At 61.0% G+C, this 113,544-nt stretch carries 102 protein-coding genes and 1 other RNA gene (2 of these 103 only partly in view); 47 read left to right on the forward strand and 56 right to left on the reverse strand.

Annotated features, from left to right (window positions below):
- A protein-coding gene (locus ACP7CJ_RS16300) for a hypothetical protein (RefSeq protein ID WP_426100091.1) crosses the window boundary here: on the forward strand, positions 1–392 show its end. It extends 679 nt beyond the left edge of the window; 392 of the gene's 1,071 nt are visible here — the last part of the coding sequence; the start codon falls outside the window, past its left edge; its stop codon occupies positions 390–392.
- A 66-nt stretch (positions 393–458) separates the two neighbouring features.
- Here ACP7CJ_RS16300 and ACP7CJ_RS16305 read toward each other — a convergent pair whose 3' ends face one another.
- Genes ACP7CJ_RS16305 through ACP7CJ_RS16325 form a run of 5 tightly spaced genes read right to left on the reverse strand, consistent with a single transcriptional unit; the run spans position 459 to position 5,949 of the window.
- Positions 459–1,187, reverse strand: coding sequence for an alanyl-tRNA editing protein (locus ACP7CJ_RS16305; protein ID WP_276194344.1), 729 nt, complete (start codon positions 1,185–1,187; stop codon positions 459–461).
- A gap of 2 nt (positions 1,188–1,189) precedes the next feature.
- Entirely contained in the window at positions 1,190–2,182 is a 993-nt protein-coding gene (locus ACP7CJ_RS16310) for a serine O-acetyltransferase (protein WP_426100090.1), read from the reverse strand.
- Positions 2,183–2,219: 37 nt separating this feature from the next.
- Positions 2,220–3,134, reverse strand: coding sequence for a PLP-dependent cysteine synthase family protein (locus ACP7CJ_RS16315; RefSeq protein WP_276194342.1), 915 nt, complete (start codon positions 3,132–3,134; stop codon positions 2,220–2,222).
- 23 nt (positions 3,135–3,157) lie between these two features.
- On the reverse strand, positions 3,158–5,020 hold the full coding sequence (gene moeB, locus ACP7CJ_RS16320; protein ID WP_426100089.1) for a molybdopterin-synthase adenylyltransferase MoeB: 1,863 nt from the start codon (positions 5,018–5,020) through the stop codon (positions 3,158–3,160).
- A gap of 35 nt (positions 5,021–5,055) precedes the next feature.
- Complete coding sequence (locus ACP7CJ_RS16325) at positions 5,056–5,949, reverse strand: DMT family transporter (protein ID WP_276197980.1); 894 nt, start codon at positions 5,947–5,949, stop codon at positions 5,056–5,058.
- A 160-nt stretch (positions 5,950–6,109) separates the two neighbouring features.
- On the opposite strand from ACP7CJ_RS16325, the gene ACP7CJ_RS16330 reads away from it, so the two are divergent.
- Positions 6,110–7,534: a PLP-dependent aminotransferase family protein gene (locus tag ACP7CJ_RS16330; RefSeq protein WP_276194340.1), complete on the forward strand. Its 1,425-nt coding sequence runs from the start codon at positions 6,110–6,112 to the stop codon at positions 7,532–7,534.
- A 63-nt stretch (positions 7,535–7,597) separates the two neighbouring features.
- Here ACP7CJ_RS16330 and ppsR read toward each other — a convergent pair whose 3' ends face one another.
- Positions 7,598–8,416, reverse strand: a complete 819-nt coding sequence (gene ppsR / locus ACP7CJ_RS16335) for a posphoenolpyruvate synthetase regulatory kinase/phosphorylase PpsR (RefSeq protein WP_276194339.1) — start codon at positions 8,414–8,416, stop codon at positions 7,598–7,600.
- Positions 8,417–8,594: 178 nt separating this feature from the next.
- Here ppsR and ppsA point away from each other — a divergent pair, with 178 nt between their 5' ends.
- The 8 genes from ppsA to ACP7CJ_RS16375 all read left to right on the forward strand — a co-directional run bounded on the left by ppsA (position 8,595) and on the right by ACP7CJ_RS16375 (position 16,696).
- Positions 8,595–10,970, forward strand: a complete 2,376-nt coding sequence (gene ppsA, locus ACP7CJ_RS16340) for a phosphoenolpyruvate synthase (RefSeq protein WP_426100088.1) — start codon at positions 8,595–8,597, stop codon at positions 10,968–10,970.
- 106 nt (positions 10,971–11,076) lie between these two features.
- Positions 11,077–12,066 carry an alpha/beta fold hydrolase gene (locus ACP7CJ_RS16345; protein WP_276194336.1) on the forward strand — a complete coding sequence of 330 codons (990 nt, stop codon included), beginning with the start codon at positions 11,077–11,079 and terminating at the stop codon, positions 12,064–12,066.
- A 189-nt stretch (positions 12,067–12,255) separates the two neighbouring features.
- Positions 12,256–12,747, forward strand: coding sequence for a ribonuclease E activity regulator RraA (gene rraA, locus ACP7CJ_RS16350; protein WP_017845207.1), 492 nt, complete (start codon positions 12,256–12,258; stop codon positions 12,745–12,747).
- A 25-nt stretch (positions 12,748–12,772) separates the two neighbouring features.
- Entirely contained in the window at positions 12,773–13,768 is a 996-nt protein-coding gene (locus ACP7CJ_RS16355; protein WP_276194335.1) for a zinc transporter ZntB, read from the forward strand.
- An 86-nt stretch (positions 13,769–13,854) separates the two neighbouring features.
- Positions 13,855–14,100 (forward strand): hypothetical protein, encoded by a 246-nt coding sequence (locus ACP7CJ_RS16360; RefSeq protein ID WP_005790375.1) that lies wholly within the window; start codon positions 13,855–13,857, stop codon positions 14,098–14,100.
- A gap of 2 nt (positions 14,101–14,102) precedes the next feature.
- Positions 14,103–14,927 (forward strand): mechanosensitive ion channel family protein, encoded by an 825-nt coding sequence (locus ACP7CJ_RS16365; protein WP_017845209.1) that lies wholly within the window; start codon positions 14,103–14,105, stop codon positions 14,925–14,927.
- Positions 14,928–15,014: 87 nt separating this feature from the next.
- Complete coding sequence (gene sigX, locus ACP7CJ_RS16370; RefSeq protein ID WP_276194334.1) at positions 15,015–15,605, forward strand: RNA polymerase sigma factor SigX; 591 nt, start codon at positions 15,015–15,017, stop codon at positions 15,603–15,605.
- Between the two features lie 107 nt (positions 15,606–15,712).
- A complete protein-coding gene (locus tag ACP7CJ_RS16375; protein WP_276194333.1) occupies positions 15,713–16,696 on the forward strand; it encodes an OmpA family protein in 984 nt (327 codons plus the stop codon).
- A gap of 60 nt (positions 16,697–16,756) precedes the next feature.
- Here ACP7CJ_RS16375 and cobA read toward each other — a convergent pair whose 3' ends face one another.
- From cobA to ACP7CJ_RS16400, 5 genes are all read right to left on the reverse strand, one after another.
- Positions 16,757–17,500 carry a uroporphyrinogen-III C-methyltransferase gene (gene cobA, locus ACP7CJ_RS16380; RefSeq protein WP_276194332.1) on the reverse strand — a complete coding sequence of 248 codons (744 nt, stop codon included), beginning with the start codon at positions 17,498–17,500 and terminating at the stop codon, positions 16,757–16,759.
- Positions 17,501–17,526: 26 nt separating this feature from the next.
- A complete protein-coding gene (locus ACP7CJ_RS16385; RefSeq protein WP_426100087.1) occupies positions 17,527–19,197 on the reverse strand; it encodes a protein kinase domain-containing protein in 1,671 nt (556 codons plus the stop codon).
- Positions 19,197–20,408 (reverse strand): nitrate/nitrite transporter, encoded by a 1,212-nt coding sequence (locus ACP7CJ_RS16390; RefSeq protein WP_276194330.1) that lies wholly within the window; start codon positions 20,406–20,408, stop codon positions 19,197–19,199. Before ACP7CJ_RS16390 ends, ACP7CJ_RS16385 begins: the two co-directional genes overlap by 1 nt.
- A 227-nt stretch (positions 20,409–20,635) precedes the next feature.
- The gene (locus tag ACP7CJ_RS16395; protein WP_276194329.1) at positions 20,636–21,211 is read right to left on the reverse strand and encodes an ANTAR domain-containing response regulator; all 576 of its coding nucleotides are present in this window, start codon (positions 21,209–21,211) and stop codon (positions 20,636–20,638) included.
- Between the two features lie 13 nt (positions 21,212–21,224).
- Positions 21,225–22,451: a CmpA/NrtA family ABC transporter substrate-binding protein gene (locus ACP7CJ_RS16400; RefSeq protein ID WP_276194328.1), complete on the reverse strand. Its 1,227-nt coding sequence runs from the start codon at positions 22,449–22,451 to the stop codon at positions 21,225–21,227.
- 270 nt (positions 22,452–22,721) lie between these two features.
- Between ACP7CJ_RS16400 and sctC the strand changes: the two genes are divergently transcribed.
- The 5 genes from sctC to ACP7CJ_RS16425 all read left to right on the forward strand — a co-directional run bounded on the left by sctC (position 22,722) and on the right by ACP7CJ_RS16425 (position 26,540).
- Positions 22,722–24,188 carry a type III secretion system outer membrane ring subunit SctC gene (sctC, locus tag ACP7CJ_RS16405; RefSeq protein WP_276197979.1) on the forward strand — a complete coding sequence of 489 codons (1,467 nt, stop codon included), beginning with the start codon at positions 22,722–22,724 and terminating at the stop codon, positions 24,186–24,188.
- Between the two features lie 14 nt (positions 24,189–24,202).
- The gene (locus ACP7CJ_RS16410; RefSeq protein ID WP_017845218.1) at positions 24,203–24,418 is read left to right on the forward strand and encodes a FliM/FliN family flagellar motor switch protein; all 216 of its coding nucleotides are present in this window, start codon (positions 24,203–24,205) and stop codon (positions 24,416–24,418) included.
- Between the two features lie 168 nt (positions 24,419–24,586).
- Positions 24,587–24,964 carry a winged helix-turn-helix domain-containing protein gene (locus tag ACP7CJ_RS16415; protein ID WP_276194327.1) on the forward strand — a complete coding sequence of 126 codons (378 nt, stop codon included), beginning with the start codon at positions 24,587–24,589 and terminating at the stop codon, positions 24,962–24,964.
- Positions 24,965–25,005: 41 nt separating this feature from the next.
- On the forward strand, positions 25,006–25,425 hold the full coding sequence (locus ACP7CJ_RS16420) for a transglycosylase SLT domain-containing protein (RefSeq protein ID WP_247400075.1): 420 nt from the start codon (positions 25,006–25,008) through the stop codon (positions 25,423–25,425).
- 86 nt (positions 25,426–25,511) lie between these two features.
- A complete protein-coding gene (locus tag ACP7CJ_RS16425; protein ID WP_276194326.1) occupies positions 25,512–26,540 on the forward strand; it encodes a quinone-dependent dihydroorotate dehydrogenase in 1,029 nt (342 codons plus the stop codon).
- A 125-nt stretch (positions 26,541–26,665) separates the two neighbouring features.
- Here ACP7CJ_RS16425 and rmf read toward each other — a convergent pair whose 3' ends face one another.
- Positions 26,666–26,881 carry a ribosome modulation factor gene (gene rmf, locus ACP7CJ_RS16430; protein WP_002553055.1) on the reverse strand — a complete coding sequence of 72 codons (216 nt, stop codon included), beginning with the start codon at positions 26,879–26,881 and terminating at the stop codon, positions 26,666–26,668.
- 531 nt (positions 26,882–27,412) lie between these two features.
- On the opposite strand from rmf, the gene rlmKL reads away from it, so the two are divergent.
- Together rlmKL and ACP7CJ_RS16440 are read left to right on the forward strand one after the other, a co-directional pair.
- Positions 27,413–29,683 (forward strand): bifunctional 23S rRNA (guanine(2069)-N(7))-methyltransferase RlmK/23S rRNA (guanine(2445)-N(2))-methyltransferase RlmL, encoded by a 2,271-nt coding sequence (gene rlmKL, locus ACP7CJ_RS16435; RefSeq protein WP_426100086.1) that lies wholly within the window; start codon positions 27,413–27,415, stop codon positions 29,681–29,683.
- A gap of 139 nt (positions 29,684–29,822) precedes the next feature.
- Positions 29,823–32,237, forward strand: coding sequence for a sensor domain-containing diguanylate cyclase (locus ACP7CJ_RS16440; protein WP_426100085.1), 2,415 nt, complete (start codon positions 29,823–29,825; stop codon positions 32,235–32,237).
- 87 nt (positions 32,238–32,324) lie between these two features.
- On the opposite strand, the gene dacB is transcribed toward ACP7CJ_RS16440, so the two are convergent.
- Complete coding sequence (dacB, locus tag ACP7CJ_RS16445; protein WP_276194321.1) at positions 32,325–33,785, reverse strand: D-alanyl-D-alanine carboxypeptidase/D-alanyl-D-alanine endopeptidase; 1,461 nt, start codon at positions 33,783–33,785, stop codon at positions 32,325–32,327.
- A 238-nt stretch (positions 33,786–34,023) separates the two neighbouring features.
- Between dacB and ACP7CJ_RS16450 the strand changes: the two genes are divergently transcribed.
- On the forward strand, positions 34,024–34,368 hold the full coding sequence (locus ACP7CJ_RS16450) for a YggL family protein (RefSeq protein WP_247400046.1): 345 nt from the start codon (positions 34,024–34,026) through the stop codon (positions 34,366–34,368).
- Positions 34,369–34,423: 55 nt separating this feature from the next.
- On the opposite strand, the gene ACP7CJ_RS16455 is transcribed toward ACP7CJ_RS16450, so the two are convergent.
- Positions 34,424–35,614, reverse strand: coding sequence for a benzoate/H(+) symporter BenE family transporter (locus ACP7CJ_RS16455; protein ID WP_276194320.1), 1,191 nt, complete (start codon positions 35,612–35,614; stop codon positions 34,424–34,426).
- Positions 35,615–35,841: 227 nt separating this feature from the next.
- Here ACP7CJ_RS16455 and ACP7CJ_RS16460 point away from each other — a divergent pair, with 227 nt between their 5' ends.
- A complete protein-coding gene (locus ACP7CJ_RS16460) occupies positions 35,842–36,606 on the forward strand; it encodes a GntR family transcriptional regulator (RefSeq protein ID WP_276194319.1) in 765 nt (254 codons plus the stop codon).
- 35 nt (positions 36,607–36,641) lie between these two features.
- Here the strand turns inward: ACP7CJ_RS16460 and guaD are convergent, their stop codons facing one another.
- From guaD to xdhA, 4 genes are all read right to left on the reverse strand, one after another.
- Positions 36,642–37,946 carry a guanine deaminase gene (guaD, locus tag ACP7CJ_RS16465; RefSeq protein WP_276194318.1) on the reverse strand — a complete coding sequence of 435 codons (1,305 nt, stop codon included), beginning with the start codon at positions 37,944–37,946 and terminating at the stop codon, positions 36,642–36,644.
- A 7-nt stretch (positions 37,947–37,953) separates the two neighbouring features.
- Complete coding sequence (gene xdhC, locus ACP7CJ_RS16470) at positions 37,954–38,808, reverse strand: xanthine dehydrogenase accessory protein XdhC (protein ID WP_426100084.1); 855 nt, start codon at positions 38,806–38,808, stop codon at positions 37,954–37,956.
- Between the two features lie 138 nt (positions 38,809–38,946).
- Positions 38,947–41,346 carry a xanthine dehydrogenase molybdopterin binding subunit gene (gene xdhB / locus ACP7CJ_RS16475; RefSeq protein ID WP_426100083.1) on the reverse strand — a complete coding sequence of 800 codons (2,400 nt, stop codon included), beginning with the start codon at positions 41,344–41,346 and terminating at the stop codon, positions 38,947–38,949.
- Complete coding sequence (gene xdhA, locus ACP7CJ_RS16480) at positions 41,339–42,787, reverse strand: xanthine dehydrogenase small subunit (RefSeq protein WP_426100082.1); 1,449 nt, start codon at positions 42,785–42,787, stop codon at positions 41,339–41,341. Before xdhA ends, xdhB begins: the two co-directional genes overlap by 8 nt.
- A 280-nt stretch (positions 42,788–43,067) precedes the next feature.
- Between xdhA and ACP7CJ_RS16485 the strand changes: the two genes are divergently transcribed.
- From ACP7CJ_RS16485 to ffs, 6 genes are all read left to right on the forward strand, one after another.
- Positions 43,068–43,727 (forward strand): GntR family transcriptional regulator, encoded by a 660-nt coding sequence (locus tag ACP7CJ_RS16485; protein WP_247405719.1) that lies wholly within the window; start codon positions 43,068–43,070, stop codon positions 43,725–43,727.
- 2 nt (positions 43,728–43,729) lie between these two features.
- On the forward strand, positions 43,730–47,218 hold the full coding sequence (gene smc / locus ACP7CJ_RS16490) for a chromosome segregation protein SMC (RefSeq protein ID WP_426100081.1): 3,489 nt from the start codon (positions 43,730–43,732) through the stop codon (positions 47,216–47,218).
- A 259-nt stretch (positions 47,219–47,477) separates the two neighbouring features.
- Positions 47,478–48,338: a cell division protein ZipA gene (gene zipA / locus ACP7CJ_RS16495; RefSeq protein ID WP_276194313.1), complete on the forward strand. Its 861-nt coding sequence runs from the start codon at positions 47,478–47,480 to the stop codon at positions 48,336–48,338.
- 87 nt (positions 48,339–48,425) lie between these two features.
- Positions 48,426–50,792 carry an NAD-dependent DNA ligase LigA gene (gene ligA, locus ACP7CJ_RS16500; protein WP_276194312.1) on the forward strand — a complete coding sequence of 789 codons (2,367 nt, stop codon included), beginning with the start codon at positions 48,426–48,428 and terminating at the stop codon, positions 50,790–50,792.
- 102 nt (positions 50,793–50,894) lie between these two features.
- Positions 50,895–52,064, forward strand: a complete 1,170-nt coding sequence (locus ACP7CJ_RS16505; RefSeq protein ID WP_426100080.1) for a zinc-binding metallopeptidase family protein — start codon at positions 50,895–50,897, stop codon at positions 52,062–52,064.
- A 144-nt stretch (positions 52,065–52,208) separates the two neighbouring features.
- Positions 52,209–52,305: signal recognition particle sRNA small type (gene ffs / locus ACP7CJ_RS16510), an RNA gene on the forward strand.
- Positions 52,306–52,537: 232 nt separating this feature from the next.
- Here the strand turns inward: ffs and ACP7CJ_RS16515 are convergent.
- Complete coding sequence (locus tag ACP7CJ_RS16515; protein ID WP_426100079.1) at positions 52,538–53,407, reverse strand: LysR family transcriptional regulator; 870 nt, start codon at positions 53,405–53,407, stop codon at positions 52,538–52,540.
- Positions 53,408–53,509: 102 nt separating this feature from the next.
- Between ACP7CJ_RS16515 and ACP7CJ_RS16520 the strand changes: the two genes are divergently transcribed.
- A complete protein-coding gene (locus ACP7CJ_RS16520; RefSeq protein WP_426100078.1) occupies positions 53,510–54,475 on the forward strand; it encodes a DMT family transporter in 966 nt (321 codons plus the stop codon).
- Here ACP7CJ_RS16520 and ACP7CJ_RS16525 read toward each other — a convergent pair.
- Together ACP7CJ_RS16525 and ACP7CJ_RS16530 are read right to left on the reverse strand one after the other, a co-directional pair.
- Positions 54,389–54,760 (reverse strand): VOC family protein, encoded by a 372-nt coding sequence (locus tag ACP7CJ_RS16525; protein ID WP_276194309.1) that lies wholly within the window; start codon positions 54,758–54,760, stop codon positions 54,389–54,391. The two genes, ACP7CJ_RS16520 and ACP7CJ_RS16525, sit on opposite strands and share 87 nt — an antisense overlap.
- 52 nt (positions 54,761–54,812) lie before the next feature.
- The gene (locus tag ACP7CJ_RS16530; protein ID WP_426100077.1) at positions 54,813–55,574 is read right to left on the reverse strand and encodes a substrate-binding periplasmic protein; all 762 of its coding nucleotides are present in this window, start codon (positions 55,572–55,574) and stop codon (positions 54,813–54,815) included.
- Between the two features lie 132 nt (positions 55,575–55,706).
- On the opposite strand from ACP7CJ_RS16530, the gene dnaX reads away from it, so the two are divergent.
- From dnaX to recR, 4 genes are all read left to right on the forward strand, one after another.
- Positions 55,707–57,764 carry a DNA polymerase III subunit gamma/tau gene (gene dnaX, locus ACP7CJ_RS16535; protein WP_426100076.1) on the forward strand — a complete coding sequence of 686 codons (2,058 nt, stop codon included), beginning with the start codon at positions 55,707–55,709 and terminating at the stop codon, positions 57,762–57,764.
- A 42-nt stretch (positions 57,765–57,806) separates the two neighbouring features.
- Positions 57,807–58,145 carry a YbaB/EbfC family nucleoid-associated protein gene (locus tag ACP7CJ_RS16540; protein WP_017527493.1) on the forward strand — a complete coding sequence of 113 codons (339 nt, stop codon included), beginning with the start codon at positions 57,807–57,809 and terminating at the stop codon, positions 58,143–58,145.
- A 169-nt stretch (positions 58,146–58,314) separates the two neighbouring features.
- Complete coding sequence (locus ACP7CJ_RS16545; RefSeq protein ID WP_276194305.1) at positions 58,315–59,349, forward strand: NADP-dependent oxidoreductase; 1,035 nt, start codon at positions 58,315–58,317, stop codon at positions 59,347–59,349.
- Between the two features lie 66 nt (positions 59,350–59,415).
- Complete coding sequence (gene recR / locus ACP7CJ_RS16550; RefSeq protein ID WP_017845247.1) at positions 59,416–60,018, forward strand: recombination mediator RecR; 603 nt, start codon at positions 59,416–59,418, stop codon at positions 60,016–60,018.
- Between the two features lie 191 nt (positions 60,019–60,209).
- On the opposite strand, the gene ACP7CJ_RS16555 is transcribed toward recR, so the two are convergent.
- Both ACP7CJ_RS16555 and fnr read right to left on the reverse strand, forming a co-directional pair.
- Positions 60,210–60,758, reverse strand: coding sequence for an adenine phosphoribosyltransferase (locus ACP7CJ_RS16555; protein ID WP_247406047.1), 549 nt, complete (start codon positions 60,756–60,758; stop codon positions 60,210–60,212).
- A gap of 81 nt (positions 60,759–60,839) precedes the next feature.
- On the reverse strand, positions 60,840–61,574 hold the full coding sequence (fnr, locus tag ACP7CJ_RS16560; protein ID WP_276194304.1) for a fumarate/nitrate reduction transcriptional regulator Fnr: 735 nt from the start codon (positions 61,572–61,574) through the stop codon (positions 60,840–60,842).
- Positions 61,575–61,726: 152 nt separating this feature from the next.
- Here fnr and ACP7CJ_RS16565 point away from each other — a divergent pair, with 152 nt between their 5' ends.
- A complete protein-coding gene (locus tag ACP7CJ_RS16565) occupies positions 61,727–62,191 on the forward strand; it encodes a hypothetical protein (protein WP_426100075.1) in 465 nt (154 codons plus the stop codon).
- A 6-nt stretch (positions 62,192–62,197) separates the two neighbouring features.
- On the opposite strand, the gene hemN is transcribed toward ACP7CJ_RS16565, so the two are convergent.
- The 14 genes from hemN to ccoN (ACP7CJ_RS16635) form a co-directional block, all read right to left on the reverse strand.
- Positions 62,198–63,580, reverse strand: coding sequence for an oxygen-independent coproporphyrinogen III oxidase (hemN, locus tag ACP7CJ_RS16570; RefSeq protein ID WP_276194302.1), 1,383 nt, complete (start codon positions 63,578–63,580; stop codon positions 62,198–62,200).
- Positions 63,581–63,683: 103 nt separating this feature from the next.
- Positions 63,684–64,367 carry a sulfite exporter TauE/SafE family protein gene (locus tag ACP7CJ_RS16575; RefSeq protein ID WP_276194301.1) on the reverse strand — a complete coding sequence of 228 codons (684 nt, stop codon included), beginning with the start codon at positions 64,365–64,367 and terminating at the stop codon, positions 63,684–63,686.
- Complete coding sequence (gene ccoS / locus ACP7CJ_RS16580; protein ID WP_276194300.1) at positions 64,360–64,578, reverse strand: cbb3-type cytochrome oxidase assembly protein CcoS; 219 nt, start codon at positions 64,576–64,578, stop codon at positions 64,360–64,362. The genes ACP7CJ_RS16575 and ccoS overlap by 8 nt, the downstream gene beginning before the upstream one ends.
- A 22-nt stretch (positions 64,579–64,600) precedes the next feature.
- A complete protein-coding gene (locus ACP7CJ_RS16585) occupies positions 64,601–67,051 on the reverse strand; it encodes a heavy metal translocating P-type ATPase (RefSeq protein ID WP_276194299.1) in 2,451 nt (816 codons plus the stop codon).
- A gap of 115 nt (positions 67,052–67,166) precedes the next feature.
- Positions 67,167–67,706, reverse strand: coding sequence for a FixH family protein (locus tag ACP7CJ_RS16590; RefSeq protein WP_276194298.1), 540 nt, complete (start codon positions 67,704–67,706; stop codon positions 67,167–67,169).
- A gap of 15 nt (positions 67,707–67,721) precedes the next feature.
- Complete coding sequence (gene ccoG / locus ACP7CJ_RS16595) at positions 67,722–69,137, reverse strand: cytochrome c oxidase accessory protein CcoG (RefSeq protein WP_276194296.1); 1,416 nt, start codon at positions 69,135–69,137, stop codon at positions 67,722–67,724.
- Between the two features lie 335 nt (positions 69,138–69,472).
- Positions 69,473–70,450, reverse strand: coding sequence for a cytochrome-c oxidase, cbb3-type subunit III (gene ccoP / locus ACP7CJ_RS16600; RefSeq protein ID WP_276194295.1), 978 nt, complete (start codon positions 70,448–70,450; stop codon positions 69,473–69,475).
- The gene (locus ACP7CJ_RS16605) at positions 70,447–70,632 is read right to left on the reverse strand and encodes a CcoQ/FixQ family Cbb3-type cytochrome c oxidase assembly chaperone (RefSeq protein ID WP_016775513.1); all 186 of its coding nucleotides are present in this window, start codon (positions 70,630–70,632) and stop codon (positions 70,447–70,449) included. Before ACP7CJ_RS16605 ends, ccoP (ACP7CJ_RS16600) begins: the two co-directional genes overlap by 4 nt.
- A 6-nt stretch (positions 70,633–70,638) precedes the next feature.
- Positions 70,639–71,247 carry a cytochrome-c oxidase, cbb3-type subunit II gene (gene ccoO / locus ACP7CJ_RS16610; RefSeq protein ID WP_426100074.1) on the reverse strand — a complete coding sequence of 203 codons (609 nt, stop codon included), beginning with the start codon at positions 71,245–71,247 and terminating at the stop codon, positions 70,639–70,641.
- Positions 71,247–72,689, reverse strand: a complete 1,443-nt coding sequence (gene ccoN / locus ACP7CJ_RS16615; protein WP_276194294.1) for a cytochrome-c oxidase, cbb3-type subunit I — start codon at positions 72,687–72,689, stop codon at positions 71,247–71,249. Before ccoN (ACP7CJ_RS16615) ends, ccoO (ACP7CJ_RS16610) begins: the two co-directional genes overlap by 1 nt.
- A gap of 483 nt (positions 72,690–73,172) precedes the next feature.
- Complete coding sequence (gene ccoP, locus ACP7CJ_RS16620; RefSeq protein ID WP_426100073.1) at positions 73,173–74,120, reverse strand: cytochrome-c oxidase, cbb3-type subunit III; 948 nt, start codon at positions 74,118–74,120, stop codon at positions 73,173–73,175.
- Positions 74,117–74,323 carry a cbb3-type cytochrome oxidase subunit 3 gene (locus ACP7CJ_RS16625; protein ID WP_017845261.1) on the reverse strand — a complete coding sequence of 69 codons (207 nt, stop codon included), beginning with the start codon at positions 74,321–74,323 and terminating at the stop codon, positions 74,117–74,119. The genes ccoP (ACP7CJ_RS16620) and ACP7CJ_RS16625 overlap by 4 nt, the downstream gene beginning before the upstream one ends.
- A gap of 3 nt (positions 74,324–74,326) precedes the next feature.
- Positions 74,327–74,935, reverse strand: coding sequence for a cytochrome-c oxidase, cbb3-type subunit II (gene ccoO / locus ACP7CJ_RS16630; protein WP_276194292.1), 609 nt, complete (start codon positions 74,933–74,935; stop codon positions 74,327–74,329).
- Between the two features lie 10 nt (positions 74,936–74,945).
- Positions 74,946–76,370 (reverse strand): cytochrome-c oxidase, cbb3-type subunit I, encoded by a 1,425-nt coding sequence (gene ccoN, locus ACP7CJ_RS16635; RefSeq protein WP_276194291.1) that lies wholly within the window; start codon positions 76,368–76,370, stop codon positions 74,946–74,948.
- A 79-nt stretch (positions 76,371–76,449) separates the two neighbouring features.
- Here ccoN (ACP7CJ_RS16635) and ACP7CJ_RS16640 point away from each other — a divergent pair, with 79 nt between their 5' ends.
- On the forward strand, positions 76,450–77,142 hold the full coding sequence (locus tag ACP7CJ_RS16640) for an alpha/beta family hydrolase (protein ID WP_276194290.1): 693 nt from the start codon (positions 76,450–76,452) through the stop codon (positions 77,140–77,142).
- 124 nt (positions 77,143–77,266) lie between these two features.
- Here ACP7CJ_RS16640 and ACP7CJ_RS16645 read toward each other — a convergent pair whose 3' ends face one another.
- Positions 77,267–78,832, reverse strand: a complete 1,566-nt coding sequence (locus ACP7CJ_RS16645; protein ID WP_426100072.1) for a methyl-accepting chemotaxis protein — start codon at positions 78,830–78,832, stop codon at positions 77,267–77,269.
- 73 nt (positions 78,833–78,905) lie between these two features.
- Positions 78,906–79,697, reverse strand: coding sequence for a CPBP family intramembrane glutamic endopeptidase (locus tag ACP7CJ_RS16650; RefSeq protein ID WP_426100071.1), 792 nt, complete (start codon positions 79,695–79,697; stop codon positions 78,906–78,908).
- 436 nt (positions 79,698–80,133) lie between these two features.
- Between ACP7CJ_RS16650 and ACP7CJ_RS16655 the strand changes: the two genes are divergently transcribed.
- Complete coding sequence (locus ACP7CJ_RS16655; RefSeq protein WP_276194288.1) at positions 80,134–80,994, forward strand: DMT family transporter; 861 nt, start codon at positions 80,134–80,136, stop codon at positions 80,992–80,994.
- A 31-nt stretch (positions 80,995–81,025) separates the two neighbouring features.
- On the opposite strand, the gene ACP7CJ_RS16660 is transcribed toward ACP7CJ_RS16655, so the two are convergent.
- Complete coding sequence (locus ACP7CJ_RS16660) at positions 81,026–81,922, reverse strand: DMT family transporter (RefSeq protein WP_247401669.1); 897 nt, start codon at positions 81,920–81,922, stop codon at positions 81,026–81,028.
- A gap of 256 nt (positions 81,923–82,178) precedes the next feature.
- On the opposite strand from ACP7CJ_RS16660, the gene aceK reads away from it, so the two are divergent.
- The 5 genes from aceK to ACP7CJ_RS16685 all read left to right on the forward strand — a co-directional run bounded on the left by aceK (position 82,179) and on the right by ACP7CJ_RS16685 (position 90,160).
- Positions 82,179–83,900: a bifunctional isocitrate dehydrogenase kinase/phosphatase gene (aceK, locus tag ACP7CJ_RS16665; RefSeq protein ID WP_426100070.1), complete on the forward strand. Its 1,722-nt coding sequence runs from the start codon at positions 82,179–82,181 to the stop codon at positions 83,898–83,900.
- Positions 83,901–83,970: 70 nt separating this feature from the next.
- Positions 83,971–87,882, forward strand: a complete 3,912-nt coding sequence (hrpA, locus tag ACP7CJ_RS16670; RefSeq protein WP_426100069.1) for an ATP-dependent RNA helicase HrpA — start codon at positions 83,971–83,973, stop codon at positions 87,880–87,882.
- Between the two features lie 228 nt (positions 87,883–88,110).
- Positions 88,111–89,232, forward strand: coding sequence for a beta-ketoacyl-ACP synthase III (locus ACP7CJ_RS16675; RefSeq protein WP_276194285.1), 1,122 nt, complete (start codon positions 88,111–88,113; stop codon positions 89,230–89,232).
- Between the two features lie 86 nt (positions 89,233–89,318).
- Positions 89,319–89,933: an RNA polymerase sigma factor gene (locus ACP7CJ_RS16680; RefSeq protein ID WP_247403507.1), complete on the forward strand. Its 615-nt coding sequence runs from the start codon at positions 89,319–89,321 to the stop codon at positions 89,931–89,933.
- Positions 89,927–90,160 (forward strand): anti-sigma factor family protein, encoded by a 234-nt coding sequence (locus tag ACP7CJ_RS16685; RefSeq protein WP_276194284.1) that lies wholly within the window; start codon positions 89,927–89,929, stop codon positions 90,158–90,160. The genes ACP7CJ_RS16680 and ACP7CJ_RS16685 overlap by 7 nt, the downstream gene beginning before the upstream one ends.
- Positions 90,161–90,280: 120 nt before the next feature.
- Here the strand turns inward: ACP7CJ_RS16685 and ACP7CJ_RS16690 are convergent, their stop codons facing one another.
- Positions 90,281–91,603, reverse strand: coding sequence for a putative porin (locus ACP7CJ_RS16690; RefSeq protein ID WP_276194282.1), 1,323 nt, complete (start codon positions 91,601–91,603; stop codon positions 90,281–90,283).
- Between the two features lie 283 nt (positions 91,604–91,886).
- On the opposite strand from ACP7CJ_RS16690, the gene ACP7CJ_RS16695 reads away from it, so the two are divergent.
- Positions 91,887–93,011 carry a GNAT family N-acetyltransferase gene (locus tag ACP7CJ_RS16695; protein WP_276194281.1) on the forward strand — a complete coding sequence of 375 codons (1,125 nt, stop codon included), beginning with the start codon at positions 91,887–91,889 and terminating at the stop codon, positions 93,009–93,011.
- A 12-nt stretch (positions 93,012–93,023) separates the two neighbouring features.
- Here the strand turns inward: ACP7CJ_RS16695 and aqpZ are convergent, their stop codons facing one another.
- The 5 genes from aqpZ to ACP7CJ_RS16720 all read right to left on the reverse strand — a co-directional run bounded on the left by aqpZ (position 93,024) and on the right by ACP7CJ_RS16720 (position 98,130).
- A complete protein-coding gene (aqpZ, locus tag ACP7CJ_RS16700) occupies positions 93,024–93,725 on the reverse strand; it encodes an aquaporin Z (protein WP_276194280.1) in 702 nt (233 codons plus the stop codon).
- Between the two features lie 180 nt (positions 93,726–93,905).
- A complete protein-coding gene (locus ACP7CJ_RS16705) occupies positions 93,906–95,738 on the reverse strand; it encodes an ABC transporter ATP-binding protein (protein ID WP_276194278.1) in 1,833 nt (610 codons plus the stop codon).
- An 83-nt stretch (positions 95,739–95,821) separates the two neighbouring features.
- Positions 95,822–96,385, reverse strand: coding sequence for a peptidylprolyl isomerase (locus tag ACP7CJ_RS16710; RefSeq protein WP_253397827.1), 564 nt, complete (start codon positions 96,383–96,385; stop codon positions 95,822–95,824).
- Positions 96,386–96,388: 3 nt separating this feature from the next.
- Positions 96,389–97,192 carry an alpha/beta fold hydrolase gene (locus ACP7CJ_RS16715; RefSeq protein ID WP_426100068.1) on the reverse strand — a complete coding sequence of 268 codons (804 nt, stop codon included), beginning with the start codon at positions 97,190–97,192 and terminating at the stop codon, positions 96,389–96,391.
- 14 nt (positions 97,193–97,206) lie between these two features.
- Positions 97,207–98,130 carry a LysR family transcriptional regulator gene (locus tag ACP7CJ_RS16720; RefSeq protein WP_253397824.1) on the reverse strand — a complete coding sequence of 308 codons (924 nt, stop codon included), beginning with the start codon at positions 98,128–98,130 and terminating at the stop codon, positions 97,207–97,209.
- Between the two features lie 49 nt (positions 98,131–98,179).
- Between ACP7CJ_RS16720 and ACP7CJ_RS16725 the strand changes: the two genes are divergently transcribed.
- The 4 genes from ACP7CJ_RS16725 (at position 98,180) to ACP7CJ_RS16740 (ending at position 100,808) form a co-directional block, all read left to right on the forward strand.
- Positions 98,180–98,494 (forward strand): 3-phosphoglycerate kinase, encoded by a 315-nt coding sequence (locus ACP7CJ_RS16725; protein ID WP_426100067.1) that lies wholly within the window; start codon positions 98,180–98,182, stop codon positions 98,492–98,494.
- 151 nt (positions 98,495–98,645) lie between these two features.
- Complete coding sequence (locus ACP7CJ_RS16730; protein ID WP_276194276.1) at positions 98,646–99,245, forward strand: FMN-dependent NADH-azoreductase; 600 nt, start codon at positions 98,646–98,648, stop codon at positions 99,243–99,245.
- A gap of 202 nt (positions 99,246–99,447) precedes the next feature.
- A complete protein-coding gene (locus ACP7CJ_RS16735) occupies positions 99,448–100,323 on the forward strand; it encodes a carboxylate/amino acid/amine transporter (protein WP_426100066.1) in 876 nt (291 codons plus the stop codon).
- Positions 100,324–100,391: 68 nt separating this feature from the next.
- Positions 100,392–100,808, forward strand: coding sequence for an Lrp/AsnC family transcriptional regulator (locus ACP7CJ_RS16740; protein WP_247397381.1), 417 nt, complete (start codon positions 100,392–100,394; stop codon positions 100,806–100,808).
- Positions 100,809–100,845: 37 nt separating this feature from the next.
- On the opposite strand, the gene ACP7CJ_RS16745 is transcribed toward ACP7CJ_RS16740, so the two are convergent.
- From ACP7CJ_RS16745 to ACP7CJ_RS16770, 6 genes are all read right to left on the reverse strand, one after another.
- Positions 100,846–101,523 (reverse strand): phenylalanine--tRNA ligase beta subunit-related protein, encoded by a 678-nt coding sequence (locus ACP7CJ_RS16745; protein ID WP_426100065.1) that lies wholly within the window; start codon positions 101,521–101,523, stop codon positions 100,846–100,848.
- Between the two features lie 4 nt (positions 101,524–101,527).
- Complete coding sequence (locus ACP7CJ_RS16750; protein WP_276194275.1) at positions 101,528–102,745, reverse strand: ATP-grasp domain-containing protein; 1,218 nt, start codon at positions 102,743–102,745, stop codon at positions 101,528–101,530.
- 11 nt (positions 102,746–102,756) lie between these two features.
- Positions 102,757–103,938 carry an MFS transporter gene (locus tag ACP7CJ_RS16755; RefSeq protein ID WP_276194274.1) on the reverse strand — a complete coding sequence of 394 codons (1,182 nt, stop codon included), beginning with the start codon at positions 103,936–103,938 and terminating at the stop codon, positions 102,757–102,759.
- Between the two features lie 8 nt (positions 103,939–103,946).
- Positions 103,947–104,261, reverse strand: coding sequence for a Rieske 2Fe-2S domain-containing protein (locus ACP7CJ_RS16760; protein WP_247397386.1), 315 nt, complete (start codon positions 104,259–104,261; stop codon positions 103,947–103,949).
- 12 nt (positions 104,262–104,273) lie between these two features.
- Positions 104,274–105,371 carry an iron-containing redox enzyme family protein gene (locus ACP7CJ_RS16765; protein WP_276194272.1) on the reverse strand — a complete coding sequence of 366 codons (1,098 nt, stop codon included), beginning with the start codon at positions 105,369–105,371 and terminating at the stop codon, positions 104,274–104,276.
- A gap of 557 nt (positions 105,372–105,928) precedes the next feature.
- Positions 105,929–107,218 carry a mechanosensitive ion channel family protein gene (locus ACP7CJ_RS16770; RefSeq protein WP_276194271.1) on the reverse strand — a complete coding sequence of 430 codons (1,290 nt, stop codon included), beginning with the start codon at positions 107,216–107,218 and terminating at the stop codon, positions 105,929–105,931.
- A 193-nt stretch (positions 107,219–107,411) separates the two neighbouring features.
- On the opposite strand from ACP7CJ_RS16770, the gene ACP7CJ_RS16775 reads away from it, so the two are divergent.
- Positions 107,412–108,758: a DEAD/DEAH box helicase gene (locus tag ACP7CJ_RS16775; RefSeq protein ID WP_276194270.1), complete on the forward strand. Its 1,347-nt coding sequence runs from the start codon at positions 107,412–107,414 to the stop codon at positions 108,756–108,758.
- Positions 108,759–108,969: 211 nt separating this feature from the next.
- Positions 108,970–109,359, forward strand: a complete 390-nt coding sequence (locus ACP7CJ_RS16780; RefSeq protein WP_247397393.1) for a transcriptional regulator — start codon at positions 108,970–108,972, stop codon at positions 109,357–109,359.
- A gap of 32 nt (positions 109,360–109,391) precedes the next feature.
- Here ACP7CJ_RS16780 and ACP7CJ_RS16785 read toward each other — a convergent pair whose 3' ends face one another.
- The 3 genes from ACP7CJ_RS16785 to ACP7CJ_RS16795 form a co-directional block, all read right to left on the reverse strand.
- Positions 109,392–110,258, reverse strand: a complete 867-nt coding sequence (locus ACP7CJ_RS16785) for a DUF6279 family lipoprotein (protein WP_426100064.1) — start codon at positions 110,256–110,258, stop codon at positions 109,392–109,394.
- A 66-nt stretch (positions 110,259–110,324) separates the two neighbouring features.
- Entirely contained in the window at positions 110,325–111,047 is a 723-nt protein-coding gene (locus ACP7CJ_RS16790) for a TorF family putative porin (protein ID WP_276194268.1), read from the reverse strand.
- Positions 111,048–111,257: 210 nt separating this feature from the next.
- Positions 111,258–111,437 (reverse strand): hypothetical protein, encoded by a 180-nt coding sequence (locus ACP7CJ_RS16795; protein ID WP_003193095.1) that lies wholly within the window; start codon positions 111,435–111,437, stop codon positions 111,258–111,260.
- A gap of 322 nt (positions 111,438–111,759) precedes the next feature.
- Between ACP7CJ_RS16795 and ACP7CJ_RS16800 the strand changes: the two genes are divergently transcribed.
- Both ACP7CJ_RS16800 and ACP7CJ_RS16805 read left to right on the forward strand, forming a co-directional pair.
- Positions 111,760–112,596, forward strand: coding sequence for a CvfB family protein (locus tag ACP7CJ_RS16800; protein ID WP_028617391.1), 837 nt, complete (start codon positions 111,760–111,762; stop codon positions 112,594–112,596).
- Between the two features lie 51 nt (positions 112,597–112,647).
- On the forward strand, positions 112,648–113,046 hold the full coding sequence (locus ACP7CJ_RS16805; protein ID WP_276194267.1) for a DUF2177 family protein: 399 nt from the start codon (positions 112,648–112,650) through the stop codon (positions 113,044–113,046).
- Positions 113,047–113,150: 104 nt separating this feature from the next.
- Here ACP7CJ_RS16805 and ACP7CJ_RS16810 read toward each other — a convergent pair whose 3' ends face one another.
- On the reverse strand, positions 113,151–113,544 hold the end of the coding sequence (locus tag ACP7CJ_RS16810; protein WP_426100063.1) for a YbfB/YjiJ family MFS transporter. 824 nt of this gene lie beyond the right edge of the window; only the last 394 of its 1,218 coding nucleotides appear in the window; its start codon lies off the right edge, out of view; its stop codon occupies positions 113,151–113,153.

A 113,544-nucleotide genomic window follows, 5' to 3' on the forward strand; every position in this document is an offset into this window, starting at 1 on the left:
CGGCGAATAACATGCCGGCCAAAGATGCACCTAATGCCAACCAAGGCGCCGCATCGGGTAAGGCGAGCCTAGGTGCAGCATCGGGTCAAGCCAACCAAGGCGCGGCGTCGGGTAAGGCGAGCCCAGGTGCAGCATCGGGTCAAGCCAACCAAGGTGCGGCGTCAGGCCAGTCCAACCAAGCCAAACCGGCGGCGCAGTCCAGCGAAAGTAAGCCGTCGGCCCGGTCTGATGAATCAAGCCAGACGCCTCGTACCCTCGACGATCTTGCACGCGACAATGAGCAACTTCGTGCGCGCCTCGATCACATGATGGCTGAGTTCACCAAGATGATTTCCCAACTGCAACAGCAAATTGAGCGACTGAGTAACCAGATCAATTCGCTGAAGGGTTAAGGTCAGCGATGAAAAACGGGTCAATGTGGGCGCCTGCACCCGCATCGACCCTGTTCCGCTGGACATTCATTCAAAGCGCAAAATAACCCGACGGTTATGCTTGCTCTTCTTCTCGATCTTCTCGCAAAACACCCGACCGATTTCTTCAGTGTTGATCACATGGGTGCCGCCGCAAGGCTGGATATCGACCCCGGCAATTTCAATCACTCGCACTGAGCTTTGGATCACTGGCGGAGCCACCGCCTGGGTGCGGGTGATCTGCAGTAGGGTTGCGTACTCTGACGCGGGCATCGCCAGGGTTTGCACCTGATGGGCCTGTTCGATCAGCGCGTTGAGGTCGCGGGTGATGCTGTCCTTGTCCAGGGTCATTTCCGGCAGATCGAAATCCAGTCGTCCCTTGTCGGCGCTGATACTGCAGCCGGTGACCGGGGCGTCGATGATCGAGCACAGCAAGTGCAGGCAAGTGTGCATTTTCATGTGCTGGTAACGCCGGTCCCAATCGAGGCTGGCGTCCACTTGCACCCCAGCGCTCAACTGCTCGGGACAGTGTTCCACCTGGTGCCATATGATCGAGCGCTGCACCGGGTCGCGCACCGTGCCGACGATGTCGACGCGCGTGCCGTCGGCCAGGGTGAAGTGGCCGGTGTCACCGGGTTGCCCGCCGCCGGTGGGGTAGAACAGCGTGTGCTCCAGGGCGATGCCGTATTCGCTGACGGCAATCACCCGGGCGCTGAAGGCATTCTGGTAGGGCGCGCTGTCAAACAGCGCCAGGGTTTCCATGGTGTGCACAGACATGTTCAACCTCCGACAATCAATGGGCTGGCTTGCAGCAGGTGACGCACCATTGCGCTCAAGCCAGGGGGGGAAAGCAGGGTGATTTCAAATTCCGGCCCGCAGACTTTCAGGTTCAGCGGCAGGCGTGGCAGGCGGTCGGCCATTTCGATGCGGCGCAGGCGAAATTGCAGGTGATGGCGTTCTTTCACCGTGGGTTCCAGCATCAGCCCCTGCAACGGGTGAAAGTCCGCGTCCAGCACCGTGACCTTGTGGCTGGTGCTGATCTCGCCGACCACGTGCAGGCGCTCATCAAGGGCGAAGGCGCCGAGGTAGCTGCTGTGCTCCGATTCGTCGTTCTTTTGCAATTGGATCTGGTTGACCACCTTGACCTTGGTTCCCGCCGGCACGTCCTGGGTGATCACGCACGCTGGGCTGATAAACACGTTGTCGCCGATCTGCACGTAGCCCAACACGCGGGCGCCGGAGCCGATTTCGACGTTGTTGCCCAGGCGCGGGTGGCGCTTGCCGTCGGGGTTGTTGGCGATGCCACGGGCACCGAGGGTTACGCCGCAGAGGATGTAGCAGTCGTTGCCGATCTCGCAGGTTTCGCCGATCACTGTGCCGTAGCCGTGGTCGAGCACAAAGCGTCGACCGATGCGCGCTGCCGGGTGAATTTCGGCGCCGGAGAGGATCTTGCCCTGGTTGCTGAGCTTGAGGGCGATGCGCGAAAACATCCCGTTGGACTGGTCGGGGAAATGCCACACCTGGTGCGCGAGGCGATAGAACAGCACCGCCTTGAACGAGGCATAGGACTCCAGGATCAACTCGCCACGCCCGCGCGACGCCGGGTCGCGGTAGGCGTAGGCAATCAGGTCCTCGGCTACTGCCTGGGCGGCGTTCTGGACCAGCGGCGCCAAGTGCGGCTCCAGTTGCTTCATTTGCGTGGGCGTGAGGGTTTTGATGAGGTGGGTAAGCAATTCATCGTGCAGATGTTGCATGTCGATAAAGCCGCCCATGGAGGCACCCCCGCATTCTGGATGGTTGGATAACCGGTTATTCGAAACTGGGCAGGTAGCTGTCGGCATTGTCGTAGACCATGGTCAACACCACCGTTTCGGGCGGTAACTCGGGGGCGAGCTTGGCGATGGCCACCATATTGGCGGCCGAGGACAGGCCCAGGCTGATGGCGTCGGTGCGCATGATCCGTTTCATCATGTCGAGGCATTCCTCACGCGACACCTTGAGCATGCCGTCCAGCACGTCCAGGTTGAGGATGCTCGGGATCAAGCCGATCGACAGGCCCTGGATATGGTGCGGTGCGTGCTGGTTTTTCAGCAGGTCGCATTCCTCCGGCTCCACACCCATCACGCGCAGGGTCGGCCAGGCGGCTTTGAGGGTCTCGCCGATGCCGGTGATATGGCCGCCGGTGCCGATGCCGCTGACGAAGTAATCCACACGCTGCTCACCGAAGGCGCGCAGGATTTCCGGCGCGGTGGTGTCGCGGTGGGTCTGTGGGTTGGCACCGTTGCGTTGCTGGTTGAGCATCACGTAGCTAGGGTTTTCCAGCTGCAACTCCATGCACTTTTCGCCATGGGAATTGTTGCCGAGGCGGCTGTCCGACAGCACCACCTTGGCGCCGTACAGGCGCAGCAGTTTCTGCTTTTCGGGGCTGTAGTTATCGGGGATCACCAGCACCACTTTGTAGCCGAGCACGTTGCCGGCCATCACCAGGCCAATGCCGGTGTTGCCGCCGCTGGGTTCGATAATGGTTTGCCCGGCGTCGCGCATCAGCACGCCGCGGCGCTCGGCGTCGAGGATCATGCCCAAGGCGATGCGTGCCTTATGGCTGCCACCGGGGTTGAGGGATTCCAGTTTGGCGTAGACCTCGATGCCAAGGTCTTCGGAAAACTGCGCCAGGCGCACGATCGGTGTGTGACCGATGGCGTCGAGAATTGAGTTATGCAACATCAGGTCGTTACCCAGGGCCGTGATCAGTACAAAGGCATGTCGGGTTCGACGTCGCGAACCCAGTGTTTCATGCCGCCTTGCAGAACTTTGGTGTTGGCGAAGCCGGCTGCCAGCAGGGTGCTGGCCGCTTGCTCGGCGCGGGTTCCGGCGTAACAGATCAGGTAGTGGGTGTTGTCTCGACTGAGGTTGTCGAGCTGGCCGTCCAGTTCGGCGAGGGGGATATGCACCACGCCCGGCAATTTGCAGACCTCCAGCTCGCTCGCGTCGCGCACATCCAGCAGCACGTCGGCGCTGCTGTGGCGTTCGAGCAGTTGCTTGAGTACCTGAGGCTTGATGTAGCGCTCTTCGGCCAGGCTGGGTTTGCTCGGTATGGCGTCGGCGCAGACTGCGGGCGCCAGGGTTTCGCTATGGCGCAGTTCCGAGCAGCAAGGGCAGTCGGCGCGTCGCTTGAAACGGATCTCGCTGAATTTCATCGCCAGCGCATCGAAGCGCATCAGGCGACCGGACAAGGGTTCGCCGATGCCGATCAGCAATTTGATCGCCTCGGTGGCCTGGATCATCCCGACCACCCCCGGCAGCACGCCGATCACCCCGCCCGCGCTGCAATTAGGCGCCAGCTCCGCTGGGGGCGCCTGGGGAAACAGGCAGCGGTAGCAAGGCCCGCCCTTGTAGTTGAGCACGCTGATCTGTCCGTCGAAACGGTAGATGGCGCCATACACCAGGGGTTTACCCAACTGCACGCAGGCGTCGTTGACCAAGTAGCGCGTATCGAAATTATCGGTGCCGTCGATTATCAGGTCGTAGGCGCCGACCAGTTCCAGAGCGTTGTCGGCGGTCAGCGCGGTGTCGTGGGCGTTGATCTGGATGTGGCTGTTGAGGTCTTGCAAGCGTTGCTTGGCGGACGCGACCTTGGACATGCCCAAGGTGCTGTTGCCGTGGACGATCTGGCGTTGCAGGTTGCTGCTCTCGACTACATCGAAATCCACCAGCCCCAGGGTGCCGATGCCGGCCGCCGCCAGGTACAGGCTGATGGGCGAGCCCAGGCCACCGGTGCCGATGATCAGCACCTTGGCTTTTTTCAGCTTCAACTGACCTTCGCGACCGACGCCGGGCAGGGTGATATGGCGCACGTAACGCTGGACTTCTTCATTGCTCAGGCTGTCGACGTCGATGCCGCCGGAGGTGGCGAGCAGCACTTCGATCCTGGCCTTTTCCGGTAGCTGGTCGTCTGCGTTGATCAACGCTTCTTCGGCGGTAAACAGGAAGTGTTCCTTGAGCTGGTTGTTCTTTTCGTGAAACAGGTGCGCACGCAATTGCGGGTGGCTACTGCAGAGGTTTTCAATGACTTCGCGCAATGTCGATCCGGTGCCCTCAAGGGTCGATTCCGGCAGCTTGGCCACGCGAACCAGAATGTCGGGGAAAGAGACAGCGTTCATGGACAACTCCGTGTGCAGGTCGTTGAGCGGTTGAAGGGCGAAATGCTTGCTATCCCAGGCAAACAGCTTTGAGCCCAGGGCCCGGCCCTGGCGAACGTCCACCACCAGGTAGCTGACGGGGTAGATCGGCTCGCCCATGAACAGCGCCTTGTCCTGGTCTTCGTCGCTGAAATAGGCGCCGACGTCGGGGTGGGAGTGGTAGATCACCACCACCGGGTTGTCGCTGCGAAATGCTTTGTTCAGCAGCAGCGTGTCGGCCACTGAAAAGGTGTAGCCGTTGGCCGCGCTGCGCGGGTACATCTCGGGGTTCTTGCGGTGCAGCTCGTTCTGGATATTGCTGCCCAGGTACACGCTGCCGTCGGCGAAGACGAAGCCACAGCATTCTTCGGGGTAGCTGCGGCTGGCGTGGGCGTAGATCTGTTCCAGGGCTTCTGGGCGGAGGACGTCCATGTTTCTCTCGCGTTGCTGTGTGAGGGCCGGGAGGGTCAATTTTTCTTGGCCATGAGTTTTTCGATGGGCAACTTGGTGATCGCAAAACCGGCCAGCAGGATGGCCGAGTACAGCATGAGGTCGCGGGAAATCGCCACGCCTTCATACCAGGCGCCGATGATCACGGCGAACACCGGAAAGATGATGAACACGAACGAGAGGATGATCGGGCTGAGGCGCTTAAGCAGCATGAAATACACGATGAAACCACCCACCGACGCCACCAGGCCCAGGTAGAACAAGGCGCCCCACGAGCGCAGGGTGATGGCTTCGAAGGTCGGCGTTTCAAACCACAGGCCGGCGACGAACAGCATCAGCCCGGCGATTCCGATGGGCAGTGTGTTGTAAGTGATCACGCTGATGGCGCTGCCTTTTTGCTTGGTAATGACGTAGCACAAGGCATGCATGATTGCAGCGCTCAGAATCGCCAGTACCCCGAAGAACTCGGCGTGGTCCAGGTGCAGGCCCTGGCTCTTGATGATCATGTAAAGGCTGCCGAAGCCGATACCGATGCCGACCACCTGGGAAAAGTAGATGCGCTCGCGCAGGAACAGCGCTGAGAAAATCAGGATGAACACCGGCATGCAACTGAACAGCAGGGCAGTGAGGCCGGACGAGACATGCATCTCGCCGTAGTTGAGCAGGTAATAGGGCACGCTGAAGTAGGACAGGGTTACGAACACGAAGAACCAACGGCTTTCCCGGGGGAACAGGATCGGCTCGCGGCGCACCATGGCGAAACACAGGAACAGCGGGAACGCGATCAGAAAGCGCAGGCCGGCGGAGGTCAGCGGTGGCACGCTCTCCACGGCAATTTTGATACCCAGCCAGGTGGTGCCCCAACTCAGGCACACGATGAGAAACATCACGCTGGTCACCAGGCCGGCCAACCACTGTTTTTGAGTTTTTGTTTTTGCGGCGTTTTCGAGAACGGCGGACATTGGCATCGTTTATTACTTCCCTGAGCCGGAATTGAACTCTATATTGAACTTGTAATAAGTTATTTTTTTCGGCGATTGAACCCGTAAAAGCACACTATTAGGGCGAAAGATGGCTGTCAAAACAAATATTGACATGGTGTCAATTATGCGTGAGGGGTTGTCCAACGGGCAGGGCGTTAAGTACAAGCGCCTATCCGATGTTATGGAACGGGGCATCCTCGAAGGCTTGATTGAACCGGGACGAAAACTACCGCCCCATAGGGTGCTTTCCGACAATTTGGGGGTGACCATCGGCACCATCAGCCGGGCCTACGGCGAGCTGGAACGTCTGGGGTTGGTGGTGGCGCGGGTCGGTGACGGCACGTTCGTGCGCAAGCGTGGGATGGAGCGTCAACGGGATGAAGGTTTTCGCAACTTCAGCGAGGAGCCGCGCCAGTACTTCGACATGAGCCGCAACATGCATATTCCGGGGCAGGAGACGGTGTTCCTGGCGCAGAGCTTCCAAACCCTGTCGACCAACGCCAAGTTTCTCCAGGACATCAGTGCCTATACGCCGGACGCTGGCCTGCCGCGTTACCGCGAAGCGGGCGCGCAGTGGCTGGTGCAGCGCGATTTTCATCCCATCCCAGAGCAGGTCATTTGCGTCAACGGCGGCCAGCATGGGTTGCTCTGCGCGATGATGGCGCTGCTGCGCGCAGGCGATACGGTGGTCACCGAGCAACTGACTTATCCCGGGCTGATCACTGCCGCGCGCATGCTCGGTGTGCGGCTGATCGGCCTGGAAATGGATGAAGAGGGTGTGTTGCCCGGGGCTCTGGATGAAGTCTGTCGCAATCACCGGGTTTCGGCCTTGTACTGCACGCCCACTATCCAGAACCCGACCACAGCGGTGTTATCGGTCGCACGCCGCGAGGCGCTGGTCAAAGTGTGTCGCGAACACAACCTGCTGATTCTTGAAGATGAAGCCCACGGTGTGCTGGTGGAAGACCGACCGCCGCCCCTCAGCTATTTCGCGCCCGAGCGTACGATTTTGATCAGCAGCTTGAGCAAAGCCGTGTCGGCGGGGCTGCGTGTTGGCTATGTGCATGCGCCGCCGGCATTGGTCAGTCGTATTTCGGCGGCGCTACGTTCGACCTGTTGGATGGCCACGCCGGTGACTCTGGAACTCGCCACCCAGTGGATCGAGAACGGCACGGCGGAATACCTGCTGCGCCAGCAAATCAACGAGATCAGTCGGCGCAAAGCCTTGGTGCAGGGCCTGTTGGTCGGCCTGGAATACCGCACGCACCTCAATAGCCCGCACTTCTGGATTGAAGTCCCGGAGCCTTGGCGTGCGTCGGAAATCGAGGCGGAACTCAAGCAGAATAATTACCTGATCGCCACCGCCGAGGCCTTTGCCGTGGGGCAGACAGCGGTGCCGCAGTTTATTCGGGCGAGTATTTGCAATACGTCGGGCGATGATCAGTTGTTGCGGGCGGGCTTTGATGCGCTGGCCACTGCACTGGGGCAGGGTGGCGGGCGGTTTCAGCTTTGAGCCACATGTCACAAGCCACAAGCAAAGAGCTGACGGGCTTTTACTTGCAGCTTGTGGCTGTTTTTACTTGAATCTGCGTTCTACGCCCTTTTCCACCAGAATTTTCGCCGAGATCTCTTCCACTGAGAAATGCGTGGAATTGATGTGCGCAATGTTCTCGCGACGGAACAGATTTTCCACTTCGCGCACTTCGAATTCGCACTGGGCATAGCTGGAGTAGCGGCTATTGGGCTTGCGCTCGTTGCGGATGGCTGTCAGGCGATCCGGGTCGATGGTCAGGCCGAACAGCTTATGTGCATGCGCGCGCAGGGCCGTCGGCAGTGTCAGGTGCTCCATGTCGTCTTCGGTCAGCGGATAGTTGGCCGCGCGGATGCCGAATTGCATAGCCATGTATAGACAGGTAGGGGTCTTGCCGCAGCGCGACACGCCGACCAGGATTATATCGGCTTTGTCGTAGTAGTGGGTGCGGGCCCCATCATCGTTGTCGAGGGCGAAGTTCACCGCCTCGATACGTTCCATATAGTTGGAGTTATGCCCAATGGAATGGGACTTTCCGACGGAATAGGAGGAGTGCTCACTCAACTCTTGTTCCAGCGGCGCCAGGAAGCTCGAGAAAATGTCGATCATGAAACCATTGGAGGTTGCGAGGATCTCACGAATGTCTTGATTGACGATGGTGTCGAAAATGATCGGACGAAAGCCGTCTTTTTCTGCTGCCAGATTGATTTGTTGTACCATAGCCCGCGCTTTATCCGCGTTGTCGATATAAGGCCGCGTGAATTTGGCGAAGGTAACGTTTTCAAACTGCGCGAGCAGGCTTTGACCCAGAGTTTCGGCTGTGATGCCGGTGCCGTCGGAAATAAAGAAAGCAGATCGTTTCATTTGAGCCCTGGGCCTTAAGCTGATGGCGAATCTTGGATATGATAGGCGCGACTTTGCCGTCCCACATTGGGCCGCATTCTCACTTATTTTCCAGGTCCAGGCCACAAGCGCTGGCGAATGCTCCTACTGAGCCGCCGGCGTCCTGAGCTTTTCCAATACAGAAAGTGGAGAGATCACCTTGGTAGAGTACGTAGTTTCCCTCGATAAGCTCGGCGTCCATGATGTGGAGCACGTAGGGGGCAAGAACGCATCCCTCGGCGAGATGATCAGTAATCTTGCAGGCGCTGGTGTCTCGGTGCCAGGTGGTTTTGCCACCACTGCCCAGGCTTACCGTGATTTTCTCGAACAGAGCGGCCTCAACGCTCAGATCCACGCCGCGCTGGACGCTCTGGACGTCGATGACGTCAACGCCCTGGCCAAGACCGGCGCCCAGATCCGTGAGTGGATCATGGACGCCGAGTTTCCCGAGAAACTCAACGAAGAAATCCGTACCGCATTTGCCACGCTGTCGGCCGGCAATCCGGACATGGCAGTCGCTGTGCGCTCCTCGGCTACCGCCGAAGACTTGCCCGACGCCTCCTTTGCGGGCCAGCAGGAGACCTTCCTCAACATCCGCGGCGTGGAAAACGTGATCCGCGCAGCCAAGGAAGTGTTCGCTTCTCTGTTCAACGACCGCGCGATTTCCTACCGCGTACACCAAGGGTTCGACCACAAGCTGGTGGCCCTGTCTGCTGGCGTGCAGCGCATGGTGCGTTCGGAAACCGGCACCGCCGGTGTGATGTTCACCCTGGATACCGAATCGGGCTTTCGTGACGTCGTGTTCATCACTGGCGCCTACGGCCTGGGTGAAACCGTCGTACAAGGTGCGGTGAACCCGGACGAATTCTACGTGCATAAGCACACCCTTGAGGCTGGCCGTCCGGCCATCCTGCGCCGTAACCTGGGTAGCAAGGCCATCAAGATGATCTACGGCGACGAGGCCAAGGCCGGTCGCTCGGTGAAAACCGTTGATGTGGACAAGGCCGAACGCGCGCGTTTCTGCCTGAGCGACGCCGAAGTCAGCGAGTTGGCCAAGCAAGCGATGATCATCGAGAAGCACTACAAGTGCCCGATGGACATCGAGTGGGCCAAGGACGGTGACGACGGCAAGCTGTACATCGTGCAGGCCCGCCCGGAAACCGTGAAGAGCCGCACTTCGGCCAACGTCATGGAACGCTACCTGCTCAAGGAAACCGGCACTGTGCTGGTGGAAGGCCGCGCCATCGGTCAGCGCATCGGCGCCGGCAAGGTGCGGATCATCAAGGACGTGTCCGAGATGGATAAGGTGCAGCCAGGGGACGTACTGGTCTCCGACATGACCGACCCGGACTGGGAACCCGTGATGAAGCGCGCCAGCGCCATCGTCACCAACCGTGGCGGGCGTACCTGCCACGCGGCGATCATTGCCCGTGAACTGGGGATTCCTGCGGTAGTCGGTTGTGGCAATGCCACCCAACTGCTCAAGGATGGCCAGGGCGTGACCGTATCCTGCGCCGAAGGCGACACCGGCTTCATCTTCGAAGGCGAGCTGGGCTTCGACATCAAGCAAAACTCCATCGATGCGATGCCTGACCTGCCGTTCAAGATCATGATGAACGTCGGCAACCCGGACCGTGCCTTCGACTTCGCGCAATTGCCGAATGCCGGTGTGGGTCTGGCTCGCCTGGAATTCATCATCAACCGCATGATCGGCGTCCACCCCAAGGCCCTGTTGAACTACGACGGCCTGCCGCCGGAAATCAAGGACAGCGTCGACAAGCGCATCGCCGGCTACAACGACCCGGTGGGCTTCTATGTCGAGAAGCTGGTGGAAGGCATCAGCACCCTGGCTGCAGCGTTCTACCCGAAAAAGGTCATCGTGCGGCTGTCGGACTTCAAGTCCAACGAATACGCCAACCTGATCGGCGGCAAGCTCTACGAGCCGGAAGAAGAAAACCCGATGCTGGGCTTCCGTGGCGCCTCGCGTTACATCAGCGAAGCGTTCCGTGACTGCTTCGAACTCGAGTGCCGCGCCCTCAAGCGCGTGCGCAAAGAGATGGGCCTGACCAACGTCGAGATCATGGTGCCGTTCGTGCGTACCCTGGGCGAAGCGAGCCAAGTGGTGGACCTGCTGGCCGAAAACGGCTTGTCCCGTGGTGAAAACGGCCTGCGCGTGATCATGATGTGCGAGCTGCCATCCAACGCCATTCTGGCCGAAGAGTTCCTGGAGTTCTTCGACGGTTTCTCCATCGGCTCCAACGACCTGACCCAGCTGACCCTGGGCCTGGACCGCGACTCGGGGATCATCGCGCACTTGTTCGACGAGCGTAACCCGGCGGTTAAGAAGCTGCTGGCCAACGCCATCCAGGCCTGTAACAAGGCTGGGAAGTACATCGGCATTTGCGGCCAAGGCCCTTCCGATCACCCTGACCTAGCCAAATGGCTGATGGAGCAGGGCATCGAAAGCGTCTCGCTGAACCCCGATTCGGTGCTGGAAACCTGGTTCTTCCTGGCGGAAGGCCAAGCGTCCGCCTAAGGTCGACGCGTCAAAAGTGCCGGTCAATCGTCAGGTTGGCCGGCATTTCTTATCTGTACAGGGCGGAACTCCTTCCGGACGCCGCCCTTTTTTGTGCAAGAGCATTATGCAAAGCAGCAGCAACCTGTTTCCCGTCGCCCTGATCAGCGCTGAACGTCGTGGCGACCTGAGTGAAGATGTATACCGGCTCAAACCCGGCAACAGTCCCGACGGCACCGTCGAGCTGGCCGTGACGCGTTTGGGCCTGGCCGATGCCCCGGAAAGCCGGGGCATCCCCGTGATTTTATTACATGGCAGCTTTTCCAATCGGCGCTTCTGGTACTCACCCAAGGGTATCGGCCTGGGCGCCTACCTGGCACGCCAGGGGTTTGATGTGTGGGTACCGGAAATGCGCGGCCATGGCCTGTCCAAGCGCAACCAGGACTACGCCCGGAATCGGGTCGTCGACTACGCGCGCTACGATTTGCCGGCTATCGGCGCGTTTGTGCGCGAGCAAAGCGCGCAGATTCCCCACTGGATCGGGCACTCCCTGGGCGGCACCACCCTGGCTGCTGCCTTGGGTGGCCAGTACCTTGGTGCGCCGGCAGTGGCTTCAGTGGCGCTGTTCGGCAGCCAGGTCAGTCGCTCCTTCTGGCCGTTGAAAATTCCACCGGTGGAGTGGGGCGCTCGCTTGCTCCTGAAGCGGTTTGGCCAGTTGTCCGGCCCGCGGCTCAAGCGGGGCCCCGAGGACGAGCCGGTGGGCGTGATGATCGAGACCATGCGCTGGCACGGCCTGTTCGGACGGTTTGGCGAGGCTGGCCGTGATTGGTGGAAAGGCCTCGCGGAAGTCAACGTGCCGCTGCTGGCCGTCAGTGCCGCCGGCGACCAGCAGGACCCGGACTGGGCTTGCCGCAAGCTGTTCGAACAAGTCGGCTCAGAGCATCGCCAATACCTGTGCCTGGGACGCCAACAAGGTTTTACTGGGGATTTTGGGCACGTGGAGATGTTGGTCAGCAAAGCGGCCCAGGCCGAAGTCTGGCCGCTGGTGGAGCAATGGCTGAATGATCCGCTCACACCGTTGTTTGGTGCTCCGGCTGAGGCATTGGTCGTAGTTTGACGCAGCGCTCTGCCAAGGGCGTTTCGCTCGTCTGTGGTTGCGGCTAAGATATGACGCGTTAAACGCTTCTGGTCATATTCAGTCGCGCAGTGGCTATTGCGTAGCGGCGAAACGGATGGGATGTTTTGCCGCTGCCTCGGCTGGCGCCTCTTTCGAAAGACACGTCTTTGACAGAAAGGAAATTTTTCAATGAACCACTACGTCACTCCCGATCTTTGCGACGCCTACCCGGAACTGGTTCAGGTGGCCGAGCCGATGTTCAGCAACTTCGGCGGCCGCGATTCCTTTGGTGGCGAGATCGTCACCATCAAATGTTTCGAGGATAACTCCCTGGTCAAGGAGCAGGCCGACCAGCCGGGCGCCGGCAAGGTGCTGGTGGTCGACGGTGGTGGCTCCCTGCGTCGTGCGCTGCTGGGCGACATGATCGCCGAGAAAGCCGCGAAAAACGGTTGGGAAGGGCTGGTGATCTACGGTTGCATCCGGGATGTCGACGTCGTCGCCCAGACCGATCTCGGCGTGCAGGCCTTGGCCAGCCACCCGATGAAGACCGACAAGCGCGGCATTGGCGACTTGAACGTGGCAGTGACCTTTGCCGGCGTGACATTCCGCCCGGGCGAATATATCTACGCCGACAATAATGGCGTGATCGTGTCGCCCAGCCCGCTGAAAATGCCTGAATAAACCGCAATAACCGACAGGGGTGAGGATGTTCGAGGAAGACAACGCGCAGTGGGGCCTGGTGCATGCCCTGGTGCTGGATGGTAAAGGCGGTGCGCGTTCGATTGCCCGGACTGAGCTTGACCAATTGCAACTGCAGCCCCAGGAAAGCCTGTGGCTGCATTGGGATCGCAGCCACCCGCAAACCCAGACCTGGCTGCGCAAGGCCAGCGGCTTGAGTGAATTCGCCTGTGACCTGCTGCTGGAGGAGAACACCCGCCCGCGCCTGTTGCCGTTACCGGACGCTGAACTCCTGCTGTTCCTGCGCGGGGTCAACCTCAATCCGGGCGCAGAGCCGGAAGACATGGTTTCGGTGCGTATCTTCGCCGCGGCCAGCCGGGTGATTTCCCTGCGCTTGCGCCCGCTGCGCGCCACCGATGAACTGCTGGTGCAGTTGGCGGATGGCAAGGGGCCAAAAACTGCGTCTGAACTCATCCTTTATATGGCGCAGTACCTGACTCACAAAGTCCAGGATCTGGTGTCCGACCTGTCTGAAATCGTCGACGTAGAGGAAGAAAAACTCGATACCGACGAACGGTATACCCCGGAGCATGGCAGCATTTTGCAGATCCGTCGGCGAGCAGCCGGACTCAAGCGATTCCTGTCGCCGCAGCGGGATATTTTTGCCCAACTGACGCGGATCAAATTGCCGTGGTTCTGTGATGACGATGCTGACTATTGGAACGAATTGAACAACAGCCTGACCCGCTACCTGGAAGAACTCGAATTGACCCGGGAGCGCGTGGGGCTTGTGCTGGAGGCCGAAGATCGGCGCTTGAGCGTGCGCATGAACCGTACAATGTACCGCTTTGGGATCATCACCGGGATCTTCCTGCCGATGAGTTTTTTGACCGGCTTGCTGGGCATCAATGTGGGGGGCATACCGTTCTCTGGCAACCCTTACGGATTTGTGATTGCCTGCTTGCTGATGATCTCGGTGGCGCTCGGACAATGGTGGCTATTTCGACGATTGCGCTGGGTTTGAGCTGAATATGACCTGAACGTAGGAAGGGTCCGATGTGACCTCGGGAATTTAACCCTCGTCTTTTAAATCACTTGCGAGAGGTCTTTATGCACGATCCGTTCGAACAGTCTTTGCGTGACATGCTCAATGCGTCGCCATCCAACCGTGATGACGATGCCTGCCTGGGCCGCGTGTTGAAAACCGCCAACCGTCAGGTTGGGGCGGGGGATCTGTTCGGTCTGCTCGGTCGTTGGTTGCCAGCATTGATGATGGCGCTGAACAATGGTTCGGCCCACGTCTCGCCGGTTTCCCGTCGTAAACCTCTTGCTCGCACTGCTGATAAGGCTGATTGAATATGGAACTTGATCTCTGGACCCAGAGCCTGGTCACCGCGATGACCGCATTATGGACCAAGGTGGCGAATTTCATTCCCAACCTGTTTGGGGCGCTGGTCCTGGTATTGCTGGGTTTTGTCGTGGCCAAGCTGCTCGACACCCTGCTGTCCAAGCTGCTCGCCAAACTCGGCCTGGACCGTTTGATGGCAGGCACCGGCCTGACCAAGCTGCTGGGCCGTGCAGGGCTGCAAGTGCCGATCTCGACCCTGATCGGCAAGATCGTTTATTGGTTCGTTTTGCTGATTTTTCTGGTTTCTGCGGCTCAATCCCTTGGCCTTGAGCGAGTTTCAGCTACGCTCGACATGCTGGCACTGTATTTGCCGAAGGTATTCGGCGGCGCGCTGGTACTTCTCGTCGGCGTTTTACTCGCACAACTGGCCAACGGGCTGGTACGCGGGGCTGCTGAAGGCGTCGGGCTGGACTACGCGGCAGGCCTGGGGCGAATTGCCCAGGGGCTGGTGATCATCATTAGCATTTCCGTCGCGATCAGCCAGTTGGAGGTCAAGACTGACCTGCTCAACCATGTGATTGTGATTGTTTTGATTACCGTTGGTCTGGCAGTTGCGCTGGCCATGGGCCTGGGAAGTCGTGAAATTGCCGGTCAGATTCTTGCGGGAATCTATGTGCGTGAGTTGTATCAGGTAGGGCAGCACGTGCGTGTGGGCGAGGTCGAAGGGCAAATCGAGGAGATCGGTACGGTCAAGACAACCGTGCTGACCGATGACGGCGACCTGGTGTCGCTGTCCAATCGGATTCTCCTGGAGCAGCAGGTCAGTAGCCGCTAACCCGGTAAACCCTGCTAATGTACGCCGCCGCGAACCTGGGTGACCGGGCTGTGGCGGACATTGACCTGACTGTCGGCACGACTTGTTTTGAATAAAGCCCAAACGCTGTCCACGCGCTATGACCCCCGTGAGCTCTCTGATGAGGAGTTGGTCGCGCGCTCGCACACGGAGCTGTTTCACGTGACACGCGCGTATGAAGAGTTAATGCGCAGGTATCAACGCACTCTGTTCAACGTTTGTTCAAGGTATTTAGGGAACGATAGAGATGCGGATGATGTCTGTCAGGAAGTGATGCTCAAGGTGTTGTATGGCCTGAAGAACTTCGAGGGCAAATCGAAGTTCAAGACCTGGCTGTACAGCATCACGTACAACGAGTGCATCACGCAGTATCGGAAGGAACGGCGAAAGCGTCGCTTGATGGATGCTTTGAGTCTGGACCCCCTTGAGGAGGCGTCTGAAGAAAAGGCGCCGGCACCCGAGGATAAGGGCGGGCTTGATCGCTGGTTGGTGCATGTGAATCCGATTGACCGAGAAATTCTGGTGCTACGTTTTGTCGCAGAGCTGGAATTTCAGGAAATTGCTGACATCATGCATATGGGTTTGAGTGCTACAAAAATGCGTTACAAACGTGCTCTTGATAAATTACGTGAGAAATTTGCGGGCGAGACTGAAACTTAGTGCGTGGCAAATATCTCTTACGTGTAGGCAAGTTCTGTTAGACTTGTCGCCGAGTTGTCCCCCGGTTTGAGGGACTGCTTTACAATCACCAGATGGGGATTTAACGGATGAAACTGAAAAACACCTTGGGCTTGGCCATTGGTTCTCTTATTGCCGCTACTTCTTTCGGCGCACTGGCACAAGGCCAAGGCGCAGTTGAAGGCGAGCTGTTCTATGCGAAGAAGTTCAACGACAGTGTTGATCACGTCGAAGACGGTCGCACTCCAGGCGCTTCGATCGGTTACTTCCTGACCGACGACGTTTCGGTGAACCTTACCTACGGCAAGCTGGATTACACCCGCTCGAACGACGGTACTGGCAATCAGAAGATCCGTGGCGATCAGTTCGGTCTGAAGAGCCAATACCACTTCGGTACCGTTGGCGACGCGATCCGTCCATACGTTGAAGGCGGCGTTGCTCACGGCAGCCAGACCAACGTAGCTGCTGACGGCCATACCGGTCGTGACCAGTCGACTTTCCTGACTACTGGTGCAGGCGTTAAGTGGTACATCACTGACAACCTGTACGCTCGTGGCGGCGTTGAAGCTGACTACAAGCTGGACAACGGTAAGTGGGACTACCAGGCCCTGGTTGGTCTGGGTGTGAACTTCGGCGGTAGCGGCGGCAAGGCTGCTCCAGCTCCTGCTCCAGCACCAGCTCCAGAGCCAGTTGCAGCAGAGCCAGAAGCTCCAGTTGCTAGCGTTGTTCGTGTTGAGCTGGACGTTAAGTTCGACTTCGACAAGGCCGTTGTTAAGCCTAACAGCTACGGCGACGTGAAAAACCTGGCCGACTTCATGAAGCAGTACCCAGCTACCCACGTAGAAGTGGCTGGTCACACTGACTCCGTAGGTCCAGACGCTTACAACCAGAAGCTGTCCCAGCGTCGTGCTGACGCTGTTAAGCAAGTCCTGGTTAAAGACGGCGTAGCAGCCAACCGCGTTACTTCGGTAGGTTACGGCGAATCCCGCCCAGTTGCTGACAACGCAACTGAAGCTGGTCGTGCTGTTAACCGTCGCGTAGAAGCTGCGGTTGAAGCTCAAGCTGCTCAGTAATTACTGAGTAGTAGAAAAAAACCCGGCTCCGGCCGGGTTTTTTTTCGCCCTGGATTTGCCTCAGGCACTGGCTGCCACTGCGACGTGGGTGGCCTGCGAGATGGCGGCGACGCTGCCGATCACTAGGATCGCCGGGCTCTTCAAGGCGAACGCCAGTGCATCGTCCTGCATCCGCGACAAATTGCTACGGCACTCCCGCTGCTGCGGCAACGAGGCATTTTCGATCATTGCCACCGGCATATCTGCGGCCATCCCGCCTTCCAGTAATTGCTGTCGAAGTTCTTCGAGCTTCGCTACGCCCATATAGATCACCAGCGTCGTCCCGCCTTCCGCCAGCGCGCGCCAATTGAGGCTGCTGTCGTCCTGGGTGTGGGCTGTGACGAGGGTCACGCCGCGACTGACACCGCGCAAGGTCAGCGGAATTGCGCAGTTCGTCGCGCCCGCCAGCCCGGCTGTAATCCCGTTGACCAACTCGACTTCGACGCCGCGTTCGCGCAGCCACGCAGCCTCTTCGCCACCACGCCCGAAAATGCATGGGTCACCGCCCTTGAGCCTTACCACGCACTTTCCCTGGCGGGCATAACGCAGCATCAGGCGGTGGATAAAGTCTTGCGGGGTAGAGCGGCAGCCCCCGCGTTTACCGACTGTGATCACCCGCGCTGCGGCGCAATGTTCCAGGACTGCCGGGTTGACCAGGTCATCGATCAGCACCACATCGGCTGTGTTCATTGCCCGTACAGCCTTGAGGGTCAGCAGCTCCGGGTCGCCGGGGCCCGCGCCTACCAGCCAGACTTTTGCGTTCATGTGGTTTCCCTCGTCTAGAGATGACGTCAGCGGTGAAAGAGTAAATAGAGGAGCGCCAGATTGATCAGCATCGAGAGCAACCCCAAGGTGCGCCAGACCTTCAAGGGTTCCCGCTCCAGCAAAGGACGAGGGCGGACACTCAGTTCGCGTCGGTCTGCCTGCTCGAGGACCAGCAGCCATTCTTCGGCGGTTTCATAGCGTTGTGACGGTTGAGCAGCCACCGCACGGTCGAGGCTGAGCGGTAGCCAGTCCGGCAGGTCGGGACGGTAGCGGCTGGCGCTGACCGGCTGGGTGAACCTGGGCCGTTGGAAAGCTTCAATTTCACCGTAGGGGTAATGCCCGGTCAGCAGGTAATACAGGCAGACGCCTACGCTGTATAAATCTTGTTGGGCCGTAGGACGCTCACCATGGAACGCCTCGGGCGCGATAAAGCTCGGCGTGCCGGGCAGCACATGAGCCCGGTCCTCCGAGAGACCCGGGCAGTAGGCCAGGCCGAAATCCAGCACGCGTAATTCACCATCCTCACCCAGCAGCAGGTTCTCCGGTTTGATGTCACGGTGCAGTATTTGCCGGCGATGCAACAGGCCCACCGCCCGCAGCAAGCGTTCGGCCACGGATTGCCATTGCGCCAGGGGTAATGGGCCTTGTTGCTCGAACAGTTGCGCCAGGGTTTGCCCCGGATATTCACGCATCACGTAGTACAAATGCTGACGCGCGCTGGCCGCGTGGACTTCAGGAAACGCGCGCCCGGCCACCCGCCGCAGAAACCATTCCTCCGACAGCAAGGCCTGACCGGCGTCGTTGTCATCGTCACGGCTGAGGGGCAGGGTTTTCAGCAGCCAGGGTTGCTGTTGGGCATCGCGTACCCGATACAGCAATGACTGTCGGCTCTGCGCCAGTACGCTTTCCACCTGCCAGCCTTCGAACTGTTGCCCGGCTTTCAGCGCTGGGGGCAGCGGCCATTGCTGCAACTGCACCAGTGCGTCGCCCAGGGTCGCGGCGCCGAGTTTATCGATGCGTACAAGCAGGGCGCTGGCGTTGTCCTGGCTACCGGCCAGGTGTGCGGCTGTGATCAGCGTGTGTACCGCCAGATCGAGGTCGGTCTGCTCGCGCAGGATCGCACTGATGCTGTGATCACCCAAGGTTGCCCACACACCATCGCTGAGCAGCAGGAAGCATTCGCCCTCGCGCAATTGGCCGTCGAGAAAATCCAGCACCAGGTGTTGATCCAGGCCGAGGGCGCGCTTGAGCACATGCTGCATGCCCGGCTGTTCCCACACATGATCTTCGCTGATGCGCTGTAACTCGCCGTCCAGCCAGCGATACGCCCGGCAATCGCCGACGTGGGCCAGGGTGAAACGTTGCCCGCGAAACACCAGTGCACTGAGGGTGGTCAGCAACGGCTGGCCGCCGCCATTGGCCTGCAGCCAGCGATTCTGCGCCAGCAATAGGCGTTCGAGCGCTTGGGCCACGCTCCAGGTTTGCGGCGTGGCGTAATAGTCCAGGGCCAGCGCCTGCAAGGTCGAGCGTGCGGCCAGGCCACCGTCGGCGCATTGGCTGACACCATCGGCGATGGCACACAGGTAACCCTTGCTCGCGGCCAGTTCCGCCAGGGGCGTGACCACGCGCAGGGCGTCCTGGTTCTCGGCGCGCGGGCCGATGGCGCTGGCCTGGGCGACGCTCAGTTGCAGGCTCATCAGACGCGCGCGGCGGTCACGGCGGCCGAACCCCAGGTGGTTCTCCAGCGGCGCTTGACGCCGTGCAGGCCGAACCAGGCCAGTACGCCGAGGCTGGCGAACAACCACAGGGCCAACTGATAGCTGCCGGTGCTTTGTTTGATCGCGCCCATGCCCGCCGCCAGGGCGAAGCCACCGATACCGCCGGCCATGCCGATCAGCCCGGTCATTACGCCGATCTCACGGCGGAAGCGCTGGGGCACTAACTGGAACACTGCGCCATTACCGGCGCCGAGACCGAGCATGGTGCAGACGAACAGGGCCAGGGCCGCGTAGGAACTGGGCAGGTTGAAACCCACCGCTGCTATGCAAATCGCCGCCACGCTGTACATGCCCAGCAACGTGCGAATCCCGCCGAAGCGATCAGCCAGGGCGCCGCCGAGTGGACGCATCAGGCTACCGCCGAACACACAGGCGGCGGTGTAGTAGCCGGCGGTCACGGGGCTCAGGCCGTATTGGTCGTTGAAGTAGCCGGGCAGGGCGCTGGCCAGGCCGATAAAACCACCAAAGGTCACGCTATAGAAAAACATGAACCACCAGCTGTCGCGATCGCCCAGGGCCTTGAAGTAGTCGGCCATGGATTTGGCCTTCGGGCGCTCGGGGGCATTGCGCGCGAGCCAGGCGAAGACGATCAGCGTCAGGATCAACGGAATCAGGGCGAAACCGAACACGTTGCTCCAGCCGAACGCCGCCGCGAGTACCGGTGCCAGCAGGGCGGCGAACACCGTGCCGGAGTTGCCGGCGCCGGCGATGCCCATGGCTTTGCCCTGGTGCTCAGCGGGATACCACTGGGACGCCAATGGCAGGGCGACTGCGAAGGAGGCACCGGCCATCCCCAGGAACAGCCCCAGCAGCAGTGCTTGCTCGTAGCTGTGGATTCCGAGTTTCCAGGCGCCGAAGAGTGCGGCGATCACAATCACCTGGCCAATCAGCCCGGCGGTTTTGGGTGAGAGTTTGTCTGCCAGCATGCCCATCAGAAAGCGCAGCACCGCGCCTGCCAGGATGGGTGTCGCCACCACCAGGCCGCGTTGTTGCGTGGTCAGGTGCAGGTCGGCGGCAATTTGCACCGCGAGCGGGCCCAGCAGGTACCAGACCATGAAACTCAGGTCAAAATACAGGAACGCGGCAAACAGGGTCGGGGTGTGCCCGGATTTCCAGAAGCTTGATTTCATCACGCACCTCAACGGTTGGGAGTCTTGTAAGAAGGCCTGGTGATGGAACAGCCCGCTAAGGCCGCCCCACCGGCCCCGTGTTACGGGGGCCAAAACGAAAAAACGCCGCCACCGGGTTCGCGAGGGCAAACCGGGTGTGCGACGTCTTTGTCGTGGAGGGGCAACCGCCGTTGGTTACCTGTGTTGAATACTTAGCAAGTCCTGGGCCAACCGGCCACGATGGTTTTTTAGCCAAGCAACTCGCTCATGGCGATGATCTGCTCCGCCACCTGGATCAGTTTCTGCTGGCGGCTCATGGCCTGGCGGCGCATCAAGGTGTAGGCCTCTTCCTCGTTGCAGTTCTTCATTTTCATTAGCATGCCTTTGGCCAGTTCGATGCGCTTGCGCTCGGCCAGTTGTTGGTCGCGGGCGTGCAACTGGGCGCGCAGGGCCTGGTCGCTTTCGAAACGGGCCATGGCCACGTCGAGGATCGGCTGCAGACGTTGGGCCTGGATGCCTTCGACAATGTAGGCGCTGACGCCGGATTTGATGGCTTGGCGCATGACGTCCGGGTCGTGCTCGTCGGTGAACATCACGATTGGATGCGGTTGGTCGCGGCTGACCAGCACCACTTGCTCCATCACATCGCGGCCGGGTGACTCGGTATCGATCAGGATCACGTCCGGCCGCACCGTTTCGACGCGCGCAGGCAAATCGATGGTCAGGCCCGACTCATCGATCACCTCAAACCCGGCCTCGGTCAGTGCTGCCTTGAGGCGCCCGACCTTGCGCGGTGTGTCGTTGATCAACAGGATTCGCAACATATCGGTCCTCCTGTCAGCGCAGGGCGTGGCGGCTGGCGTGGTCGGCCAGGGCATGCAGGCGGAAGCTGCGGGCGTAGGTGGCAGGGTCGGAGCCATCCCAGATCTTGCCGTCGATCAACTGGCTGCTGCGCATGTCCTGGGCGTTTGTGGGGACGCCGACGGCATCGGCCGCCTGGCGATACAGATCCAGTTGCTGCACTTTACGGGCAATGCCCAGGTAGTCCGGGTCTTCGCGCAACAGGCCCCAGCGGCGAAACTGGGTCATGAACCACATGCCGTCGGAGAGGTAGGGCAGGTTCACCTCGCCATCGGCGAAAAAGCGCAGCGCATGGGGATCTTGCCACTGGTTGCCGAGGCCATCGTCGTAGGCCCCGAGCAGACGCGGTTCGATGCAGTCGAGCGGTGCGTCGAGGTACTCGCGGGCGCTGAGCAACTGCGCGGTGGAACGGCGGTTTTCGTGGCTCGCCTCGATAAAGCGGCTGGCCTCCAGGATCGCCATCACCAGCACGCGGGCGGTGTTGGGGTATTGGTCGACGAACGCCTGGGTGCAGCCGAGCACTTTTTCCGGATGATCCGGCCAGATCGCCTGGGTGGTCGCGAGGGTGAAACCCTGGTTCTGCTTCACCGCGCTGGCGCTCCAGGGTTCGCCGACACAAAAACCGTCAATGCGCCCGGCTAATAGATGCGCCACCATTTGTGGCGGAGGGACCACCACACTGTTCACGTCCTGCAATGGATGAATGCCTTGGCTTGCCAGCCAGTAATACAGCCACATGGCGTGGGTGCCTGTGGGAAACGTCTGAGCGAAGGTCAGTTTTGTTCGGCTTTGGTGCACATGGCGATCCAGCGCCTCAGGAGTGACCACCCCTTGCTGTTGCAGATCGTGGGACAGGTTGATGCTCTGCCCGTTCTGGTTCAGCCCCATCAGCACTGCCATGTCGGTGGCGGCCACGCCGCCGATGCCCAGGTGTACGGCGTAGATCAGCCCATACAGGCTGTGGGCGGCATCCAGTTCACCGCTGACCAGTTTGTCGCGCAGGTTGGCCCACGACGACTGGCGCTTGAGGTTCAGCGTCAAGCCGTAGGGTTGCGCGAAGCCCTGGGTGGCCGCGACCACCAGCGAGGCGCAATCGCTCAAGGCCATGAAGCCCAGGTCGAGGCTGCTCTTTTCCGGGGCGTCACTGCCGTTGACCCAGGCCAGCGGGTCGTTTATCGGGCTGTTGCCGTCCGAATCGTTCATCAACACCTACCTTTTCGTTCAAAAAAAAGCGTCGTTCCCTCAGATGGCAGTGCGGGCCATTGCGGGTAACGACGCCTTTGTCCGTAAGCCCGCTCCGACGTTGGCGCGCGCTCTGATGCAGAGTGCGTAGCAAGGCACATGCCACGGGCAGAACGGCGGGGTACGCCGTCAACTTTCCATCAAGATTGAAACGCCGCAGGCTTTCAGTATGGCCGCTTCCCTATGCCAGACTGCCCAGGAAACCCCACGGTGTACGACTCTCCCACAACGATGGCCGCCCACCGGCTCCGCCGCTGGCTGTTTTGCGCGGTGTTGATGCTGGGCTGCGCGTCTGCCTGGGGCGAGACCTACCAGGCGCGGGACGAAAGCCTGCATACGTTTTTTAGCGCGTTGTCGCTGCCTCTTGGCCTGCCGGTCGTTGTCAGCCGGGCGGCGGCCCGCCAACGCGTTTCCGGAACCTACGATTTCAGCCGGGCACAGCAGGTGCTGGAGGCGGTGGCCGAGCTGCATCACCTGATCTGGTACAGCGACGGGCAGGTGCTTTACCTCTACGCCGCAGATGAAGCGAAGAGCTCGGCTGTGACGTTGCGGCATATCTGCGTCTCAAGGCTGCGTGAGCTCATGCGTCGCTCGGGGCTCGATGAGTCCCGCTACCCCCTGCGGGAGAGCGGGGGGCGGATGTTCTATGTGTCCGGGCCGGCGAACTATGTCGACCAGGTGCTGCACCTTGCCCAATTGATGGACCGCCAGCGGGCCGGGCTCCGTGTGGGCAAGCAGGGGTTTGGCGTGGTGCAGGTGCTCAATACCCATGTGGCGGACCGTGAGTACGTCATGGGCGATGAAAAGGTCAATGTGCCGGGCATGGCGTCGCTGATCGAGACCGTGATTTCCCGCGAACAACAGGCCCCTGCGCAACGGCCGCCCGGTTTGCTGGCCGACAAGAGCCTGGCAGTGATCCCCTACCCGGATACCAACAGCCTGCTCATCAAGGGCAAGCCTGCCCAGGTGAGTTTTATCGAGCAACTGGTGGCGGAGCTGGATGTGCCCAAGCGCCCGATCGAGGTTTCGCTGTGGCTGGTGGATGTGGACCGTGACGAACTCAAGAAAATCGACCAGGCCTGGGCCGAGGAAACCCACACATCAGTCTCGGCGACCCGGGTGCTGGAGCCGTTGGAGGACAATCGCTTGATGGCGCAAATCGCCGTGCTGGAGCGGCGGCGGCGGGCGCGGGTGGTGACACTGCCCGTGATTCTCACCCAGGAGAACGTTCCTGCGGTCTTCCAGGATAACCACACACTCTACTTGCCGGGGCCCCCCGGCGGGAGCACCGCCTGGAAGCCCGTGCGCTATGGCACCCAGGTCAGCGTGTTGCCGCGGTTTGCCGAGGCGAACGAGATCGAGATGCTGTTGAGCCTTGAGGATGATCGCCAGATGGGCGAGGCGCGGCAGCGTCAGAAAATGACCGCAGTCGGGCGGGTGAGCGTTAGCAGCGTCGTTCGGATGCCTCAGGGTAAACGTCTGTGGTTAGGCGGTTTTCGTCGGGATGTTGATGCCGAAGGGCGTGCCACTGCGCCAGGCCAGCGTGCCGAGGTACGGCTGTTTGTGATTCAGGCCCGGGCCTTGGGCAACGAGCTCAAGACTTTGGGTGGCGCTGTCGGGCCTCCGCCGCTGACTCAGCCGCAATACGAACGGGTGCAACGTGCGTTTGTGCGGTCGATTCGCGATGTCGATCAATGAGGTAGGCGTTCGCCATGCATCTGGAAATTCTTTTGCAGGAACAACTGATCACGCGCAAGCGGCTGGCGCTGTTTGCACCGGGGAAAGTGCTGCCTTTGGCGCCGGAAGTCATCCATTGCGTGGAAGTGCGGGTCAATGGCCAATTGTTGGCTCTGGGCGAGCTGGTTCAGTTGGAAGACCGCCTGGGGGTTGAGCTGCTTGAGGTTTACCAGGAGTGGGTATCGCCTTAGTTGTTAGCTCCAGTGAGATTTCTTACAAGGCTATTCCTGAAAGCCTTGCTGATATGGGTTTTTTCCTAGGGTGGGTAGGGGGCGCCTTTTTTATAGTCGTGCCGTCGGCGTATGAGCCGGTTCTGGAAATTAGGATTTTAATGTCAGTGGTTGGATGCAGAGGTGTGTATGGCCGTCGTGAATGATGGAGGGATGACGACTTCCCTGGTCTTTGGCCACTGGACCCTGCATGGCGATGGACGTTTGACCGGTGAGGGCGCGGATATCCAGTTGCCGCCCAAGGAGTGGCAGGTGCTGCGCTTGCTGTTGGTGTCTGGTGGTGCGCTGATGACCAAAGACTGTTTGCTTGAAATGGCTTGGCGCCAGGGGGAGGTGTCGGAGGAGTCGCTGACTCGCTGCATTTATTCATTGCGTAAGCATTTGCGTGCCGACAAAGGGTTTATCAAGACGGTCTATGGCAGAGGCTATCGCTTTACGTGCCCGGTGCGACCTGCTGAGCGCACCCCGTCGCAGCCCATCCATGTTTGCTCGGCCTGTGGCAGGTAAAGCGCAACGTGTGGCGCAGGGGCCTGTTGCTGGTGGTGCTGATGGGAAGCAATCAGGCACTGGCGTATTGCTGGGACGAGGTGGCCAGTCGTTACGATCTTGAACCGGAGTTGCTGCAGGCCATTGCCGCCGTAGAGTCGGGGTATCGTGCGGGCGCGATGAATTACAACAATCGCAATGGCACCCGCGATATCGGTCTGATGCAGATCAACAGCATCCATTTGCCCCGCCTGCTCAAACAGGGCATCACCGAAGAACGGCTGTTGAGTGAGCCCTGCCTGTCGGTAGAGGTCGGGGCGTCGATTCTTGCCGAGTTCATTCAGCGTTTCGGCTATAACTGGACGGCCATAGGCGCCTACAACGCAGGCCCGGGCCCCGGTCCGCAGCGTGAAGCGTTACGCCTGCAGTACGCACAGAAGATCTGGGCCCGCTACGAAGCGTTGGTCGCGCATCGCTACTGACGATTGGGCGGCACGCCTCGCACGCAGCCAGCCAGCCCGGCTATAATCGCCGCCACTTATCGCCGCCATCCGAGTCTAGCCCGCCCATGTATACCCTGGCCCGCCAGTTGTTGTTCAAACTCTCCCCGGAGACCTCCCATGATCTGTCCCTGGACCTGATCGGTGCCGGTGGCCGCCTGGGGCTAAATGGCCTGGTATGCAAGGCACCGGCGAAAATGCCGGTGTCGGTGATGGGGCTCGACTTCCCCAACCCGGTCGGGCTGGCTGCCGGCCTGGACAAGAACGGTACGGCCATCGACGGCTTTGCGCAGTTGGGTTTCGGTTTCGTCGAAATCGGCACCGTGACCCCGCGTCCTCAGCCGGGCAACCCCAAGCCGCGCATTTTTCGCCTGCCGGAAGCCGAGGCGATCATCAACCGCATGGGCTTCAACAACCTCGGTGTCGATCACCTGCTGTCGCGGGTTCAAGCGGCGAAGTACAAGGGCATTCTCGGGATCAATATCGGCAAGAATTTCGACACGCCGGTGGAGCGCGCGGTGGATGACTACCTGATCTGCCTGGACAAGGTCTACGCCCACGCCAGCTACGTCACGGTGAACGTCAGCTCGCCCAACACCCCTGGCCTGCGTAGCCTGCAGTTTGGTGATTCCCTCAAGCAATTGCTCGAAGCCTTGCGCCAGCGCCAGGAAGACCTCGCCGTGCGCCATGGCAAGCGCGTGCCGTTGGCGATCAAGATCGCCCCGGACATGAGTGATGAAGAAACCGTACTGGTCGCCCAGGCCCTGGTGGATTCAGGGATGGATGCGGTGATTGCCACCAACACCACCCTCAGCCGTGTCGGTGTTGAAGGCCTGGCCCATGGCGACGAAGCGGGCGGCTTGTCGGGCGCCCCGGTGCGTGACAAGAGCACGCATATCGTCAAGGTGCTGGCTACCGAGTTGGCAGGGCGTTTGCCGATCATCGCGGTTGGCGGTATCACCGAAGGCAAACATGCGGCCGAGAAAATCGCCGCCGGTGCTAGCCTGGTGCAGCTGTATTCCGGCTTTATCTACAAGGGCCCGGCGTTGATTCGCGAGGCGGTGGACGCGATTGCGGCGTTGCCAAAAAAGGCCTGACACACGCCCAATAAAAAGGGCTCCTCAAGAGGAGCCCCTGGGCCGAAGCCCGCCGCCTGGATAGGGCGTGCGTGGTTAAGTTGTTACCTACTATTCGTGCTGGTGTCGGAATTAAATGCCCTTGATTAGCCGACCGCGTGAAGTTCGTTGAGTCTGTGGATGCCCGCAGTGCCTGTCATACCGTCCCAGTTGTCGCCGCGTCCTTCTCGCCAGCCGTTGATCCAGGCTTGGCGTACCGACGGTAGAGTAAATGGGCAAAGCTCACGGGATTTGCCATGAACGCCATATTGATATCCGCGTAAAAATGCTCTTTCCAACGGATCACGCTTAAGTCTTCTCATAGGGTGTTTCCCTCACTTGTTGACTGTCTTGATATCCTTCGGCCTCGTCTGGGGCCGGGCAGAGTTTTTCTGCCGTTGGTGTGGCTCGCTGCCGGCGTGGCGAGCCAATGTGTCAGCGTCGTTGTGGCGCTGACCTGTGTTGAGTTCTAACCAATAGGTCACATGGATTCAATGATCGTTTTGTCATAAGCACGTCACAATAGTGATGCTATAGCCATAAGCTGGGATGGCTTTTCGCCCCTTTTATTGGGCAAAGCCAGCTATGATGTGCCTTGCGAAGAGAATGGGCTTTTTCCTGCGGTGAGAAAGCCCGCCCGTCACGGTCGGTCACTATTCGACGAAGGGTCTGAATATTTCTTTTTGTTGCAAAAATTATCTCTCTGCCCCGTCAATCTAGGCCCAAAGGCCCGGTAGACGGGGTGGGACGGCACATTCGTGCCACGCGAGCACTCTTCAAGAAAAGTGCTTGATTGAAAACCGAGCCGGCGATGCGTCGCCCGTTCATTTATTGCTGAAAAGCCTGGATTACCCATGTCGGACCGTTTTGAACTCTTCCTCACCTGCCCCAAGGGCCTCGAAGGCCTGCTGATCGAGGAAGCCGTCGGGCTTGGCCTTGAGGAAGCCCGCGAGCACACCTCGGCCGTGCGCGGCATGGCCGACATGGAAACTGCTTACCGCCTGTGCCTCTGGTCGCGCCTGGCCAACCGCGTGTTGCTGGTACTCAAGCGCTTCCCGATGAAGGACGCCGAAGACCTCTATCACGGCGTGCTGGATATCGAGTGGGCTGAGCACATGGTCCCGGACGGCAGTCTGGCGGTGGAATTCAGCGGTCACGGCTCGGGCATCGACAACACCCACTTCGGCGCGCTGAAGGTCAAGGATGCAATCGTCGATAAGCTGCGCACGCCAACCGGCGAGCGTCCGTCCATCGACAAGATCAATCCGGACCTGCGCATCCACCTGCGCCTGGACCGTGGCGAAGCGATCCTGTCCCTCGACCTGTCCGGCCACAGCCTGCACCAGCGCGGTTACCGCCTGCAGCAGGGTGCCGCACCGTTGAAGGAAAACCTCGCGGCAGCGATCCTGATTCGTGCCGGCTGGCCGCGCATCGCTGCTGAAGGCGGCGCGCTGACCGACCCGATGTGTGGCGTGGGCACCTTCTTGGTGGAAGGCGCGATGATCGCCGCCGATATGGCGCCCAACCTCAATCGCGAACTGTGGGGTTTCACCACCTGGCTCGGTCACGTCCCGGCGCTGTGGAAGAAACTTCACACCGAGGCCAGCGAGCGTGCCGCCATCGGCATGAACAAGCCGCCGTTGTGGATTCGTGGCTACGAAGCCGATCCGCGCTTGATCCAGCCTGCTCGCAACAACATCGAGCGTGCCGGCCTCAGCCATTGGATCAAGGTGTACCAGGGCGAAGTCGCTACGTTCGAGCCGCGTCCGGACCAGAACCAGAAAGGCCTGGTGATCTGCAACCCGCCCTACGGCGAGCGCCTGGGTGACGAAGCGAGCTTGTTGTACCTTTACCAGAACCTCGGCGAGCGTCTGCGCCAAGCGTGCATGGGCTGGGAAGCGGCGGTATTCACCGGCGCGCCGGACCTGGGCAAGCGCATGGGCATCCGCAGCCACAAGCAGTATGCGTTCTGGAACGGCGCCTTGCCGTGCAAATTGCTGCTGATCAAGGTCAACCCGGACCAGTTCGTCACCGGCGAGCGCCGCACTCCGGAGCAGCGCCAGGCCGAACGCGAACAAGCCGCCTACGACCAGGCCCCGACCGAGCCGCAAGAGCGCCAGTACAACAAGAACGGCAACCCGATCAAACCTGCAGCGGCGCCCGCTCCCGTGGTCGAACAGGCGCGCCTGAGCGAAGGCGGGCAGATGTTCGCCAACCGCCTGCAAAAGAACCTCAAGCAACTGGGCAAGTGGGCCAAGCGTGAAGGTGTGGATTGCTACCGCGTCTACGATGCCGACATGCCGGAATATTCCATGGCCATCGACCTGTATCACGATTGGGTCCACGTGCAGGAATACGCCGCGCCGAAATCCATCGACCCGGAAAAAGCCTCCGCACGCATGTTCGATGCCCTGGCGGCCATTCCCCAGGCGCTGAACATCGACAAGAACCGCGTGGTGGTCAAGCGCCGCGAGCGTCAAAGCGGCACCAAGCAGTACGAGCGCCAGAGCGCCCAGGGCAAGTTCACCGAGGTCAGCGAAGGCGGCGTGAAGCTGCTGGTCAACCTCACCGACTACCTCGACACCGGCCTGTTCCTCGACCACCGTCCGATGCGCGTGCGCATCCAGAAAGAGGCGGCCGGCAAGCGTTTCCTCAACCTGTATTGCTACACCGCCACCGCCAGCGTGCACGCAGCCAAGGGTGGCGCGCGCAGCACCACCAGCGTCGACCTGTCCAAGACCTACCTGGACTGGGCACGTCGTAACTTCTCCCTCAACGGTTTCTCCGACAAGAACCGCCTGGAGCAGGGTGATGTGATGGCGTGGCTGGAAGCCAGTCGCGATGAGTTCGACCTGATCTTCATCGACCCGCCGACCTTCTCCAACTCCAAGCGCATGGAAGGTATCTTCGACGTGCAGCGCGACCACGTGCAGTTGCTCGATCTCGCCATGGCGCGCCTGGCACCGGGTGGCGTGCTGTACTTCTCGAACAACTTCCGCAAGTTTGTGCTTGAGGACAACCTCAGCGAACGCTACGCGGTCGAGGAAATCAGCGACAAGACCCTCGACCCGGATTTTGCGCGCAATGCGAAGATCCATCGGGCCTGGAAAATCACCGCTCGCTGATTGCTCCCCCCCATAAGCCGCAAGCCTCGAATAATCGGGTCTTGCGGCTTTTTACGCTGGTCAAATACAGGGCCGCTAGCTATAACTAAACGTCCAGCCAAAGTGACACCCCAGCACGCTGGCGTTGTGAGTGTTGCCTATGCCGTTGCAAGCCGTTCGCCCGAAGATCCTAGGTTTTATCAGTGAGCAGGTATCGGCTTGGCTGATGGCATTGGTGGTGTTTTTGGCAGGCAGCACCTTGACGATCATCATTGCCTGGGCGACATCCGACCTCTATCAACAGCAGGAGCGCCAGCGTTTCCAACTGTTGGTCAATGAGCGATTCACCCGTCTGCAGGAGCGTTTCGAGGACCAGGAGCAACGTCTGGCCAGCCTGCAACGCTTTTTCGTCAATTCCAGTGACGTGTCCCGAGACGAGTTCGATGGTTTCGCCCAGCCCTTGCTGCTGCGTTCCCGTGCGTATGTCTGGGCGCCGCGGGTGCTGCGTGATCAGCGCGTTCAGTTTGAGCAGGAAGTATCGCGCCAGCGCGCTCTGCCCTTCAGGATACGTGAACTGAATTCACTCGGTGAGTTGGCCCCGGCGGTGGAGCGCGATGAATACGTGCCGATCCTGTACAGCCAGACCCACAGCCTGCTCGGTTCGCCCCTGGGCTTTGACCTGCTGGCCCAACCTCTGCGGCGCTCGACCCTTCAGCGCGCACAAGCGAGCGGTAAGCTGGCAGTGTCCCAGCCCATGCAGTTGGTGGGTGTGGAGCCGGCCTACGCCACCGGCGTGTTATTGGTCGCACCAGTCGTCTCCCTAGGCGGGACAGAACCCTACGGCTTTGTGATGGCCGTGATCAGCATGCGCCAGTTGATGGCCGACGGCTTGCCCAAGCCGGATCGCGATAATCTGGTGACGCAGATCGTCGACACTTCTGACCAGCAAAAGCGCCTGCTGTACGAGTCCAGCAATGCTTTGGCCAACAGCGATCTGGTGGCCACGCGCCGCCTGACCCTCGGCGATCATGTCTACGCCCTAACGCTGCGCCCCAGCCTGGTGTTCGAAAAGGGCAGCGGTTTCTCCCTGGTCTCGATCCTGGCCATGGGCGGGCTCTTCAGCCTGTTGCTTAGCGTCTTGCTCTATATGTTGGTCAGCCAGCGTCAGCGCGCCTTGAAACTGGTGGAGCAGCGTACCGCGCAGTTGCGCCTGCGCGAGCAGGAACTGCGCGGCGCCCACGGCCAGTTGCGTAGCGTGCTGAACGCCGCGACGCAGGTTGCAATCATTGCCACCGGCTTGCACGGCGTGATCAACACCTTCAACGCCGGTGCCGAGCAGATGCTGGGGTTCAAGGCCGAGCACGTAATCGGCCGCTTGACCCTGGAAAGCCTGCATGTCGCGGCGGAGCTGGACGTGCGCGCGACGAGTTTGAGCGTGGCGTTGGGCCGGCGAATCCCGCCGAGCCAGGCGATGCTGGTGGAAAGCCCGGACAACCCGCAGGAGGCCCGCGAGTGGACCCTGGTGCGCGAGGACGGCAGCCAGTTGACGGTGAATATGCTCGGCACCGTGTTGCTGGATGAGCATGGCTTATGGGTCGGGCACCTGGCGATTTACCTGGATGTCACCGAGCAAAAACGCGCCTATGAGGCCCTGGCCGTGCGGGACCGCTTGCTGAAAAAACTCAGCGCCCATGTGCCTGGCGGGATCTTCCAGTTCACCGTGGAGCCCCAGGACAACTGGCGGTTTATCTACGCCAGCGATGGCATGCGCGATATCTACGAGATCGACACCGGGGTGCTGCAACGGGATGCGAAGCAGGTCTTGGAGCGCATCCACCCCCTGGACGTCGAGCGGGTGCGTGCGTCGATCCGCTTATCCGCGCTGCAATTGAGCCACTGGCGCGAAGAGTACCGCGTGCAGTTGCCGCAACGGGGCCTGCGCTGGATTCGCGGTGAGGCCACGCCGGAGGAACTGCCGGGCGGCGGTACGCTGTGGCATGGTTATGTGTCTGATATTTCCGATCTCAAGCGGGTGGAAGAAGAACTGCGCGCGCTGTCCATCACCGATGCCCTCACCGGGATTCACAACCGCCGGTATTTCCAGGATCGTCTCAAGGCCGAGATGGTCCGCCTGAATCGCACGTCGGGGGCGTTGTCGGTGATCATGCTGGATATCGATCACTTCAAGCGTATCAACGACCAATATGGCCATGCGGTCGGCGACGGGGTCTTGCAGGAACTGTGCAAGCGCATCAGCCAACGTCTGCGCCGCAGCGATGTGTTCTGTCGCCTGGGCGGCGAGGAGTTCATGGTGTTGTGCCCCAATACCGATAGCACCCAGGCCTACAGTTTGGCGATGGCGTTATGGCAGTCGCTGCGCAGCGCGCCGATGGAGTCGGTGGGGACCGTCACAGCCAGCTTCGGGGTGGCCAGTTGGCGGATCGACGAAGGGGTCGACGGGTTGCTGCTGCGCGCGGATTCGGCGGTGTACGTGGCCAAGCAGGCGGGCAGGGATCGGGTCGAAACTGTGGCGAAGGAGCTTGCTCCCGCTGGACCGCGAAGCGGTCCCGATTAACACCCCGCATGCTTGCAGATAACATTCGGGGCCGGGCTTGAGGGCTGCGTCGCAGCCCAGCGGGAGCAAGCCCCCTCGCCACAAACGCTAGAGGACTGGCGCCGCCGCCGCCAGCTTCGGCTGGCGATACAGGTCCAGCAGCACCTGGTCGAGCACCGACGACGCACCCCACGGTTTCGGATCGTTGAGAATCGCCACCACTACCCAGGTATTGCCGTTGTTATCGCGGCTGAACCCGGCGATGGCACGCACGGTGTTCAAGGTGCCGGTCTTGACGTGGGCTTCGCCGCGCATGGCAGTGGTCTTCAGGCGTTTGCGCATGGTGCCGTCGGTGCCGGCAATCGGCATCGAGCTGATGTACTCAGCCGCGTAGGGGCTTTTCCACGCGGCTTGCAGCATGGCCGCCATTTCACGGGCACTGACGCGTTCGGCACGTGACAGGCCGGAACCGTTCTCCATCACCAGATGCGGTGCAGTGATGCCTTTCTTCGCCAGCCACTGGCGCACCACACGTTGGGCGGCCTTGGCATCGTCGCCGTCGGCATCGTTGCGAAACTGCGCGCCCAGGCTCAGGAACAATTGCTGGGCCATGGTGTTGTTACTGTATTTGTTGATGTCGCGGATGATTTCCGCCAGGTCCGGCGAGAAGGCCCGTGCCAGTACCTTGGCGTCCTTGGGCACCGGAGCTTGGATGTCGCGGCCCTGGATGGTGCCGCCCAATTCCTGCCAGATCGCCCGCACGGCGCCGGCGGTATACGTGGCGTGGTCGAGCAGCGACAAGTAGGTCTGCGAACTGCAGCCTTCGCCCAACTGGCCGCTGACGGTTACTGTGATGCTGCCATCGGCCGCCGTCACCGGGTTGTAGCGCACGTCACCGGTACACTGCTTGGCGTTGGATACCTTGACCTGATTGTCGATGCGAATGCTGGCAATCGGCGGCTCGACCGACACGATCACGCGTCCCGAATCGTTGCGCGTCACGAAGCGCAAGGCCTTGAGGTTGACCAGCAGGGCATCGGGCTTGACCAGGAACGGTTTGTTCTCGTCATTGCCGTCGTCATTGAATTCCGGCAGTTGTGGCTGGATAAAGAAGCTACGGTCCAGTACCAGGTCGCCAGTGACTTGCTGCACGCCATTGGCTCGCAGGTCACGCATCAGCAGCCAGAGTTTTTCCATGTTCAGCTTGGGGTCGCCGCCACCCTTGAGGTACAGGTTGCCGCGCAACACGCCACCGCTGAGGGTGCCGTCGGTGTAGAACTCGGTCTTCCACTGGTGGTTGGGGCCGAGCATTTCCAGGGCCGCGTAGGTGGTGACCAGCTTCATGGTAGAGGCCGGGTTCACCGAGACGTCGGCGTTGAATACGGTGGGTGTGCCGGGACCGTTCAGCGGGAGCATCACCAGGGACAGTGCGGTGTTTTGCAGTTTGGCCTTCTGCAGGGCCTGTGCAACATTGGGCGGCAGGGTGTTGTTGATCGGGGCGGCGGTGGCGGAAAAGGCCAGCGGCAGGAGAAAGCCGGCAAGGAGCAATGGACGCAAAGATTTGATCATAAGAAATAAGACCCTACTGCTGAGGAGGGTGAAAAAAGGCGAGGGTTATGTAAGAAAATCCCCCAGTGGTCATGAAAGTGTCGGCATTATGCCCCAAGCTGGAGCCACTTGTAGCTGAACGATAGCTGCTAATCGGCGTTTTTTTTCCGAGCATTTCGCCGCCTGTCCTAGAGAATCGGGCAATCGCTTCCTTAAACTGCTAAAGTGCCGCCCGTTATTACTTATGAGGATTGTTCCAATGGCGACTAACCGTTCCCGGCGTCTGCGCAAAAAACTGTGCGTTGATGAATTTCAAGAGCTGGGTTTCGAACTGAACCTGGATTTCAAAGAAGGTTTGGACGATGCAGCGGTTGACGCGTTCCTCGAAGCGTTCCTGACCGAAGCGATGGACGGCAATGGCCTCGACTACGTCGGCGGCGATGACTTCGGTCTGGTGTGCAAAGCCACTCGTGGTTCGGTCACCGAAGAGCAACGTGCAACCGTTGAAGCGTGGCTCAAGGCCCGCGCAGAGCTGACTCGCGTTGAAGTAAGCGCGCTGTTGGACGCTTGGCATCCAGAGACGTCGATCAACTCGGCCGTCTGATGTCATGAAACAGCGACCCGCCCGGGTCGCTGTTTCGTTATGGGGCCTTAAACACTCAGGCCTTGCGCCAGTTCAGAATCAGCAGCGTCAACACCCCCGCCACAATTCCCCAGAACGCCGACCCGATGGAAAACAACGTCAAGCCTGACGCGGTGACCATAAAGGTGATCAGCGCCGCTTCCCGTTCCTTCGGCTGATTCATGGCAATGCTCAAGCCATTGATGATCGAGCCAAACAAGGCCAACGCCGCAATCGACAGCACCAGCTCTTTGGGCAGCGCTGCGAACAAGGCCGCCAATGTGGCGCCGAACACCCCGGCAATGCCGTAGAACACCCCACACCAGACAGCCGCCGTGTAGCGCTTGTTACGGTCTTCATGAGCGTGGGGCCCGGTGCAGATCGCCGCACTGATCGCCGCCAGGTTGATGCCGTGGGAGCCGAACGGCGCCAGCACCAGCGAGGCCAGGCCGGTGACGGTGATTAGCGGCGACGCGGGCACGTTGTAGCCGTCGGCGCGCAACACGGCCACGCCCGGCATGTTCTGCGAGGTCATCGCCACCACGAACAGCGGGATGCCGATGCTGATGGTCGCCGCCAGCGAGAAGTGCGGCGTGGTCCAGACCGGCGTTGCCACTTCCAGGTGAAAGCCGCTGAAATCCAGGAGCCCCATCAGCCCGGACAGCACGCTGCCGATCACCAGCGCGGCGAGCACCGCATACCGCGGCGACAGGCGTTTGATGATCAGGTAGGTGAAAAACATCCCCAGTACCAGGCCGGTGCGATGTTGCGCGGCGACGAAAATCTCGCTGCCGATCTTGAACAGAATCCCCGCCAGCAAGGCCGCCGCCAGAGACGCCGGGATGCGTTTGACCAGCTTTTCGAAGCTGCCGGTCAGCCCGCAGAGCGTCACCAGCACCGCGCAGGTGATGTAGGCGCCAATGGCTTCGCCGTAACTGACGCCGCCGAGGCTGGTGATTAACAGCGCCGCGCCGGGCGTCGACCAGGCAATGGTGATCGGCGTGCGGTAGCGCAGGGACAGGCCGATGCTGCACACCGCCATGCCGATGGAAATCGCCCAGATCCACGAGGAAATCTGCGCGGTGGTCAAACCGGCGGCTTGGCCGGCCTGGAACATCAGCACCAGGGAGCTGGTGTAGCCGGTCATCATGGCGATGAAACCGGCGACGATGGCCGAGGGAGAAGTATCGGCCAGCGGGCGCAAGGGCGCTTGGGTGGCGTCGGTCATGGCGAGGTGTTTCCTTTTACCTGGGAGTTTGCCAGTGAAGGCGCAGATTCAAGCCTAAACTCAAACGTAACGATTCATTGCAATACAGCCGGGGCCGCAAACAGCCGTACAGTGTGTTGGCACATGGGGTTGTGTACAATGTGCGCTGATTTTAGGCGATACTTGCCAGCGCATCTTTGTTGCCGTATTACCGTTAATTCGCCGCCGTTCTCCCGACCCGAGTGCCCATGAACGAACAGTTGCAACCTCTCAAGAAACAACCGCGAGCCGGCAAGACCGGTCGCAGTGGAACCCAGGACGATATCGTCTACGCGCATATCTTCGAGGCGATCCTCGAACAACGCCTGGCTCCCGGTACCAAGTTGAGCGAAGAGGCACTGGGCGAAATCTTCGGCGTCAGCCGCACCATCATTCGCCGCGCGCTGTCGCGTTTGGCCCATGAAGGCGTGGTGCTACTGCGGCCAAATCGTGGCGCCGTGGTGGCCAGCCCCAGTGTCGAAGAAGCGCGCCAGGTGTTCCTGGCCCGACGTCTGGTCGAGCGGGCGATCACGGAACTGGCGGTGCAGCACGCCACGGCTGAGCAGTTGGCCGAGTTGCGACAGATGGTCAACGACGAACGCGACAGCTTCTCCCGCGGTGATCGCGGTGCCGGTATCCGCCTTTCCGGAGAGTTCCATCTGAAGCTGGCCGAAGCGGCGAAGAACGCGCCGCTGATCAGCTTCCAGCGCAGCCTGGTGTCCCAGACCTCGTTGATCATCGCCCAGTACGAAAGCGGTAACCGCTCGCACTGTTCCTACGATGAACACACCCAGTTGATCGATGCGATCGAAGCCCGGGACGCGGCGCTGGCGGTGAGTTTGATGATGCATCACATGGATCACATCGACAGCAAGCTCAACCTCGATGAGGAAAGCGCGTCGGATGATCTGCACGCGGTGTTCTCGCATTTGTTGCTGAGCAAGAAGCCAGGGCGCTCTTCGGTCAAACTGTAAACCCTCCCACATTTGGGTTTGTGGCGTATTTGAAATTAGCGTTGGTGGACTAGACTGCCGGCCGCGTAGGTCTGCAACACCGCCCGATCATCCCCCAGCGTCATCAGCACAAACAACCGCTCGGCAATGTCCTTCGCCTGCTTCATGCGGTAGCTGAGCAACGGCGTGGCGTTGTAGTCCAGCACCAGGAAGTCCGCATCGGTGCCCGGCTGCAACGTGCCGATCTTGTCTTCCAGTCGCAGCGCCCGCGCACCGCCCAGTGTGGCCAGGTACAGCGACTTGAACGGGCTCAATCGTGCGCCCTGCAGTTGCATGACCTTGTAGGCTTCGTTCAGCGTCTGCAGCAACGAGAAACTGGTGCCGCCGCCCACGTCAGTGCCCAGGCCCACGTTGAGTTTGTGCTTCTCGGCCATTGGCAGGTTGAACAGCCCGCTGCCGAGGAACAGGTTCGAGGTCGGGCAGAATGCGACTGCCGAGCCGGTTTGCGCCAACCGCGCGCATTCGTCATCGCACAGGTGCACGCCGTGGGCAAACACCGAGCGTTCGCCCAGTAGCTTGTAGTGGTCGTACACATCCAGGTAGCCGCTGCGCTCAGGAAACAGTTCGTTGACCCACTCGACTTCCTGCTTGTTCTCACTGATGTGCGTCTGCATGTACAGGTCCGGGTATTCGCCCAGCAGTTGCCCGGCCAGCGCCAATTGCTGCGGCGTGCTGGTGGGGGCGAAGCGTGGCGTCACCGCATAGTGCAGGCGGCCCTTGCCGTGCCAGCGTTCGATCAGCGCCTTGCTCTCCTGGTAGCCGGATTCGGCGGTGTCGGTCAGGTAGTCTGGAGCGTTGCGGTCCATCATCACCTTGCCGGCGATCATGCGCAGGTCGAGTTTTTCGGCGGCTTCGAAGAACGCATTCACCGATTGCGGATGCACGCTGCCGAACACCAGCGCGGTGGTGGTGCCGTTGCGCAGCAACTCCTTGATGAAGATATCCGCGACTTCCTCGGCGTGGGCCTTGTCGGCGAACTGGCGTTCGCAGGGGAAGGTGTAGGTGTTGAGCCAATCCAGCAGCTGTTCGCCATAGGCGCCGACCATGCCGGTTTGCGGCAGGTGGATATGCGTGTCGATCAGGCCGGGGGTGATCAGCGCGTCCTGGTAATGGGTGATTTCGACCTCGGCGGGCAGGCTCGGCAGCAGGTCACGGGCGTGCCCCAAGGCACTGATCCGACCGTTGTCGATGACCAGCAGGCCGTCTTCGAAATACTCGTAGGACGCCTCGATCCCCACTTCAGCGGGGTCGGCGAGGCTGTGCAGGATGGCGGCACGGTAGGCTTTGCGCGTCAAAGGCATGGTGATCTCAATTTTTGGCAAAAGTGGCAGCTTGACTGCGGCGCGAGGCCGGCAGCAGTTGGGCAATCGGTTCGGCGCTCGCGGTGTGCTGGCCGAAATGGGCGTTGTAGGTGGCGATGATTTCCCCGGCGATGGAGATGGCGATTTCCACCGGCAATTTGCCCTTCACCTCGCTAAGGCCCATGGGGCAGCGCATGCGTTGCAGCTGTGCGGTGTCGACGCCGCGATCACGCAGGCGGTGTTCGAACTTGACGCGCTTGGTCTTCGAACCGATCAGGCCGAAGTAGGCAAAGTCATTGCGCTTGAGCAGGGCGGCGCTGAGCTCCAGGTCCAGCGCGTGATTGTGGGTCATCACGATGCAGTAACTGCCCACGGGCAGGTCGGCAATTTCGTCGACCGGTTCTTCGCTGACGATTTTACGCACGCCCTGTGGGATGTGTTCCGGGAACTCTTGCTCGCGCGAATCGATCCAGCGCACCCGACACGGCAGGCTCGCCAGCAACGGCACCAGTGCGCGGCCTACGTGGCCGGCGCCAAATACGGCGATCTGTGCCTGCACTTGGCCCATCGGTTCGAACAGCAGCACGGTCGCGCCGCCACAGCACTGGCCCAGGCTCGCGCCGAGGCTGAAGCGCTCCAGATGGGTGTGTTGCTGGCGGCGGGCGAGCATGTCGCGGGCGAGCTGCATCGCCTTGTATTCCAGGTGCCCGCCGCCGATGGTGTCGAACGTCTGCGCGGCGCTGATCACCATCTTCGAACCGGCATTGCGCGGCGTGGAGCCGAGCTCTTCGATGATGGTCACCAGTACGCAGGGTTCGCCCTGGTTTTGCAGGTTGGCGAGGGCGCTGATCCAGTTGTTCATGTCTACCTCAACATTTCTGTTGTCAGTTCTACCGTCATCGGGGGCAAGCCCCCTCCCACACTTGAATGTATTCACAGGTCAAAAATGTGGGAGGGGCGGTGCGACGATTCGACTTGCCCCCGATGGCAGCGCCTCGATTCAAAGCGAAGCCATCTCGGTTTCAGCCTCAACCGCCTTCGCAGCAGCCAACTTCCGCATCTGTTCACACCCCCACAACACCCGCTCAGGCGTCGCCGGCGCATCGATGTTCGGCTGGTGGCGATAGTCGCCCAGGCTCGCCACTGCATCCTTGATCGCGCACCACGAAGCAATCCCGAGCATGAACGGCGGTTCGCCCACGGCCTTGGAATGGAACACCGTGTCTTCCGGGTTCTTGCGGTTTTCCACCAGCTTCACGCGCAAATCCAGGGGCATGTCGGCAACGGCCGGGATCTTGTAGCTGGCCGGGCCGTTCGTCATCAGCTTGCCCTTGTCGTTCCATACCAGCTCTTCCATGGTCAGCCAGCCCATGCCCTGGATAAAGCCGCCTTCCACCTGCCCGATGTCGATGGCCGGGTTCAGCGAGGCGCCCACATCGTGGAGGATATCGGTGCGCAGCATCTTGTATTCGCCGGTCAGGGTATCGACGATCACTTCGCAGCAGGCCGCGCCGAACGCGAAGTAGTAGAACGGCCGACCGCGCGCCTGGCTGCGGTCGTAGAAGATTTTCGGGGTCTTGTAGAAGCCGGTGCTCGACAACGACACCTGGGCGAAATACGCCTGCTGGATCAGGCTTTCAAAGCTCAGGATCTGCTCGCGCACGCGCACATGGCCGTTGTGGAATGCCACGTCCGCTTCGCTCACCTCGAATTTGCGTGCGGCAAATTCAACCAGGCGTTGCTTGATGATTTCGGCGGCGTTCTGCGCGGCCTTGCCGTTCAGGTCGGCACCGCTGGAGGCTGCTGTCGGCGAGGTGTTGGGCACCTTGTCGGTGTTGGTGGCGGTGATCTGCACACGGTCGATGTTCACCTGGAACACCTCGGCCACCACTTGCGCAACCTTGGTGTTCAAGCCCTGGCCCATCTCGGTGCCGCCGTGGTTCAGGTGGATGCTGCCATCGGTGTAGATATGGATCAGCGCCCCGGCCTGGTTGAGGAAGCTGGCGGTGAAGGAGATGCCGAATTTCACTGGGGTCAGCGCCAGGCCTTTTTTCAGGATCGGGCTGTGGGCGTTGTAGCGGCGGATCGCTTCGCGGCGCTCGGCGTATTGGCTGCTGGCCTCAAGCTCGGCGGTCATCTCTTCGAGCAGGTTGTGCTCGACGGTTTGGTAGTAGTGCGTGACGTTGCGCTCGGTCTTGCCGTAATAGTTGGCTTTGCGCACGGCCAGCGGGTCGAGGGCCAGATGGCGGGCGATGGCGTCCATCACTTCTTCGATGGCGACCATGCCTTGCGGGCCACCGAAGCCGCGATAGGCGGTGTTGGACGCGGTGTTGGTCTTGCAGCGATGGCCGTTGACCGTGGCATCGCCCAGGTAATACGCGTTGTCGGCGTGGAACATGGCGCGGTCGACAATCGAGTTCGATAGGTCCGGCGAGCAGCCGCAGTTACCTGCCAGCTCCAGCTGGATGCCGTGCAGTCGACCGCTGTCGTCGAAGCCCACGTCGTATTCGATATAGAAGGGGTGGCGCTTGCCGGTCATCAGCATGTCTTCGACGCGCGGCAGGCGCATCTTGGTCGGCTGCCCGGTCAGGTGCGCGACCACCGCACACAGGCACGCCGGGCTGGCGGCCTGGGTTTCCTTGCCGCCGAAGCCGCCACCCATGCGGCGCATGTCGACGACGATGTTGTTCATAGACACGTCCAGCACTTCGGCCACCAGCTTCTGCACCTCGGTGGGGTTTTGCGTGGAGCAGTAGACGATCATGCCGCCGTCTTCGGTCGGCATGACCGAGGAAATCTGGGTTTCCAGGTAGAAGTGTTCCTGGCCACCGATATGCAGCGTGCCCTGGATGCGGTGCTTCGCGGCCACCAGCGCCGCCGCCGAATCACCGCGTTGATGGGTGTGGCTGTCCAGCACGAAGTGCTGGTTGCGATAGGCTTCGACCACGTCCAGCACCGGCTCCAGGTCTTCGTATTCGATCACCGCGGCCAGCGCCGCTTTACGCGCGGTTTCCAGGTCGCGGGCGGCCACGGCGAGCACCACCTGGCCGACGAACTGCACGGTGTCGATGGCCAGCAACGGATCACCCGGCAGCAGCGGGCCGATGTCTTTGAGCCCTGGCACGTCTTCGTGGGTGATGACGATGCGCACACCGTCGAAGGCGTAGCAGGGCGCGGTATCGATGCGCAGGATCTTCGCGTGGGCGCGGTCGGACAGGCGCGCATTCAGGTGCAACTGGTTGGGGAATTCCAGGCGGTCATCGATGTACTGCGCTTCGCCGCAGACGTGCTTGGCGGCGCTGTCATGCTTGACGCTGCGCCCGACCCCACAGGTCAGGTCCTGGGCAAACAGTTCGGCCAGTTCGGCCTGGGTTTTTGCCACGGCGTGGTGGTTAGACATAAGCGGTCACCCGAGTCTCGATGTGCGGCGTTTGCAGTTCGATGAAGTATTTGCGCAGCAGGTTTTGTGCGCTGAGCAGGCGGTATTCCTTACTGGCGCGGAAGTCCGACAGCGGAGTGAAATCCTCGGCCAGGGCGGCGCAGGCTTGCTCCACGGTGGCGGCATTCCAGGGGGCGCCGATCAGCACGGTCTCGCAGTGTTTGGCGCGTTTTGGCGTGGCGGCCATGCCCCCGAAGGCAACGCGGGCGTCGCTGATCACAGCGTTATCGATCTTCAGGTTGAACGCCGCGCACACTGCGGAAATGTCATCGTCCAGGCGCTTGGATACCTTGTACGCACGGAACCGCGCGTGGCCCTTGGGCACGATGATCTTCTCGATGAACTCGCTGTCCTGGCGCGCGGTGACGCGGTAGTCGATGAAGTAATCTTCCAGCGCCAGGGTGCGCCGGACGTTGCCCTTGCACAGCACGATCTGCGCGCCGAGGGCGATCAGCAGCGGCGGCGAATCACCGATCGGCGAGGCATTGCCGATGTTGCCGCCCAAGGTGCCCTGGTTGCGGATTTGCAGGGAGGCGAAGCGCTGCAGCAGTTCGCCGAAGTCCGGGTATTCGTGGTGCAGCGCGGTATAGCAATCGGAGAGGGCGGCGGCGGCGCCGATTTCCAGGCGATCGTCGAACGTCTCGATGCGCTTCATCTCGTCGATATTGCCGACGTAGATCATAACCGGCAGCGTGCGGTGGAACTGCGTGACTTCCAGCGCCAGGTCGGTGCCGCCGGCCAGCAGGCGGGCCTGGGGGTAGGCGTCGTAGAGGTCGGCCAGGTCGGCGACGGTCAGCGGCACCAGGCAGCGTTTGTCGCCGCTGTTGAGTTCAGCGGTTTGCGTCGGCGCGATGGCCTTGAGACGGGCGATGGTCTGGGCCTCACGGCTGTCGAACTGATCCTGGGGTTTGTTGCCGCAGGCCTGTTCAGCGGCGGCGAGGATCGGGCGATAACCGGTGCAGCGGCAGAGGTTACCGGCCAGGGCTTCATGGGCTTTCTCGCGGTCGGGGGCGTCGCTGTTCTTTTGCAGGGCGAACAACGACATCACAAAACCGGGGGTGCAAAAGCCGCATTGCGAGCCGTGGCACTCCACCATGGCCTGTTGCACGCTGTGCAGTTGGCCCTGATGCTTGAGGTCTTCGACGCTGATCAGTTGTTTGCCATGCAACGACGCCACAAACGTCAGGCAGGCATTGAGGCTGCGATAGCGAATGCGCTCGGCGCCTTGCTCATCGCTGTGCAGTTCACCGACCACCACGGTGCAGGCGCCGCAATCGCCGCTGGCGCAGCCTTCCTTGGTGCCGGGTTTGCCCACATGCTCGCGCAGGTAGTTGAGCACGGTCAGGTTGGGGTCCAGGGCGTGCTCGCTACGGAGTTCCTGGTTAAGTAAAAACTGGATCACGGAAGGCCTCGCAGACTCATTATTGTTGTTAACCGCTTTGCGCCGAATCTAGTCATGTCTGACTTTTCGGTCAACGAGTTTCTGACCTTTGGGTCAAGAAAATGCGGCCGCAACACGTTCAATTATGGTCCAGTCTTCTGGAACCGGCGTTTTTGGGGACTTCTGGCTGTTCACTGCTGCTTATTTCATGCCAAATTGTTGAACGTGGGCCGAGCGCCATCAGCGGGCATTTGCGCTACACTGCCGCGCTTGTACCGATAGAAGATTTTGAAGGAAAAACATGACGTTCAAGGCGCCGGACAGTCTCGCCGAGCAAATCGCTCACCACCTCGCCGAACGTATCATTCGCGGCGATCTCAAGCCTGGGGAGCGGATACAGGAACAGAAGGTCACGCTGGCGCTCAACGTCAGTCGTGGTTCCGTGCGTGAAGCCTTGCTGATCCTTGAACGTCGCCACCTGATCGCGATCTTGCCGCGCCGTGGCGCCCACGTCACCGAACTCACGGCGCACAAGGTGCAGAGCCTGTGTACGCTGATGGCCGAGCTGTACATCCTGCTCGGCAATGCGGTGGCGCAGGGCTGGCGGACCCAGGCCGACATGGCGCCGTTCGTGCAGATCCAGCAGCGCCTGGTGAGCAATTTCGAACGCCAGGACATCCGCTCGTTTGTCGAAGAATGCTTCAACGTGATGCGTGCTGCGTACCCCTTCGCCAACAACCCGTACTTGCAGGAAACCGTCGAGAACCTGCAGCCGGCAATGAACCGCGCCTACTACCTGGCCCTGGATCAACGCAAGGCCTCCATGAGCGAATACCTCGCGCTGTTCGCGCAACTGCTCGCCGCCGTGCTCGCCCGTGACTTGCCGCAGATTCGCCAGGTGCTGTCGGCCTACGGCCAGCGCAGTTGCTCGCTGGTGATCGCTGCGTTGGCGGACGTCTAAGCGTGCGGCTCAAGTGCATCAAACTGGCGGGGTTCAAATCCTTCGTCGACCCGACCACGGTGAACTTCCCCAGTAACATGGCGGCGGTGGTCGGGCCCAATGGCTGCGGCAAGTCGAACATCATCGACGCCGTGCGCTGGGTGATGGGCGAGAGCTCAGCGAAAAACCTGCGTGGCGAGTCGATGACCGACGTCATCTTCAACGGCTCCACCAGCCGCAAGCCGGTGAGCCAGGCCAGCATCGAACTGGTGTTCGACAACTCCGACGGCACCCTGGTCGGCGAATACGCGGCCTACGCGGAAATCTCCATCCGCCGCAAAGTGACGCGCGACAGCCAGAACAGTTACTTCCTCAACGGCACCAAGTGTCGCCGTCGGGACATCACCGATATCTTTCTCGGCACCGGCCTCGGCCCGCGCAGCTACTCGATCATCGAGCAGGGCATGATCTCCAAGCTGATCGAAGCCAAGCCCGAAGACCTGCGTAACTTTATCGAAGAAGCTGCCGGCATCTCCAAGTACAAGGAGCGCCGCCGCGAGACTGAAAACCGCATCCGCCGCACCCATGAAAACCTCGCCCGCCTGACCGACCTGCGCGACGAGCTGGAGCGCCAGTTGGAGCGCCTGCACCGCCAGGCCCAGGCCGCCGAGAAGTATCAGGAATACAAGGGCGAAGAACGCCAGCTCAAGGCGCAACTGTCGGCCCTGCGCTGGCAGGCGCTGAACGATCAGGTCGGCCAGCGCGAAGCGATTATCGGCACCCAGGAAATCAGCTTCGAAGCCCTGGTGGCCGAACAACGCAACGCCGACGCCAGCATCGAACGCCTGCGCGACGGTCATCATGACCTGTCCGAGCGCTTCAATCTGGTGCAGGGCCGCTTCTATTCGGTGGGCGGCGACATCGCCCGGGTCGAGCAGAGCATCCAGCACGGCCAGCAGCGTCTGCGTCAGTTGCAGGATGATCTGAAGGAAGCCGAGCGTGCGCGCCTGGAGACCGAGTCCCACCTCGGTCACGACCGCACCTTGCTGCTGACCCTCGGCGAAGAGCTGGACATGCTCACCCCCGAACAGGAAATCACCAGCGCCGCCGCCGAAGAAGCCGCCGCCACCCTGGAAGAATCCGAGACCACCATGCACGGTTGGCAGGAGCAGTGGGACACCTTCAACCTGCGCTCCGCCGAGCCGCGCCGCCAGGCCGAGGTGCAGCAGTCGCGCATCCAGCAACTGGAAACCAGCATGGAGCGCCTGGCCGAGCGCCAGCGTCGTCTGCAGGAAGAGCGCGTGTTGCTCGCCGCCGACCCGGAAGACGCGGCGATCATGACGCTGAGCGAGCAACTCGCCGAAAGCGAAATGACTCTCGAAGAGCTGGAAGCCAGTGAAGAACAGCAAGTGGAACGCCTGGAGCAATTGCGTCAGCAACTGCAACAGGCGACCCAGGCCCAGCAACAGGCCCAGGGCGATTTGCAGCGCCTCAACGGGCGCCTGGCGTCCCTCGAAGCCTTGCAGCAAGCCGCGCTGGATCCCGGCACCGGCACCGCCGAATGGCTGCGCGACCAGCACTTGGCCGAGCGCCCGCGCCTGGCGGAGGGCTTGAAGGTCGAGGCGGGTTGGGAGTTGGCGGTGGAAACCGTGCTCGGCGCCGACCTGCAAGCGGTGCTGGTGGATGATTTTGCCGGTTTCGACCTGGCCGGCTTTGCCCAGGGCGATCTGCGCTTGCTCAGTCCTGCCGCCGATGGCACCCGTGTGCCGGGCAGTTTGCTGGATAAAGTCGAGGCCGCGATTGACCTGTCGCCGTGGCTGGGCCAGATCAAACCGGTGGAGTCCCTGGAGCAGGCCCTGGCCCAACGCGGTCAGTTGGGCACCGGCGAAAGCCTGATCAGCCGCGACGGCTATTGGGTTGGCCGCCACTTCCTGCGGGTGTGCCGCGCCAGTGAAGCGCAGAGCGGCGTATTGGCCCGTGGCCAGGAAATCGTCAAGCTGATCGCCGAGCGTGAAGAACGTGAAGCCACCCTGGAAAGCCTGGAAACCGAACTGCAAACCCTGCGCGCCACCCAGCGTCAGCAAGAGACCGGCCGCGAACACCTGCGCCGCCTGTTGCAGGACGAAGCGCGCCAGCAGGGCGAATTGAAAGCCCAGCTCTCGGCGAGCAAGGCCAAGGCCGAGCAACTGACCCTGCGCCGCACTCGCCTCGACGAAGAAGTGGCCGAGATGGGCGAGCAGCGCGCTCTCGAACACGAACAGATCGGCGAAGCGCGCCTGCAATTGCAGGAAGCCCTCGACAGCATGGCCCTCGACACCGAACAGCGCGAACTGCTGCTGGCCCAGCGCGACAGCCTGCGCGAACGCCTCGACCGGGTCCGCCAGGAAGCGCGCCAGCACAAGGACCATGCCCATCAGTTGGCGGTGCGCCTTGGCTCCCTGCGCGCCCAGCACGACTCCACGCGCCAGGCCCTGGAGCGCCTGGAGATGCAGTCCGAGCGCCTGACCGAAAAGCGCGAGCAACTGAGCCTTAACCTGGAGGAGGGCGAAGTGCCCCTGGAAGAGTTGCGGCTCAAGCTCGAAGAACTGCTCGACAAGCGTATGACCGTCGACGAAGAGCTCAAGACCGCGCAAATCGCCCTGGAAGATGCCGACCGCGAACTGCGCGAAGCGGAAAAACGCCGGACCCAGGCCGAGCAGCAATCCCAGCTGATTCGCGGCCAGCTCGAACAACAGCGCATGGAATGGCAAGCCCTGACCGTGCGGCGCAAAACCCTGCAGGACCAACTGCTCGAAGACGGCTACGACCTGCACGGCGTACTCAACACCCTGACCGCCCAGGCCAACGAGAAAGACGCCGAAGAAGAACTTGAGCGGATTGCCGCGCGTATTCAGCGACTCGGCGCGATCAACCTCGCCGCCATCGACGAATATCAGCAACAGTCCGAGCGTAAACGTTATCTGGATGCCCAGAACGCCGATCTGGTGGAAGCCCTGGACACCCTGGAAAACGTGATCCGCAAGATCGACAAAGAAACCCGCAACCGCTTCAAAGATACCTTTGATCAGATTAACGGCGGTTTACAGGCGTTATTCCCAAAAGTTTTCGGTGGTGGCAGCGCTTACTTGGAACTGACGGGCGAAGATCTACTCGATACAGGGGTAACGATCATGGCGCGGCCTCCGGGCAAGAAGAACAGCACCATCCATTTGTTGTCCGGTGGCGAAAAAGCCCTGACTGCTTTGGCCCTGGTGTTTGCCATCTTCAAGTTGAACCCGGCGCCGTTCTGTATGCTCGACGAAGTTGACGCGCCACTGGATGACGCTAACGTAGGACGTTACGCACGCCTGGTTAAAGAGATGTCCCAGACCGTGCAGTTCATCTATATCACCCACAACAAGATCGCCATGGAAATGGCGGATCAGTTGATGGGGGTGACGATGCACGAGCCGGGTTGTTCGCGATTGGTGGCGGTGGATGTCGAAGAAGCGATGGCGATGGTGGAATCCTGATCCGCGCCTGCAGCGAAGATTTTCAGCTCGATGTAGGGCGGTTTACCGGTCTGACGAAAGTGGCAAATGGACATATTTGTTCAAGGCATTTTGACAGACGGTGTAAAGTTATCTTTGGTCGTGCTAGTTTAATGTCAATTTTTCGTATGCGTGGGCAAAACGTCAGTCAGAACATAGAGTTGGCGCCACGTTTTAAAGCGGTTTGCACGGTGCTAAACCCCTTATTTTTCAGCATTTTTTATTAGAGGCACGGGATTACATGGAAATCGGTCTGCGCGAGTGGCTGATCGTCATCGGCATTATTGTCATTGCCGGTATTCTTTTTGATGGCTGGCGCCGCATGCGCGGTGGCAAGGGTAAGCTCAAGTTCCGTCTGGACCGCAACCTGTCCAACTTGCCCGACGACGACGCCGGTGCGGAACTGCTGGGGCCGCCCCGTGTGCTGGATACCCATAAGGAACCGCAGTTGGACGAGCACGACTTGCCGTCCATGAGCGCACCTTTGCGCGAAGCCCGCGAACCGTCCTCCAAGCGTGGCAAGCGCGGCAGTGCCGCCGCCGAGCCGCATCAGGGCGACCTGAACCTGGGCGTGGATGACGGCCCGAGCTTCAGCAGCCGCGATGACGACTTCCCTGACGAGAGCCCGACCAAAAGCGCGCCGCGTCAATCGGTAAACGATCAGCCGGCCGCCGAAGAAGTCCTGGTGATCAGCGTGATCTGCCGCGACGCCGCCGGCTTCAAGGGCCCGGCACTGTTGCAGAACATCCTGGAAAGCGGCCTGCGTTTTGGCGAGATGGATATCTTCCACCGCCACGAAAGCATGGCCGGTAATGGCGAAGTGCTGTTCTCCATGGCCAACGCGGTCAAGCCAGGCACCTTCGACCTGGACGATATCGACCTGTTCAGCACGCCGGCGGTGAGCTTCTTCCTCGGCCTGCCAGGTCCGCGTCATCCGAAACAAGCGTTCGACGTGATGGTCGCTGCAGCGCGCAAGCTGTCCCAGGAGCTCAACGGCGAACTGAAGGACGACCAGCGCAGCGTCCTGACCGCCCAGACCATCGAACACTACCGTCAGCGCATCGTCGAGTTCGAGCGTCGCGCCCTGACACAGAAACGCTGAGGCCTGGTCTCAAGCGTTGTCGATAGAATCAAGCGCACCAACATTTGAGCAGCTTCGGCTGCTCTTTTGCTTTATGAGAGAACACCCATGACCGCCGCCCACACCCGCATCCTCGAACTGCGCGCTGAACTGGATCAGCACAACTACCGTTATCACGTCCTCGACGAACCGAGCATTCCGGACGCCGAGTACGACCGCTTGTTCCAAGCGCTCAAGGCCCTGGAGGCCGAGCATCCGGAGCTGGTCACGCGTGATTCACCGACGCAGCGGGTCGGCAGTGCGGCGTTGTCGGCGTTCACCCAGGTCAAGCATGAGATTCCAATGCTGAGCCTGGGCAACGCCTTCGATGAAACCACCATGCTCGAGTTCGATCGCCGGGTTACCGAAGGTCTCGACCTGCCGGTGGGCGATCTGTTTGGCGGCGGCGCCGCCGTGGAATACAGCTGCGAGCCAAAGTTGGACGGCCTGGCGGTCAGCCTGCTGTACCAAGACGGCGAACTGGTGCGCGGCGCTACGCGGGGCGATGGCACCACCGGCGAAGACATCAGCGTGAATGTGCGCACTGTGCGCAATATCCCGTTGAAACTGCACGGCAGCGGCTGGCCGGCGACCCTGGAAGTGCGCGGCGAAGTGTTTATGTCCAAGGCCGGTTTCGAGCGCCTGAACGCCTCGCAACTGGAAGTCGGCGGCAAGACCTTCGCCAACCCGCGCAACGCCGCCGCCGGCAGCCTGCGCCAGTTGGATTCGAAAATCACCGCCAGTCGCCCGCTGGAGTTCTGCTGCTACGGCATTGGCCAGGTGACGGCGGACATCAGCGACACACACATCGGCAATCTGCAGCAGTTGCAGAAATGGGGCATGCCGATCAGTCATGAGCTGAAGTTGGCCAAGGGCATCCAGGAATGCCTGGACTACTACCGCGATATCGGCGAGCGGCGTAACAGCCTGCCCTATGAAATCGACGGCGTGGTGTTCAAGGTCAACAGCATTGCGTCCCAGCGCGAGCTGGGTTTTCGCGCCCGTGAACCGCGTTGGGCGATCGCGCACAAATTTCCGGCCATGGAAGAGCTGACCGAGCTGCTCGACGTGGAGTTCCAGGTCGGCCGTACCGGCGCCGTCACCCCGGTGGCGCGCCTCAAGCCGGTCAAGGTCGCGGGTGTAACCGTGTCCAATGCCACCCTGCACAACATGGATGAAGTGGCGCGCCTGGGCCTGATGATCGGCGACACCGTGATCATCCGCCGCGCCGGGGACGTGATCCCGCAGGTCGTATCGGTCGTCACCGAGCGCCGCCCGGAACACGCTCGCGCGGTCCATATCCCGGAAAACTGCCCGGTGTGCGGCTCCCATGTCGAGCGCACCCAACTGGTCAAGCGCAGCAAGGGCAAGGAAACCGTCAGCGAAGGCGCGGTGTACCGCTGCGTCGGCCGTCTGGCCTGCGGCGCGCAGCTCAAGCAGGCGATCATCCATTTCGTCTCGCGCCGGGCGATGGACATCGACGGCCTGGGCGACAAAACCATCGAGCAATTGGTGGATGAAAAGCTCATCGCCTCGCCGGCCGACCTCTACACGCTCAAGTACGAACAGATCATCGACCTGGAAGGCTTCGCCGATGTCTCCAGCAAGAAGCTGATCAGCGCTATCGAACACAGCAAGACGCCGACCCTGGCGCGCTTCATCTACGCCCTGGGCATTCCCGACGTGGGCGAGGAGACCGCCAAGGTGTTGGCGCGGTCCCTGGCGTCCCTGGAGCGCGTGCAGCGCGCGTTGCCGCAAGTGCTGACGTACTTGCCGGACGTGGGCCTGGAAGTGGCGCACGAGATCCACAGCTTCTTTGAAGACCGCCACAACCAGGACGTGATCGGCGCGCTGCTGGCGCCGGACAAATGCGGCCTGCAACTGCAGGAACAAGGCGACCTGAGCGCCGAATTCGCCGCCAGCACCACCCTCGGCGGTTTGCTCGACAAGCTCAACGTGCCCAGCGTTGGCCCTGGCGCCGCGCAGAAACTGGCGGACAAGTTCGGCTCCCTCGACGGCGTGATCAAGGCCGACTGGCTCGATATGCGCCAGGCACTGCCCGAGAAGCAGGCCAAGGCCGTGCGCGAGTTCTTCGATAACCCCGACCACGCCAACCTTGCCCTGGCCATCGAGCAGCAGCTCAAGGACTTCGGCATGCACTGGCAGAGCGAGAAGAAAGTGATCGAAGGCTTGCCGGAAGCGGGGCACACCTGGGTGCTGACCGGCTCCCTGGAACTGATGAGCCGTGACGTGGCCAAGGACAAGCTCGAAAGCCTCGGCGCCAAGGTGGCCGGTTCGGTGTCGGCGAAGACGTATTGTGTAGTGGCCGGGCCGGGTGCCGGTTCAAAACTGGCCAAGGCGAGTGAGTTGGGCCTGAAGGTATTGGACGAAGCCGCTTTCGTGGACTTTCTAGCCCGGCACAACATCACTGTCTGACGATTTCTTGTTCCCGTTGGGCTGCGAAGCAGCCCTTCGAAGAAAGTGGAACGATCCCGAGCGCGAAATGATCTAGTCTTGGTCGCCCCGGGAGAGATCGCTATGTACCGCTTCTTCGAACAACTCAGTTCGCGCATCGCCGCACCGTTCATGGCCGAATCCTCGCGCAACAGCAAGGTCTGGCAGTGTCGGTGTGGCCAGTCGTTGTTCTTTCGCAACAGCCAGTGCCTGGCCTGCGCGGCGCTGCTGGGCTACCAGCCGCAACAAAGCCGTCTGTCCTCGCTGCAACCGGGTCCGGTCGCCGACACCTGGCTGCTGGATGACAACCTCGATGCCGGCGCTTTCCGCCGCTGCGCCAACCTCGACAGCCCGGCCGCCTGCAATTGGCTGATTCGCGCCCACAGCACCCGCTCGCTGTGCGTGGCGTGCAGCCTGAACCGCACCATTCCCGACCTGTCGATCGCGGAAAACCCCGAGCGCTGGTGCAAGGTCGAAACCGCCAAGCGCCGGCTGGTGGCGCAACTGATCAGCCTGGGCCTGCGCGTTGTGCCCAAAAGCGTCGACGAAGACAACGGCCTGGCCTTCGACTTCGTCGGCATCGACCTGGAAGGTAACGCGCCGACCACCGGCCATGCCAACGGCCTGATCACCCTCGACATCAAGGAAGCCGACGACGCCCACCGCGAAAAAATCCGCGTGCAGATGCGTGAACCGTACCGCACCTTACTCGGCCACTTTCGCCATGAAGTCGGCCACTACTATTGGGATCGGCTGATCGCCAACAGCCACTGGTTGCAGCCGTTTCGCAACCTGTTCGGCGACGAACGCGCCAGTTACGCCGATTCCCTCGACCAACACTACCAGAACGGCCCGCGCCCGGACTGGCAACACACCTGCGTCAGCGCCTACGCCACCATGCACCCCTGGGAAGACTGGGCCGAAACCTGGGCGCATTACCTGCACATGATGGACGCCGTCGACACCGCCCTGGGTTTCGGCATGAGCGCCCGCGAGATGGACCTGGATTACCAGCCGTTCCCCCTCGCCAGCCTCTATGACCCCGAACACCCCGGCGGCGCGGCGTTCCTGTCGTTCGTCAACGCCTGGATCGAACTAGCCGGCATGCTCAACGAACTGTCCCGCGCCATGGGCCAGCCGGATTTCTACCCCTTCGTACTGCCACCGGCAGTGATAGCCAAGCTGCACTTCATTCACCTGGTGATCCAGGAAGAGGGCGGCAGGGCGGATGAGGTCCTACAGGCACAGTCATGAACCCGTGTGGCAGGGGGAATGCTGACGGCTATGGCAAGTGCTTGAACCTCTTGATTTTTTAATCCCGCACCAATGGTTGTAACTTCCGATGAGATGGGTACAATGGCGCGGCTTGCCGAGAGGTGAGCGTCGTTATGGTGACCCCATCGGTCCCCCCGCAACGATTACCCGTGAACCTGGTCAGAGCCGGAAGGCAGCAGCCACAGCGGGAACATTGTGTGCCGGGGTGTGGCTGGTGGGGTTGCCTCCATAACGCTCCTCCTTGTAGTACCCCTTCTGTTTCAACTCCCTTTGTCTTCCTCTCAGCCGTCTGCCGGTATTTTATTGCGCAGCCTATGATGTGGTCGGCGTGCTGGCCTTCAAGGATGGCTGGGCCCTGGTCGAGTTCGTCAATGCTCAGGATCGGTCGTTCACCGGCTGGATCAGCCCGGATCAGTACGCGCGATTGGCCGCCCCGAAAAACTGATGTTTGATCAGTGTTGGCCGAAGGTTTCGCGCAGCAGCCCCGCGAACGCATCCCTGGCCAGATGCCGCTGCGTGTCCTTGTGCCAGAACAGCAGGTTATCCACGGCCGCCAGTTCTTCGAATCGGTACGAGGCCAACTGACTGGTCTGCTCATAGCGCGCCAGAATTCCCTCCGGCGCTAATGCCACGCCAATCCCCGCGCTGACGCAGCCGATGATCGTGCCCCAACTGGCGTAGCTGGCGATGGCCGGCTTGAGGTCGTGGGGTTTGACCCAGTTTTCCAGGGCGGCGCGATAAGGGCAGCCGGGCGGCCAGACCAGTAGGGTGCGTCCTGCCAGGTCCTCGGCGCCGTTGATCGGCGCGCTGGAGGGGCTGGCGATCAGCACCAGGCGTTCGCTGTAGACCACGCTGTGTTCGAGCTTGGTGCGTTTGTTACCGGCGGCTACCAGCGCCACGTCCAGGCGGTGGTGTTGCAGGTCGTCGAGCAGTTGGCTCCAGGCACCCGTCACCAGTTCCAGGCTGACGTCGGGATAGCGTCGATGGTATTCCGCCAGCAGCGGTGGCAGGCGGCCGCTGGCACTGGACTCCACCGCGCCGATACGCAAGGTGCCCCGAGGGATCGCGTTGGCGTCCACCGCTCGCTTGGATTCGTCCACCAGGGCCAGGATGCGCTCGCAGTAATCGAGGAAGATTTCACCGGCGGCACTGATCGCCAGCCCGCGTCCGGCACGGATGAACAACGGCGTGCCCAATTCGCTTTCCAGCTGTTTGATGCGCGTGGTGATGTTCGACGGCACGCAATGCAATTGCAGCGCGGCCTGGGCCACGCTGCCGGTTTGCGCCACGGCTCGCACCATCTTCAGTTGGGCCATTTCCATCGCTCAGTTCCACTGATTTCAGAAGTCAGAAACGCTTAATTGTCCTGCCGCATGACCCGGCCAAGACTGGCGGCACTCCTTTTCTGTTTCTGGATGCCGTCGATGAATGCCCCGTCACCCGCAAAGCTTACGCTAGTCATCGCCAGCGTGATCCTCTGTTGGGCCTATTCGCCGATTGGCGTACACGTGGGGCTGCACAGTTATAGCCCCGGCCAGTTGGCGTTGTTGCGGTTTCTGGTCGCATCGGTGTTCATGGGGGGTGTGGCGTTGGTGCAGGGCATCAGTCAGCCGCGCCTGCGGGATGTGCCATGGTTGCTGGTGCTGGGATTTTTCGGGGTGTTCCTGCATCACACTTGCCTCAACTACGGGCAGCAATGGGTGACAGCGGCGGCATCCAGTGTATTGGCGCAGTCGGCACCGCTGTTCAGTGTGCTGATTGCGTTTTTTGGCTTGAAGGAGCGGATCAGCGCCTGGCGCTGGAGCTGCGTATTGCTGGGGTTGCTCGGCGTGCTGGTGGTGATCTGGGGTGAGCAGGGTGTGGGTGACATCGATCCACGTGGTCTGTTGATCCTGTTGGCGGCGGTGTCGTGGAGCGTGTATTTCGCCATCCAGAAGCACTATGCCCACCGCTACAGCCCGTTGACCCTGGCGTGCTACATGGTGTGGTCGGGCACCCTGATGCTCTGCGTGAACCTGCCCGGCCTGCCCGCCGCCGTGGCGCAGGCGCCCTGGCCGGAAAACCTGGCGGTGCTGGTCCTGGGCATTTTCCCCAGCGCCCTGGCGTACCTTGCCTGGGCCTACGTGTTGAAGCATGTCGAGGTCAGCCGCGCATCGGTCGCGATGTACCTGGTTCCCCCGGTGGCCATGGCGATGGCGGCGACACTGCTGGGCGAGCACCTTGCCGGGCAGGTGATGCTCGGCGCGGTGATCGTGCTCGCCAGCGTGGCGGCCATCAGCCTGGAAGGACGCTGGCGGCGCTGCTCAGTCGCTCATGCAGAACGCCCGCAACCGATGGCCGTCGAGATCCTGGGCGACAAAGGTGTAGCCAAAGTCCACGACGGTCGGTGACTGAATGATCGTGGCGCCACGTTCCAGCCATTGGTCGTGCAGGGTATCCACGGCCGCCTGGTCGGGCAGGGCGAAACCCACTTCGCCGCCGCCGCCCGTGGCTTGGGCCGCCGGTTGCACGGTGTGGCGCGACCACAGGCCCAGCTTTACACCATTATTGAGAATGAACAGGGCAAAGGTAGGGTTCAACTCAACCGGTGCTTTGTCCAGCAGGCGGCTGTAGAAGTTGGCGCTGGTGGCGGGGCTGTCGACATACAGCAGGAAGTAATGGGCAACGGTGTTCATTGGGGCTCCTTGAGAACGGGGGTGGTTGAGCCCAGTCTATAAGGTGGCCCTGTCAGTTCTTGTCAGGAGCGTGCAAGGGCACTGCGTTTTCGCCGGTGTACAGCTTGATGATGTCGTCGATTTCGCCTGACATTTTCATCTGCAGCAGGGTGCGCAGGATTTGTTGCACCGGCAGGTCCGGGTCGTTGCGCACAACGCAGCCCAGGCTTTGCTCCTCGAGCATGGCAACTTTGTGCAGTCGCTGATCCATCGGCAGGTTCTGGTTGAAGCGGTCGACGATCCATTCATTGGCCACCGCATACTTGAAGCGCCCGGCCACCAGTTTGTGCAGCACCTGCTCTTCGCTGCGGGCGTCGTCGCGCCTCAATTGGCCGTTGGCGAACAGCGGGTCGAGTGTGGAGTAGCGGTAATTGAGCACTGTTCCGATCGACTGCGGCGCCAGCTGGGTCACTTGCACCGGATGGCTGTGAGCGCTGACCAATACGTTGCGCTGGACCAGCAGCGGGAGGCTCCAGATGTAGTCGTCAGACAAATTGTTGAGCCAGGCCTGGGCGACATAACAGCGCACATCGATGTCGCCATGGGCCATCGCGCTGGCAATGCGTGCCCTGGACAGTACGTGGAACTCGACCGGGCGGCCGACCTGGGCGGCCAGGCTCAACATCAGGTCATACAAAATGCCCTGGGTGGGTCGGCCGTCCTCCACTTGCACCATGGGCATCGCCCAACTGTCGGAAACAGAGAAACGCAACGGTGCGGGCGCCGCCAGGCTGGCCGTGGTGATCATCCATAAAGCGCCCAGGACTACGCGCATACACTCTCCGGGTTCAGGCCTTTTCATGGCCAATCTGGCAATCTTAGTCAGATTAGGCAAGCGTGCCGGATGCAATTTCCCCCTTGCTCCGCTAGCATTACCGGCTCCGCTTCTCAGTTGCGACGGTTTTCGATGAGTTATCAGGTTCTTGCACGTAAATGGCGCCCGCGCTCGTTCCGCGAAATGGTCGGCCAGACCCATGTGCTCAAGGCTCTGATCAATGCCTTGGACAGCCAACGGCTACACCACGCCTACCTGTTTACCGGTACTCGCGGTGTCGGCAAGACAACCATTGCCCGAATCATTGCCAAATGCCTGAACTGCGAAACGGGTATCACCTCGACGCCCTGCGGTACCTGCTCGGTGTGCCGCGAGATCGACGAAGGGCGTTTCGTCGACCTGATCGAGATCGACGCCGCGAGCCGCACCAAGGTCGAAGACACTCGCGAGCTGCTCGATAACGTGCAGTACGCGCCGAGCCGCGGCCGCTTCAAGGTCTACCTGATCGACGAAGTCCACATGCTCTCCAGCCACTCGTTCAACGCCTTGTTGAAAACTCTGGAAGAGCCGCCGCCCTACGTCAAATTCATCCTGGCCACCACCGATCCGCAGAAACTCCCTGCAACGATTTTGTCGCGGTGCCTGCAGTTCTCCCTTAAAAACATGACCCCGGAGCGCGTGGTCGAGCACTTGACCCACGTGCTGGGTGTCGAGAACGTGCCGTTTGAAGACGACGCACTGTGGCTGCTCGGCCGCGCTGCCGATGGTTCGATGCGTGATGCCATGAGCCTCACCGACCAGGCTATCGCCTTTGGTGAAGGCAAGGTCATGGCCGCCGATGTGCGAGCGATGCTTGGCACTCTCGACCACGGTCAGGTGTTCGACGTGTTGCACGCGTTGATCGAAGGCGACGCCAAGGCGTTGCTCGAAGCTGTGCGCCACTTGTCGGAGCAAGGTCCGGACTGGAACGGCGTGCTCTCGGAAATCCTCAACGTGCTGCACCGCGTCGCCATCGCCCAGGCCCTGCCGGAGGGTGTCGACAACGGCCACGGCGACCGCGACCGCGTGTTGGCGCTGGCCCAGGCGTTGCCGGCCGAAGACGTGCAGTTCTACTACCAGATGGGCCTGATCGGTCGCAGGGATTTGCCCCTGGCGCCGGACCCACGCGGCGGCTTCGAAATGGTCCTGCTGCGCATGCTGGCCTTCCGGCCCGCCGACTCGACAGACGCGCCGAGACAGCCGCTAAAGCCAGTGGGGATCAGCCAGGCCACAGTTGATTCCGCCAAACCCGTGGCTGGCGCGGCGGTGGTCGCGCCAGTGGTTGCTGCACCTGCACCTGCGCCGGTTGCGCCGGTTGCGCCGGTGCCTGAGCCTGAGCCTGTGGTTGTCGCGCCTGTGGTCGCGCCTGAACCGGTGGTCGAGCCAGCCCCGGCCCCGGTGGTCGACTTGCCCTGGAATGCCCCGGTGGAGGCTGAGCCCGCCGTGGAACCCATGCTGGAAACCGCCGGCGAGCAGCCCGAGCTAACGCCGATGCCCACACCGACCCCGGACAGCGTGGTGCCGGACGCGCCGGAGTGGGTCAGCGCGCCCGCCCCCGAGCCGACTGTCGCCCAGGTGGACGCCGCAACGCACGGCATCGACCTCGACGACGAACCGCCGCTGGACGAAGACTACATCGAGCCGGACATCGATTCGGCCTACAGCTACCTGGACGAACTGGCCAGTGAGCACGCTGCCGAGCCTGCCCCCGAACCCGAAGCGGAACCCGCTGCGGCGCCAGCCACCGGCCTGGCCCTGCAATGGCTGGAGTTGTTCCCGAAACTGCCGATTTCCGGCATGACCGGTAGCATCGCAGCCAACTGCACCCTGATCGCCATCGAGGGCGACCACTGGGTGCTGCACCTGGACCCGGCCCACAGCGCCCTGTTCAATACGACCCAGCAGCGCCGGCTCAACGATGCCCTCAACCAGTACCACGAGCGCACGCTGACCATCGCCATCGAGTTGATCAAGCCCGAGCAGGAAACCCCAGCCCAGGCCGCGACCCGCCGGCGCCTCAATCGCCAGCGCGAGGCCGAGGAGTCGATCCACGGTGACCCGCTCATCCAGCAATTGATGCAACAGTTCGGTGCGGTCGTCCGTCACGATACTATTGAACCTGTCGAAGCCCCGGTGCCCCAGGCGTCATAACCCGGGCTACTTATTGATCCACGTACTTTTGAGGTGATTCCCATGATGAAAGGTGGCATGGCCGGCCTGATGAAGCAGGCGCAGCAGATGCAGGAAAAAATGGCCAAGATGCAGGAAGAGCTGGCCAACGCCGAAGTCACCGGTAAAGCCGGTGGCGATATGGTCAGCGTGGTGATGACCGGTCGTCACGACATCAAGCGCGTGAGCATCGACCCGAGCCTGCTCGAAGGCGTCAGTGATGACGACCGTGAAGTGCTGGAAGATCTGTTCGCTGCGGCCGTCAATGACGCTGTGCGCAAGATCGAAGCCAACAGCCAGGACAAAATGTCCGGCGTGACCGCTGGCATGCAACTGCCTCCGGGCATGAAACTGCCGTTCTGATCGGCCAGCCTTAGCTAGACTGAAATGCCAGGCATCGCGCCTGGCATTTTTTTTGGCTGTTAACCCCTCTGCATTTGCTACCGGGCGGCAACTATGACGAACCTCGGCGCCTTGGCCAGTGTCTGCACTTAATGCCATTGAATTCGCTCATCGATAAAGGAGTCCCTCGATGCCTCAAGCACCGATTCTTAACCAGCGCATTGTTCTCGTCTCGCGCCCTCAAGGCGCGCCAACCCCGGAAAACTTCCGCCTCGAACGCGTGACGCTGCCGGAACTGGCAGACGGCCAAGTCTTGTTGAAGACGCTGTACCTGTCCCTCGACCCCTACATGCGTGGGCGCATGAGTGATGCTCCGTCCTACGCCGCTCCGGTAGAAATCGACGAAGTGATGACGGGTGGCGCTGTCAGCCGTATCGAGCAGTCGCGCAACCCGAAATTCGAAGTGGGCGACCTGGTGGTCGGCTCCACTGGCTGGCAAAGCCACAGCGTTTGCGACGGTCGCAACCTGATACCGGTGCCCAACGGCCTGGCCAGTCCGTCGATGGCATTGGGTGTGCTGGGCATGCCGGGCATGACCGCCTACATGGGCCTGATGGATATCGGCCAGCCCAAAGCCGGGGAAACCCTGGTGGTGGCGGCAGCGTCCGGTGCGGTGGGCTCGGTGGTGGGCCAGGTGGCCAAGCTCAAGGGCCTGCGCGTGGTGGGGGTTGCGGGCGGGGCCGACAAGTGCCGTTACGTGGTGGATGAACTGGGCTTTGATGCCTGCATTGACCACAAAAGCGAGCACTTCGCCGATGAATTGGCCCATGCCTGTTTCAAGGGCGTGGATATCTACTTTGAAAGCGTCGGTGGCAAGGTGTTCGATGCCGTGGTGCCGCTGCTCAACCCCAAGGCGCGGATTCCGCTGTGCGGGCTGATCGCCGGTTATAACGCCGATGAAGCGCCGAGCGGCCCTGATCGACTGCCGGCGCTGCAACGCACCTTGTTGACCAAGCGCGTGCGTATCCAGGGCTTTATCGTGTTCGATGACTACGGCGATCGCCAGCCGGAATTCCTCAGCGCCATGGCGCCGTGGGTACGTGACGGCAAGATCAAGTTCCGCGAAGACGTGGTCGATGGCCTGGAGCAGGCGCCTGAAGCGTTTATCGGTTTGCTCGAAGGACGCAACTTCGGCAAGTTGGTGGTACGCGTCGCGCAGGATTGAGCATTTGACGCTAATCCGGGGCGCGGGTATAAACCGCGTCTCGTTGTTTTGTCGGACCTTTCGCCCATGAGCTTCAGCCCCCTGATTCGCCAACTGATCGACGCCCTGCGTACCTTACCCGGCGTCGGCCAGAAAACCGCCCAGCGCATGGCGCTGCAACTGCTGGAGCGTGATCGCAGCGGCGGTACCCGGTTGGCCCAGGCCTTGAGCCAGGCCATGGAAGGCGTTGGCCACTGTCGCCAGTGCCGCACCCTCACCGAAGAAGAACTCTGCCCGCAATGCGCCGACCCTCGCCGCGATGACACGCTGTTGTGCGTGGTGGAAGGACCGATGGACGTGTACGCGGTGGAGCAGACCGGTTATCGCGGGCGCTACTTCGTGCTCAAAGGCCATCTGTCGCCGTTGGACGGTCTGGGCCCCGAGGCCATCGGCATTCCGCAACTGGTGGCGCGGATTGAAGCGCAGGGCACCTTTACCGAGGTGATTCTGGCCACCAACCCAACCGTGGAAGGTGAAGCGACCGCCCATTACATTGCCCAACTGCTGAGCAACAAAGGCCTGGTCACCTCACGTATCGCCCACGGCGTGCCGCTGGGTGGCGAGCTGGAATTGGTGGACGGCGGCACCCTGGCGCACTCGTTCGCAGGGCGTAAACCGATCGCCCTCTAAGCCACGCCGCAGGACAAGTTGTGGGAGGGGGATTGCTCCCGATAGCGGTGCTTCAGTCACCTTTGCATTGGCTGATATGCCGCCATCGGGAGCAAGCCCCCTCCCACATTGGTTTTGTGTTGTCGGTGATATACGTGCCTGGTTTGATGGGCAAGCAAGTTGTCCATCGAGGGCGCCAGTTCAGACAACCCTCAGCGCTCGCTCAACGCAAACTGCGTCAGGCAAAACGTTGGAATCTCCATATCTTCCAGGCGTTGCGAGCCACCCAGCTCCGGCAGGTCGATAATCGCCGCCGCTTCAAAAACCTTCGCGCCCATGCGCCGCACCAGGTTCGCCGCAGCGATCAGCGTGCCGCCGGTGGCGATCAGGTCATCGAAGATCAGCACCGAGTCGCCCTCACACAGGCTGTCGGCATGCACTTCGAGGAAGGCTTCGCCGTATTCGGTCTGGTAACCCTCGGCCAGCACGTCGGCCGGCAGCTTGCCTTGCTTGCGGAACAGGATCAGCGGTTTGTTCAATTGGTAGGCGATGATCGAGCCGATCAGGAAACCCCGGGCATCCATCGCACCAATGTGGCTGAAATCGGCTTCGACATAGCGGTGGACAAAGGTGTCGGCCACCAGGCGCAGGGCCTTGGGCGACTGGAACAGCGGCGTGATGTCGCGAAAGATCACCCCAGGCTTGGGGAAGTCGATGACAGGGCGGATCAGGGATTTGATGTCGAACGAATCGAAGGTCATCGTCGAAGAGTCCTGGGGCGGAAAACGGACTCGAAGTATACCTTGCGGCCTTGCCGATTGGCGCGGCCGCAAATGTCTGGATCAGCCCTCCAGGGAGCCGCCCGCCAACGCACACAGTTGGATCGGGTCGAGGATATGCACTTCCTTGCCTTCGGCGGCAAGCAGCTCGTTCTGCTGGAAACGGGTAAACACCCGGGACACGGTTTCTACCGCCAGGCCCAGGTAATTGCCGATTTCATTGCGCGACATGCTCAGGCGGAACTGGTTGGCCGAGAAACCACGGGCACGGAATCGCGCTGACAGGTTGACCAGGAAGGTGGCGATACGCTCGTCGGCGGTTTTCTTCGACAGCAGCAGCATCATTTGCTGGTCGTCACGAATCTCGCGGCTCATGACGCGCATCAGTTGGCGGCGCAGTTGCGGCAATTGCAGGGCCAGTTCGTCCAGGCGCTCGAAAGGAATTTCGCATACCGATGTGGTTTCCAGGGCCTGGGCCGACACCGGATGAATCTCGGTGTCCATTCCCGACAGTCCGACCAGCTCGCTCGGCAGGTGGAAGCCGGTGATCTGCTCTTCGCCGCTGTCGCTCAGGCTGAATGTCTTCAATGCACCCGAACGTACTGCATAGACGGAATCGAACTTGTCGCCCTGGCGAAACAGAAACTCGCCTTTTTTCAGCGGGCGCCCGCGTTTAACGATTTCGTCCAGCGCATCCATGTCTTCCAGATTCAATGAAAGTGGTAAGCAGAGGGGTGCCAGGCTGCAATCCTTGCAATGGGCCTGGCTGTTAGCGCGCAGCTTAACGGGCTCGGACATTTCTTAAATCCTTGTGGGAAAACACACATAAGACGTAAGGGTAACGCACTGTGGGTAGAAGAGGCCAGCATGGACGAAAAACCAATGGGTATGAAGATTTTCCAGCAGCGGCCGATGCATTGCTGTCGAACAGAAACTCAGTGGTTTACAAAATGCTTTCTTTTACTACGAATTTGGTTTCTCGCACCCTGATACAGGTGCAGCCTGAAACCAAACAGGTTAATGCCGCAAACGAAATTGCTGCGGCGTCGGCTACCGATGAGGTCAAACCGGCGGTTTCCGTCACTATTTCCGGCGCTGCAATGAAAGCTTCGGCAACCGATAAAAACGCCAACAGTGACATTGACGACAGCGGCCTGGCAGACAACGTCAAGAATTTGCTGAAGATGCTTCGTAATATCAAGAAGCAAATTGCCGAGAAGCAGGCAGAGATGGCTGCAGTGATGGCTGATAAGCGCCTCAGCCCTGAACAAGCACGCGCCAAGCTTTCCGGCTTGCAAGCTGCTTTGGGCGGGCTGCAAGCCAGCATGACCAGCGCTCAGGCTTCCCTGGCCAAAGTGATGAAGGGCATGGGTGCCAGCGATGCGATGACCACCGCCAGCCTGGCGTTGAAGTAGGCGCGCTCAGATCACCCGCGAAAACCGCTGCCTGTTCTGATGCTCAAGATAGGCATCGAACACCATGCACACCGAGCGCACCAGCAGCCGCCCGGCGGGTAGAACGCAAATGCCTTGTGCGTTCAGTTCGATCAAGCCGTCTTCGGCCATCGTTTCAAGTTGTGGCCAGATGTCGTCGAAGTAGCCGCGAAAATCGATATTGAACGCCTGTTCGATCTGCTCGAAGGTCAGGCTGAAATTGCAGATCAATTGCTGAATCACTTCCCGCCGCAACCGATCATCGGTGGTGCAGATCAGGCCGCGGTTGGTCGCCAGTTGCGCATCGGCCAGGGCGTGCTGGTAGCTATTGATGTCGCTGGTGTTCTGGCAATACAGATCGCCGATTTGGCTGATGGCCGAGACCCCAAGCCCGATCAGGTCGCAATGACCGTGAGTGGTATAGCCCTGGAAGTTGCGTTGCAGGGTGCCTTCTTCCTGGGCGATGGCCAATTCGTCATCCGGTAGCGCGAAGTGGTCCATGCCGATATAGCGGTAGCCAGCGTTGGTCAGTTGTTCGATGGTGGTTTGCAGCATCAGCAGTTTTGCCTCCGGGGACGGCAGTTCATCGGCGTTGATCCGCCGCTGAGGCATGAAACGTTCCGGCAAGTGCGCATAGTTGAACACTGACAGGCGATCCGGTTGCAGCTTGATCACCTCTTCTATGGTGCGCGCGAAGTTGATCGGTGTTTGCTTGGGCAGGCCGTAGATCAGGTCGATATTGATCGAGCGGTACTGCAGGGTGCGCGCCGCATCGATGACGGCGCGGGTCTCTTCCAGGCTTTGCAGGCGGTTGACCGCCCGTTGCACTTCGGGGTCGAGGTCTTGCAGGCCGATACTGACGCGGTTGAAGCCCAACTCGCGCAGCAGCCCCATGGTTGCCCAGTCGGCTTCGCGCGGGTCGATCTCGATGCTGTAGTCGCCGGAATCATCATCGAGCAGGTTGAAATGCTTACGCAGGGAGGTCATCACCTGGCGCAGTTCGTCATGGCTGAGAAAGGTCGGGGTGCCGCCGCCGAAATGCAGCTGTTCCACGGTTTGTTTCGGGTCGAGGTGGCAGGCGATCAGTTGGATCTCCTGTTCCAGGCGCTGCAGGTAGGGTTGGGCGCGGCCGCGGTCCTTGGTGATGACTTTGTTGCAGGCACAGTAATAGCAAATGTTTGCGCAGAACGGCACGTGCACATACAGCGACAACGGTCGTGCAGCCTTGCGGCTGTCGCGCAGGGCGTGGAGCAGGTCGAACGAGCCAACCTCGCTTTCAAATTGCACAGCGGTGGGGTAGGACGTGTAGCGCGGTCCGGCCAAGTCGTAGCGGTGAATCAGATTGGTGTCCCAACGAATGGCGTCGAGCATGCGGGCGTTCCCCCGGATAGACTAATGGGTCGAGTCTAGGGGCGTGGCGGATAGCGCATCTTGATTTGCGTCAACGGGGAGCGGCGCTATGCCACACGGCCTTTTAGTGGCCCATTAGCCAGTGCTGATGGGGCCCGGGCAAGGTCCAAATCCCGAACAGCATCACCAGCACGCCGCCGGCCGTGCGCACACTGCGCTTGCGCAATAGTGCCGTGACGCGTTCGGCTGCCAGTCCGGTCGCCAGCAGCACTGGCCAAGTACCTAGCCCGAACGCCAGCATCAGCACCGCACTGTCCAGTGCATTGCCTTGGCTGGCGGCCCACAGCAGGGTGCTGTAGACCAACCCGCACGGCAACCAGCCCCACAGCGCGCCCAACAGCAGGGCGCGGGGCAGGCTGGATACCGGCAGTAAACGGTTGGCGAACGGCTGGATGTGCCGCCACAGGCCGCGGCCGAGGCTTTCGATGCGGGTGAGGCCGCTCCACCAGCCGGCCAGGTACAGGCCCATGCTGATCAGCAGCAGGCCGGCCAGCACGCGCATGAACATCGCCGCCGGGCTGTTGGCCACGGCCCAGCCGGCCAGGCCGATCAGCAGGCCGGCGGTGGCATAGCTGAGGATGCGTCCCAGGTTGTACGCGAGCAGCAGGCGGAACCTGCGGCTGCGTTGCTCCTTGGGGATCGCCAGGGTCAGCGCGCCCATCAGGCCGCCGCACATGCCCAGGCAATGGCCGCCCCCCAGCAGGCCAAGGATCAGCGCGGAGACCAGCAGCGGCGCCAAATCAAGCATGGGGCGGATCTTTGGGGGCGGCGGGGGGCTCGGGGCTTTTGGCCTTGTCGATGGCGGCCAGGTGGTTGGGGTCCTGATCGTCGAACAGCACGCTGTGGGCCGGACCATCGAGGTCGTCGTACTGGCCGCTGTCCACTGCCCAAAAAAAGATATAGATGGCGATGGCCACAATCAGCAGCGCCGCTGGAATCATTATGTATAAAGCTGGCATCTGCACTCCATGCCCGTGCGGCTCATACCGGCAGCGGACGGGTTACTGAGGGGGCGCCGACGGCCGGCGCGCTCGGCAGGCGAGTCAGGCGCAGGGCGTTGAGCACCACGGTCAACGAACTGAGGGACATGCCGACCGCCGCCCAGATCGGTGTGATCCAACCGAGGGCCGCAAACGGCAGCATAAGGCCATTGTACAGTCCGGCCCACAGCAGATTCTCCGTGATGACCCGACGGGTGCGGCGCGCCAGGGTAAACGCTTGTACCAGGGCGTCCAGGCGGTTGGACAGCAACACCGCATCCGCGCTGGTTTTTGCCAGGTCGGTGGCCGAGCCCATGGCCACGCTGATATCGGCAGCGGCCAGCACCGGCACATCGTTCACCCCGTCGCCGAGCATCAGCACTTTGCGCCCTTCTTTATGCAATTGTTGCAGCACTCGCAGCTTGTCATCGGGGCGCAGGCCGCCGTGGGCTTCGTCGATGCCCAGTTCGGCGGCGACGCTTTCGACCATCGGCGAACTGTCGCCCGACAGCAGCAGTGTGCGCCAGCCGCGCGCCTTGCAGGCCGCGAGCAGGGCGGGGGCGTCGCTGCGCAGGCGGTCATCCAGGACGAACCAGGCGAGGGCGCCGTCACGGTCGCCCAACAGCAGCCATTGCCCGGCTTCATCCGGCGCGGCAGGGATCGGGCAACTGCTGAGTTCGCACGCATAGCCTGGCTGGCCGATGCGCAGTTGGCGCTCGCCCACCCAGCCTTCCAGACCGAGTCCGGGGGCGCTGAGCACTTCGTCGGCGGCCAGGGGCGCTCGGCCGAAGGCGCGGGCGATCGGGTGTTCGGAGCGATTTTCCAGGGCGGCGGCGAGGCCCAGGCACTGGTCGCTGTTCAACGCGCCCAGGGGGCGGATCGCACGCAGCGCCAGGCGCCCCTCGGTGAGGGTGCCGGTCTTGTCGAAAATCACCGTGTCGATCTGGTTCAGGCCTTCCAGCACATGGCCACGGGTCAGCAGCAGACCGAGTTTGTGCAGGGTGCCGGTGGCGGCGGTCAGGGCGGTCGGCGTGGCCAGCGACAGCGCGCACGGGCAGGTCGCCACGAGCATTGCCAGTACGATCCAGAACGCCCGCGATGCGTCCAACTGCCACCACAACAGGCCGATCAGCACGGCAGCGATCAGCGAGCACAGCAGGAACCACTGCGCGGCGCGATCGGCGATTTGCGCCAGGCGCGGTTTTTCCGCCTGGGCCCGCTCCAGCAGGCGCACGATGGCGGACAGGCGCGTGTCATGGCCCAAGGCGCGGACTTCGACGGTCAGCGCGCCTTCGACGTTGAGGGTGCCGGCCGTTACCGCATCGCCGACTTGACGCGGTTGCGGCAGGTATTCGCCGGTGAGCAGGGATTCATCGATGCTGGACTGGCCGTCGAGGATCACCCCATCTGCCGGCAGCACTGCGCCGGGATGAACCAGCACGCGGTCGCCCAGGGCCAGTTCGGGGAGCAGGATGCGTTCGCTCTGACCTTCAGCATTCAAGCGCAGGCACGAGGCCGGCAGCAGGTTGACCAACTGCGCGGTCGCGGCGGCTGTGCGTTCGCGGGCACGCCGCTCCAGGTAGCGGCCGGTCAGCAGGAAGAGCGCGAACATGCCCACCGCGTCGAAATACAGTTCACCCACGCCGGTGATCGCGGTCCAGATCCCTGCGAGGTAAGCCCCGCCAATGGCCAGGGATACCGAGACGTCCATGGTCAGGTGGCGGGTGCGCAGGTCGCGCATGGCGCCCTTGAAAAACGGCGCACAGCTGTAGAACACAATGGGCGTGGTCAGAAACATCGCGACCCAACGCAGGATGACATGCAGCTCCGAGCTCAGGTCGATATTGAATTCCGGCCAGGTGGCCATGGTTGCCATCATCGCCTGGAACCACAGCAAGCCGGCAACGCCGAGTTGGCGCAAGGCCAGGCGGTTTTCGCCGGCCAATTGCTCGGCGGCGCGGTCTGCCTGATAAGGGTGGGCCGCGTAGCCGATATGGCGCAGCTCACTGAGCAGTTGGCTCAACGGCAGTTGTCCGTCGGCCCAGCGCACTTGCAGGCGATGGTTGGACAGGTTCAGGCGCGCCTCGGCCACGGCGGGCAGGCTGCGCAGGTGTTTTTCGATCAGCCAGCCGCAGGCTGCGCAACTGATGCCTTCCATCAGCAGCGTGGCTTCGGCCAGTTCGCCGTCGTGGCGCACGAAGGGTTTTTGCACATCGGCGCGGTCATACAGCGCCAATTCGTCCACCAGTTGCACCGGCAGCGCCTCGGGGTTGGCCGAGGCTTCGCTGCGGTGCTGGTAATAGCTTTCCAACCCGCCCGCCACGATTGCTTCGGCCACCGCCTGGCAGCCCGGGCAGCAGAGTTCGCGGCGCTCGCCGAGGATCACGGCGGTGAAGCGGCTACCGGGTGGAACGGGCAGGGCGCAGTGGTAGCAGGGGGTTGGGGTGGTCATGGCGTTAGATCTTTGGTGGCGGGTAGGGCCTCATCGCGGGCAAGCCCGCTCCCACAGTGGATTGCGGTGTCCATGTGGGAGCGGGCTTGCCCGCGATGTGTGAAGCGCAGCCTGTTTACTTCTTCAGGTCTTCAGCACCCTGCAGCGGTTCATCCCCCAGCAGCAAGTCCTTGTCGTGGCTGATCTGTTCTTCTTCGAACAAGCGCCAGGTCCTGTCGCCTTCCACGCCGAGCAGTTCGACGAAGCGCCGGCCTTCGACCTTGTCGGTGACCTGGCCGATGTAGCGACCGGGTTCGCTGTCGCTGCGGGCCAGGTTGATCTTGCGGTCTTTCTCCGGCTGGGTCGGCGAAATCAGGTTCAGTTCCAGGCTGGCCGGGTTGCTGTAGCCAGTAAGGTGCAGTTCGACTTCGCCGGTCAACTCGTCCAGACGAACCTTGGCACGTAGCTGCAGGGTCTGGGCCAGGCGTTCGCGGTCCAGGGAGCGATTGATGCCTTTGCCTGCCTCGTAATAGTTGTCGTTGACCAGGTTGTCCGGGTTGTTCACTGCAATGGTCACCATGGACAAGGTCAAGGTCACTGAGCAGGCCAGGATTGCGATGATGATCCAGGGCCAGAGGTGCTTGTACCAGGGACTTGCGGCAGTGGCTACGGGCATTGTTCTGCTCTCTCGTTAACGAACTTGTGGGCCGATGAATCGGCTCTTGGCTTCAATATGAACGTTGGTGTCATCGGCATCCTTGAGGATAAACACCACCTCGTTGGTGCTCGACGGCAGTTGTTCCGGCGCGCTCGACAGTTCTACCGGCATGCTGACGATGTCGCCGGCAGCCACCTTGATTTCACGGCGGCCTTGCAGCTTGAGGTCCGGCAGGCCGGCAGCGTCAAGCACGTAAGTGTGGTCGCGCTGATCCTTGTTCATGATCTTCAGGCTGTAGACGTTTTCGATCCGCCCTTCGGCGTTTTCGCGGTACAGCACGCGGTCTTTGCTGACGTCGAAACCCACCAGCGGACGCAGGAAGAATGCTGTGGCCAACAGGCTCATCATTGCCAGCAACACCAGCGCATAGCCGATCAGGCGCGGACGCAGTTTGTGGGTTTTCTGCCCTGACAGGTTGTGTTCGGTGGTGTAGCTGATCAGGCCGCGCGGGTAGTCCATCTTGTCCATGATGTTGTCGCACGCGTCGATGCACGCGGCACAGCCGATGCACTCGATTTGCAGGCCATCGCGGATGTCGATGCCGGTCGGGCACACCTGTACGCACATCGTGCACTCGATGCAATCGCCCAGGCCTTGGGCCTTATAGTCGCTGCCTTTTTTGCGCGGGCCACGGACTTCGCCGCGGCGCGGGTCGTAGGAGACGATCAGGGTGTCCTTGTCGAACATCACGCTTTGGAAGCGCGCGTAGGGGCACATGTAGATGCACACCTGTTCGCGTAGCCAGCCGGCGTTGCCGTAGGTGGCGAGGGTGAAGAAGCCGACCCAGAAATACGACCAGCCATCGGCTTGGCCAGTGAAGAAGTCAAACACCAGTTCGCGGATCGGTGAGAAGTAACCGACGAAGGTCATGCCGGTGACAAAGCCGATCAGCAGCCACAGCGTGTGCTTGCTGAATTTGCGCAGGAACTTGTTAGCCCCCATCGGCGCCTTGTCCAGCTTGATGCGCTGGTTACGGTCGCCTTCGGTGACTTTTTCGCACCACATGAAGATCCACGTCCACACGCTTTGCGGGCAGGTATACCCGCACCAGATGCGTCCGGCGTACACCGTGATAAAGAACAGGCCAAAGGCCGCGACGATCAGGATGCCCGAGAGGAGGATGAAGTCCTGGGGCCAGAAGGTTGCACCGAAGATAAAGAACTTACGTTCCGGCAGGTTCCACCATACGGCCTGGTGGCCACCCCAGTTCAGCCACACCGTGCCGAAATAGAGCAGGAACAGACCGGCACCGCCAAGCATGCGCAGGTTGCGGAACAGGCCCGTGAAGGCGCGGGTGTAGATTTTCTCTCGCGACGCGTAGAGGTCGACACCGTTGTTGGCGTTTTTGGCAGGTGGAGTAACGTCTTGTACCGGTATTTGGTTGCTCATCATTGCATCCCACGGCGGTGGAGATTTGCCTCGGCCAGTACGTGCCAGTCGGGGTCAAATGAAGGGTCTTGCAGTGGCGTAATGATACGCCCCCGATCACGCGCAAAGGGTGCGACCTTTGGTCGCGTTGGGGGAAATCAATTGATGGTGTAGGTGACGTGGATCAATTGACTTGTGAAGTATGGACGGTTTTTGCGGGCTCAGTCTTCAAAACACTGACGATCCAATGTGGGAGCAAGCCCCCTCCCACATTGAATCTTCGGTGTTTTCAGGCAACTGCAACAAAAAAGGCCCATCACTTTTCAATGAACGGGCCTTTTTGTTGCTGCTTCGTCTTACTGCTCTTGAGCCTTCTTATCCCCATGGGACAAGCTGTAAACATACGCGGCCAGCAAATGCACCTTGTCGTTCCCTTGCAGTTGCTCCTGCGCAGGCATCTGGCCCTGGCGGCCGTAGCGGATGGTCTGCTGCAGTTGGGCGAAACTTGAACCGTAGATGAACGCACCCGGGTGAGTCAGGTCAGGTGCGCCCATGGCAGGCGTGCCTTTACCGGCCGGGCCGTGGCAGGCCACGCAGTTGGTGGCGAAGAGTTTCCCGCCGTTGGCCACGTCGGCCTTGGCGCCTTCCGGCAGTTTGCGGCCGTCCAGGTTGGTCACCACGAAGCCCGCCACGTCGGCCACGCCTTGTTCGCCGATGACTTCGGCCCAGGCCGGCATCACCGCGTGGCGGCCTTTCATGATGGTTTCCTTGATGGTCGCGGGCTCGCCGCCCCAGCGCCAGTCGGCGTCGGTCAGGTTAGGGAAGCCGTAGGCACCCTTGGCGTCGGAACCGTGGCACACCGAGCAGTTGGAGGCAAACAGACGGCCCCCCATCTTCAGCGCTTGCGGGTCTTTGGCGACGTCTTCAATCGGCATCGCGGCGAATTTGGCGAAGATCGGCCCGAACTTGGCGTCCGACTTGGCCATTTCCTTTTCCCACTCATGCACGCCGGTCCAGCCGGTCTGGCCGTTGGCGAAGGCGGTCTGCTTGTCGTTGTCGAGGTAGTTGTAGCCCGGTAGCAGGCCTTTCCAATTGCCCAGGCCGGGGTACAGCACCAGGTAGCCCAGGGCGAAGACGATGGTGCCGACGAACAGCATGAACCACCATTTCGGCAGTGGGTTGTCGTACTCCTCGATACCGTCGAACGAGTGGCCGACGGTCTCGTCCGTTTGCTCGGCGCGCTGGCCCTTGCGGGTCGACAGCAGCAGCCAGGTCAGGGCGAAAATGGTACCCAGACTGAGGACTGTGACGTACAGACTCCAGAACGTAGTCATTCTTTGTTACTCCTAGAAGCTTGCTCGACGTGCTTGATGGCTTCGGGGTCATCCGCAAAGGGCAGCATGGTTGCGTCGTCAAACTCCGACTTGCGCTTGGGGCTGAATACCCACAAGGCCAGGCCGATAAAGGCCACCATCACCACAACGGTGCCCAGGCCACGAATCATCCCGATATCCATGAAGAATCACCGTTTGCTTTTGATGATGGTGCCAAGGCCTTGTAGGTAGGCCACCAATGCGTCCATTTCGGTCTTGCCCTTCACGGCTGCGGCTGCACCGGCGATGTCTTCGTCGGTGTACGGCACGCCCAGGGTGCGCAAGACTTCCATTTTCTTCGCGGTGTCCTTGCCGTCGAGCTTGTTTTCCACGAGGAACGGGTACGCCGGCATTTTCGATTCCGGCACGACGTTGCGCGGGTTGTACAAGTGCGCGCGTTGCCAGTCATCGGAGTAACGGCCGCCGACACGGGCCAGGTCCGGCCCGGTGCGCTTGGAGCCCCACAGGAACGGGTGGTCCCACACGCTTTCACCGGCTACCGAGTAGTGGCCATAACGTTCGGTTTCGGCGCGGAACGGGCGGATCATCTGCGAGTGGCAGCCGACACAGCCGTTGGCGATGTAGATGTCGCGGCCTTCCAGTTCAAGCGCGGTGCGCGGCTTCATGCCTTCGACCGGCTTGTTGGTCACGTCCTGGAAGAACAGCGGAACGATCTGGGTCAGGCCGCCGATACTCACGGCGATAACCATGAAGAAGGCCAGCAGGCCGATATTCTTCTCGATTACTTCATGCTTCATCAGTGGGCTCCCACAACGGCGATCTTGGCGGCGGCTTCGGCTTCTGCAGGGTCGGAGGCACGCACGGTGCGCCAGACGTTGTAGGCCATGAACAGCATGCCGGAGGCAAAGAACGCGCCGCCTATGGCTCGGACGATGTAGCCCGGGTGGCTGGCTTGCAGCGCTTCGACGAAGGAGTAGGTGAGGGTGCCGTCATCGTTGATCGCACGCCACATCAGGCCTTGGGTGATGCCGTTGACCCACATCGAGGCGATGTAGAGCACGGTGCCGATGGTGGCCAGCCAGAAGTGCGTGTTGATCAACACGACGCTGTGCATCTGCGCACGCCCGAAGATTTTCGGGATCATGTGGTACAGCGCGCCGATGGAGATCATCGCTACCCAGCCGAGTGCGCCGGCGTGTACGTGGCCGATGGTCCAGTCGGTGTAGTGGGACAGGGAGTTGACGGTCTTGATCGCCATCATCGGCCCTTCGAAGGTCGACATGCCGTAGAACGCCAGGGACACGACCAGGAAGCGCAGGATCGGGTCGGTGCGCAGCTTATGCCAGGCGCCCGAGAGGGTCATCATGCCGTTGATCATGCCGCCCCAACTCGGGGCCAGCAGGATGATCGACATCGCCATGCCCAACGACTGTGCCCAGTCCGGCAGTGCGGTGTAGTGCAAGTGGTGCGGGCCGGCCCAGATGTACAGGGTGATCAACGCCCAGAAGTGCACGATGGACAGGCGATAAGAGTAGATGGGGCGTTCGGCCTGTTTCGGCACGAAGTAGTACATCATCCCCAGGAAACCGGTGGTGAGGAAGAACCCTACAGCGTTGTGGCCGTACCACCACTGGATCATCGCATCCGTCGCCCCGGCGTAGGCCGAATAGGACTTGAACAGGCTGACCGGCAACGACGCATGGTTGACGATGTGCAGCATCGCCGTCACCAGGATGAAGGCACCGTAGAACCAGTTACCCACATAGATGTGCTTGGTCTTGCGCTTGGTGATGGTGCCGAAGAACACCACCGCGTAGGTCACCCACACAATCGCGAGCAAAATGGCGATGGGCCATTCCAGCTCGGCGTATTCCTTGGTGGTGGTGTAGCCCAGCGGCAACGAGATGCCGGCCCCCACGATCACCGCTTGCCATCCCCAGAAGGTGAAGGCGGCGAGGCCGTCGGAGATCAGTCGCGTCTGGCAGGTTCGCTGCACGACATAGTAAGAGGTGGCAAACAGTGCACATCCGCCGAAGGCGAAAATCACCAGGTTAGTGTGCAGCGGGCGTAGGCGGCCGAAGGTCGTCCATGGCAAGCCGAAATTCAATTCCGGCCAAACCAGTTGTGAGGCGATGAAGACCCCGAGCCCCATGCCAAGGATCCCCCAGACCACCGTCATGATGGCGAACTGGCGGACTACCTTATAGTTATAAGCAGTCGGACTGATTGCTGTGCTCATTCTAAGGTTCCACGGTTTAGGTTTTTTTATAGGTAAAAATCGGTCGCAAGTATGTAGAAACCGAGGTGCCATTGCAACGCAAGGGTGACCTGTGTCAATACGTTCCACGCCAGATTCTGCGCCCTTTCCATGTTTGATGTAAGGACAAAATCCGAAATCAAAAGCTGATCGATCGGATAGGAATTTTTTCGGGGCACGCCGGCGGATGACTGGCTGTGTGTCAACACGCGGCGCAGGTGATGAGTGGTCAGTAGCACGACAGCCGGTCACTGCCTGCCTTTGCGCGTGTCATCCCTGCAGAAGCGTTCAACCCATTGAGTGCAAGTCGACCGTCGACCGGTCCGTACCGATCCACTGTGCAGACAAGCGTAGACCCGAATGGCAGGAGGGGAAAGCAGTGCTTTGGAAGGGTGCGACACTTGGTCGCGTAGAAGGGTAGAGCTACCGCCCCTGGATCAGGGGCGGCAGTTCAGGGGTGAAGCGTTACTGTGCCTGGTGTTGCGGCGTTGCGCCGTCAGCGTTGTGGGACAGGCTGTAAACATAAGCGGCCAGCAGGTGAACCTTGTCATTGCCTTGCAGCACTTCCTGCGCCGGCATCTGGCCTTGGCGGCCGTGGCGAATGGTTTGCTGCAACTGCGCCAGGCTGGTGCCGTAGATAAAGCCGCTTGGCTCGGTCAGGTTCGGCGCGCCCATGGCTTCGGTGCCGTGGCCTTGCGGACCGTGGCAGGCCACGCAAGTGGTGTTGAACGTGGCTTGGCCGGCGACCAGGTCGGCGCCGCTGTCGGCTGGCAGTGGCAGCTTGGCCAGGTCGTGACGCACATAGGCCGCGACGTTTTTCACACCGTCCTCGCCCAGTACTTCGCCCCAGGCCGGCATCGCCGCATGGCGACCGCCCATGATGGTGGTCTTGATCGCGTCGGCGGAGCCGCCCCAGCGCCAGATATTGTCCGCCAGGTTCGGGAAGCCATACGCGCCCTTGGCATCCGAGCCGTGGCACACCGCGCAGTTGGAGGCAAACAGGCGACCGCCCATTTTCAGCGCTTGCGGGTCTTTGGCGACTTCTTCCACCGGCATGGCCGAGAATTTGGCGAAGATCGGCCCGAACTTGGCGTCGGCCTTGGCCATTTCCTTGTCCCATTCCTTGGCCGAGGTCCAGCCGCCTTCATAGCCCGGCAGGATGCCTTTCCAGTTGCCCAGGCCCGGGTAGAGGATCAAGTAGCCGACGGCAAATACCAGCGTGCCGGCGAACAGCATGAACCACCACTGGGGCAGCGGGTTGTCGTATTCCTCAATGCCATCGAAGGCGTGGCCCATGGTCTGGTCGACACTGCCCTTGGTCTCGCCCTTGCGGGTGCCGAACAACAGCCAGGTCAGGCCGATCAGGCTGCCGAGGGTCAGTACGCAGATCCATGTACTCCAGAAGGTAGTCATGGCCGATTGCTCCTTGTTGCAGGCGCTTCTTGAGCGTCGGATGGGGTGGCGGTGGGTTCGTCGGCAAACGGCAGCAGGCGTGCCTGCTCGAATTCCGCATTGCGTCGGTTGTTGAATACCCACAGCGAGAGGCCGATAAAGGCGATGGCGACGACTAGTGTGCCGAGGCCGCGGATGGTGCCCGCATCGAATTCAAATCCCATGGCTCACCTCTTGCTCTTGATGGCGGTGCCGAGGACTTGCAGGTACGAAACCAGCGCGTCGATCTCGGTCTTGCCCTTGAGGCTGGCCACTGCACCGCTGATGTCTTCGTCGGTGTAAGGCACGCCGAGGGTACGCATCACTTTGAGCTTGGTCACGGTATCGCTGCTGTCGAGCGGCGCCGTCACCAGCCATGGGTAGGCCGGCATTTTCGACTCAGGCACTACGTTGCGCGGGTTGTACAAGTGCGCGCGGTGCCAGTCGTCCGAGTAGCGTGCGCCGACGCGAGCCAGGTCTGGCCCGGTACGCTTGGAGCCCCACAGGAACGGATGGTCCCATACGCTTTCGCCCGCGACCGAGTAGTGGCCGTAGCGCTCGGTCTCGGCGCGGAACGGACGGATCATCTGCGAGTGGCACTGTACGCAACCTTCGCGGATGTAGATGTCGCGGCCTTCCAGTTGCAGCGCGGTGTAGGGCTTCATGCCTTCCACCGGTTTGTTGGTCACGTCCTGGAAGAACAGCGGGACGATCTGGGTCAGGCCGCCGATGCTCACGGCAAGCACCATCAGCAGCATCAGCAGACCGACGTTCTTTTCAATCGTTTCGTGTTTCATCACTGACTCCTCAGGCCGTCTGCGCGGCAGGGGTGGCTTCGACAGGTTGTGCCGAGCGCACGGTGCGCCATGTGTTGTAAGCCATCAGCAACATGCCGCTGAGGAACACCGCACCGCCTACCAGTCGCACGACGTAGCCCGGGTGGCTGGCTTGCAGCGCTTCGACAAAGGAGTAGGTGAGGGTGCCGTCATCGTTGATCGCACGCCACATAAGGCCCTGGGCGATGCCGTTGACCCACATCGAGGCGATGTAGAGCACGGTGCCGATGGTGGCCAGCCAGAAGTGCGCGTTGATCAGGCCGACGCTGAACATCCGCTCGCGCCCAAACACTTTCGGGATCATGTGGTACAGCGCGCCGATGGAGATCATCGCTACCCAACCGAGTGCGCCGGCGTGTACGTGGCCGATGGTCCAGTCGGTGTAGTGGGACAGCGAGTTGACGGTCTTGATGGCCATCATTGGCCCTTCGAACGTCGACATGCCGTAGAACGCCAGCGAGACGACCAGGAAGCGCAGGATCGGGTCGCTGCGCAACTTATGCCAGGCACCCGAGAGGGTCATCATGCCGTTGATCATGCCGCCCCAGCTTGGCGCCAGCAGCACCAGGGACATCACCATGCCCAACGACTGTGCCCAGTCTGGCAGAGCGGTGTAGTGCAGGTGGTGCGGACCGGCCCAGATGTACAGGGTGATCAGCGCCCAGAAGTGCACGATCGACAGGCGATAGGAATACACCGGACGTTCGGCTTGCTTGGGTACGAAGTAGTACATCATCCCCAGGAAGCCGGCAGTCAGGAAGAAGCCTACTGCGTTATGTCCATACCACCACTGCACCATGGCATCCGTCGCACCGCCGTACAGCGAGTAGGACTTGGTCAGACTGACCGGGATTTCCAGGTTGTTGACGATATGCAAGATGGCCACGGTGATGATGAACGCACCGAAGAACCAGTTGCCGACGTAGATGTGCTTGGTGTTGCGCTTGGCCACAGTGCCGAAAAACACAATGGCATAAGCCACCCAGACAATCGTGATCAGGATGTCGATCGGCCATTCCAGCTCGGCGTATTCCTTGGAGCTGGTGTAACCCAGCGGCAAGGTGATCGCTGCCAGGACAATGACCAGTTGCCAGCCCCAAAAGCAGAACTGAGCGACTTTTGGCGCGAACAGCTGGGTCTGGCAGGTGCGCTGTACCGAGTAGAAGGAGCTGGCAAACAGCGCACAACCCCCGAAGGCGAAGATCACCGCGTTGGTGTGCAGCGGGCGCAAGCGGCCGAAGCTGGTCCAAGGCAAGTCAAAGTTGAGTGCAGGCCACACCAATTGGGCCGCGAGAAAAACCCCGAGCCCCATGCCGACGATGCCCCACACCACCGTCATAATGGCGAATTGGCGGACCACCTTGTAGTTATAGGCGGTACTTAAAGTAGTGTTCATGGTTCCCCATCCACGGTTCAACCCAAGCAGATGCGACACTTGGGCTGGAGTTATAGGCAGACTAAAAAGCGAGGTAAGCATGGGCAAAGAGCACAAGGCCAGTATTGACGGGGATCAATGGGCACGGTGTGTGCAGGAACATGGTTGGCGATGGGATGTTGCCTCGGGCGCTCCCACGCATACGCCGGTGACGCTGATCCTGGCGCACGGCGCCGGCGCGCCGATGGACTCATCCTTCATGGACGACATGGCTGCGCGCCTTGCCGGGCAGGGTGTAAGCGTCTTGCGTTTCGAGTTTCCCTACATGGCCCAGCGCCGCGTGGATGGCGGCAAGCGCCCGCCCAACCCGGCGCCGAAACTGCTGCAGAGCTGGCGCGAGGTCTATACCGAGGTGCGACGCCATGTCGCTGGGAAACTGGTCATTGGTGGCAAGTCCATGGGCGGGCGCATGGCCAGTTTGCTCGCCGATGAATTGGGTGCCGATGGGCTGGTGTGCCTGGGCTATCCGTTCTATGCGGTGGGCAAGCCGCAAAAGCCGCGAGTCGCACATTTGGCCGGGTTGAAGACGCCGACATTGATTGTGCAGGGCGAGCGCGATGCGTTGGGCAATCGAGCGGCGGTGCAGGGGTATGACTTGTCGCCGAGCATCGAGGTGATGTGGCTGGCGGCGGGGGATCATGATTTGAAGCCGTTGAAGGCGTCGGGGTGCAGTCATGAGCAGCATTTGGAGGCTGCGGCGGTGCAAGTGGCTCAGTTTCTCGGCGCTTGTTAGGGCCCTATCGGGGGCAAGTCGAATCGTCGCACCGCCCCTCCCACATTTAACCGCGTACACCCCTTGGAATGCAGTCGAATGTGGGAGGGGCGGTGCGACGATTCGACTTGCCCCCGATAGCGGTTTAGCGGTTAAAACGCTCCACCAGCGAATACTGGGTATGCGCCGTGTGCGTCAACTCTTCACTCAACTGCGCCGAGTTCAACGCCTGTTCCGACGTCTGATCGGCCAGTAGCGCGATGGTGCTGATATTGCGGCTGATCTCTTCGGCAACCGAGCTTTGCTCTTCCGTGGCGGCGGCGATTTGGGTGGTCATGTCGGTGATGTTGGCCACCGCTTCGCTGATGCCCACCAGCGCCTGATCCGCCTCCATCACCCGCGCTACGCCTTCTTCGGCCTGGCGATGCCCGGCGTCCATGGTTTGTACGGCAGCGGCAGCGGTTTGCTGCAGCTTGGCGATCAGGGTATGGATCTGCCCGGTCGATTCAGCCGTGCGTTGCGCCAGTTGGCGGACTTCGTCGGCAACCACCGCAAAACCACGGCCCATCTCACCGGCACGCGCGGCTTCGATCGCGGCGTTCAAGGCCAGCAGGTTGGTCTGGTCGGCAATGCCTTTGATCACGTCGACCACGCCGCCGATTTCATCGCTGTCCTTGGCCAGTTGGGTGACGGTCACGCCGGTCTCGCCAACCGCGACCGACAGCCGCTGAATCGCCGCGCGGGTTTCCCCGGCGATATCGCGGCCGCGCCCGGTGAGGCGATTGGCTTCCTGGGTGGCATCGGCCGTGCGCTGCACATGGCTGGCGACTTCCTGGGTCGTCGCCGCCATCTGGTTGACTGCGGTGGCCACCTGTTCGGTTTCCACGCGCTGGCGTTCCAGGCCGCTGGAGCTGTTGTGCGCCAAGGTGTTGGACTGCGCCGCCTGCTCGTTGAGGTGTTCGGCGGTGTCCTGCAAGCGCGTGAGACAGGTCTTCAGACGTGCCTCCTGGCTGAGGATCGACATTTCCAGGCGTGCCTGGGCGCCACGGCTGTCGGTGTACATCTGCGCGATCAACGGATCGGAGGTGGTCTGTTCGGCCAGGCGCAGCAAACGCTTGAGGCCGCGCTGTTGCCAGCTCAGGCCCAGTAGGCCCAACGGCACCGACAACCCCGCCGCGAGGGCAAAGCCCCAGTGGGAGTTGAGCGACGCGCCAATCATGAAGCTCAACTGGCTGACCAGGATAAACGGCAGCCAGTCCTGCAGCACCGGCAGCCACTTGTCCCGTTTGGGAATGGCGGACTTGCCCTGATTGATGCGTTGGTAGAGCGCTTCGGCCCGGCGGATCTGCTCGGCGGTGGGCTTGACGCGCACCGATTCATAGCCGACCACTTGGTTGCCGTCATACATCGGCGTCACATAGGCGTTAACCCAGTAGTGATCGCCGGTCTTGCAGCGGTTCTTGACGATGCCCATCCATGGCAAGCCTTGCTTGAGCGTGGACCACATGTGTGCGAACACAGCCCCCGGAACGTCCGGGTGGCGAACCAGGTTGTGCGGGGCGCGCACCAGTTCGTCGCGGGAGAAACCACTGATTTCGACGAAAGCGTCGTTGCAGTAAGTGATGACACCCTTGGCATCTGTGGTGGAGATCAACCGTTGCTGAGCGGGGAAGGTCCGTTCGCGCTGGGTAACGGGTTGGTTATTACGCATGGTTATTCAATCCGCGAGGCTTTCAATGGGTATCGGCGATGGCGATCATATATTTAACTTATTTTTGCAATAATCAGCCGGCGAGCATTGGGTAGGAAAACAGTCCGAAATGCAGAAAATTAAGGCCGAAATGCGTGGCAATCGCCGCGCCCAGGCCGCCAAAACGATAAGCAAGGCCATAACCGACGCCAGCGATGCTGGCCAGCAGCACCCACTGCCAGCCCGCGCCCAGGTGTACAAGGCCGAATAGCAGAGCGGCCAGCAGCAATGCGAGGTTTTCGCCGTAGGGCAAGTGTTTGAAGCGTCGGCTCAGGCCGCCCTGAATGTAGCCGCGGAACAGCGCTTCTTCCACTAACGTCACCAACAACAGGTTATTAAGCACCCACAACCACGCCTGGTCCGGCCACTTCGGCGCCCAACTGATGACGCCCAGCAACGCCGCGCCACCCAGTGCCACTATGGCTGTCAGAGTCAACGCCAAGGCGGTGACGCAGATCGACAGTCGCAATGAGCGCCGCGCCACAATCCACGGGCAGGCCAGCAGCAGCCAGAAGCCGATCAGCGGTTTGTCCTGGTTGAGGTACATCGAGAAGGGCACGGCATCGGCGGTGAAACGCTGGGGCGCGATACCGCGCCCGTTGTCGAACCCCGGCAGCCAGTGCATTGCAAGGCCCAAGGCCAATACGATGAACAACCCGTGGCCGACGTAACGCCCCCATGCGGTCCGTTGCTGGCGTACCGCATACCCGGCGATCAGCAGCAGGGCCACGGAGATTGCCGCCAGCACCCCCAGTTGGCCGTAGACCAACGCCATGACATAGCCGATGGATAGGAGAGCGAGGTACAGCCAGGGCAAAGCGGCCATGTGAAATCCTTGGAAAAAACCGGGCGGTAGTATAGCGGGCGGCCTGCGCGGCCAAAATGAAAAAGCCATCACGCGAAAGCGGTTCTGCTGGAGCGATTGCAAAATATGTCGGCGGCTGGTTATAGTCGTCGCGCTTTCATCTCCTCAAAAGATCAGCCCATGCCTGCATTCCTGTGCATAGCGGTAGTCGATTCAGCGTCCAGCGCTGTGGTCGTGCCGTGCGGGAATCAGCAGCCTGCGCAGATCAGTCACTACCCCCCTCCACCTGTCAGTAGCACGCCGGTGTACGCAGTCGTATCACCGCCGGGTGTTGGCATTTCGGGCTGATCAGCTGATTGCTGTTCCCGTATGCCCGCCTGAAAAAAACCTACTGAGCTAAACCCACGCGCTTTAGCTTTTGCTGAATCGGCTTTTTGCCTGATTACAGGTGGTAACCATGTCTGTTATTTCGAAACAATCCGTGGCCGCGGCGGCTTCGACGAGCCTGTTTGTATTGCTGTGGAGCAGCGGGGCGATTTTCTCCAAGTTGGGCCTGGCCCATGCGTCGCCCTTCGCCTTTTTGCTGATCCGTTTTGCCATCGCCCTTGCGGGGTTGGTGATTTTGGTACCGATCCTCAAGCTCAAACTGCCGCAACCCGGCAAGCCGCTGCTGTATGCGGCGACCACGGGGCTGGTGTTGTTGGGGGCGTACCAGATTTTCTATCTGCTGGCCCTGGACCTCAAAGTCACCCCAGGGGTGATGGCAACCATCATGGGGGTGCAGCCGATTCTCACCGTGGTGCTGATGGAGCGCCAACGCTCCTGGCGCCGGATGTTCGGCCTGGGGTTGGGGTTGGTGGGGCTGATCATGGTGGTCTACCAAGGCATCGGGCTGTCGGGGATGTCCCTGGCCGGGATGCTCTTCGGTTTGTTGGCCCTGGCAAGCATGACCTTCGGCTCAATCATGCAGAAGCGCATCACCGACAACCCGTTGGGCACGCTACCCGTGCAGTACCTGGCAGGGCTGCTGCTGTGCTCGGTGTTTGTGCCGTTCCAGCCGTTCCACTTTGAGCACAACGCCAGCTTTTACCTGCCGGTGCTGTGGATGGGCCTGGTGGTGTCGCTGCTGGCGACGCTGTTGCTGTACCGCCTGATCGCCCGGGGCAATTTGGTCAATGTCACCAGCCTGTTCTACTTGGTGCCTGCGGTGACAGCGGTGATGGATTACCTGATCTTCGGCAACCGGCTCGCGTTATTGAGCCTGCTGGGGATGGGGTTGATCATCATGGGTCTGGTGTTTGTATTCCGTAAAAGCTGACGTCTGAACACGCTGTAGGGGCAAGGCGCCCCTACAGCGCTTTGGCCAATGTCCCCGGCCGCAACACCAACCATAACGCCCCCGCAATCAACACCCCGCCATACAGATGCGCCATCGACAATGGCTCATCCAACAGCAACGCTCCCCACAGTACCCCGAACGGCGGAATCAGGAAGGTGGTGGTCATCGACTTCACCGGGCCAATCGCCGTCAGCAGGCGAAAGTACAGGACGTAGGCAAACGCCGTACACATCAGCCCCAACCCCAGCAGCGACAACCACACGTGCCAGCCGCCCCAGCTTGCCGGCGGATGGCGGATGGCGCTGTAGGCAAACAGCGGCAGCAGGAACAAGGTCGCGCCGAGCATGCTGCCCAGGGCCGCGAGCCGACTGTCGAGCCCGCCGCGCTGATCCAGCCAGCGCCGCGCGAGAAAACCGGCGAAGCCATAGCAAGTGGTGGCCAACAGGCAGGCCAACGCGCCCATCAACAATTCCAGGTCAAATGCCACTGGCCCGGCGCGGGTCAGTACGCCCACGCCAAACAGGCCCAGGCACACCCCGCCGACTTTCGATGGCGTGAGGCGTTCACTGAAAAACAATCCGCCAATCAGCACGCCCATTAACGGCGTGGTGGCATTGAAGATCGCCGAGTAACCCGCCGGCAACACCTGGGCGGCCACGGAGTACAGGGTCGCGGGTATGCCGGAGTTGATCACGCCCAGCAGCAGGATGGTCTTGAACTTGCCCTGAAAGTCCCAGTTCACGCGCATCACCGCCAGCATCACCAGCAAGCCGGCGGCGGCAATCGACACGCGAAAAAACGCGGTCGGCAGCGTGCCGATTTCCGGCGCGATAATGCGCATGAACAGGAAACTCGCGCCCCAGATCGCGGCCAGCCCCAGCAGGTACAGGGTGTCGACAGGTCTCACAGAAAACTCCTACATCAAGAAGGCGGCGAGTGTTGCCCAGCGACTGGCTCGACACAATCACTGATTACAGGACAACCCGCATCACCGCGCGGTGCTGGCCGATATGCGCATTGGCCGCGGTGAGTGTTTTCAATAACGCGCATAAATCTGCGAAATGAACGAAAGTCCACAAACAAGCATGCTAAATGACTGCTTCTCCTGGCTCCCTTGACTGGCTAAGCTCTGGGCTTCCAGATGCCCGTTCGAGGTTTCCCGCATGTCGCAGCGCACACCCGCCCTCGCTATCGCCCAGATGATCCTCGATGGCTTCGACGATTACCGCGAGCACTTCCGCCAGATCACCGATGGCGCCCGTGAACGTTTCGAAAAGGCCCAGTGGCAGCAGGGCCAGGCAGCCTCGGCGGCGCGTATCAACCTGTATGAGGAGAAAGTCAGCGAAGTGACGAACCGCCTGCAGGCGAGTTTCGATGACGCTACGCTGCAGGCCATTGATGCCTGGCCCTTGGTCAAAAGCGCCTACATCGGCCTGATCGACCTGCGCTTTGACGATGAGCTGTCCGAGACCTGGTACAACTCGATCTTCTGCAGCCTGTTCAGCCATGACCTGATCACCGACGGCTGCATGTTTGTCCATACCACCCGGCCGAGCCTGCGCCGGGCGAGGGCGGCGCAAACGCGGATCTACACGCCTGTCGGGAAGCTCTCCGACATGCTGGCGCAGATTTTCGCGGATTACAGCTTCAGCGAGCCCTACGCGGATTTGCCGGCCGACCTGTGCCGCCTCGAAGTGCAATTGCGCGAGAACCTGCCGGACTGGGTGTGCAAGGACCCTGAGCTGAAGGTCGAGCTGTTTTCCTCGGTGCTCTACCGCAACAAGGGCGCCTACGTTGTCGGACGCATCTACACCCGCGACGAGCAGTGGCCGCTGGTAATCCCGTTGCTGCACCGCGAAGGGCAGGGTATCCAGATCGACGCGCTGATTACCGACGAAGCCGATGTGTCGATCATTTTTTCCTTCACCCGCTCCTACTTCATGGTCGACGTGCCGGTGCCGGCGGAGTTCATCGGCTTCCTCAAGCGCATCCTGCCGGGCAAGCACATTGCCGAGCTGTACACCTCGATCGGCTTCTACAAGCACGGCAAGTCGGAATTCTATCGCGCCCTGATCAACCACCTGGCCACCACCGACGATCAGTTCATCATGGCTCCCGGTATACGCGGCATGGTCATGAGCGTGTTTACGTTGCCGGGCTTCAACACGGTGTTCAAGATCATCAAGGACCGCTTCTCGCCGTCGAAAAACGTCAGCCGCGCCACCGTGATCGAGAAGTACCGCCTGGTCAAAAGTGTCGACCGCGTCGGGCGCATGGCCGATACCCAGGAGTTCGCTGATTTTCGCTTTCCGTTGAGCAAGTTCGAACCCGAGTGCCTGGCCGAATTGCTCGAAGTGGCGGCCGGCACGGTTCAAGTCGAAGGCGACAGCGTGCTGATCCGCCACTGCTGGACCGAACGGCGCATGACCCCGCTCAACCTCTACCTTGAGAACGCCAACCCCGCCCAGGAACGCGAAGCCTTGGAAGACTATGGCCTGGCGATCAAGCAACTGGCGGCGGCGAACATTTTTCCCGGCGACATGCTGTTGAAGAACTTCGGCGTCACCCGCCACGGCCGCGTGGTGTTCTACGACTACGACGAGATCTGCTACCTCACCGAAGCCAACTTCCGCCACATCCCCGCACCCCGCACGCCAGAGGATGAAATGGCGTCGGAGCCCTGGTACTCCATCGGCCCGCTGGATGTGTTCCCCGAAGAGTTCCCACCGTTCCTGTTCGCCGACGCCGGCCAGCGCAAGTTGTTCGATAAGCTGCACGGCGAGTTGTACAACGCCGACTATTGGAAGGGCCTGCAGGACGCGATTCGTGCCGGAAAGGTGATCGATGTGTTTCCGTATCGGCGCAAGGAGCGCGATAACGAATGAGGGGCGCGCGTGCCGGCGGTTTTCTGCGACAATCCGCCCCCTGCATAAATAGACGACCAAAACGCACCTGATGACTGACCAAGCGCCTGCTATCGACCAACTGCTGAAAAATCTCGATCACGCCATGCTCGCCGACCGCCCCCGTTTGCGGCGGCAGTTGCTCGAGCTGCGCAAGAAGCCCGATGAGGAGAAGCTGGCGCAGTGGGTGACGCGCATGCAGGCGTCCTGCGCCCAGGTTACGGCGCGGCGCGCCAGCCTGCCGCTGATCCGCTATGACGACAGCCTGCCGATCGCCGCCAAGCGTGACGAAATCAAGGCGGCGCTGCTCAAGCATCAGGTGCTGATCATTGCCGGCGAGACCGGCTCGGGTAAGACCACCCAACTGCCGAAAATCTGCCTGGAAATCGGTCGCGGCCAATACGGCCTGATCGGTCATACCCAGCCGCGCCGGATCGCGGCGCGCAGCGTCGCCAGTCGGGTCGCCGAAGAGTTGGCCACGCCGCTCGGTGCGCTGGTCGGTTACCAGGTGCGCTTCGAAGACCAGAGCGATTCCAACACCCTGATCAAGCTGATGACCGACGGCATCCTGCTGGCGGAAACCCAGAACGACCGCTACCTCGAACGCTACGACACGATCATCGTCGACGAAGCCCACGAACGCAGCCTGAACATCGACTTCCTGCTTGGCTACCTGAAAACCCTGCTGCCGCGTCGCCCGGACCTGAAAGTCATCATCACCTCGGCGACCATCGACCTGGAGCGCTTTTCCAAGCATTTCGACGATGCGCCGATTGTCGAAGTGTCGGGCCGCACCTTCCCGGTGGACACTTGGTACCGCCCGCTGACCCTGGAACAGGACGAAGAGGGCAACCGTGTCGAAGACGACTTGACCGTCGACCAGGCGATCCTCGCCACCCTCGATGAAATCGCCGCCTATGAGCGCAGCGAACGGCGCAGCCCTGGCGACGTGCTGGTGTTCCTGCCGGGCGAGCGCGAGATTCGCGACGCCGCCGACATGCTGCGCAAGGCCCAGCTCAAGCACACCGAGATTTTGCCGCTGTACGCGCGCCTCTCACCGGCCGAACAGCAGCGCATTTTCCAGTCCCACCCCGGCCGGCGCGTGGTGCTGGCGACCAACGTCGCGGAAACCTCGCTGACCGTACCGGGCATTCGCTATGTGATCGACAGCGGCACCGCGCGCATCAGCCGCTACAGCTACCGCGCCAAGGTGCAGCGTCTGCCCATCGAGGCGATCTCCCAGGCCAGCGCCAACCAGCGTAAAGGCCGGTGCGGCCGGGTCGAGCCGGGGATTTGCATCCGCCTGTACAGCGAAGAAGACTTTATCGGTCGCCCGGAATTTACCGACCCGGAGATCCTGCGCACCAACCTGGCTGCCGTGATCCTGCAGATGCTGCACCTGCGCCTGGGTGAAATCACCGATTTCCCGTTTATCGAACCGCCGGATGGCAAGGCCATCAGCGACGGTTTCAACCTGCTGCAAGAGCTGTCGGCGGTTGACCGCAACAGCCAGCTGACCCCGCTGGGCCGCCAGTTGGCGCGCCTGCCGGTGGACCCGCGCATGGGCCGCATGCTGCTCGAAGCCGCCAAGTTGGGCAGCTTGCAGGAAGTGCTGATCGTGGCCAGTGCCATGTCGATCCAGGACCCGCGCGAGCGCCCGCCGGAGCGTCAACAAGCCGCCGACCAGGCCCACGCGCAATGGAAGGACGTCGATTCGGACTTCGCCGGCCTGGTCAATCTGTGGCGCGGCTTTGAAGAGCAGCGCCAGGCATTGACCGCCAGCCCGCTGCGTAACTGGTGTCGCAAGAACTTCCTCAACTACCTGCGCCTGCGCGAGTGGCGCGATTCCCATCGCCAGTTGAGTCTGATCTGCCGCGACATGCAGTTGAGCCTCAACAAGGAACCGGCGGACTTCGCCAAATTGCACAAGGCCGTGCTGTCCGGCCTGCTCAGCCAGATCGGGCAGAAAACCGAAGACGGCGATTACCTCGGCGCGCGTCAGCGGCGCTTCTGGATTCACCCGTCGTCGGGCATCGGCAAGAAACGTCCGCAATGGCTGATGGCCGCGGAACTGGTGGAGACCACCAAGCTGTATGCGCGCATGGTGGCGAAGATCGATGCCGACTGGATCGAGCCGCTGGCCGGGCACCTGATCAAGAAAAACCACTTCGAACCCCACTGGGAGAAGAAGCGCGGCCAAGTGGTGGCGTTCGAGCAGATCACCCTGTTCGGGCTGATTGTGGTCGGGCGGCGTCCGGTGCATTACGGACCGATCGACCCGGTGGTGTCGCGTGAGCTGTTTATCCGCGAAGGCCTGGTGCGCGGCGAGATCCAGTCGCGGGCCCAGTGCCTGACGGCCAACCAGCAACTGCTGGAGCAGCTCGACGAACTGGAAGCCAAGGCGCGTCGTCGTGACATTCTTGCCGACGAAGAGACGCTGTATGCGTTCTACGATGCGCGCTTGCCGGCGGAGATCCACCAGACCGCGACGTTCGACAGTTGGTACAAGGTCAACAGCCAGAAAGACCCGCAATTGCTGATCATGCGCGAGGAAGACGTACTGGCCCGCGACGCCAGCGAAGTCACCGCTGCGCATTACCCGGACACCCTGCACCTGGGCGACCTGGCGCTGGCCTTGAGTTACCACTTCGAACCCAACCATCCGCGTGACGGCGTGACCCTGCGCGTGCCGGCGCCGCTGTTGCCGGCCTTGCCCGCCGAGCGCCTGGAGTGGTTGGTGCCGGGGGTGATCGAAGCCAAGTGCATCGCCCTGGTGCGTAACCTGCCTAAGGCCCTGCGCAAGAATTTCGTGCCGGTGCCGGACTTCGTCAGGGCTGCCCTGCAACGTATCGAATTCGCCCAGGGTTCGCTGCCCCAGGCGCTGGGGCGCGAGTTGCTGCGCATGACCGGCGCACGCGTCAGCGATGAAGCCTGGGCCGAGGCCGCGCAGCAGGTGGAAAGCCACCTGAAGATGAACCTGGAAGTGGTCGACGGCCAGGGCAAGTTTCTCGGCGAAGGCCGCGACCTGGCCGAGCTGACCGCGCGCTTTGCCGAGGCGAGCCAGGCCGCGCTGGCCGTGCCGCAAACCGCGAAAAGCCAACAGCCGGTGGAGGCCAAGGGGTTTGCGGCGGTAGCCGAGAAGACCCAGCAAAAGATCGCCGGGTTGTCGATGACGGTGTATCCGGCGCTGGTGGAAGAAAACGCCACGGTCAAGGAAGGGCGTTTCTCCACCGCCGCCGAGGCCGAATTCCAGCACCGGCGCGCCTTGCAGCGCCTGTTGATGCAGCAATTGGCTGAGCCGGCAAAATTCCTGCGTGGCAAATTGCCCGGCCTGACCGAACTGGGCCTGATGTACCGCGAGCTGGGGCGCATCGACGCGCTGGTGGAAGACATCCTGCTGGCCAGCCTCGACACCTGCGTGCTGGACGGCGAAGCCAACCTGCCGCGTGACGGTGCCGGGTTGGCGGCGTTGGCCGAGCGCAAGCGTGGCAGTTGGACCGAACATGCCGAGCGCCTGGCGCGCTTGACGCTGGACGTGCTGAAACTCTGGCACGGCCTGCAAAAGCGCTTCAAAGGCAAGATCGACCTGGCGCAGGCGGTGGCCTTGAACGATATCAAGCAGCAACTGAGCAATCTGGTCTATCCCGGTTTTGTGCGGGAAACCCCGGCGCTGTGGTTAAAAGAATTGCCGCGTTTGCTCAAGGCCATCGAGCTGCGCCTGGAAAAACTGCCCAGCCAGGTGCAAAAAGACCGGGTGTGGAGCGGCGAGCTGGGCGGCCTGTGGGCGCAGTACCAGAACCGCTTGAACAAGCACGCCCAGGAAGGCAAGCGCGACCCCCAGCTAACGCTCTACCGCTGGTGGTTGGAGGAATATCGGGTGTCGTTGTTTGCCCAGCAGTTGGGCACCAAGGTACCGATTTCGGACAAGCGCCTGAGCAAGCAATGGAGCCTGGTGGAGGCTTGATCACACTAATGGGCAATGGCGCTTATCCGGGATATGGCGCCAAATCCCCAGGGTTGTGGCAAACTTCGCGGTTATAAATGCCGGGATCGTCGTGATGGGCTGGTGTGCAGCCGCGGCGCGATGGAATAAAGCGTTGCCAGTTTGAAGCCCGCTGGATGGCCTCAAACGACCTACAGTTTGGTACGACGGTACCAATATCTTCTGCCTGACAGATTTAGAGGAACGACCGTGCATAACGTCGTCATCAGCGGCACTGGCCTGTACACCCCGGCCAACAGCATCTCCAACGAAGAGCTGGTGCAGTCTTTCAATACCTACGTGCAGCAGTTCAACACGAAGAACGCCGCTGCCATCGAACGCGGTGACGTGCAGGCGCTGACCGAGTCCAGCGCGGCCTTCATCGAGAAGGCGTCGGGCATCAAGAGCCGATTTGTGATGGACAAGGACGGCATTCTTGACCCGCAGCGCATGACTCCGCGCCTGCCCGAGCGCAGCAACGACGAGTGGTCGGTGCTCTGCCAGATGGCCGTCGGCGCCGCCGAACAGGCCCTGCAGCGCGCCGGCAAGACCGCCGCCGACATCGACGGGGTGATCGTCGCCTGCTCCAACCTGCAACGTGCCTACCCGGCCATCGCCATCGAAGTCCAGGAAGCCCTCGGCATCGCAGGTTTCGGTTTCGACATGAACGTGGCGTGTTCCTCGGCAACCTTCGGCATCCAGAACGCCGCCAACAGCATCAAGCTGGGTCAGGCGCGGGCAATCCTGATGGTCAACCCGGAAGTCTGCACTGGCCACTTGAACTTCCGCGACCGCGACAGCCACTTCATTTTCGGTGACGCGGCCACTGCGGTGATCCTCGAACGCGCCGACCTGGCAACCTCCGAGCACCAGTTCGACGTGGTGAGCACCAAGCTGCTGACCAAGTTCTCGAATACCATCCGCAACAACTTCGGCTTCCTCAACCGCGCGGCGGAAGAGGGCATCGGTGCGCCCGACAAACTGTTCGTGCAGGAAGGCCGCAAAGTCTTCCGCGACGTCTGCCCGATGGTCGCAGAGTTGATCGGCGCGCACCTGGCGCAAAACCAGTTGAACGTCGACGACGTGAAGCGCTTCTGGCTGCACCAGGCCAACCTGAGCATGAACCACCTGATCGTGAAGAAGCTGCTGGGGCGTGAAGCCACGCTGGTAGAAGCGCCGGTGATTCTCGACACCTACGCCAACACCAGCTCGGCGGGGTCGGTGATTGCGTTCCATACTTACCAGGACGACTTGCCCAAAGGCGCCGTGGCGGTACTTAGCTCGTTCGGCGCGGGCTACTCGATCGGCAGCGTGATCCTGCGCAAACGCTGATTCTGCGGCTCGCCGCGGTCAAATGTGGGAGCTGGCAAGCCAGCCCCCACACAGATCGCGTTCTCACTTGGAAACCGAGGTCTCGAATGGCAGCAGCGGACGACGCGCACCTGCTTGAACGCTTGCTCAAGGGCGAGCAGCGGGCCTACAAGGAATTGGTCACGCAATACCAAAGCGCAATGCGCGCGGTGGCTTATGCGATTGTCGGCCAGCGCCATGCCGACGAAGTGGTGCAGGACGCCTGGCTCTCAGTGGTGCGCAACCTGGCCAAGTTCGAAGGGCGCTCCAGCCTCAAGACCTGGCTGCTGACCATCACCGCCAATGCCGCCAAGGGCCGCTACAAGCAGAATCGTCGCGAAGTATTGCTCGATGATTTGCCCTCGCCCCACGGTACGATCGGGGATGAGCGTTTCATGCCGGATGATGGCCACTGGGCTGTCGCCCCCTTTGCCTGGCATCAGGACACCCCGGAAGCCCTGCTCACTGAGGATGAGCTGCGCAAATGCCTGGAGCATACGTTGCTGAATTTGTCGGAATTGCAAAGCAGCGTCCTGGTGCTGCGTGAACGTCAGGGTCTGGAGCTGGAGGAAATTTGTAATCTTCTGACGCTTTCGCTCTCCAATGTACGGGTGCTGTTGCATCGTGCGCGGCTTAAAGTCTTCGCCACGGTGGAGCATTTTGAGGAAACCGGCGAATGTTGACGTGTAAAGAGCAAGTGGCACATTCCAGTGACTTTCTCGATGGGCAGTTGACCTTTCGCGAGCGGCTGCTGGTGCGTCATCACTTGATGTTCTGCCCCAATTGCCGGCGTTTTATCCGTCAGATGCGCCTGATGCAGGCCACGTTGCGGATCATGCCGCAGGCGCCGGTACAGGGTGTGGATGCCTTGGCTGAACGGCTGGCCGCCGAGCGGCGCAAGGATCAGTAACGGCGGGGGAAAGGCAGACTCGCGCGGGGGAATCGGACGGATGATGGGGACCGATTCACCCACGCCAGGCTGTTAAAGCCACCCAGGGCCATCCTGGCCCCAGGCGTGTCGCACTTACATTTAGAACTTGGCTTCAGCATCCAACTGCAGGGTGTTGGTGTTGGCATCACGCTGCGTGCGGCTGGCGTAGTCAGCCTTGGTCAGGTAGTACGTGGCGCCGACGGCGAAGTTCTTATCGATGTCGTAGCTGACCTTCATCTTATGGCCGCGCGAACCGGTGGTGCCGTTGGCGAAGTCCGAATCGGTGAAGGCGCCGACTACAGCGTTACGTTGCGTATCGCGGTAGTTGTAGTCCAGGTTGAACCCGAACACCTTGGACTTGGCACCCAGCAACCAGGCGGTGTCCTGATCGTTGGACGCATCGTTGTTCTTCACGTACTGGCCGTAGAACGCGAGTGGCACGGCCAGGCCACCGATGTCGGCCTGGGCAAAACCTTCATACAGACGGAATTGTTCGTTCGCCGAGTTGCCGTTGACTGCCAGTGCGCAAGGCGTGGTGCTGCTCGTACAGGCGCTGCTCTGGTCGTTCTGGTAGGCGTAGATACTGCCGCCCAGGGTCATTTTCAGGTTGTCGGTCACCGAGAAACGCGTACCCAACTGGCCGGAAGTCAGGCGCAGGTCGTTGCGAAATTGCACGCCGTCGCCGTCGACGTTGTCCTTGAGGTTGTAGTTACCGAGGCTGCCGAACAGCTCGGCGCTGCTACCCAGCGGGTATTTGTAGGTCAGTGCCAGACCTTCCGGGTTGATATCGCTATCCCAGATTATGTCGCCCATGCTCACCCACGGCTGGAGCATCTTGCCGCCGATGACGTGCAGGTTCTTGATCTGGTCCGGGTGGTAGTCGATGTAGCCAAGGTCCAGCCAGATCGACTTCTTGTTGAAGTAGTTGTCCTGATCCTGGTTGGTGGAGCGTGCGTCGTCGCTGCTGCCGGTGGAGATACGAATGCCGGTGTCGACTTGGTTGTTGATCTCGGTGTAGGCGCCCAGGCGGGCACGGATGCGCTGACGGTCCTTGTCACGGCCACCGTTGTTGGATTCGCCCTGGATCTTCACGGTTTCCTGGCGGAAACGCACGTCACCCTTGAACTGGGTCCTGGCGGCCCAGGCGAGTTTCTGGTCGAACACGCTCAGGTCGTTGGTTTTTTTCGCGGTGGCCGCGATCTGTTCGTTGGTCTCTTGTTGAGCTTGCTGTGCGATCTGCTTTTCTTTCTGATCCTTGGCCAGTTCAGCTTGCAGTTCAGTGTACTGCGAACCGGTGATCTGACCGTTGGCCTTGAGCATGTCGAGCAATTTAGCGTCGACTGCAGCGCTGGCCGGAACGCTAAGGGCCAGCAACAAGCCGCCACATAGGGCCGCCGCAGTTTTAGTGGAAGCAAGACGCATATCAATCTCCGAAAGTGAGGAGGGATGGCAAACCATCCAGGACACAACCGACCGATGACGGACGGAAAAATAACCGCCCGGGTAGAACCAGGCGCGCTAAAAACAGGCGTTAGTATCACGATCGTTTATGACGAAGAGGTGGCGAAATGATGTCATGAAGATGACAAATTATTTAGAATGGAACTATTGGTTTAGAGCCTTGTCCGTCGATTCGGGGGTGTGTTGGGAGTGGCGATAAGCGATACTCGCGAGGCTTTCACGCCCTGAAGTAGTGAGGATGCCGATGCCGCTGCAACGCCTGGACAGCCTGTCCGAAATCGCCCCGCAGGTCTGGGACGCCCTGGTGCCGCAGGCCCAACCCTTTGTGCGACATGCGTTCCTGAGCGCGCTGGAAGACAGCGCCAGCCTGGGCCCGCATTCGGGCTGGCAGCCCGAGCATTTACTGCACTGGGAAGACGATCGGCTGGTGGCGGCTTTGCCCGGTTATCGCAAATGGCATTCATCCGGCGAGTACGTCTTCGACCACGGTTGGGCGGATGCCTGCCAGCGGGCCGGTATCGATTACTACCCCAAGCTGTTGGTCGCCGTGCCGTTCAGCCCGGTCAGCGGCCCGCGCTTGCTGGCCGCCAGCGCTGAAGAGGCTTTCGAGCTGCTCAACAGCCTGCCGGGCTACCTGGAAATCGAAGGGCTCTCCAGCGCGCATATCAACTTCACCGATCCGCTGGCGGATGGCGCCCTCGCCCAACAGCCGGGCTGGTTGCAGCGCCTGGGTTGTCAGTTTCACTGGCAGAACCGTGGCTACCGAGACTTTCAGGACTTCCTCGACGCCTTGAGTTCGCGCAAGCGCAAACAGATGCGCAAGGAACGCGAACAGGTGGCGGGGCAGGGCATCGAGTTCGAATGGTTGCAAGGCCATGAACTCGGCGAGGCGCAGTGGGATTTTGTCTACGCCTGCTACGCCAACACTTACGCGGTGCGCCGCCAAGCGCCGTACCTGACCCGCGCGTTTTTCAGCCTGCTGGCCGAACGCATGCCCGAAGCGATCCGCGTGGTGCTGGCTAAACAAGGCACACGCCCGGTGGCCATGGCGTTCAGCCTGATCGGCGGCGACAGCTTCTATGGTCGTTACTGGGGCTGCCTGGCGGAATTCGACCGCTTGCATTTCGAAACCTGCTTCTACCAAGGCATGGATTACGCCATTGCCCACGGCTTGCAACGCTTCGATGCCGGCGCCCAGGGCGAACATAAATTGATTCGCGGGTTCGAACCGGTGATCACCCGGTCGTGGCATTACCTGCGCCATCCGGGGTTGAAGAATGCGGTTGAGGATTTCCTGGCGCGCGAGCGGGTGGGGATTCTGGCGTATGCCGAAGAGGCGAGGGCAGCCCTGCCGTATCGACAGGGCTGAACCCGTTTTGCTTCAGGCCGGCTCCTCCTTGCCCAGCCATCGATAGGCCATGCCGCCGATCACCGCGCCAAGGATCGGCGCGAGCCAGAACATCCACAATTGCTGGATCGCCCACCCGCCCACGATCAGCGCCGGCCCCGTACTGCGGGCCGGGTTGACCGAGGTGTTGGTCACGGGAATCGAGATCAGGTGGATCAAGGTCAGCGCCAGGCCGATGGCGATGGGTGCGAGGCCCTTCGGGGCACGGTGGTCGGTGGCGCCGAGGATGATCAGCACGAACATCGCTGTCATCACCAGCTCACAGACGAACCCCGCCGCCAATGAATAACCGCCAGGCGAATGCTCGCCATAGCCGTTGGACGCCAAGCCTGACGCCAGTTCGAACCCCGGTTTGCCGCTGGCGATCACATACAACAGCGCAGCCGCGACAGTGCCACCAATGACCTGGGCCACGATGTACGCCGGCAACTCCCTGGCCGGAAACCTGCCGCCCACGACCAACCCCACCGATACCGCCGGGTTGAGGTGACAACCGCTGATGTGCCCGATGGCGACTGCCATGGTCAGCACCGTGAGCCCGAAGGCCAGGGCCACCCCCAACAACCCGATGCCGACTGCGGGAAACGCTGCGGCCAACACCGCACTCCCGCAGCCGCCCAACACCAGCCAAAACGTACCTAAACCCTCTGTGACTGAACGCTTGAACAAAGACATGCCACACGTCCTTGATAGATCGCTCTACCGAATCAGTAAATCAGTGATGCTCCCTGCAGATTTACTTCAGCGCCCGTCTGGGCACTGCACTGATTACAGCAGGGTTGTGGCACAAATCCAGGCCACCCATGTGGGAGGGGGCTTGCTCCCACATGTTGAGTTGCGTAGGGCCGGCAGTTTTCAGTCGATGCCGACAAAACCTCCGGTCTGGTGCTGCCATAGCCGCGCATACAACCCGCCGTGGGCGAGCAGCTCGGCATGGCTGCCCGTCTCGGCGATCTGGCCTTTCTCCAGCACCACCAGGCGGTCCATCCGCGCGATGGTCGACAACCGGTGCGCAATCGCAATCACCGTCTTGCCTTGCATCAGGGTTTCCAGGCTTTCCTGGATCGCCGCTTCGACTTCCGAGTCCAGCGCCGAGGTGGCTTCGTCCATGATCAGGATCGGCGCATCCTTGAGCAGCACCCGCGCGATAGCGATGCGCTGGCGTTGCCCGCCCGACAGTTTGACCCCGCGCTCGCCCACATGGGCATCCAGCCCGGTGCGGCCTTCGGCGTCTGACAGCAGCGGGATGAACTCATCGGCACGCGCCTTGTGTATGGCTGCCCAGAGTTCTTCGTCGCTGGCGTCCGGCTTGCCATACAGCAGGTTTTCGCGGATCGAGCGGTGCAGCAGCGAGGTGTCCTGGGTGATCATGCCGATCTGTTCGCGCAGGGTTTCCTGGGCGACCTCGGCGATGTTCTGGCCATCGATCAGGATGCGCCCGCCTTGCAGGTCGTATAGGCGCAACAGCAGGTTGACCAGGGTCGATTTGCCCGCGCCGGAGGGGCCGATCAGGCCGATTTTTTCACCGGCCTTGATGTTCAGGTTCAGGCCGCCAATGATCCCGCTCTTCTTGCCGTAGTGGAAATCCACCTGCTCGAAGCGCACTTCGCCATGGGGTACGGTTAGGCGTGGAGCGTTGTCGCGGTCGACCACGGCCAGCGGCTGGGCGATGGTTTTCAGGCCGTCCTGCACCATGCCGATGTTTTCGAAAATGCCATTGACCACCCACATGATCCAACCGGACATGTTGACGATGCGAATCACCAGGCCGGTCGCCAGGGCAATTGCGCCCACGGAAATCAGCGAGTGGGTCCACAGCCACAGGGCCAGGCCGGTGGTGGTGACGATCAGCAGGCCGTTCATGGTAGTGATCACCACGTCCATGCTGGTCACCACACGGCTGGCCAACTGGGTTTTTTCGGTCTGCTCGATGATCGCTTCCTTGGCGTATTCCTGCTCGGACTGGGTATGGGCGAACAGCTTCAAGGTGGTGATGTTGGTGTAGCCATCGACGATGCGCCCCATCAACTTGGAGCGTGCCTCGGAGGAAATCACCGAACGCTCTTTCACCCGTGGCACGAAGTAGCCCAATGCCAGGCTGTAGCAGACGATCCAGCTCACCAACGGGATCATCAGGCGCCAGTCGGCCTCGGCAAACAGCACCAGGGAACTGATGGCGTAGATCGCCACGTGCCAGATCGCATCCACGGCCGCCACGGCGGAGTCGCGCAGGGAGTTGCCGGTTTGCATGATGCGCTGGGCGATACGCCCGGCGAAGTCGTTCTGGAAGAAATTCAGGCTCTGCTTGAGCACGTAGCTGTGGTTCTGCCAACGGATCAGGCTGGTCATGCCGGGGCTGATGGTCTGGTGGACCAGCAAGTCATGCAGGGCGCCGAAGATCGGACGCAGCAGCAGGGCGACCACGGCCATCCAGATCAGCTCGGTGCTGTGAACCTGGAAGAAATTCGCCGGTGGTGTGCCCTGGGCCAGGTCGATGATGCGGCTCAGGTAGCTGAACAGCGCGACTTCGATCAGTGCGCCGATCAGGCCCACCACCAACAGTGCGGCAAAACACGGCCACACCTGACGCAAGTAGTAGAGGTAGAAGGGCAGGACTTTGTCGGGAGGGGCGGCGCTGGGCGCGTCGCGGAAAATATCGATCAGTTGTTCGAAACGACGATAGAGCATTAGGGTTGACGCCCGCCCGGCGGGCTCTCCTGTTCAAATGCGCACGGCGCCTTGTGAGCGCCGCGCGAAACTACCTGCAGACCTCAGTCGATGCGCTTGGCCGACTTGATCAGGACAGGATCGATGGGCACGTTTTGCATGCCTTGTTTGGTGGTGGTCTGCGAGTTGACGATGATGTCGACGACGTCCATGCCCTTGACCACTTTGGCGAACACGGCATAACCGGCATCGCGACCTGGGTCGAGGAAGGCGTTGTCCGCGACGTTGATGAAGAATTGGCTGGTGGCCGAATCCGGGTTCGAGGTGCGGGCCATCGACAGCGTGCCACGCACGTTATGCAGGCCATTGCTGGCTTCGTTCTTGATCGGTGGATTGGTGTCTTTTTGCGCCATCTGCGTGGTGAACCCGCCGCCCTGGACCATGAAGCCCGGGATCACACGGTGGAAAATCGTGTTGGTGTAGAAACCCTTGTCGACGTAGGCCAGGAAGTTCTTGGTACTGATCGGCGCCTTGACCGGGTCCAGTTCGATTTCAATGTCGCCGTTGGTGGTGGAGATCAATACGTGGGGCGCCTTGGCAGGCTCGGCCGCCATCAGGTTGGCAGCGAACAGCACGGAACCGGCAAAGAAGGCGATTTTTTTCAGCATGGGTCAGTGATCCTGGGTAGTGGTTTCGACTGTCTTTAGAAAATCGAGAAGGGTAGCGTTAAAGACTTCGGGTTGATCTAAGGGCGTGGCGTGGCGGGAATCTTCGATCACCACCAGCCGCGCATCGGGCAGCAGTTTTACATAGATTTCTTTCTGCGCCACTGGGGTGTAGTCGTGGTCGGCGCTGATGACCAGGGTTGGACAGGTAATTCTGCAAAGTTGTTCCTGCACGCCCCAGCCCACAATCGCATCGAGGCTGGCGAGATAAGCACGTTTGTCGTTTGTTGCCCAGCGCTCGGCCATCTTGCGGCGCAGGTCGGCTTGCTGCGGTTTGGGAAACAGCCGGTCGCCCAGGGCCTTGCCGATGGTGCCCAGGCTGAGGACGCGCGCCAGGGTCCAGCGCTTGGCCCATTGCCAGTAATCGTCGGCGCTGCGCACCTTGACCTCGGGCGCGCTGTTGACGATGCACAGGCTCTTGACCCGCGCCGGTTCGTCCACCGCCAGTTGAAACGCGATCATGCCGCCCATGGACAAGCCCACCACATGGGCGGGAGGCAGGTCCAGGTGTTCGATCAGGGCGATTAGGTCGAAGGTGAAACCTTTGATGCTGTAGCGCTCCCGGGGTTTGTCCGAGCGCCCGTGGCCGCGCACATCCACCACGATCAGCCGGTAATGCCTGGCCAGCACCGGAATCTGCAGTTCCCAATCCTGGCTGCTGGAGCCCAGGCCGTGGATCAAAATCAGTGGGGCGCCGTGGCCATATTCCTCGTAATGCAGGCTGCACCCTTCATGTTCGAACCAGGCCATGCATGAACTCCGTTTCAGGCTTGCTGCGGGGCGGCGAAAGGCGCATCCAGGGGCGCGGTGTCAAATGTGCGTAGCAGTTCCACGAGGATCTGCGTCGCCGGCCCCAGGGGTTTGTCCTTGTTCGAGTACAGGTAGAACGTGGGGTGGCGGCTGCCGCCCTGTTCCAAGGGTAGCTGCTTGAGCACGCCCTCGGCGAGTTCGCGCTCGATCATGTGCCGGGGCAACCAGGCAAAGCCCAGGCCGCTGCCGACGAAACTGCTGGCCGTGGCGAGGCTGCCGACGGTCCAGCGCTGTTCCGCGCCGAGCCAGCCGACATCGCGCGGCTGTTGGCGCCCGGAGTCGCGGATCACCACTTGCATCTGGCTTTCCAGGTCCTGGAAGCTCAGTTCGCGGTTCATACGGTGCAGGGCATGCTCTGGATGAGCGACGGCGACAAATTCCACGTTGCTCATCTCCGTGCCGAGGTAACCGGGGATGCTGAAGCCGCTGATCGCCAGGTCGGCCACGCCTTCGATCAACAGCTCTTCAACGCCCGACAGCACCTCCTCGCGCAGGCGCACGCGACAGCCACGGCTCTGCGGCATAAAGGCGGTCAGGGCGCGCACCAGGCGCGCATTCGGGTAGGCGGCATCGACCACCAGGCGCACCTCGGCTTCCCAGCCTTGTTCCATATGATGGGCGAGGTCTTCGAGTTGGCTGGCGTTTTTCACCAACTGCCGGGAACGGCGCAACAGCACTTCGCCGGCGTCGGTGAGCACGGCCTTACGCCCGTCGATGCGCAGCAGCGGCACCCCGAGCTGGTCTTGCATGCGGGCCACGGTGTAGCTCACCGAGGACTGTGAACGGTGCAGCGCTTCGGCCGCCTGGGCGAAGCCGCCATGGTCGACCACGGCTTGCAATGTGCGCCATTGATCGAGGGTAACGCGGGGCGCTTTCAAGATGAGCTCCTCTTGTCCTAAGCTGGCGGTCCTTATTGGAGACTGCCGAATGAGAAAATTGTGTTGTGTGTTGCTGGCACTGCTGCCGTTAAGCGCGTTTGCCTACCCGATCGACGTGACAAAAAAAATCGACGGCGTGAGCGTGGATTACACCGCGTCCGACGTGGACGGTGACATCAGTTCGATCCAACTGAACAACTACGGGACCAACGACGCGGTGTGTTCCGTCGCCTTCACCAATGGGCCGGAAGCGCCACGTCGCCGTACTGTTAGCGTGCCGGCGGGCAAGAGCACCAACACCACCGCCAAGTTCAACCGCGCAATCATCAAGATGCGTATCGCCCTGGCCTGTGCCCCGAAATAAAGCAGCAGCGGAGCATGTCTACAGGAATACTCCGCTTATAAACAAATTTCTAGATGGGTTGTAGCAGTTTTTTGCGCTTTTTTATCGAATTGGCCCTGGTTAATCTTTTCTCCATCGACTTACAGCAATCACAGATGGAGCCTACGCAGCCATGTCCAACGTTCTGATCATCGAAAGCAGCGCCCGCCAGCAGGATTCGATCTCCCGCCAACTGACTCGGCAGTTCATCAGCCAGTGGCAGGCGGCTCACCCGGCGGATCAGATCAGCGTGCGCGACGTGGCGCTCAACCCGCTCCCACACCTGGACGCCAACCTGCTCGGCGGCTGGATGAAACCGGCGGATCAGCGCAACGCCCGCGAGCAGGCATCTCTGGATCGCTCCAACGCATTGACCGACGAATTGCTCGCCGCCGACGTGCTAGTGATGGCGGCGCCGATGTACAACTTCGCTATCCCCAGCACCCTCAAAGCCTGGCTGGATCATGTGTTGCGCGCGGGTGTGACCTTCAAGTACACCGCCACCGGCCCCCAGGGTTTGTTGATCGGTAAGCGGGCCATCGTGCTCACCGCCCGTGGCGGGATTCACACCGGCGCGAGCTCCGATCACCAGGAACCTTACCTGCGTCAGGTGATGGCGTTTATCGGGATTCATGACGTGACGTTCATTCACGCCGAAGGGGTGAACCTGAGTGGGGACTTCCAGGAAAAAGGCATCAACCACGCCAAGGCGTTGCTGGCGCAGGTCGCGTGATCCTTTAATCGTCAGATAATCGCGGGGTGTTTATATCTCCCCACGCAAACCCTTCAAGTACGCGTAAGAACCTCCCTTTGCACTTGTTGCTCCTGAGTGCTCCTGCCCGACTGCCGCTCTAGCGAGGTCGGGTTTTTTTTGCCCCGAGTTTCGTGAACCGCCGAAAACCTTTAATGTCCCGCCCATTCGATACGAGGCGCGCATGGGCTACTTACTGGTTGTCACCCTGATACAGGCATTTTCCTTCAGCTTGATCGGCGAATACCTTGCCGGTCACGTCGACAGCTACTTCGCGGTGCTGGTGCGCGTGCTGTTGGCCGGGCTGGTGTTCATTCCGCTGACGCGCTGGCGCTCGGTGGAGCCGACCTTCATGCGCGGCATGCTGGTCATTGGTGCGCTGCAATTCGGTGTGACCTACGTTTGCCTGTACCTGAGCTTTCGCGTGCTGACGGTGCCGGAGGTGCTGCTGTTCACCATCCTTACGCCGTTGCATGTGACCCTGATCGAAGACGCCCTCAACCGGCGCTTCAACCCCTGGGCACTGGTCGCCGCCCTAGTCGCGGTGGCGGGCGCGGCGCTCATCCGCTTCGATCAAATCACCCCGCACTTCCTCATGGGCTTCCTGCTGCTGCAACTGGCCAACTTCACCTACGCCGCCGGGCAAGTGATGTACAAGCATCTGGTGGCGCGCTACCCCAGTGATCTGCCGCACTACCGGCGTTTCGGCTACTTCTACCTCGGCGCGTTGCTGGTGGTGTTGCCGGCGTTCCTGGTGTTCGGCAAGGCCGATTTCCTGCCCGAAGCGCCGCTGCAGTGGGGTGTGCTGGTGTACCTCGGGCTGGTCAGCACGGCCCTGGGCATGTACTGGTGGAACAAGGGCGCGTGCCTGGTCAACGGCGGCACCCTGGCGGTGATGAACAACCTGCACGTGCCGGTGGGGCTGCTATTGAACCTGTTGATCTGGAACCAGCACGAGCCCCTGGGCCGCCTGGCGCTGGGCGGCTTGGTGATTCTGGGCGCGGTGTGGATCAGTCGGTTGGGCATAAAACCCGAAGCAGGCGTACAGTCTGCGGGGTGATAGGCCCTGGGCATGCGTGAGCGGGAATGAAAGTCTGTTATCGAAGAGAAAAGTGTGGGGGCGGCAGAGTGGACAAGGTTGACGAACAGATAATTGCTGCCTTGAAGGACGACTCCCGGGTCAGCCTGGCGCAGTTGGCGCGACAAGTTCACAAGTCTCGAACCGCCGTCGAATCGCGGGTTCAAAAACTGATCGAAAAGGGCATTATCCTCGGCTTCACCATCAACGTCGCTGAAGATGAAGAAGCCCAGCAGTCGGCGTTTCTGATGCTCATGCTCAATGGCAGCAACTGTCACCTGGTGTTTCCGAAGATCTACCAGTTCCGCGAAGTGGTTCAGGCTTACTCGCTGTTCGGCGACGTCGACATGATGCTCGAGGTCAAATACCGCAACTTCGAAGAGCTGATGGTGTTCAAGGACAACCTGCTGAAGATCGAGCATGTGCGCGAGGTGGTGGTCAACCCGGTACTCAAGGCCTGGCGCTAGCCGCTGCTGTTTCGGCAACGGCTACGCGGCATCAGCCTCAGGCGTGATCGTGTACGGTCTCGAGAAAGTGATGACTCAAGGCCGGCATTCGCTGGCGCAGGGTGTCGACGAACTCTTCAATGACGGCCTGGTTGAAGGCAAACGTCGTGTCGTCGTGCCCCAGCACCACCACCAGCAGGCTGGACGAGTCCTTCGTCAGCCTGAAGTCATGGGCGTCGGCGTCGACCTTGCCGATGCTCGCCAGGGGCACGTCACCGCAGGTATAGACGATGTCGCCCGCCGGAATCGTAATGTCCTTCTTGGCGAACAATGGTCGGAAAGCCCTGGGGGCCTGCGAGCGCATGACATAAATATCATCCTGCTGATGATAGGTGTGTACGCCGATGCTGACCCCATGCCGGATCGCCACGGCGTTATAGGCATCGACGATGTTGTTGATGGGGTGGACGCCTTTGGCGATGAAACGCCGCAACAGTTTCTCGTTGGCGCTGACGGTGTTTTCGTAGCCGAGTTTTTTGAGTTGCTTGGCAAAGCCCTCGTAAATGACGTTGGAGTCCAGTTCGTTGAGGTGGGACGCAACGTGATTGAGGTTGCTTTGCAGGACACTGACGAAGCTCTGGTCGTCCGACACGGTAATGTCTTCGATAACCGCTGCGCACGCATTGTTGATGCCCAGATCACTGGCTGACTTTCGGATGATCAAACGACTTTTCATTGCCTTAACACCACAGTTTTTTACGTAGATTGGCGGTACTGATGTCCAGTTGCGGCGCCGAAAGGTGTTGCAGCCAGAACAGCCCCGGACAGGTGGCGAAGTCGATCGTGATCGGCGTGGTATCGCCGGCGTCGATGAAGTAGCGGTGGCCGCAATACGCCTCGTCCTCCATCACGCTCTGCAAGGCCTGCGACGAGGGTGCGGCGAAGGTGCGTTGTTCATCGGAGCAGAAGAACCCGATCCGGCCGTGGCTGATCTGGCTGACCGCATCCGTGCGGGGGCGTGGGCGGCCGAGGTAGCTGTCGATGGCCAGCGACAGCAAGTCGGGGTGGTACACCTGTTGAAACAACAGCGGTGCGATGCCGCCATGCAAGCGGCCGCCGGCTTCAATCATCACCGGGCCGTCTGCAGACCAGATGATTTCCATATGAATCGGGCCGACCTCGATGCTCAGCGCCGCAGCGGCCTGGCGGGCATAGTCGTTCAGCGGCTGCAGTTCCTCGGCGCGGGGATCGAGGGTGTCCAGGCTTTCGTAGACAAACATGCTGCCGTTTTTCTGGACCTTGGTGTATCTGCACACCGAGGCAATGATGTACACGCCGTCAAAGGCGACCATATCCACGACATATTCCGGGCCCGAGACGAACGGCTGCACGATGAAGCCGAGGTTGATTTCCCCCAGGTCGTTTTTGCGCTGCCAGGCCGCATTGTTCAAGGCAGTTTCGACGCCAGCCCGGCCTTGGGCAAACACCACGCCTTCGGTGGCGGCGGAATTGAGCGGCTTGACTACATAGGTGGCGGTGTCTTTCAGCGTGGCAACCACCTCTGCAATGCGCGTTGGCGAGCTCAGCAGTTGCGATTCAATGTTCGCCAGCCCGTGTTTTTTCAGGGCATGCTGCATCGAGAACTTGTTGCGACGCAGGTCGCTGGTGATGCGGCTATTGCCGGGAATACGCAGGACTTCGGTGAGGTAGTCGGTCAGGTAGATCGCGGTTTCGCAACCCGCGATCACGGCGCTCAGCGACAGCAGTTCGAGGATCTCCAGCAAACCCTCTTCCCAGTTGTAGACCGCGTCGAAGTTTTCTCTGATCAGGTCATCGGTGAAATGCTTGGGCAAGCTGTCGGTGGACATCACGGCAATGCACCTTACGCCCTGAGCCTTGAGCAAGGGCGCGTAGAGTTTGCCTGTGGAGAACGGGTCAACGATCAGTACGGTTTCCAAAGCAGGTACTCCTATTCGGTGGTGGCGGTGGCCGCGACGGCAGGGGTGAGGTTCCACGCCAGTACGGCAGCAGCCAACAGCGCGGCGGAGACGATCATCAGCACGCGCGCACCTTCGAGCCCGAGGAAGGCTGCGGTGGTGAAGAACGTCAGGATCATCGGCGCCGAGCCACTGACCAGCAGGTAGTAGAGCGAGCTTTTGGCGGCGATCACGTCGGCGATCCGTGCGTTGGGCGCCGACTCGATCAGGGTTTTACGCAATTGGATGCGCAGGCTGTTGATGCAGAAACCCAGCAGGAAGGCGGCGCCCATCATCACGTAGAGGTTATGGAAATAGACGATTGCTACGTCGGCCAGTATCACCAGCAGGATCGCGCTGTAGCTGTTGAGCTTGATCCGTGGCAGCACTGCGGCGCTGAAGGCACCCAGGCCCGCCAGGCCGCTGGCGACGCCAAACAGGGTGGCGTTCCATTCGTTGAGTTTCTGGAAAACGATGGGCACCAGGCTGTTGAAGGCGCCGATATGGAAGCCGATCATGCTCAACACGATGATCAGGATGTACAGGTTGCGCGGCAGGTGCAGGGGCTGCGCCGTGTGGCCGTCGGCGGCCTGCTCGGGGGTATCGGCGACGGGGGTTGGCGCCACAAAAAGAATCGCCGCCAATGACAGGATCGCCCCCAGGCTGATGATCTGCAGGGTCTGGTTGACGCTGAACACATCCACAATCACGCCGCCCAGCAGCGCACCGCCGAAGGCCCCGATCTGGATGGAGGTTTGCATCAAGCGCGCCGAGGTGTCGCTGTTGGTCAGCCCGGCCAGCACCAGCTTGGTGTTTTTCGATTCCAGGGTACTGATGGTGAAGTAGTCGGTGACCCCCACCACGAAGGCAATCGCCAGGAAGCCGATCGGCAACAGCGCCGCGTCGGTAAACGACAGCCCCAGCACGGCGGCGAACGCGGTCAGGCGAATGTACAACAGTCGTTTCATGCTCAGTTCAATGGTGAAGAACTTGCCGATGTACTGTTCGCACAAATACGGCACCACGGTCGCCACGCATAAGGTGGCGCCCACCAGGAACGTCGAGCCGGTAGTCTCCAGGCCGAACCAGACCATGGCGATCACAATCGCCATGTCCAGGCCGGTGAAGAGGGTCACGATCGAATAAAACGCAGCAAGGGTCGATTTATTATTCATGGGCACCATCAGTCGTAACGAGAGAGTTTAAGGAGAGGCACGCATCGCTCGGTGTCACCGATGACGGTACTGATCTGGTTTCTGACGCGAACGGTGGGCAGCGACTTCTTTTCCAGGTTGCAGACCTTGTAGGCGTTGTCGTGCCAGGGGCAGATCACGCTTTGCCCGTCACCCGTCACTTCCCCCATGTGCAGCGGGCCGCCGCGATGGGGGCAGGCTGTCGGCAGCAGTTGAGTCGAATGCGCATGACGCTTGAGAAAGTAGGTTTTCCCGTCCACCGCCACATAGTGGGTATGGCTGAGGTTCAGGCTGATGGCTTTCATGGGGCGGCGTCCTCACATGGCCGTGACGGTGTAAGTGCAGGAGGGGCTGACGATGCAGGTGCCATGCAGCATGCCCTTGGGAATCACCACGCCTTCCCCGGCCTTGAGCCGCACGGTCAGTTCGGGGCTGGCGACAAAATCCAGCTCGCCGGATTCGACCCAGAACAGTTCGTCATTGGGGTGGGTGTGCAGCACCGAAAGCTCGTGTTCAGGCTCGGTGATCGTCAGGTCCACCGGCTTGCGGCCATGGAGGGCGCGGGCGTTGGCACGGTGTTCATCCATCTCGTCATGCCACTTGATATGGGCATAAAGCTCATCGTCGGCGATGTCCTGCAGTAACCGGAACTCCTCAAAACCGCGGATAAGGTCGGGGATGATCGCGTTGCCGAACTGTTTGATCATCGGCAGGATCAGGCGTTGCAGGGCCATTCTTCCGTGATGCACATCGATGTGTGAGTGCTCGTCGAAGTATTCGGTGGAGACCGTGCCGTTGAAGATCGTCTTGATCGCGCGTGACTGATGCTGGGTGGTCAGGGCCAGTGTGGCTTCGGTGTAGTACATGGCGCCGATATAGCGGAACAGCTCGCCATGGTTGGCCGACACGTAGTGGAAGTAGTTGGTGAGCGACAGCGAGGCGGGGGTATAGAACTGCCAGTAGTGATGCACGTGATGGGACATGTCCATGTCCTTGAGCATGTCTTCAAAAATGGTGCTGTGCTTCTTCTTGTCGATGCCGTAACCGTATTCGTCGATCAGGATCTTGAACAGTTCGCTGGTGTACACGCCGCCGTTACCCAGCACATTGCGCGCCATGGCCGAGGCTTCACTGAGGAAGTCGCCGGCGCATTGCGTCATGAAAAACCGCGCAGCACGTTCGGGATGGCGGCTGGTGGTCAGGACTTCATGGAGCTTGGAGTCGGACCGGGCCACATCGTCCAATACCTTGTCGGTGTGGGCGACAAAGGAGTCTAGGCACCAGGGACCGTTGATGTGAACCTCTTCCTTGAGCCAGTTGTAGAGGTATTGCTCCAGTAGCGGACGAATCTTTTTACCGGACGCGGCATGCTGCGGATCATAAAAATTCTTGAATGCCTTGAGATCCAGTGCCATGGGCGGCTTGGGTAAAAAGACCAAGTCTTGTTCATAGATGTTCAATAATAAGCGTTGCGCCAAAAGATGCTGGCTGTGTGAAAGTTGGTCGCTTGTCAGGCGGGTGCTGATAATTGCATCGGTCACGTCCTGCGGCCTTGAAGGTCGCTGGTAAGGGCTGTCGGTATAAAAGTCGCGAGGTTGAGAGAAGCCAGTTGCACTGCAGTAGTGAGTCAGTGCTTCCGCATCCGAACTTAATAAAAAGTGTGCCACATCATCTGAAAGCTTAGTTGTCCATAACATAAGTAATGCCTTCTCACAGAGTTGTTCGATGGCCAGATGCTATAGCTTTGGTTTTTCTAAAAACAGATTAAAAATCGGGCGCCTGGATAGTGAAAATCACTAAATGTATAGGTGAAGTTTTCTTTGTTGTTGCGTGGGTTTGATTTTGCGGCGTGGGCAACTAAACATGTTCGTCAGCTATTTGCCGGGCAGGCTTGGCCTGTAGCGCAAGGCCTGATTTAGCGCGGGGGGATTCAACAGGCGAGGGGCAAGGGAGCCCCTCACCGTGCGCTTTGTCAGTTCTCCGGGGCTTGCGCGGCGGTGGTGTTCTGCGTCATTGCAAACAGCCCGCTGCGCAGGTCAGTGCCGCTCGGCTGTTGGTACAGGCTCAAGCCGAATTCCGGCAGCACCGCCAGCAGGTAATCGAAGATATCCCCTTGAATCCGCTCGTAATCCGACCACGCCGTGGTGCGGGTGAAACAGTAGATTTCCAGCGGTACGCCCTGGGCGGTGGTTTGCATCTGACGCACCATGCAGGTCATGTTCGGCTGGATATCCGGGTGGCTTTTCAGATAGGCCAGGGCATACGCGCGGAAGGTGCCGAGGTTGGTCATGCGCCGGCGATTGGCCGACAACTGCGCGCTTTGGCCCTGGGCTTCATTCCAGGCCTTGAGCTCGGCCTGCTTGCGGCTGATGTAGTCGGTGAGCAGGTGGACCTGGCTCATGCGCGCCTCTTCATCGTCGCGCAGGAAGCGCACGGCGCTGGCGTCGATGAACAGGCTGCGCTTGATCCGACGCCCGCCGGACGCCTGCATGCCGCGCCAGTTCTTGAACGACTCGGACATCAGGCGCCAGGTCGGAATCGAGACGATGGTCTTGTCGAAGTTCTGCACCTTGACCGTATGCAGGGTGATGTCCACCACGTCACCGTCGGCGCCGACCTGGGGCATTTCGATCCAGTCGCCAACCCGCAGCATGTCGTTGCTGGTCAACTGCACGCTGGCGACGAACGACAGCAGGGTGTCCTTGTACACCAACAAGATCACCGCCGACATCGCACCCAGGCCGGACAGCAGCAACAGCGGTGAGCGGTCGATCAGGGTGGCGACGATGATGATCGCGCCAAACACGAACAGCACCATCTTCGCCAACTGCACATAACCCTTGATCGAGCGGGTACGCGCGTGTTCGGTGCGCGCATAGATGTCGAGCAGGGCGTTGAGCAGTGCGCTCATGGCCAGCACCATGAACAGAATGGTGAACGCCAACGCCACGTTGCCGATAAACAGGGTCGCGGTCTTGCTCAGGTCCGGCACCAGGTACAGGCCGAACTGGATCACCAGCGACGGCGTCATCTGCGCCAGGCGGTGGAAGACTTTGTTGTGGCGCAGGTCATTGAGCCAGTGCAGGGACGGTTGCCGTCCGAGCAATTTGACCGCATGCAGGATGAGGTAACGCGCCGCCCGTCCGAGCAACAGGGCCACCACCAGTAGCACCAGCAAGCCCAGGCTGGAATGCAGCAGGGGATGTTCGTCGAGGGCGCTCCAAAGGTCTTTGACGTTGAGCCAGAGCTGTTTGATATCCATGGGTGAAACCGATTCTTCTGTAAGACAAGACCGTGCGATTAGAGCATCTAAGTGCCGCAACATTGGCGTTACAGACAAACGCCTTAACAAAAAAACAGCTGATTGACGCTGTTCGCGTAAAGAAACTCGGTTTGGACGCCCGAAACCGTTACCCTATGCAGCTGATATTTTGTATTTCTTCGAGGTAGCACCCGTGTTTTCCCAATTCGCCCTGCACGAACGCCTGCTCAAAGCCGTGGCCGAGCTTAAATTTGTCGAGCCTACGCCTGTGCAGGCAGCGGCCATCCCGCTCGCGCTCGAAGGGCGTGACCTGCGGGTGACGGCTCAAACCGGGAGTGGCAAGACCGCCGCTTTCGTTCTGCCGATTCTTAACCGCCTGATCGGCCCGGCTAAAGTGCGCGTCAGCATCAAGACCCTGATCCTGCTGCCGACTCGCGAGCTGGCCCAGCAGACCCTGAAGGAAGTGGAACGTTTCTCACAGTTCACCTTCATCAAGTCCGGCCTGATCACCGGCGGCGAAGACTTCAAGGTCCAGGCCGCCATGCTGCGCAAGGTGCCGGACATCCTCATCGCCACCCCGGGCCGCATGATCGAGCAACTCAACGCCGGCAACCTCGACCTCAAGGAGGTCGAAGTGCTGGTGCTCGACGAGGCCGACCGCATGCTCGACATGGGCTTTGCCGATGACGTGCAGCGCCTGGTGGCTGAATGTGTGAATCGCCAGCAGACCATGCTGTTCTCCGCCACCACCGGCGGTTCGACCCTGCGCGACATGGTTGCCAAGGTCCTGAACAACCCCGAGCACCTGCAGGTCAACAACGTCAGCGACCTGAACGCGACCACGCGCCAGCAGATCATCACCGCTGACCACAACGTCCACAAAGAGCAGATCCTCAACTGGCTGTTGGCCAACGAGACCTATCAGAAGGCCATCGTGTTCACCAACACCCGGGCTGCGGCCGATCGTATCTACGGTCGCCTGGTGGCGCAGGACTACAAGGCGTTCGTCCTGCACGGCGAGAAAGACCAGAAGGACCGCAAGCTGGCGATCGACCGTCTCAAGCAAGGCGGGGTGAAGATCCTGGTCGCCACCGACGTCGCCGCGCGCGGCCTGGACGTCGATGGTCTGGACATGGTCATCAACTTCGACATGCCCCGCAGCGGTGATGAATACGTACACCGTATCGGCCGCACCGGGCGTGCCGGCAACGATGGCCTGGCGATCTCATTGATCTGCCACGGTGACTGGAACTTGATGTCGAGCATCGAGCGCTACCTCAAGCAGTCGTTCGAGCGCCGCACCATCAAGGAAGTCAAAGGTACCTACACCGGGCCGAAGAAGGTCAAGGCGTCGGGCAAGGCCGTGGGCGTGAAGAAGAAAAAAGTCGACGCCAAGGGCGACAAGAAAAAGGCCGGCGCCAAGTCGCCGACCAAGCGCAAGATCGCCAACCGGCCGAAGACCGACAACCTGTCGTTGGTCAGCAAGGACGGCATGGCGCCACTCAAGCGTCGCAAGCCGGAAGCGCCGGCTGCCGAATAAGCCTGGGCCGCAATAAAAAAACCGGACGTTGTCCGGTTTTTTATTGCCCTCGGGTTTTGCATTGGTCGCAGCTTCTTTCCGCTCAGGTGAGGCGGCGAACGTCTGGAAAGTTCAGCGCAATGACACCTGTCCATTCGGCTGAACGGCCAGTGACGTCGCGTGTCACACCTCTAGACGGGTTACTTTCCTTTGGCCCGCAGGAGGAATCAGGATGACGACTTACAACTGGGATCTGATCGAGCGTCTGCTGCATGAAGTGCAGAATGGCGAGGGCAGCTTTGCCCCGCGCAAATACGCCGAGGAGGAAGCCGCTGATAAGGCCACGGCGGGCGAGTCCACCGGCAATCTGGATGCGCTGAAAAAGACCGCTGCGGATTACGAGGCGCTGTTGTTCAAGCGCGGGTTTATCGAGTCGCGGCCAGAGGACGAGGGTGGCAGTGGTGAGAACTTTGTTTTGACGCCGCGAGGTGCCCAATTGCTGGCCTTGATAGACAGCTCAATACCGGGCAACGCTCACCCACGTCAGGTGCTGGATGAGCAGGCGGATGCGCTGGAACCGGTGACGTTCGACGCTGTGGCGTCGAAGGCGGCGATTGCCTGAAGAGCATGTGGGAGCAGTCTTGCTCCCACGTTCTAGTCAGCGGCGGCTTTTAGACATTTGAGCGCCTTGAGATCGCTGCGCACGCCCTCGATTTTGTGCGTCAGCTTCTGGCGTTGTTGTACGCTGCTTTGCGCCATTAGATCCACGATCAGGCTGCGCGCTGCTGTTTCTGTCTGGGCATAGGCCTCCCGATATTCCGGGGTCCATAGGCCTTCTCGGTCCACCAACAATTGTTGCATTTTTTGCGCAAAGTCAGCGTCGTGGCGTTGTTGCACTGCGTCGATGAACTGCCCCTGCCAGCGGGCGCGGTTGTCGAGCCACTGCTGGTTCTGTTCACCCAGCTCTGCGGACCAGGCCGTCACGCGTTGCTGCTGGCTTGCGCTGAGCGGCCCGATCCATGTATCGAGGCGCTTGCTCATACGCTCGGCCCGCTCCTGGACCTGTTGCGGCAGGGGCGGTTTGAGGTATTCGTCCTGGCGCTTGCGCAGGTCTTTGGCCAAGGCGTCGTTCATGTCCTTGACCTGCTGGTCGTCCAGCCCGCGCAGCAAGTGGACCGCCGACGGGGTGATCGCGCGCGCGATCTCGTTAACCGCCTGTTTGGCTTCGCCGGTACGGCTCTGCAAGGCGTTGTCGCTGACCTGATGGTTGTCGACCATTTGTTGCAGGCGGTCTAACCAGTCCAGATAGCCCGGTAACTGCGTGGTGCAATGCCAGGCCAGGTGTTGCTGGAGTGTGTCGTTGAACCAGCGCTTCTGCCCGGCGTTCATGGCCAGGTAGTCACTTAGGGTCCACGGGATGATCACGTCGAGATTGCGGTAGGCCAAACCCACGCGGTTGCAGCCGCCAAGCGCCAGGCTCGCGATTACGAATACCAGCAGAAATGTGAGCCGATGCAACATGGGCAGGTCCTTGCGCAGAGGGGGTTGATGCATGTGAACCCGCGCTGGGTGCGACAGTTCAGCCCATCAATAAAACGTCCGCGCGGCCTTCAGGGTCAACAGCCCATCGCATTGCGAATTGTGTCCGGAGTAGGCCGAGCAGTCGCCGCCATTGAGGCTGGAGTCGCTGTAGATCAGGTCAAGGTCAACGCCCATCCACGCCCTCGAGAATTGCACCGACCAGTCGCTGAAGCTGCGAATCGAGCCGCTGTCCACCGACACCGGGCTACCCAGTTGGTGCGTCGTGTACTTCATGCTGACGCCGATGCCGAAAGGCTGCGTGCCGCCAAGGTCGGCGAATAGCGTGCTGTCCTGGCGGTCGGGGTCATTGCTGAAAGACGCGCCGAAGCGATTGCCCAGCAGGTTCAGGCCGCCGTAGAACTCCTGGCTGTCGAGGAGGCTGAGCGAGGGGTAGCTGTAGTGGATCAGTCCTACTTCGTAGCCCAGCGTCTGGTCGAAGGGGTGCTTGAAACCCATGTATGAGTCGACTTCGAGGTTGCTCGCCGAAGACAGGCCCATATTCGGCGAAAACTGGCCGAAATACAGGCCGCTGTTGTGGCTCAGGTCGAGGCCGCCGTGGAAGGCGTCGCTGCCCGGCGAGGTGGGCTTGACCAGGCCCTGGGCCATGCTGCGGCTGGGCGTGGTGCCCAATTTCAGATCGAAGTCGCCCAATTCGCGCTGGAAAATTTGCGCTTCGGCCAGTGGGCTCGCGGCGAGGGCGCTGAGCAGGAAAATAATCGGTTTGAGCATGCTTCACTCCATGAAAAGCGAGGAGCAGTAACGAAAGAAATCAGGCGGATGCCCATGCTAGACGCGTGCAAGCATACCGGCGAATACCAGATGCTGAGGCCCGTTCGTCGATTTTGTGGAGCAGGGGGTGAAGCAAGAGGGTGTTTCGGACTCTAGTCCTAGCGCCTTGCTGGCAAGACGCTTAGGGACCAGGTGTATTGCGCCGTCAGCTTACTTCTTGCCCAGGCTGATCTGCTTGGACGGGCCGAAAGTCTGGCCGCTCACGCCCTTGGCAATCTGCTGGATTTCGCCACCGGACTTGAGGAACGCAGCGATCTGGCTGTTGATCGACTCGCTGGTTTCGACGGCGGGAGCTGGCTTTGCTTTGCTATTGGATGCTTTTACGCGCATGGCGGCCACTAACCTGTAGAAAATTAACTTGGCCAGGCATCGTACAGGAAATGCTTGACAATTGCTTGGTAAATATCCCCTGGTATTTACAGTGATGGCTGAAACACGCAAAGTTTGTCGTCGAAATAAGCCCCTAACTTGCTGTTTTAACTCGAAACCACGCGGCCTGCCGGGTGCAGCAAGCGCTGCAAAATTCAGCCGACTGATCAGACGAGCGGGGCGCAGCCAGTAGAACGCCATGCAAGCCCGCGATTTTTCAAGCGCGCGCGCGTGCCGGGCGCAACTCGGGTAGAATGCCGCCCACGCAATGAGGGTATTGGAAATGGCTTTAGTCGGGCGCTACAACAGCTTGCAAGTGGTTAAACACACTAACTTTGGTTTGTACCTGGATGGTGCGCAAGACGGTGAAATCCTCTTGCCTAATCGGTATATCCCCAAAGATATTCCCAGTGAAGATGAAGACTGGCTTAACGTATTCATTTACTTGGACAGCGATGACAAACTTATCGCCACCACTGAAAAACCCAAAGTTCAAGTCGGCGAATTCGCTAGTTTGAAAGTCGTCGAAGTCAACAGCATTGGTGTTTTCCTCGATTGGGGTTTGCCCAAGGATCTGTTGCTGCCGTATTCGGAAGAAAAACGTCAATTGACCGCTGGCGAATATTGCGTGGTGCATGTCTACCTCGACAAGCACACCAAGCGCATCACCGCGACCGCGCGTCTTGACCGTTACCTCGATAAGACGCCCGCCAACTACCAGGTGGGCCAGGAAGTCGACCTGCTGGTGGCCGAGGCCACGGACATGGGCTTCAAGGCGATCATCAACAACAAGCACTGGGGCCTGATCCACAAGAACGAAGTGTTCAAGTTCCTGCGCCCGGGCAAGGAAGAGAAAGGCTTTATCAAGGAAATCCGCGCCGACGGCAATATCAGCCTGAGCCTGCAACCGGTCGGTCAGGAAGCGGCCTCCAGCCTCAACTCGAAGATCCTCGCCAAGCTGCGTGAAAACAACGGTAGCTTGCCGGTCAGCGATAAAAGCGACCCGGCAGTGATCAGCAACTTGTTCGGCGTTAGCAAAGGCAACTTCAAGAAAGCCATTGGTGCGCTCTACAAGCAGGGCCAGATTGTGATTCACGCGGATCGTATTGAACTAAGCTAAGTGCGGTTTGCTCTTCTGTAGGAGCAAATCGCTCCTACAGAGGCTGTGCCGATGCCCCGCAAATCCTTGTTCGCTTACCTCGGCACCTTGCTCGCCTTTCTGGTGTTCGACGGCCTCTGGCTCGGTGTCCTCATGGGGCCGACCTACAAAACCCTGTTGGGCCCGCTGATGCTCGAGCAGCCGCGGCTGTTGCCTGCCATGCTGTTCTATCTGCTCTATGTCCTCGGTTGCGTGGTGTTGGTGATCTTGCCCAGCGGCACTTGGCTGCGCGCGGCGCGCCTGGGGGCTTTGTTCGGTCTGGTGGCCTACGGCACGTATGACCTGAGCAACTGGGCCACGCTGCAAGGTTGGTCGGCGGGGCTGGCGCTCATGGACATGGCCTGGGGCACGTTTCTCAGCGCTGTTTGTTGCACGGTTGGCCATCTGTGTGCGCAACGGGCGTGCAAGTGATTGTGTACAGAATTTAGGCGCGCACCGTTGCTGAGCCTAATACAACACCTTTGCCTTCTGCGGGCCGTTGTTCGGGATTCTGCTGGTGGACTTCTACGCCGGGTTTACCGGCTGTTTCCTGGGTGGGCTGTTTTTGCTGGTGCTCGCTCGACGCGAACAAGCTCGCGTGTCAACGCCGGTGATTGCTGGGTGACCGTCGTAGCGTGGCGCAGCAACACCGCGCCCGCCAATAACAGCCCGCAACCGGCAATCACCAGCGCCGGTTGCAGGCCGTCGCTCAGATGGCTGCTCACCGATGCGAGCAACGGGCCGCTCAGTTGGCCGATCGCGAAGCAGGCAGTCAGCACCCCGGTGCTGCGCTGATAGCCGTGCGGCGCCACCTCCCGCAAGCGCGCCATCACCAACTGCATACACGCCAGAAAAGGCCCGCCGCACAGCAACACGCCCAGCGCCAGACCCCAGCCGTTGCCCAGCAAGCAGGCAAACACGCCCGCCGCT

It is taken from the genome of Pseudomonas sp. PSPC3-2, assembly GCF_049897085.1.
GTDB lineage: Bacteria > Pseudomonadota > Gammaproteobacteria > Pseudomonadales > Pseudomonadaceae > Aquipseudomonas > Aquipseudomonas paraveronii.

Bases quoted from the DNA above. Each gene is read 5' to 3' on its own strand.
- ACP7CJ_RS16305 (WP_276194344.1), bottom strand. From the start codon at position 1,187: ATGTCTGTGCACACCATGGAAACCCTGGCGCTGTTTGACAGCGCGCCC.
- ACP7CJ_RS16310 (WP_426100090.1), bottom strand. From the start codon at position 2,182: ATGGGCGGCTTTATCGACATGCAACATCTGCACGATGAATTGCTTACC.
- ACP7CJ_RS16315 (WP_276194342.1), bottom strand. From the start codon at position 3,134: ATGTTGCATAACTCAATTCTCGACGCCATCGGTCACACACCGATCGTG.
- moeB (WP_426100089.1), bottom strand. From the start codon at position 5,020: ATGGACGTCCTCCGCCCAGAAGCCCTGGAACAGATCTACGCCCACGCC.
- ACP7CJ_RS16330 (WP_276194340.1), top strand. From the start codon at position 6,110: ATGGCTGTCAAAACAAATATTGACATGGTGTCAATTATGCGTGAGGGG.
- ppsR (WP_276194339.1), bottom strand. From the start codon at position 8,416: ATGAAACGATCTGCTTTCTTTATTTCCGACGGCACCGGCATCACAGCC.
- ACP7CJ_RS16345 (WP_276194336.1), top strand. From the start codon at position 11,077: ATGCAAAGCAGCAGCAACCTGTTTCCCGTCGCCCTGATCAGCGCTGAA.
- rraA (WP_017845207.1), top strand. From the start codon at position 12,256: ATGAACCACTACGTCACTCCCGATCTTTGCGACGCCTACCCGGAACTG.
- ACP7CJ_RS16355 (WP_276194335.1), top strand. From the start codon at position 12,773: ATGTTCGAGGAAGACAACGCGCAGTGGGGCCTGGTGCATGCCCTGGTG.
- ACP7CJ_RS16360 (WP_005790375.1), top strand. From the start codon at position 13,855: ATGCACGATCCGTTCGAACAGTCTTTGCGTGACATGCTCAATGCGTCG.
- ACP7CJ_RS16365 (WP_017845209.1), top strand. From the start codon at position 14,103: ATGGAACTTGATCTCTGGACCCAGAGCCTGGTCACCGCGATGACCGCA.
- ACP7CJ_RS16375 (WP_276194333.1), top strand. From the start codon at position 15,713: ATGAAACTGAAAAACACCTTGGGCTTGGCCATTGGTTCTCTTATTGCC.
- cobA (WP_276194332.1), bottom strand. From the start codon at position 17,500: ATGAACGCAAAAGTCTGGCTGGTAGGCGCGGGCCCCGGCGACCCGGAG.
- ACP7CJ_RS16385 (WP_426100087.1), bottom strand. From the start codon at position 19,197: ATGAGCCTGCAACTGAGCGTCGCCCAGGCCAGCGCCATCGGCCCGCGC.
- ACP7CJ_RS16390 (WP_276194330.1), bottom strand. From the start codon at position 20,408: ATGAAATCAAGCTTCTGGAAATCCGGGCACACCCCGACCCTGTTTGCC.
- ACP7CJ_RS16395 (WP_276194329.1), bottom strand. From the start codon at position 21,211: ATGTTGCGAATCCTGTTGATCAACGACACACCGCGCAAGGTCGGGCGC.
- ACP7CJ_RS16400 (WP_276194328.1), bottom strand. From the start codon at position 22,451: ATGAACGATTCGGACGGCAACAGCCCGATAAACGACCCGCTGGCCTGG.
- sctC (WP_276197979.1), top strand. From the start codon at position 22,722: ATGGCCGCCCACCGGCTCCGCCGCTGGCTGTTTTGCGCGGTGTTGATG.
- ACP7CJ_RS16410 (WP_017845218.1), top strand. From the start codon at position 24,203: ATGCATCTGGAAATTCTTTTGCAGGAACAACTGATCACGCGCAAGCGG.
- ACP7CJ_RS16415 (WP_276194327.1), top strand. From the start codon at position 24,587: ATGGCCGTCGTGAATGATGGAGGGATGACGACTTCCCTGGTCTTTGGC.
- ACP7CJ_RS16420 (WP_247400075.1), top strand. From the start codon at position 25,006: ATGGGAAGCAATCAGGCACTGGCGTATTGCTGGGACGAGGTGGCCAGT.
- ACP7CJ_RS16425 (WP_276194326.1), top strand. From the start codon at position 25,512: ATGTATACCCTGGCCCGCCAGTTGTTGTTCAAACTCTCCCCGGAGACC.
- rmf (WP_002553055.1), bottom strand. From the start codon at position 26,881: ATGAGAAGACTTAAGCGTGATCCGTTGGAAAGAGCATTTTTACGCGGA.
- rlmKL (WP_426100086.1), top strand. From the start codon at position 27,413: ATGTCGGACCGTTTTGAACTCTTCCTCACCTGCCCCAAGGGCCTCGAA.
- ACP7CJ_RS16440 (WP_426100085.1), top strand. From the start codon at position 29,823: ATGCCGTTGCAAGCCGTTCGCCCGAAGATCCTAGGTTTTATCAGTGAG.
- dacB (WP_276194321.1), bottom strand. From the start codon at position 33,785: ATGATCAAATCTTTGCGTCCATTGCTCCTTGCCGGCTTTCTCCTGCCG.
- ACP7CJ_RS16450 (WP_247400046.1), top strand. From the start codon at position 34,024: ATGGCGACTAACCGTTCCCGGCGTCTGCGCAAAAAACTGTGCGTTGAT.
- ACP7CJ_RS16455 (WP_276194320.1), bottom strand. From the start codon at position 35,614: ATGACCGACGCCACCCAAGCGCCCTTGCGCCCGCTGGCCGATACTTCT.
- ACP7CJ_RS16460 (WP_276194319.1), top strand. From the start codon at position 35,842: ATGAACGAACAGTTGCAACCTCTCAAGAAACAACCGCGAGCCGGCAAG.
- guaD (WP_276194318.1), bottom strand. From the start codon at position 37,946: ATGCCTTTGACGCGCAAAGCCTACCGTGCCGCCATCCTGCACAGCCTC.
- xdhC (WP_426100084.1), bottom strand. From the start codon at position 38,808: ATGAACAACTGGATCAGCGCCCTCGCCAACCTGCAAAACCAGGGCGAA.
- xdhB (WP_426100083.1), bottom strand. From the start codon at position 41,346: ATGTCTAACCACCACGCCGTGGCAAAAACCCAGGCCGAACTGGCCGAA.
- ACP7CJ_RS16485 (WP_247405719.1), top strand. From the start codon at position 43,068: ATGACGTTCAAGGCGCCGGACAGTCTCGCCGAGCAAATCGCTCACCAC.
- zipA (WP_276194313.1), top strand. From the start codon at position 47,478: ATGGAAATCGGTCTGCGCGAGTGGCTGATCGTCATCGGCATTATTGTC.
- ligA (WP_276194312.1), top strand. From the start codon at position 48,426: ATGACCGCCGCCCACACCCGCATCCTCGAACTGCGCGCTGAACTGGAT.
- ACP7CJ_RS16505 (WP_426100080.1), top strand. From the start codon at position 50,895: ATGTACCGCTTCTTCGAACAACTCAGTTCGCGCATCGCCGCACCGTTC.
- ACP7CJ_RS16515 (WP_426100079.1), bottom strand. From the start codon at position 53,407: ATGGAAATGGCCCAACTGAAGATGGTGCGAGCCGTGGCGCAAACCGGC.
- ACP7CJ_RS16520 (WP_426100078.1), top strand. From the start codon at position 53,510: ATGAATGCCCCGTCACCCGCAAAGCTTACGCTAGTCATCGCCAGCGTG.
- ACP7CJ_RS16525 (WP_276194309.1), bottom strand. From the start codon at position 54,760: ATGAACACCGTTGCCCATTACTTCCTGCTGTATGTCGACAGCCCCGCC.
- ACP7CJ_RS16530 (WP_426100077.1), bottom strand. From the start codon at position 55,574: ATGCGCGTAGTCCTGGGCGCTTTATGGATGATCACCACGGCCAGCCTG.
- dnaX (WP_426100076.1), top strand. From the start codon at position 55,707: ATGAGTTATCAGGTTCTTGCACGTAAATGGCGCCCGCGCTCGTTCCGC.
- ACP7CJ_RS16540 (WP_017527493.1), top strand. From the start codon at position 57,807: ATGATGAAAGGTGGCATGGCCGGCCTGATGAAGCAGGCGCAGCAGATG.
- ACP7CJ_RS16545 (WP_276194305.1), top strand. From the start codon at position 58,315: ATGCCTCAAGCACCGATTCTTAACCAGCGCATTGTTCTCGTCTCGCGC.
- recR (WP_017845247.1), top strand. From the start codon at position 59,416: ATGAGCTTCAGCCCCCTGATTCGCCAACTGATCGACGCCCTGCGTACC.
- ACP7CJ_RS16555 (WP_247406047.1), bottom strand. From the start codon at position 60,758: ATGACCTTCGATTCGTTCGACATCAAATCCCTGATCCGCCCTGTCATC.
- fnr (WP_276194304.1), bottom strand. From the start codon at position 61,574: ATGTCCGAGCCCGTTAAGCTGCGCGCTAACAGCCAGGCCCATTGCAAG.
- ACP7CJ_RS16565 (WP_426100075.1), top strand. From the start codon at position 61,727: ATGCTTTCTTTTACTACGAATTTGGTTTCTCGCACCCTGATACAGGTG.
- hemN (WP_276194302.1), bottom strand. From the start codon at position 63,580: ATGCTCGACGCCATTCGTTGGGACACCAATCTGATTCACCGCTACGAC.
- ACP7CJ_RS16575 (WP_276194301.1), bottom strand. From the start codon at position 64,367: ATGCTTGATTTGGCGCCGCTGCTGGTCTCCGCGCTGATCCTTGGCCTG.
- ccoS (WP_276194300.1), bottom strand. From the start codon at position 64,578: ATGCCAGCTTTATACATAATGATTCCAGCGGCGCTGCTGATTGTGGCC.
- ACP7CJ_RS16585 (WP_276194299.1), bottom strand. From the start codon at position 67,051: ATGACCACCCCAACCCCCTGCTACCACTGCGCCCTGCCCGTTCCACCC.
- ACP7CJ_RS16590 (WP_276194298.1), bottom strand. From the start codon at position 67,706: ATGCCCGTAGCCACTGCCGCAAGTCCCTGGTACAAGCACCTCTGGCCC.
- ccoG (WP_276194296.1), bottom strand. From the start codon at position 69,137: ATGAGCAACCAAATACCGGTACAAGACGTTACTCCACCTGCCAAAAAC.
- ccoP (WP_276194295.1), bottom strand. From the start codon at position 70,450: ATGACTACGTTCTGGAGTCTGTACGTCACAGTCCTCAGTCTGGGTACC.
- ACP7CJ_RS16605 (WP_016775513.1), bottom strand. From the start codon at position 70,632: ATGGATATCGGGATGATTCGTGGCCTGGGCACCGTTGTGGTGATGGTG.
- ccoO (WP_426100074.1), bottom strand. From the start codon at position 71,247: ATGAAGCATGAAGTAATCGAGAAGAATATCGGCCTGCTGGCCTTCTTC.
- ccoN (WP_276194294.1), bottom strand. From the start codon at position 72,689: ATGAGCACAGCAATCAGTCCGACTGCTTATAACTATAAGGTAGTCCGC.
- ccoP (WP_426100073.1), bottom strand. From the start codon at position 74,120: ATGACTACCTTCTGGAGTACATGGATCTGCGTACTGACCCTCGGCAGC.
- ACP7CJ_RS16625 (WP_017845261.1), bottom strand. From the start codon at position 74,323: ATGGGATTTGAATTCGATGCGGGCACCATCCGCGGCCTCGGCACACTA.
- ccoO (WP_276194292.1), bottom strand. From the start codon at position 74,935: ATGAAACACGAAACGATTGAAAAGAACGTCGGTCTGCTGATGCTGCTG.
- ccoN (WP_276194291.1), bottom strand. From the start codon at position 76,370: ATGAACACTACTTTAAGTACCGCCTATAACTACAAGGTGGTCCGCCAA.
- ACP7CJ_RS16640 (WP_276194290.1), top strand. From the start codon at position 76,450: ATGGGCAAAGAGCACAAGGCCAGTATTGACGGGGATCAATGGGCACGG.
- ACP7CJ_RS16645 (WP_426100072.1), bottom strand. From the start codon at position 78,832: ATGCGTAATAACCAACCCGTTACCCAGCGCGAACGGACCTTCCCCGCT.
- ACP7CJ_RS16650 (WP_426100071.1), bottom strand. From the start codon at position 79,697: ATGGCCGCTTTGCCCTGGCTGTACCTCGCTCTCCTATCCATCGGCTAT.
- ACP7CJ_RS16655 (WP_276194288.1), top strand. From the start codon at position 80,134: ATGTCTGTTATTTCGAAACAATCCGTGGCCGCGGCGGCTTCGACGAGC.
- aceK (WP_426100070.1), top strand. From the start codon at position 82,179: ATGTCGCAGCGCACACCCGCCCTCGCTATCGCCCAGATGATCCTCGAT.
- hrpA (WP_426100069.1), top strand. From the start codon at position 83,971: ATGACTGACCAAGCGCCTGCTATCGACCAACTGCTGAAAAATCTCGAT.
- ACP7CJ_RS16680 (WP_247403507.1), top strand. From the start codon at position 89,319: ATGGCAGCAGCGGACGACGCGCACCTGCTTGAACGCTTGCTCAAGGGC.
- ACP7CJ_RS16685 (WP_276194284.1), top strand. From the start codon at position 89,927: ATGTTGACGTGTAAAGAGCAAGTGGCACATTCCAGTGACTTTCTCGAT.
- ACP7CJ_RS16690 (WP_276194282.1), bottom strand. From the start codon at position 91,603: ATGCGTCTTGCTTCCACTAAAACTGCGGCGGCCCTATGTGGCGGCTTG.
- ACP7CJ_RS16695 (WP_276194281.1), top strand. From the start codon at position 91,887: ATGCCGCTGCAACGCCTGGACAGCCTGTCCGAAATCGCCCCGCAGGTC.
- aqpZ (WP_276194280.1), bottom strand. From the start codon at position 93,725: ATGTCTTTGTTCAAGCGTTCAGTCACAGAGGGTTTAGGTACGTTTTGG.
- ACP7CJ_RS16705 (WP_276194278.1), bottom strand. From the start codon at position 95,738: ATGCTCTATCGTCGTTTCGAACAACTGATCGATATTTTCCGCGACGCG.
- ACP7CJ_RS16710 (WP_253397827.1), bottom strand. From the start codon at position 96,385: ATGCTGAAAAAAATCGCCTTCTTTGCCGGTTCCGTGCTGTTCGCTGCC.
- ACP7CJ_RS16715 (WP_426100068.1), bottom strand. From the start codon at position 97,192: ATGGCCTGGTTCGAACATGAAGGGTGCAGCCTGCATTACGAGGAATAT.
- ACP7CJ_RS16725 (WP_426100067.1), top strand. From the start codon at position 98,180: ATGAGAAAATTGTGTTGTGTGTTGCTGGCACTGCTGCCGTTAAGCGCG.
- ACP7CJ_RS16730 (WP_276194276.1), top strand. From the start codon at position 98,646: ATGTCCAACGTTCTGATCATCGAAAGCAGCGCCCGCCAGCAGGATTCG.
- ACP7CJ_RS16735 (WP_426100066.1), top strand. From the start codon at position 99,448: ATGGGCTACTTACTGGTTGTCACCCTGATACAGGCATTTTCCTTCAGC.
- ACP7CJ_RS16745 (WP_426100065.1), bottom strand. From the start codon at position 101,523: ATGAAAAGTCGTTTGATCATCCGAAAGTCAGCCAGTGATCTGGGCATC.
- ACP7CJ_RS16755 (WP_276194274.1), bottom strand. From the start codon at position 103,938: ATGAATAATAAATCGACCCTTGCTGCGTTTTATTCGATCGTGACCCTC.
- ACP7CJ_RS16760 (WP_247397386.1), bottom strand. From the start codon at position 104,261: ATGAAAGCCATCAGCCTGAACCTCAGCCATACCCACTATGTGGCGGTG.
- ACP7CJ_RS16765 (WP_276194272.1), bottom strand. From the start codon at position 105,371: ATGGCACTGGATCTCAAGGCATTCAAGAATTTTTATGATCCGCAGCAT.
- ACP7CJ_RS16770 (WP_276194271.1), bottom strand. From the start codon at position 107,218: ATGGATATCAAACAGCTCTGGCTCAACGTCAAAGACCTTTGGAGCGCC.
- ACP7CJ_RS16780 (WP_247397393.1), top strand. From the start codon at position 108,970: ATGACGACTTACAACTGGGATCTGATCGAGCGTCTGCTGCATGAAGTG.
- ACP7CJ_RS16785 (WP_426100064.1), bottom strand. From the start codon at position 110,258: ATGTTGCATCGGCTCACATTTCTGCTGGTATTCGTAATCGCGAGCCTG.
- ACP7CJ_RS16790 (WP_276194268.1), bottom strand. From the start codon at position 111,047: ATGCTCAAACCGATTATTTTCCTGCTCAGCGCCCTCGCCGCGAGCCCA.
- ACP7CJ_RS16795 (WP_003193095.1), bottom strand. From the start codon at position 111,437: ATGCGCGTAAAAGCATCCAATAGCAAAGCAAAGCCAGCTCCCGCCGTC.
- ACP7CJ_RS16800 (WP_028617391.1), top strand. From the start codon at position 111,760: ATGGCTTTAGTCGGGCGCTACAACAGCTTGCAAGTGGTTAAACACACT.
- ACP7CJ_RS16805 (WP_276194267.1), top strand. From the start codon at position 112,648: ATGCCCCGCAAATCCTTGTTCGCTTACCTCGGCACCTTGCTCGCCTTT.